This is a genomic window from Vibrio sp. B1FIG11, from assembly GCF_905175335.1.
Taxonomy (GTDB): Bacteria; Pseudomonadota; Gammaproteobacteria; order Enterobacterales; family Vibrionaceae; genus Vibrio; species Vibrio campbellii.
The window spans coordinates 1,038,086-1,153,428 of sequence record NZ_HG992751.1; the positions used below are offsets into that span (position 1 = coordinate 1,038,086).

Below are 115,343 nucleotides of genomic sequence, written 5' to 3' on the forward strand. Positions count from 1 at the left end.
TGATGCAGACTTTGGTTGCCGAATATGGTCGTTATTTAAAACGCATCGGACAGCAAGAGATTGACCAGAGGACTGGGGAACCAGAAACACTGACCCACAAAGCCAAAGCCGTGTTGGATACCTTTAATCAATGCCGATTATTGTGTGCCATCCGTGAAGGTGATTTTGGTGTGACCGGTTTAAACCAACGCATTGAAAAAGCACTAGCTGCACGTAAGTTGATTCAAACCCAAGATGAACTTTGGTATCACGGCAGACCTGTGATGGTCACGCGTAATGATCATGGCTTGGGATTGTATAACGGTGATATCGGCATTTGTATGCGAGACGACAGCGAAGGTGAACCGCGTCTTAAAGTGTTCTTCGAACTGCCAGATGGCAGCGTGAAGTCGGTGCTGCCAAGCCGAGTGCCTGAGCATGAAACCGCATATGCGATGACCATTCATAAATCACAGGGCAGTGAGTTTGAATACACGCTAATGATTTTGCCGCCAGATTTCAGCCCAATCCTTACTCGCGAGCTGATCTACACAGGTATTACTCGTGCAAAGAAACGCCTTGCGATGTACGCCGAGATGAATGTCCTCAAGCGCGGTATTAAAGTAAAAACCACTCGAGCGAGTGGGTTGGTATCTCGCTTATCTAGTTAAAACAAAAAGACCGAGCGTCATGCTCGGTCTTTTTTAATTTTGTGTAAACGCATTGGTAAATGACACGCTGCGAATTTTGTACTGCTGTTGGTAAGCCAAGATAAAATCTTTAATGGCGTCATTGACGGGAAATACGCAGTGGACGTCTAGCCCTTCCAGAAAATGGTTATCCGCCATATCCCAGAAGCTTTGAAGTGAGTTACAAATAATGGTTTTCATAACAGTGCTCATCTTATTCATTGTAAGAGTAACAACTGTCCTTGATGCGTCATGCAGAGCAGCTAAGCTTGCTCCGCACTTTAGGGTGATAGTTATTCACCTAGATCCATTTGTCGATTGTTTGAAATACGACCGTTTGTTGCGCAGAGTATAACCAACAGTATGTATATTGAAAAGGTTAAATTGCGACCAATATCAATGTAAAGCTTTGCATAATTATTTAGTCGTAGAACGTACTGAGTTTCGTTCCTCCTCATAGGTCTAACGCGAGGATTTTCGACTTACGCTGGAAGTTGTACAGCCCTTGCTTTGCCCCTGGTAGATAATCGACGCTCACCTCATAGAAACCTTGTTCTCTAAACCAATGCAGACTGTGTGTTGTCAGGACAAAAATCTGATTGATACTGTCTGACTTAGAGCGGTGCTTCATGTAATTGAGTAGCAATAATCCACGATTACCGTCGCGATAGTCTGGGTGGATCGCCACGCAAGCCATCTCCGCTTTTTGCTCCTCAATATATGGGTACAAAGCCGCGCAACCGATGATCAGACCATCTTTCTCGATGATGGTGAATTTATTAATTTCTTGCTCAAGTTGTTCGCGAGAACGCCTTACTAGTACGCCCTGCTCTTCTAATGGGCGAATTAGATCTAAAATACCGCCAATATCGTCGATGTCCGCTTCACGTACCTGTTCGGCACTAGCCATCACTACTTGTGTACCGATACCATCGAAAGAGAACAATTCTTGGATGAGTGCGCCATCCACTTTGTAGCTGATAAGGTGGCTTCGTGGCACTCCTGCACGGCAAGCTGCAATAGAGCCTTTAAGAAAACGTAATGTACCGGAGTTATAGTCGGTGTCTGGTGCGGTGTTCTCAGTAAGCTTCTTAATGACATGCTCTGCTTCGATAGGGAACAGTTCAGCGACGGCGTTACCGTTATCGTCAATCACCCCTTGCTCTGAGCAGAAGCCAATCAGTTTGTCGGCTCCAAGCTTTATCGCCAACTGGGTGGCCACTTCTTCTGAAAGCAGATTGAAGCATTCGCCTGTGACTGAGCTGGCAATGGGACCAAGTAACACAATGGAACCTTGATCGAGTGTGCGATGGATAGCATCAGTATCGATTCGACGAATGCGGCCGCTGTGACAATAGTCGACGCCATCATCAACACCGAGCGGTTGAGCAATGACAAAGTTGCCGCTCACGACGTTCAGTTGGGTACCTGCCATTGGCGTATTATTTAGACTCATAGATAAGCGTGCAGTAATGGCCAGTTGAAGCTGCCCTGCGGCTTGCATAACTACTGAAAGGGCTGCTTCATCTGTGATACGAACGTTTTTGTGGTATGGCGTGGTAAGGTCCTGCTTCTCCAGTAGTTGATTGATCTGAGGTCTAGCTCCATACACCACAACCAGTTTAATGCCCAAGCTATGCATTAAAGCAATGTCGTTGATAATGTTGCCAAAGTTTTTATCAGCAACCGCTTCGCCTCCAAGCATCAATACCATGGTTTTTCCACGGTGTGCATTCACATAGGGTGTGGATTGACGGAATCCTTTAACCAGAGCAGTACTACGAATTTTCACTACAGCCATTCCTTGTGTTTATTTATGCTTTAATATTGTCTTTTTATTCAATTGTTGGCAAGCCAATTTTTTGGAATAAAGCACAAACATCGTGAGCGTGGTGCTTGGTTGTGTTTGGTCGATGGGGGTACAATGCATGGGTCTAGTTCAAACACGTGAGCCTCATGTCTTCAGTTGTAAATAAGAATGCTGCGATCGCTGCTCAAACCGAGCAAAACTCCTCAACCAAATCGACATTTCGAAAGTGGGTCGAACGTTCACTTATGCTGACGGCGCTCATCGGTACTTTTGCCGTTTTGATGATGTACGGCGATTTGATTACGCGCTATGTAAATCCGCCGATCCCTAAATCGACCATCTATGGAAAATGGGTCGAGCAAGATGTAGCTCCCTATGCTCGAGAAGAGTTTGTTCTGAGTGAGAGAGGAGTGACGGTACGCGGTTCTACCGTTGCGACGGACTTTGAGTTTGATGGTGATACGTTGTCATATAAAGTGGGCTCTACGGTGCGCACATTTGAGTTTACAGACCAGCACTACGCTGAGATAAAACTGGACTCAAATGCTCATTACCTTCCCGTGTTTCGTTTGGAAGGTCATTCTAATTTAGCGGTTCGCTAACCACTGTTTCTCAAAGCGTGATTCGTTGCGTGTGGCAGGGAGTCGCGTTTTGTCACATCTTTATGTTCTTGCGACTTTTCACAAACATTTTCCGGACAATCGTTTGATTCCATTGCTGTTATTATCCTCAACCCAGTTTAAATGGATAAATTGGCAGCAAACCAAGTCTTTGCCTTAACGCTGATACACTTTGTCGCAGCTTTTCAATTGCGTCGTTTGCATTTGTTTGCCATCCTTTTGCTATCTTCTTTTACGGAAAAAACACGTGTTTAAAAAACTCCTTCCTATTGTCTCTTTAAGTCTGCTATTTGGTTGTGCGACTGAGCCAGAACAAAACCTACTTGCTAAGCAAGATTACGATGGCGAGTTTTCGCATATTTTGAATAAAGCCGATGTCGTTGAATCGAACAAGCCACAAGATTTCACTGAGTTCAACAAACAAGCAGAACAGGTTGTGACTAAGTCGCCTTCAATGGCAAAAATGTATCAGCCACTTTATGAGAAGTTGAGTGAATGGGCATTGCAGAGTGGTGACACGACTGCGCTCAGTGCTTACGGCATCCAAGCCGCGCAGCTTGGTGGCGGTGACAAGAAGGGCAACGTGTTGTTCACGGGTTACTTCTCACCAGTGATGGAATTGCGTCACGAACCAAACGAAACGTTTAAATACCCGGTGTATGGCAAGCCGGTTTGCAGCTCAAACTGTCCGACACGTGCCGAGATCTATAATGGTGCACTAGAGGGGCAAGGTCTAGAGCTTGGCTATGCACCCAATATGATTGACCCGTTTATGATGGAAGTGCAGGGGAGCGGCTTTGTTCATTTTGAAGATGACGATACGCTGGAATACTTCGCTTACGCAGGCAAGAACAACAAAGCGTACGTGAGTATTGGCCGAATTCTAATTGAGCGTGGTGAAGTGCCACGTGAAGAGATGTCACTTAAAGCTATCAAAGATTGGGTAATGAAGAATGATGAAGCAACGGTTCGCGAGTTGTTAGAGCAGAACCCTTCTTATGTCTTCTTTGCGCCACAAGCGGATGCGCCAGTAACGGGCTCTGCGGGCATTCCTTTACTGCCAATGGCATCGGTAGCAGGCGATCGTTCGATTCTACCTATGGGTACGCCAATTTTGGCGGAAGTGCCGCTACTTAATAAAGACGGTACATGGAGTGGGGCACACCAGCTTCGTCTTCTTATTGTGTTAGACACTGGCGGTGCGGTGAAACAAAATCATCTCGACCTATACCATGGTATGGGACCACGCGCGGGTACAGAAGCGGGTCACTACAAGCACTTTGGTCGAGTATGGAAGTTGGGCTTGGAAAACACGCCAACGCAAGCACCTTGGGCTTTGCCGCCAGAGAAGTTACAATAAACGCCTAGCGAGAGGAATCGCCTCTCATCATCTAGACATTTCCTCAAAGAGTGCGTATAAATCGCACTCTTTGTTTTTCTATCGATCATCTGGAACTTCAATATGCGTGAACTCGATACTCCGGCATCTGACAGCTACAACCAACGTTTTGGTGGCACTCGTCGTCTCTACGGCAACAGCGAAGTAGAAATTCTTCGTGCTGCACACGTGTGTGTGATTGGTATTGGTGGCGTAGGTTCTTGGGCGGTAGAAGCGCTGGCACGTACTGGTATTGGTGAGCTGACGCTGATTGATATGGATGACGTGTGTTTGACTAACATTAACCGTCAAATCCACGCGATGACTGGCACGGTTGGTCAAAGCAAAATTGAGGTGATGGCAGAGCGCGTTAAGCTGATTAACCCAGAGTGTAAGGTGAATCTGATTGACGATTTCATCACGCCAGATAACCAGCACGAGTACTTGAGCAAAGAGTTCGATTACGTGTTGGATGCGATCGATAGCGTAAAAGCAAAAGCGTCTCTACTGGCTTACTGTCGTAGCAACAAGATCAAAGTGATCACGACAGGCGGTGCTGGTGGTCAAATCGATCCAACCCAAATCATGGTGGCGGATCTGACCAAGACTATCCAAGATCCACTGGCGAAGAAGATCAAAGATACATTGCGTCGTCATCATAACTTCCCGAAAAATCCGGCACGTAAGTTTGGTATCGATTGTGTGTTCTCTACCGAGCAATTGAAGTACCCACAAGCCGATGGTTCAGTATGTGGCGTGAAATCGACAGCAGAAGGTCCAAAACGTATGGACTGTGCGAGTGGTTTTGGCGCAGCGACGGTTGTAACAGCAACGTTTGGTTTTGTTGCGGTATCTCGTATCGTTGAAAAGCTGATCCAAAAACATAAGAAGTAATTCAAAGAAGAGAGCGCATCATGACTGATTTCCCTGTCTCGCCGTTTGGCACTGACATCACCAGTGAAGACATCGCCGCAACCATGCAGCAATTTAAAGGTTGGGAAGACCGCTACCGTCAGGTCATCCAATGGGGTAAAAAGCTGCCTCAAATGCCTGAAGAGCTTAAATCAGAGCAAGTTACGGTATCTGGCTGTGAAAGCCTAGTATGGCTGGTGAGCAAAGAGCAAGACGGTGTATGGCACTTCTGTGCTGATTCTGACGCACGTATCGTTCGTGGCCTGATTGCCTTGGTGATGGCGGCTTACGACGGTAAAACGGCAGAGCAAATCCAAGCGTTTGATATTGATGCTTACTTTGAAAAACTGGGCTTAATTGCTCACCTAAGCCCATCGCGTGGCAACGGTTTGAAAGCGATTGTTGAGCAGATCAAAACACAGGCTCAGTAGTTGGCGTGAGTTAAAATCGCACAACGAACAGAATAAAGAAAAGGGTTGAAGCCAAACGGTTTCAACCCTTTTTCTATATATCTACAGTGGTATTTTTATTGTTAAAGCATATCGACCGCTTTCTCGACCGCAGCAATCAGCCTCTCAACATCTTCTAACGTATTGTAGATACCAAAAGAAACGCGCACCGTGCCTTTGACGTTGAGCGCATCCATCAGAGGGTGAGCACAGTGATGACCAGCACGAACAGCGATGCCTTGTTGATCAAGCAGGGTGGCAATGTCTTGATGGTGAACACCATCCATCACAAAAGTAAGCACTGAAGCATTCGGTTGATAACCGAGGATTTGAATGTCGTCCAACTGGTTTAGTGCTTGGTAAGCTTTGTCTTGCAGAGAATGCAGATGTGCCTCTACTGCGGCTTGGTCGAAGCTTTGGTACCAATCGATGGCTTTCGCTAGAGCAATCGCGCCGGCGACGTTTGGTGTTCCCGCTTCAAACTTACCCGGCAAGGCAGAAAAAGTGGTTTTCTCAAACGAGACTCTTTCGACCATTTTGCCACCGCCGTGCCATGGTGGCATTGCTTCTAAAAGGTCAAGCTTGCCATACAGCACGCCTATCCCTGCAGGTGCATACAGTTTGTGACCAGAGAAAACATAGAAATCAACATCGAGCTCTGCCAAGTTCAACGGTTCATGAACAATACCTTGTGCACCATCAACAACAACAACCGCGCCTACCGCATGTGCCATGGCGATGATTTTCTCAATAGGCTGACGAGAGCCCGTCACATTGGTGATTTGTGCACACGCTACGATTTTACAGCGCTCCGATAACAGTGCTTCAAACGCATCGATATCGAACTGGCAATCGGAGGTCATCGGAACCTTAATGACTTTCGCGCCCGTTTGCTCTGCGACAATTTGCCAAGGCACGATGTTGGCGTGATGTTCCATTTCACTGATCAGGATTTCATCACCCGCTTGGAGTGAGCTTCGAGCATAAGTTTGCGCGATTAGGTTTAGTGCTTCGGTTGCGCCTCGAGTCCAAATGATTTCTTTTGAACTGCTCGCCCCAATGAACTTCGCAACGGTGTCACGAGCCGCTTCAAATTGACTGGTCGCGTTGGCTGTTAAGCTGTGACTGCCACGGTGCACGTTAGCATTTTGTGCACTGTAGTAACGGCTAATCACATCGATCACGCACTGTGGCTTTTGTGTTGTAGCTGCGCTATCAAGGTAAACCAAAGGCGATTGGTTTACGTCTTGATTCAGGGCAGGGAACTGTTCGCGTACAGCGTTTACGTCAAACATTATTCGTCACCGAGTTCGTGGTAATGCAGTGTTGGAATAGTGATTAAAGGTTCAGCTACCATCCATCCATGTTCTTTACCGGAAAGTTTGATAATGATTTCCATCGCGAACTCAAGAGCAGTTCCTGGTCCCTGACTCGTCAGTAGGTTGTGATTCACATCCATGGTGACGCGTTTTGCTCGCCATTTGTCTTCCGGAATATGAGATTGGAAGCTTGGATGACATGTCATCAGGGCTTCAGGGTAAAGATTGTGGTGGTGTAGAACCAAAGCTGGCGCAGCACAAATAGCCGCAACCAGTTTACCTTCGTACATATGCTGTTTCAGGATCTCAATCATGATGGTGCTATCACGGAAGGTTTCTGCACCACCTACGCCACCAGATAGAACAATCGCATCAAACTCGTCATCGGCAATATCAACCAGCTTGCAATCCGCGGTTAGTGTCACGCCACGAGACGCTTTCATAGTCAGTGCACCATCGAAATCTGCGCTTGCGACCGTTACGTCATAGCCCGCACGAACCATCAAGTCGATAACGGTTACCGCTTCCATTTCTTCTGTGCCCGGCGCGATAGGTACTAAGATCTTTTTATTCATTGTTCTGTCCAGCTTTGTTCAATCTGTTTGATGCGTTGATAGAGTTTGGCGTTCTCTGGCGTATTAATGTGATGTTTTTCAGCAGTTTTCAGCAAATAGCCAGTAATAAAATCAATTTCGGTGCGACGTTGGTGAAAAACATCTTGCCTCATAGAAGAGTAGTTGGCCGCTGTAGCGTTAACCACTTGCATAATAGTGGTATGCAAAGAGTCAAAATCGATCTCTATCTCTTCTTTATTCATGACTGCTACCAGCTCATGAGTGATATTAGTCAACTCGATGGCAAACTCAGGAGCGGCAAGCTCCCCGTTCTTACATTGATGGATCGCGGTCAGTGGATTGATAGCACAGTTGATCGCAAGCTTGGTCCACAACGCAGCGTTGATGTTTGGGTTCCAATTTACCTCGGGCAAAGCGTGGTTCATCACATCTGCAAGAAAGTCACACTGAGCACCTTTAGCATTAAAACCACCCAGTTGAGTATTCCCCTGACCAGTGTGAAGAACCTGCTCTTTACTTGGTTTGTAAGCACCGTGTGTTGTTGTGGCAACGATTAATGGGTTATCAGGCAGTTTTGCTTCAAGTAGCGGTGCAGTGCCCATTCCGTTGTGCATCAACATTATGATGGTGTCTTCGCTGATGTAGGGAAGAAGAGCTCAATAGCTCCGTCTACTTGCCACGCTTTTACCGTTACAACAATCAGATCTGCATTTTGAACAGAAGGGATGTGCTGATTAGAAAAACTGATTGCTGGATTGTCATCAAGTTGGAGCAACTGCTCGCTGTTTGAGCTTCTTCCCCATAGGGAGACATTGTGCCCAGCAAGTTTGAATTTAGTCGCCCAGAGTGAACCGACGGCCCCAGGGCCAAGGATGAGAATATTCACCAAACGCTCTCATTAAAAAGGTTTGCTGCAAGGATAATGAGGGAAAAAAGGAAAGCAAATAAAAATGGCGCCGAGAGGCGCCATTTTTGGGGAACTTATTGGTTCAATTAGAACTTGTAAGTTACAGCTACGTAGTGACCGAAGCCAGTTGAATCTACACCGTCAACTTCTTTGATGCCGTAGATGTTTTTGTAGCCTTTTAGACCGTAACCCACTGCGAAGCGGTCAGAGTGCCAGTAAATACCGTTGAACATAGCACCGCCGTAGCTTGAAGAAGAGTACTCATCTTTCATACCAAATTGCCAATCGATGTAACCTTGGTAAGAAATGAATGAACCGTTCTCGAAGAAGTAGAATGGTTTAAACCAGTTAGTCGAGATTTGGTAACCGTTCCAGTCTTTGTTGTTGCCATCGTAGAAACCGTATAGGTTTAGGCCAATTTTGCCCAACCATGGAACCATTACGTCAGAACCTAGACCGATTTTTTGGTTGTTTACTGTAGTGCTTGGGATACAAGTACCAGTAGAGAAATCACAGTTAGTAGCGCCACCGCCACCCCATTCCATTAGAGATGCAACGTAAAGCTCTTGAACTGGACCGAAAGATAGGTCTTTACCAGTTACAGCATCAAGAGACATACGAGGTGCAAACTTCATGAAGATTTTTTCTGCGCCTGACTTATCGCTACCTGGATCAGAAGCTAGGTTGAATACGTCAACGTAACCGTAAAGATCGAAGATGCCAGAGCGACCGCCAAATTCCATTTCTAGGTAGTCGTGGTTAGAACCATCAGGGAAACCAGGAAGTTCGTTGAATGCACCCATTAGGTTGAATTGCATCCACTTGTAATCGTTCTTGTGGATATCGCCGTCAGAGTAGTCAGCAGCCATAACTGGCGCTGAAGTAGCCGCTAGAAGGCTAAGAGCTAAAAGTGATTTACGCATAAGGGGACTCTCTATGTTTGTAATGATTCAGAACACGCAATCTGTGCTGCGCTTTCCAATTGGCGGGAATAATAGCGATAAAAATCTCAAATGAAAGTGATAAAGGATGCAAAAATGAAGGTTTTTAGTGAAGTTCGTCACGAAATAAGTTTATTTCACGGAACTTTTTGATTGTTGCATTGATTTGCAATAAATATGTGACTCAGATCGTTTGCGTAATCGTTTTTATGACTTTTTAAGCCAGTCGATTAACCAACATAAATCGTTAGTGATCTCTCTAATACAGCGTTCGTATGAGTTTGGGAATCAAAGAGGACGATTTAATGAATGAAGTCATGTTATTCCCTTTAACCTCAGTTGTACTGCCAGAAGGAAAGATGAATCTGCGCATTTTTGAGCCACGCTATCAGCGCATGGTTAAGGAGTGCAGTGTCCGAAACGTCGGTTTCGGAGTATGTCTTGTTGGCAGTGGGGACGATCCAAAAGCAGTAGGGAATGTGTCGTCTATCGGTACTTTGGTCACTATCGTTGATTTTGAAAGACTGAGTGATGGACTTCTTGGCATTACCGTTGTCGGTGAGAAGCGCTTCACTGTCAGACGAGTAAGGGCCGATTCTGATGGTCTCCGTCATGCTGAGGTGGATTGGATTGAAAATTGGTGTGAACCAATGACCCCTCCAAATTTTCTCTACCTAAGCGAGCAGCTTGCACATGTGTACGAGCAGTTCCCACAGCTGGGAAAACTCTATCAACATCGTTTTTATGACGATGCGTCTTGGGTTACCCAACGGTGGCTAGAGCTTTTACCTCTCGACAGTGTTTTGTTTGAAAAGCTGGTTGGTGCGACAGACTGCCTTCCCGCATTGGAATTTCTCAACCAAGCGATAGAAGTCCCACCGAAAAGAGAGACTAGATTATGAAAGGATTAACCAAAACCGCAGTGACTTTGCTTGCTGTGTTTGGGATCGCTGCGTGTGGTTCTGACAGTGACTCGATTAAATTTACCAACCTACAAGCCGTGCACGCCTCTGCAGATGCGCCTTTAGCTAATGTCTGGATTAATGACGAAGCTACGTTAACAGGGGTTGATTATGGTGTCGGCTCGGGCTATTTGATGCTGCCAGAGGGAACCAACTCGGTCCAAGTGGACGTCCAGCTTCCTGGAGGTGATGTCGCGACCGTTGTTGACAAGACATCTTTAGACCTAGAATCTGACACCAATTACACCGTCTTTGTTGTAGGCGATGCTTCTGGTACATCAAACCCTGTTGAACCTTTAATCGTTACCCGAAGCGCCGAATCAATGGCAAATGATGACAGCTTGGACGTCCAAGTTGTGCACGCTGCATCTGGTGTTCCTGCTGTAGATTTGTACGTGACAGCACCAGGCGCTGACCTAGCTTCTTCAACACCATTAACGAACTTGGCATACAAAGCCTCGACCGACGTGTTGAATATTCCTGCTGGGGATTATCAAGTTCGTCTAGCGGTTGGTGATACAGTCGCGTTTGACTCCGGTACAATCGCTCTGCCAGCCAACGCTAATCTTACGATTGCAGCAATAGGCACAGCGGACTCAAACAGCGCCTCTCCTGCGAAGCTACTAGTATTAGATGGTTCAGGCTCTTCTATAATTGAAGATATGGGCAGTCAAGCTGAGGTGCGTGTCGGCCACCTCGTTGATGGTGCACCATTAGTGGATGTATACGTGGATGGTGCGGCTTTTGCTCCATTGGCAGACCTCGCATTCAAAGAAATTCGCGGCTACTTAGACCTTGCACCTAAAGCTTACGATATTGACGTATATGTAGACGGCACTACGACCGACCCGATCATCGACGTTGACGGCTTAGAGGTGAAAGGCGGTATGGATTACAGTATCTACGCAGTAGGTGTAGTGAGTCCTGAAATTGCTATCGAGCCCCTCGTTGTAGAGGACATGCGTAGAGCGGTAGCGACCAGTGCCACATTAAACGTGACGCACGCGGCTGCTAATCCGGTCGCAGAAATGGTTGATATTTACCTAACAACGAGCGCGGGCATTGATGGAAGTGATCCAGCGATAGCGGACTTTGCGTATAAAGATAGTGTGCAAGGCGTTTACGTTGCGGAAGGTTCTTATTTCGTGACAGTTACCGTGGCAGGAGACCCATCTACAGTAGCGATTGATTCTGCGCCTGTAACTGTAATGAATGGCGTTGTGTACCAAGTGGTTGCCATTGACGACGGTAACAACGGTGGTTTCAACCTTATTGTTGATGACATCACCGATTAGGATTAAGGGGGAGGAGGCAACTCCTCCCAATGATTAAGGCTGATTATGATGAGTGAAAGCCCGCAAAAATTAGGGCGAAGCGAATGGAACGAGTATATGAACAAGGTGAAAGCGAGAGACAAAGACGCTTTTGCTTTTGTATTTCGTTTTTATGCACCGAAGCTTAAACAGTTCGCCTACAAACATGTCGGCAACGAGCAAGTGGCAATGGAAATGGTGCAGGAAACCATGGCAACAGTGTGGCAAAAAGCGCACCTTTACGATGGAACGAAAAGCGCCTTGTCGACATGGATATACACGATAATTCGTAACCTTTGTTTCGACCTTTTGAGAAAGCAGAAAGGTAAAGACCTACATATTCATTCTGATGACATTTGGCCATCAGATTACTATCCGCCTGATTTGGTCGACCATTATTCACCAGAGCAAGACATGCTCAAAGAACAGGTTGTCAAATTCTTAGACATACTGCCGAAAAACCAAAGGGATGTGTTACAGGCAGTGTACTTGGAAGAGCTACCACATCAGCAAGTCGCTGAACTGTTTGACATACCTCTGGGAACCGTGAAATCCCGTTTAAGGCTAGCGGTAGAAAAACTAAGGCATTCAATGCATACGGAGCAATTATGAACAAACACCCAGACAACAACTTGTTAGAGGCATACGCCTCGGGCAATATTGATGCAGTTTCTGGTCTGGTGGTTGCCACGCACTTAGAGACTTGTCCGAAATGCCGAGCGTATGTAAATGAAATGGAAGCCGAGCAAGCAACGTTCGAAGTTAGTGACGTATCTTGGGATTACAACGCTGAATTTGACACTATGCTTAACGACATCGTCACTGCAGAAACGAAGCCAGATACTGTCATTATCAATGACGTTGTCAGTGTCGCCGTTGCGGGTAAAGATTTTAAATTACCTAAAACGTTAAGTCGCTTCTCTGATCTTGTCGGAGAATGGAAGAGCTACGGTGGTAAGGTTTTCAGTGCACAAATCGAACTAGGGGAAGATGCGCGAGTAAATCTGATGTACATCAGCGAAGACGTGCGCATACCTCAGCATACACACAAAGGGTCAGAGTCGACACTTGTTCTGCATGGCGGTTTTAGTGATGAAGACGGTCATTATGAAGCTGGAGACTTATTGGTGAGGGATTCCTCTGTCAAGCACAGCCCATTCACCAAGCCTGGTGAAGATTGTTTATGTTTAACGGTACTCACCGAGCCGATGATGTTTACTCAAGGTGTGGCGAGAATCTTCAATATGTTTGGTAAAGGTATGTACCCTTAACGAGCATCCAGGATCTGAAACAAAAAAACCACCGAATTTCGGTGGTTTTTGTTTTTCATTTCTTTTCTTAGTTTCTCTGTCTCGCTTTTTCTAGCAACTCAGTGAAGTAATGTCGCAATGAATAAAGCATGATCAAACTCGGAACAACCATTACCGCAGTAATCACAAAGAAAGTCGTCCAGTCATTCAGATAATCAACTAATTCGCCACTGAACGAAGCTAGGGTAGTCCGTCCAAAGTTGCCCAGCGAGGCTAACAAAGCGTACTGAGTTGCAGAGAATGCTTGTCCAGTCAGGATTGTCAAGAACGAAACAAAAGCGACGGTCGAGAAAGCGGTTGTGAAGTTATCGACAATGATCGTCGCTAAGAACAGATGCTCATTCGGGCCGACTTTCGCAATCCAAGCAAACATCAAGTTGCTCGCTGCCATAGCGATACCACCAATCATCAGGCCGCGCACAATACCAAACTTAACGTTAAACATGCTGCCAACAAAGGTGAACAGCATGGTTGCGCCCCAGCCAATCAGTTTCGAGTAGTAGCCAATTTGTTCATTGCTAAAACCTATCTCCTTATAGAAGGCAATCGACATGCGTCCCAAGAACGCCTCGCCAATTTTGAATAGGAAAACAAATAACAAAAGCGTGATGGCAACACGAACGCCATTACGATTGAAGAAGTCCAAGAAAGGTTCCACAACGGTAACGGTAAACCAAGCCACCAGTTTGGAGCCCACGACTTCTTTATGACGTTGCTCTGCTTCCAACTGCAGTTGTTCACGTTGTGTTTTTGGTTCACCCACTAAAAGAGTGAAAATCATCAAGAGCACAACGATAAAAGCCATGCCGTAATAGACACCATTCCAGCCTATGCCATCGGCATTAATGAACGCTAAATAGCCTGGGAGTGAATAACCCGTCCACCAACCAATCACCGCCATAGCAGAAGCTTGCGGAAGTTTCGATTCTTCCGTCTTAGGAAAGGTATCAATACGGAACGCATCAATCGCAATATCCTGTGTCGCTGAGGCTGTGGCAATACACAATGCGAGAAGTGATGTGAAAATCAGGTTTTCAGCGGGGTTCACACCGGCAATAAACAGAGTAGCAACAAGCACGATACTCTGGCATAGGAAAATCCAGCTACGACGTTGTCCAAGTAAGCGGTGCAACACAGGCAGCTTGACGCGATCGACCAATGGCGCCCATAAAAAGTTGATCGCATAAACAGCAAATACGCTACCAAAATAGCCGATTGCCGATAACGTCAAACCAGCATCTTTTAGCCAGCCTGACATGTTTGAACCAATAAGCACCCAGGGGAAGCCACTTGAGCAGCCAAGCATGAAAACCCAAAGTAAGCGTTTATCGAGGTAACTTTTTACCGTTTCCAACCAAGTGATGGAAGGTAATGAAGACATAAATCAATCCGTTAAAATAGAGCCACTAAAAGAGAAAGCCCTTCGAATATTCAAAGGGCTTATGATTTTGGCTACTTGAGTAGTGTTGCTTTGGTGATGACGATTTGTGTCTCTGGGACATCGCGCATGCGACCGATGGATTTGGTTGGCTGAGCCGCCATTTTTTGAATGACATCGAAGCCTTCGGTGACTTCACCAAATACTGCATAACCCGGTGGGCGAGAACCGAAGTTTAAGAAGTCATTGTCGACCAAGTTTACGAAGAACTGACGTGTTGCCGAATCAGGAGCATTGGTGCGCGCCATTGCAATAGTGGCACGGTCATTGTTCAAACCGTTATTCCCTTCGTTTTTGATTGGTGCGTAGGTCTTAACCATTTGCATGTCTTGGTTAAAGCCACCACCTTGCGCCATAAAGCCAGGAATCACGCGATGAAAAATCGTACCTTCGTAGCTACCATCTTCCACATATTTAAGGAAGTTCGCGACCGTAACGGGTGCTTTTTCTTCATTTAACTCTACGGTGAAGTTACCTAACGTAGTTTCAAACGCCACTTTAGGACCAGCAAAAACGCTGCAGCTCAGAAGTGCGAGAGAAAGAATAGCTTTACGTAGCATTAGAATCGCTCCTGCATGTATTGGCGAAGTTCAGGGTCATTCGCGATCTCTTTTAGAGTTAGAGCTACGACATCATTCAATGTTTGTTCAATGTCAGAGTCTGAAGCGCTTAGTGTGCCTGAACGTTTAGCAGTACCAGTATAGGTCTTAACAAGCTTGCCCTGCGGAGTTTCTGCGGTAATTTCTAGAACGACTTTCGCATCCATCTCGTTTTCCATTACAGAGTGCTTCACGTTTACCAACGCTTCTTGCACTTCAAGCTCAATCGAGTTGTCGCTGTTCAGATCTGAATGGAAACCTTGAGAAGAGAATTGCTTCTCTAATGCTTCTTCAAGAGAAATACGTAGGTTTTGTTTCGCATGAAGAGGCAAAATATTTGAACGACCGTTATCGACAAGAGCAACATACTGAGCCGCACGTACGTCTTTACTGGTTAGACTGTAGCTCTTGCCTTGTACGATCGGGTTCGTGCTTAGCGTCGTCTCAGGCATCAGGTTCAGTTGAGGTTGTTGTGGCGCCGAACATGCAGCAAGCAAGGCAACCGAAGCCGCGAGTACCAGTTTTTTCATCTTATTATTCCTTTTAAACATATTGCTAAAGTCAGGACTTTATTGCTTGGCGCCTAATTTAGCAGGATTTTTCGTTGCCTGTAAAATCACGAACTTATTGTTAGAAGCGACTAATTTCACATTTTTGTCGCCAAACAGACGTTTCAGCTTCGCATCGTAACCAAGGTGACGGTTACCTATGACCAATAACTTACCGCCTTGGTTCAGTATTTGTTTCGCATCGCAGAACATTTGCCACGCAATGTGGTCAGTTATCGCTTGCTGCTGGTGGAACGGTGGGTTGCACATCACCATGTCTGCACAGTCTGGGGTGAAACCATCTAAGCAGTTGTTCGCAATGCATTGAATATCGCGGGCGTCGCCTAGGTTATCGATCAAGTTTTGTTTTGCTGACTCGATAGCCATAAAGCTTTCATCCACGCTGGTTAAACGAGCTTGAGGATTTAATTGCCCCATTTTTACTGACAGCACACCATTACCACAGCCAAGGTCGATGACGTGTTTCAACGTTGGATCTTGAGGAAGGTGTTGCAGCATAAAACGTGCGCCGAGATCCAAGCTTTCGCCTGAGTATACATTTGGCAGGTTTTTCAGTTGAATACTCTCACCTTCAATGCCCCAAATCGTCATTGGGTCGACATCTATGACTGGTTGAGCATTGGCAGTTGAGAATACTAAACGATGCTTTTTCCACGCTAGAGAGGTTTTAGTCTCGCCTAAGTACTTCTCAAACAGTTTGAGTGTCGACGTATGGATCTCTTTCGCTTTGTTGACCGCAACAATAGGGCAGGATGCTGGCAACGTTTTACGCAGTTGACTGAGTAACCAAACTAGATGGCGGTTACTTTTTGGCAGTTGCATCAAAACTAAGTCTGTATTCTCTGGAATGTCATCTATCGTAGAGAGAAAAGACACTTGATTGCATTGGTTGTCTGCAAGGTTTTGTTGCGCACCCTTGTGTGAGATGAAAGAGTCACTTATCAACGTCACATTGTGCTTGTCTGAAAACCAGCATGCCAACGCACCGAAGTTATCATTAATAACTACGATATTTTGATTATCTGGCAACGCCATTTCTTCTACGTGATTGATAAGGTACTCGTCACCCGCATCCCATGCTTGAAGAGTTTCGTTGGATCGCTTTGGGAAACGATGCAGCGTGAGGCTACGATCGTGAAGGTCTAATTCGGTTTTCATAACTAAACGTAAGTCGATTTGGAAATTAGTGATTATTGTCGCAAATGATGAAGGCTCAAGATACAAAAAGCTGTCAAATTTACTGATTTTCACAGGCTTTTAGCGAACTATGTGGATTGTGAAAGACGGAGCAGGGACGTTTCGTTGATTTCATTTGCTGAACTAGAGTATATACTTACCTGATTAGTATTAATGAGGACTGAATATGATCCAAGAAATCATAGAAAAGAAACTGCATAGTGAGCTGCAACCTAACTATTTGAAAGTGATCAATGAGAGCTATATGCACAATGTTCCGCCGGGTTCTGAGAGCCACTTCAAAGTGATTGTGGTCAGTGATGCATTTGCTGGTCAGCGCCTCATTGGACGTCACCGTCAGGTACACACTGTACTGGCCGACGAGCTTGATAATCACATCCATGCCTTGGCGATTCACACTTATACCAATGAAGAGTGGAAACAAGAACAAGATGGTGCTCCAGATAGCCCTATGTGTATGGGTGGTGGTCGCTAGAAAGCGATTAAAACACTGATTTAAAAAGATGGCTTCGGCCATCTTTTTTTGTTTTACATCTTTTCGGGACAACAATGTGGCACAAATAAAGGTTAAAAAATGTGTTAACAGTGTTTCAACAAATGAATGAAAATTAATGCATGTTTCAAAGCATGAATGTTTTATTTCCATAACGAATATATGGGATTTGGCATTTGTGCGTTCGGTCAAACTTATGACTATTCTTTAACCTTTTAGAGCTCGTTCTTCCGAAATAAACCCTCCTTTCCTAAGATTGGTCATGGCATCAAGTTCCCAAAAAATGCTAGACTACGGCACCTGATAAATCTCGCCTAATATTTGTGACGAGATAATTAATAGGATGTTGCGATTTTGATGTTTTAAACAGCATCAAAACCGGACACTGATGTCGTGTCTAAAAGTTACGCAATCAAAAGAATCTTTTTCCCGATAAAAGTAGTGCAAGTGCGTATGATTACAATAAAGAAGGGCTTGGATCTTCCTATCGCAGGAGCTCCATCCCAGGTGATTAATGATGGTAAGACCATCAAAAAAGTCGCCTTGCTTGGCGAAGAGTACGTTGGCATGCGTCCTACCATGCATGTCCGCGTTGGCGATGAAGTGAAAAAAGCGCAAGTTCTTTTTGAAGACAAAAAGAACCCTGGCGTGAAGTTCACTGCTCCAGCAGCCGGTAAAGTGATCGAAATTAACCGTGGCGCTAAGCGTGTACTTCAATCAGTAGTGATTGAAGTGGCAGGCGAAGAGCAGGTTACGTTTGATAAGTTCGAAGCAGCTCAACTAGCAGGTCTAGATCGCGAAGTGATCAAGACTCAATTGGTTGAATCTGGCCTTTGGACCGCTTTACGTACTCGTCCGTTCAGCAAGGTTCCAGCAATCGAGTCTGCTACTAAGGCTATTTTCGTAACTGCGATGGATACTAATCCACTAGCAGCACAGCCTGAGTTGATCATCAATGAACAACAAGAAGCATTCGTTGCAGGTCTAGACATTCTTTCAGCCCTGACAGAAGGCAAGGTTTACGTATGTAAGTCTGGCACTAGCTTGCCACGCTCTTCTCAGTCAAACGTAGAAGAACACGTCTTCGATGGCCCTCACCCAGCAGGTCTTGCTGGCACCCACATGCATTTCCTATACCCAGTGAATGCAGAAAATGTGGCATGGAGCATCAACTACCAAGACGTTATCGCGTTCGGTCAGCTTTTCCTAACGGGTGAGCTTTACACTGATCGTGTTGTGTCTCTAGCTGGTCCTGTTGTGAACAACCCACGTCTTCTTCGTACAGTTGTAGGTGCTTCTCTTGAAGACCTAACTGACAGCGAGTTGATGCCTGGTGAAGTTCGTGTGATTTCAGGCTCGGTACTTTCTGGTACTCAAGCGTCTGGTCCACATGCCTACCTAGGTCGTTACCACCAACAAGTTTCTGTGTTACGCGAAGGTCGTGACAAAGAACTGTTTGGCTGGGCTACACCTGGTAAAAACAAGTTCTCAATCACGAAATCTTTCCTTGGTCACATCTTCAAAGGTCAGTTGTTCAACATGACAACAACGACTAACGGTAGTGACCGTGCAATGGTTCCAATCGGCAACTACGAGCGCGTAATGCCGCTTGATATGGAACCGACTTTGCTACTTCGTGATCTATGTGCAGGCGATACAGACAGTGCTCAAACACTGGGTGCGCTTGAACTGGATGAAGAAGATCTAGCATTGTGTACCTTTGTATGTCCTGGTAAATACGAGTACGGTCAGCTACTTCGTGAATGCCTAGATACCATCGTGAAGGAAGGGTAATCCATGCTTAAGAAATTCATTGAGGATATCGAGCATCATTTTGAACCAGGCGGTAAGCACGAAAAGTGGTTTGCACTGTACGAAGCAGCAGCAACACTATTCTACACGCCAGGTCTAGTAACAAAACGTAGCTCGCACGTTCGTGATAGCGTTGACCTAAAACGTATCATGATCATGGTTTGGTTCGCAGTATTCCCAGCAATGTTCTGGGGTATGTACAACGCGGGTGGCCAAGCTATTGCAGCACTTAACCACATGTACGCTGGTGATCAACTAGCGACAGTTATCGCAGGTAACTGGCACTACTGGCTAACAGAAATGCTTGGCGGCACCATCGGTGCAGAAGCGGGCGTTGGCAGTAAGATGCTACTGGGTGCGACTTACTTCCTACCAATCTACGCAACAGTATTTATTGTTGGTGGTTTCTGGGAAGTACTTTTCTGTATGGTGCGTAAGCACGAAGTTAACGAAGGTTTCTTTGTAACTTCTATTCTATTCGCACTTATCGTTCCACCAACGCTACCTCTATGGCAAGCGGCACTAGGTATCACATTTGGTGTTGTTGTAGCTAAAGAGATCTTCGGTGGTACAGGTCGTAACTTCCTGAACCCTGCTCTTGCAGGTCGTGCTTTCCTATTCTTCGCTTACCCAGCGCAAATCTCGGGTGACGTAGTATGGACTGCGGCTGACGGCTTCTCTGGTGCAACTGCTCTTAGCCAATGGGCTCACGGCGGTAGCGGCGCGTTGATCAACAACATCACTGGCGCTCCTATCACTTGGATGGATGCATTCATCGGTAACATCCCTGGCTCAATTGGTGAAGTATCAACGCTTGCTCTAATGATCGGTGCAGCGATGATCGTTTACATGCGAATCGCTTCATGGCGCATCATCGCAGGTGTAATGATCGGTATGATTGCAGTATCGACACTATTCAATGTGATCGGTTCTGACACCAACCCAATGTTCAACATGCCATGGCACTGGCACCTAGTACTAGGTGGTTTTGCATTCGGTATGTTCTTCATGGCAACAGACCCAGTATCAGCTTCATTTACCAATGGCGGTAAATGGTGGTACGGCATCCTAATCGGTGCAATGTGTGTGATGATCCGTGTAGTTAACCCAGCTTACCCAGAAGGTATGATGCTGGCTATTCTATTCGCGAACCTATTCGCACCTCTGTTCGACCATGTAGTTATCGAGAAGAACATCAAGCGGAGACTAGCACGCTATGGCAAGTAATAACGACAGCATTAAAAAGACGCTGGGTGTTGTTGTCGGGTTGAGCCTTGTTTGTTCAATCATCGTATCAACAGCAGCAGTAGGTCTGCGTGACCAGCAAAAAGCTAACGCTGTACTAGATAAGCAATCAAAGATTGTAGAAGTTGCGGGTATCGACGCTGAAGGTAAGAAAGTTCCTGAGCTTTTTGCTGAGTACATCGAACCTCGTCTAGTTGACTTCAAAACTGGTGATTTTGTAGAGAAGGCAGAAGACGGCTCTACAGCAGCTAACTACGACCAACGTAAAGCAGCGAAAGATCCAGCAGAGTCTATCAAGCTAACGGCTGATGAAGACAAAGCTAAGATCCTACGTCGTGCTAACACAGGTATTGTTTACCTAGTGAAAAATGGTGATGACATTTCTAAAGTTATCATCCCAGTTCACGGTAACGGCCTATGGTCAATGATGTACGCATTCGTTGCGGTTGAAACTGACGGTAACACTGTGTCTGGTATTACTTACTACGAGCAAGGTGAAACTCCTGGACTTGGTGGTGAAGTAGAAAACCCAGCATGGCGTGCTCAATTCGTTGGTAAGAAACTATTCGACGAGAACCACAAACCAGCAATCAAGATTGTTAAAGGTGGTGCTCCAGAAGGTTCTGAACACGGCGTTGATGGCCTATCTGGTGCGACACTAACTGGTAACGGTGTTCAAGGTACATTTGACTTCTGGTTAGGTGACATGGGCTTTGGTCCTTTCCTAGCAAAAGTTCGTGACGGAGGTCTGAACTAATGTCTAGCGCACAAAACATTAAAAAGAGCATTATGGCGCCGGTGTTGGACAACAACCCGATCGCGCTGCAGGTTCTTGGTGTATGTTCTGCTCTTGCAGTAACAACTAAACTAGAAACAGCATTTGTAATGACACTAGCGGTAACTTTCGTAACTGCACTGTCTAACTTCTCTGTTTCTCTGATCCGTAACCACATTCCTAACAGTGTGCGTATCATCGTTCAGATGGCAATCATCGCATCGCTAGTAATCGTGGTAGACCAAGTGCTTAAAGCTTACCTATACGATATCTCTAAACAGCTATCTGTATTCGTAGGCCTTATCATCACGAACTGTATCGTAATGGGTCGTGCTGAAGCATTCGCAATGAAATCTGCACCAGTACCATCGCTAATCGACGGTATCGGTAACGGTCTAGGTTACGGCTTCGTTCTTATCACTGTAGGCTTCTTCCGTGAACTATTTGGTTCAGGCAAGCTATTCGGTATGGAAGTTCTACCACTAGTGAGCAACGGTGGTTGGTACCAGCCAAACGGTCTAATGCTACTAGCACCATCTGCATTCTTCCTAATCGGCTTCCTGATCTGGGTAATCCGTATTCTGAAGCCAGAACAAGTAGAAGCGAAGGAGTAAGGGCGTCATGGAACATTACATCAGTCTGCTAGTTAAATCGATTTTCATCGAAAACATGGCACTGTCTTTCTTCCTAGGTATGTGTACTTTCCTTGCCGTATCTAAGAAAGTTAAGACCTCTTTCGGTCTAGGTGTTGCAGTTGTGGTAGTACTAACTATCGCGGTTCCTGTGAACAACCTAGTTTACAACCTAGTTCTGAAAGAGAACGCGTTAGTTGAGGGCGTAGACCTTAGCTTCCTAAACTTCATCACCTTTATCGGTGTAATCGCTGCACTTGTACAGATTCTAGAGATGGTTCTTGACCGTTTCTTCCCACCTTTGTACAACGCGCTTGGCATCTTCCTACCGCTGATCACAGTAAACTGTGCGATCTTCGGTGGTGTATCTTTCATGGTACAACGTGACTACAACTTTGCTGAATCTATCGTTTACGGTTTCGGTTCTGGTGTGGGCTGGATGCTAGCGATAGTCGCTCTTGCAGGTATCCGTGAGAAGATGAAGTACTCAGATGTACCTCCTGGTCTACGTGGTCTAGGTATCACGTTCATCACTGTAGGTCTAATGGCGTTAGGCTTTATGTCTTTCTCTGGTGTTCAACTGTAAGTCGGGTAAACCGCAACAATTAAGGAATAGTCAATGGACATTATTCTTGGTGTAGTGATGTTTACTCTGATCGTACTTGCGCTAGTACTAGTGATTCTTTTCGCTAAGTCTAAGCTTGTACCAACAGGTGACATTACAATTTCTGTGAACGATGACCCATCACTGGCGATCGTTACACAACCAGGTGGTAAGCTACTATCTGCGCTAGCGGGCGCTGGCGTATTCGTATCTTCTGCTTGTGGTGGCGGTGGCTCTTGTGGTCAGTGCCGCGTAAAAGTTAAATCAGGTGGTGGTGACATCCTACCTACCGAGCTTGACCACATTACTAAAGGTGAAGCGCGTGAAGGTGAGCGTCTAGCGTGTCAGGTTGCAATGAAAACTGACATGGACATCGAACTTCCTGAAGAAATCTTCGGCGTTAAGAAGTGGGAATGTACAGTTATCTCTAACGATAACAAAGCGACATTCATCAAAGAGCTTAAGCTACAAATCCCAGATGGCGAATCAGTACCTTTCCGTGCTGGTGGTTACATCCAGATTGAAGCGCCAGCTCACCACGTTAAATACGCGGATTACGATATTCCTGAGGAATACCGTGAGGATTGGGAGAAGTTCAACCTATTCCGCTACGAGTCTAAAGTTAATGAAGAGACAATTCGTGCATACTCTATGGCTAACTACCCAGAAGAGCACGGTATCATCATGCTTAACGTTCGTATCGCAACTCCGCCGCCAAACAACCCAGACGTTGCACCTGGTATCATGTCATCGTTCATCTGGTCTCTAAAAGAAGGCGACAAGTGTACGATCTCTGGTCCATTCGGTGAGTTCTTCGCGAAAGATACTGACGCTGAGATGGTATTCGTTGGTGGTGGTGCAGGTATGGCTCCAATGCGTTCTCATATCTTCGACCAGCTGAAACGTCTGCACTCTAAGCGTAAGATGTCATTCTGGTACGGTGCACGTTCTAAGCGTGAAATGTTCTACGTAGAAGACTTCGACGGCTTAGCGGCTGAGAACGATAACTTCGTATGGCACTGTGCACTGTCTGATCCACTTCCAGAAGATAACTGGGATGGTTACACTGGCTTCATTCACAACGTTCTTTACGAGAACTACCTACGTGATCACGAAGCGCCAGAAGACTGTGAATACTACATGTGTGGTCCACCTATGATGAACGCTGCTGTAATCGGCATGCTGAAAGATCTAGGTGTAGAGGATGAAAACATCCTTCTAGATGACTTTGGTGGTTAATTCCCCTAAGTGATTGAATCTATGGCTAGCTCTCTAAGAGCTAGCCATTATTTTTTTGTAGAAATAAAAACCATATTCAACAGTTGCTATAGGAAATCGGTTTGTCTTGAGAGACCCATTTTCCATATCAATTTAACGACAATAGGAGTAAACAAGTGAAAAAGTGGCTTGTTGCATTCGCTTCTCTATTGGTTCTAGCTGGTTGTGAACAACCAGCAGATCAAGTTCATTTAAGTGGCCCAACAATGGGCACCACATACAACATTAAATACATCGAGCAAGACGGCCTGCCATCGCCTGAAGTTTTGCAAACAGAAATCGATCGCTTGCTTGAAGAAGTGAACGATCAAATGTCGACGTACCGTGAAGATTCAGAGCTTAGCCGCTTTAACCAACACACAACGAGTGAGCCATTCGAGGTATCACCGCAAACTGCAACAGTAGTGAAAGAAGCGATTCGTCTAAACGGTCTTACTCTAGGTGCACTAGACGTCACTGTTGGTCCTTTGGTTAACCTTTGGGGCTTTGGTCCAGAAGCACGTCCAGATGTGGTTCCGACAGATGAAGAGCTATCAGCTCGTAAAGCAAACACAGGTATTCACCATCTTTCGGTTGAAGGCAATAAAATGTCGAAAGACATTCCAAACTTGTACGTTGACCTATCGACTATCGCAAAAGGTTGGGGTGTTGATGTGGTTGCGGATTACCTACAATCACAAGGCATTCACAACTACATGGTAGAAGTTGGCGGTGAAATGCGTTTGAAAGGCATTAACCGTGAAGGTGTGCCATGGCGTATTGCCATTGAAAAGCCGACTGTTGATGAGCGCTCAATTCAAGAAATTATTGAGCCTGGCGACATGGCAATTGCAACAAGTGGTGACTATCGTAATTACTTTGAGAGCAATGGTGTGCGATACTCTCACATCATCAATCCGCAAACAGGCAAACCAATCCATCATAAAGTGGTGTCTGTAACGGTACTGGATAAATCGTCGATGACGGCTGATGGTCTTGCAACTGGCCTTATGGTTCTAGGTGAAGACAAAGGCATGGAAATCGCGAACGAGAACAACATTCCTGTTTTCATGATCGTGAAAACGGATGATGGTTTTAAAGAGCTGGCTTCGGAAGCATACAAGCCGTTCATGAAGAAATAACAACAGAAGTGAGCATGTCCTTATGAGTACATTTCTAATTACTTTTGCTGTCTTTGTTGCGGTAATTGCAGCGATGGCAGTGGGTTACATCTTCCAAAAGAAGGTCGTAAAAGGTAGCTGCGGCGGCCTTGGTGCGGTTGGTATTGAAAAAGTATGTAACTGCCCAGAACCATGTGATGCACGTAAAAAGCGTGAAGCACGTGAAGCACTGCGCGCTGAAAAGCTAGCTGCGTGGGAAAAAGATCGTATTGCTTAATTGAGCGATAGTCAGAATGAAAAAACCCAGCCAGCGGCTGGGTTTTGTTTTTTGTAATCGAGAAACAGGGCGCTATTGGTAGACAGTCTGGTTTCGACCACTTTCTTTCGCTTGATATAAACGGTCATCAGCCACTTTAATCTGTTGATCAAGGTTTCCTTCAACACTCGATACACCAATACTGATGGTTACTTGGATGCTATCGTTCTGGTAAGGGACTGGTGTTTTTTCAACACGTTGGCGCATCAGCTCTAATCGAATGACGAAGTCGTCATAACTGCCACAGGCTTGAATACAGAACTCTTCCCCGCCAAAGCGAGCAATTACATCGTCTGGGAAATAGATCTTCAAGATATTCGCCACCATCACAAGTGCAGCATCACCCCCATCATGCCCGTAGTTATCGTTGACCTTCTTGAAAAAGTCGATATCTAACATCGCGATGTTGCGCTTTTCGCAGCCGCTACACGCTTGCCCAAACAAGAAACGTCGATTCCACAGGCCCGTGAGAGCATCTTGGTTCGCCATTCTAAACAGTTCTGTTGTTGCTTCCTTCATGTCTAAGATTTGATGAACTCGGCAGAAGAACTCCTCTTGATTGAAAGGCTTATATAGAAAGTCATTCGCACCTGCTTTAAGAAAGCGAGCAGTCATTGTGTGATCGTCACTGCCTGAGATACCAAGAATAGCAAGTTGGTTCTTATCTAGTTTCTGGCGTAGCTCGCGAATCATGGTAATGCCGTCTTTTACTGGCATATCGTGATCAGTCAGCACCAAGGTGATATCTGGATTCTGCTCGATCAGCTCAATGGCTTGCTGGCCATTTTCAGCTTGTAGTGTTTGTATGTATTGGTGCTCTAGTAGTTGCACCACATGGCGACGAACCGTCATTGAATCATCGACCACCAAACACTTATGGTGCTGATTATTCGTTAATCGTTTGAGGAGTGGAAGCAGGTAGGATACCGATGCCATGCTGTCCTTTAAGATGTAATCGAGTACACCTTTGGCCAACATTTTTTCGCGAGCATCATCTTGAAACATAGCCGTCAGCACGATGACTTTTTGCTGATGAGAAAGTACCAAGTCGATGATTTCGCCATCTTGTGCGTCGGGCAGGCAATAGTCGAGAACGGCACAAAGCAATTCTGGTTGAGTTGCTAAAATCGATTGGGCTTCAGCATAGCTTTCTGCCGTGAGTACCTCATAACCTGCTTGGTTTAACAGCTGTTGTAAGTAGTTTTTAAAGGCACGGCTGTCTTCGACGACCAGTATTTTGTTACTCAAAAAGTTTCCCTACTTTTGTGTATAAATTAACTTTAGTGTTATAGGTATCAATAATAATGAAATGCAATTTGAATACCATGAAAAATTCTTGATCTCTGACTCCAGATAACACTATTTCCAATGTGTCTATTTATCGCTATACTGTTTTTTTAAACAGTGCTTTTGTGTGCAAAACGTGATTGAGCGAGTCAGAAAAATTATTCACGTGGATATGGATTGCTTTTATGCCGCGGTAGAGATGCGTGATAACCCGAGCTATCGTGGTGTTGCGCTTGCTGTAGGTGGTCATGAGAAGCAGCGAGGCGTGATCAGTACGTGCAACTATGAAGCGCGTAAGTTTGGTGTGCGCAGTGCAATGCCAACAGCGCGTGCGCTTCAGCTTTGCCCTAACTTACTTGTCGTTCCTGGGCGAATGCACGTGTACAAGCAAATTTCTCAACAGATCCGAGCTATCTTCGAACGATACACTCAGCTCATTGAGCCGTTATCCCTTGATGAGGCATATCTTGATGTAACGGACTCCACTGCCTGTCGAGGCTCTGCCACCTTAATTGCAGAATCGATTCGTCGCGACATACATACGGAGTTGGGACTAACGGCATCGGCAGGTATTGCGCCAATTAAGTTTCTTGCCAAAGTTGCTTCAGACATGAACAAGCCCAATGGCCAGTTTGTGATTCCACCCGATAAAGTCCAAGAGGTAGTCGATAAATTGCCTTTGGAAAAGATCCCAGGTGTTGGCAAAGTGAGTTTGGAGAAGCTGCACCAAGCTGGCTTCTACCTGTGTGAAGATATCAAAAACAGTGATTACCGTGAGTTGTTGCGCCAATTTGGGCGCCAAGGCGCTTCATTGTGGAAGCGCAGCCATGGTATTGATGACCGCGAAGTGGTGGTGGAACGCGAGCGTAAATCGGTTGGGGTAGAGCGTACGTTTAGCGAAAACATTGCTACTTATGATGAGTGCTGGCAGGTGATCGAAGATAAGCTCTTCCCTGAACTAGAGAGACGTTTAGAGAAAGCCAGCCCGGATAAGTCGATCATTAAGCAGGGTATCAAGCTCAAGTTTGCTGATTTTCAACTCACAACGATTGAGCACATTCACCCTCAGCTGGAGCTTGAAGATTTCAAAGTGCTGTTGAGAGATATTCTTAAGCGCCAAAACGGCCGAGAAATAAGGCTGTTAGGCTTGAGTGTGATGCTCAAGCCTGAACAACAAGCACGCCAATTGAGTTTCTTCTAAGCTCGTGCTAACTCAACCTGCTTTAGAACCTGTTCAAAAGAGACATTCGCCATTGAGCCATAGCCTCGTAGTTTACTGGCTTTTAACTGAGCAATGATTGGCGTGCTAATGCCACATAGGAATCGAGCTACGGCGGCATTGCTAATCGCCGTTGGGGAAAGCTGAACAAACTCATCAACCCAAGCGGATAGGTGAGTCAACTCAGGTTGCTCTTGTTGTGGCTGAGGGAACGATGCGATTTGTCCACGACATACTGAGCAGTGACCACATTGCGTCGGTGCATTGTGATCAGCAAAGTAATGCGCTAATTGATGGCTCAAGCAGTCCGATGATTGGAACAGATCCAACATAGTATGAATTCGTTCAATGTCTTTTTGTTCTTTGGATTGGAACAGCTCAACCAAATGCTGAGAAATCACTTCTTGATTTTGAGTCGCAGGGAGAACCGAATACACATCCGTGAGTTGCTTGCTTTCTAATTCAATCCAACCGTTTTGGTGGAAGTAATCAAGCGCCGCAACCACGCGGCTACGCTCAGATTGATAGTTCATCCACAAGGCTTCTAAATCCACTTGGCACCAAACTTTCGCTTTGGTTGAACAAGCAAAAATAGCTTCAACAAACTGACGTCGTTCGCCTTGGAACTGATTGAGGATGAAAGACTGGTCTTGTAAGAACTTGAAGCGATATTCCGCGAAATAGCTGTATTTGGCTTCAATCACTTTTGCCAGCTCTAAGTAAACCAATAAGGTCTTCAGTGGCAGTTGGCGAATATTGCTGTCGCGAGATAAGCGCAGCGCCATCACTTCCCACTGAGGTGTGTTCTCGCGAATTTGTTCTAATACATAGTTGATTGAGCTTGGCTCTGGTGTGTCACCGTAAACAAAGTTCTCTAATACTGTTAAGCCAGAGGTGTTCCCCAAAAGAATACACTCCGAACGTTGCCCATCTCGTCCAGCGCGGCCGATTTCTTGTGCGTAGTTTTCGATAGATTTCGGTAAATCGAAGTGAATCACACGACGAATGTCGGATTTATCTACTCCCATACCAAACGCGATTGTGGCGACAATACAGTCGATTTGCGAGTCCATAAACTGCTGTTGGATTTTCTCTCGAATATCGCTCTTCATACCCGCATGATAAGCGTGAGCATTGATGCCTAAACGAATCAGTGAGCTGGCTACTTGCTCCGCGGTTTGCTGCTGAGTTACGTACACGATACTCGGCAGTTTAGGGGCCGCAGCAATGATGTCATTCAGCTGTGTTTGCTTATTTTCTTCCTCGCAAGGCACCACCGAGATATCGAGATTAGAGCGATAGAAACCAGTAACCGTAATGTTCTCGCCAGCGATATCAAACTTACTTTGCATGTCCTCGATAACTGCTGGCGTAGCTGTTGCGGTCAGCAAGAGGGTTTGAGGGATATTCAGTTCACGCTGGTATTGCGGCAGTTTAAGGTAGTCAGGACGGAAGTTATGACCCCATTCTGAGATACAGTGCGCTTCGTCGACTACCATGAGAGAAAGCGGAATTTGACGAATAAATTCGCGAAAACGTTCGTTCTTGAGTCGCTCTACCGAGATCATCAAAATCTTGATATGTCCATTCTTCACGCCAGCCATCACCTGCTGTGTTTCTTCACGGCTTTGGCTGCTGTCGATAGATGCCGCAGCAATGCCTCTGCTTTGTAAAAAGCTAAGCTGGTCTTTCATCAACGCAAGAAGCGGTGAAATCACTAATGTCAGATGTGGTAACTGAGTAGCAGGAAGTTGGTAGCAAAGCGATTTCCCTGAGCCAGTTGGGAAGATGGCTGCGGCTGAGTGTCCGTTCATTACTGCTTCAATCACCGGTTGTTGGCCGGGTCTTAATGAGTCAAACCCGAACACGGATTGAAGCGTTTGCTGAAGCGAGTCACTTTGCATAATAGGGAAACCTTGGTTTGATGATAAACTGGATTACATTAACACACCCTGAGTGCCTAACGCGCGTCCTAAAAGTATGAACAAAGCCGATTTAGTCCAAATAATCATTCAACAACTCGAAGACAAACTGCACGTTGCTCACGCCTCGACGCAAAGAGCCATTGACGCTGCGACGGATGAAGAGACCGTACCTGAGCACAAGTACGACACATTAGCACTTGAGGCATCGTATCTGGCACACGGGCAAGCAATGCGTGTACAAGAGAGTGAAGAAGAGCTTCGCCAGTACCGCACTCTTGTGTTGCGTGATTTTGTTGATGCACGTATCGCGGTTGGTGCTTATGTGGAATTAGTCGACGAGAACGATGTTGAAAAAGCCTTCTTTATTGGCCCTTGCTCCGGTGGACTGACCGTTGAATGGCAAGGCAAAGAAGTGTTTGTTCTCACGCCGAAATCCCCCCTTGGTTGTGCTTTGGTCGGCAAAGAAGAAGGGGAAGACATTGATGTGAAAATTGGCGATAAAACAACTTGTTATGAAGTCGTGACGGTTTGCTGACATCTTATCCATAGTTGCTTGTTATAGTTAAACAGAATAATCATGAAAAAAGAGAAAGTAATGAAGAAACTGCTCACACTCTCATTGTTGACCATCAGCGCCAGTGGCTATGCAGCCCAGTGTCGCGTCGATATTAACAACGAAGTTCGTATGGATGGTCAGAACTTAGAAATCGTGCATACCAACGGTGAAAAAGCGGTTGTCGACGAAGACAATAACCTGTTTATCAAAGGCGAGCTGATCGAGCTTGATGATGATCAGAAAGCGGCCATCGAGAATTACCGCGAGAAGATGAATGCTTACATTCCGCAAGCAAAACAGTTGGCAAGTGATGGCTTAGCATTGGCAAACGACATTATAGATGACATCGCGGTTAGCCTTGATGCACCAGATTCATTTGATAACGTGAAAGTCGCAGTAAAAGACTTCTTTGCCGATGTAGAGGCTCGTTACTACAAAGACGGTGATTTTATTCTGCCTGCTGATAGCTTTGATTCGATGACTGAATCATGGTCACAAGACTTCGAAAAAGCACAAGAAATCTTCAACAAAGAATTCCTAACCAGCGCATTTGATGCGTTGTCTGCCAAGATGAAAGAAGACGGTGGTTTGAACTTAACCGCACTGTCTGAAAGCATGACCGAACTTCAAGCTAAGGTGCAAGAACGGTTAGCTGAACACTCGGAAGACGTAGAAAAACAAGCGGAAGACTTGTGTGAATCTCTGGATGATATGGCGGTTGAAGAACAAGATCTGCTGAAGAAGATCCCCGAGCTAAAAGATTATCAAGTCTTCACGATTTAATTCGCGAAGCACAAACAACAAAGAGCGCCTATCAAGGCGCTCTTTTTACTTCGGTGCTATTCAGAATCTCCGCGAATTATTGCGCATTCATCTGAGTCAATTTGTCACCCACTGGCTTCGAGAAGTTAAAGCCATCATGTTCATCCCAGTTGATTGACCATGTCATCACACCTGCGTAATTCGGGTAGTTGAATGCTGGTTTCACTGTGCCACATGAGGTGCCTTTGGTCAGACAGTCTAGCGCGTCTAGAATGTTCTGAGTTGGCGCCTGGCCTGAGTTAGCGGAGCTCGGACCGGATGGCAAACCAATCGCCACTTGGTCATCACGCAGTGGTTCAAACATGGTGCCGTCTGCCAATTCAAAACCCTCAATCAGCATCTTAGACTGTGCCACCATCATATCCACAGACCCTTCTGGAGCCGAGCCAGGCATGTATGGATTTGGTAGGCCGCCGTTGTTGTATAGCTGAACGTGTAAAAGGTCGAGTGTACTGCGTGTCTCGTTAATCACAGGAATGTACGCTCCCCAAATACCGCTGTAAGCAATGTAGCCACCTTGTACGTAAGGGTGCTCTGGCGCCATGGTGAGATACATGTCGCCGCCCATGTTCTGCTCGATTTGCAACAAAGCACCACCTAAACGTGCTTGAATTTGCGAACCATGGAGCAGGTTAGAGCCACTTTCTAAATCCACATCCAAGCCATCGAAGCCCCATTCGGCAATCAATGCGGTCAGGCTCGACACGAAGTTTGCTTCATCTTGGTCTGTGTTTAGCGTAATCGTACCTTCTGCGCCTCCAAGAGACAGAACGAACTTCTTACCTTTAGCTTGCAGTGCTGCCATGTCTTGCTTGAATTGAGTTGGGTCTAGCGCAGGACAGTCACTGTAGATGTCACCAGAGTACAGGTTGAAGTGCACGGTACCATCGCTGTTACGGTCGTTTTCGGCAAAGGCAATATCAATCACATCCCATGCATCAGACATGTCAGCGAGGCGAATTGGGCAGCCCGCACCGTTCACAAAGTTATGCCAGTATCCAATCAGCTTGTGGCGTTTCTCTGTTTGCTCAACCACGGTAATCGAAGCGGCATCAGAAAGCGCTGTTGTGCCTGCAAGATCAGTGGCTTGAGCGCTTACCGTAAAGCTACCAATCGCGGCAGGTGTCCAGTTCGCTGAGTAAGGTGCGGCTGTGTCGGTTGCGACAATTGCACCGTTCACCATAAAGTCTACGTGTTTCACGCCAGAGGTTAGTGAAGTTGCATCTGCGCTTAGAACGAGATTCTTACCTAAACCGACGGTTTGTCCTGCACTCGGTGACGTCAATGAAATCACCAAATCTTGGTCACTCACCGTCACGTTAACGACAGACTCGGACGTATTGTTATCGTTGTCTGTTGCAACGGCTTTCAGCTGATTAGCACCAACTAGCGTTGCATTCCATAAGACTGAGTATGGTGCTTGAGCAACTACACCTAAACTGGTGTTATTGGCGAAGAACTCCACTTGAGTCACGTTACCATCTGCATCGCTGGCATCTGCGGACACTTCAACGTTGTCGCCTGCGAGTAATACTTGTCCTTCGCTCGGTGCGGTAATAGCCACTTGAGGCGGCGTCGAACATGCACCTAGGCCTGTCCATGCATCTTGCCAGTACAAACCTTCACCCGGAGCATAAGCCCAAGCGGCATCGGAAGAACACCACCCCGCAACATCACAACGGTATTTCTGGTTTAGGTTGGAGACGAACGCACCAGCTTCATAGCGGTTGCCGGCAACGTAAGGCACTGCGTCTGCACAGCCTCCAGAGCTTGAATCACTGACGACGAGCGAGACTTCTTGGCTCATGGTCGATAGATTCGAATCGTCGGTCGCCTGTGCTTTAAAGGTGTGAGTTCCAACTGCTGCAGTCCAGACGTATTCATATGGAGCCGAAGTATCGACGGCAACGGATTGGTTGTTTACGAAAAACTCAACTTGTGTGACTAAGCCATCGCTGTCTGCTGCATCGGCTGTTACCGCGATGATGTCTCCCACATTTGGTGTTTCTGTACCCGTAGGGCTCGTGAGAGAAACGGTTGGAGGTGGTAATTCGGTTTGCGGTTGAACGAAGATAGACACGTTGGTTGTGGTGATCGCACCTTCATTGTCGGTAGCGATAGCTGTTAACTGAGAGATACCTTCTACCGCTGTCCATTCCGCTTGGAAAGGGGATTGGGTAACAACAGCAACGGTCTGGTTACCAGCAAGGAATTCTACTTGAGCGACCTGACCATCTTCGTCAGCTGCGTTCGCCAATAAAGTGATCACGCTGCCTTCTGGGATTTGCGCATTATCTGCAGGAGAAGAGAAGGACACCGTCGGAGGTAGGTTTGTACCACTACCATCACATTGTCCAAGACCTTTCCATGCTTCCCATGGCCCCGAGTTATTGACCGGATCATTGCCTTGCGTCCAATAAGCTGCCTCATACGCAGCGCCCTTAGTTTGTACTTGATCGCCAGAATTATAAACGGTGGAGCTATCCCAGACCGATAAATTTTGGCAATTGTAGGCTTGAGCTTGGTAGCTGACACTGAGTGCTGCAACGACCGCGCCATGCAGTAGCGTGACCTTCATTTTTCTCTCCTTGAGTTACTCGATGTTCGAAAGAACATGAACAAATACATCCCCAAGTATCATCAAGATGACTTGGGTATAGTTAGATAACTAGTTGATAAATAGACCTGATGAGGAAAAATCGAAGCAATTTGTTTTACTTTTCAACACAAAATCACGCTGAACTATTCGTGCTTTACAACGCGGCTCATTATTTTTCGGCTCACTTCACGCTGATTTATAAATCCATCAAAAGGGGCGAATGGGATACTTGGTGAATATGAGATGTACGTGGAAATTTACAAACTGAATGTCTGCTAATTGATCTGATTGTCGAGTAATTAACCTAATCACTCTTGTTGAGTAGAAGATATTGCTATAATGTACTAGTCAGCTAGTTCATTGATATTTTGTGTGAGTGGTATGACACAACAAATTTCTTCTCAGCCTCGTGAGCATTTCGGTTCACGCCTTGGATTCATCTTAGCGGCAGCAGGTGCTGCAGTGGGTCTAGGTAACATTTGGGGCTTTCCTACCCAAGCAGCAAGTAACGGCGGTGGCGCCTTCTTGTTGGTGTACTTGGTGATGATTCTTATCGTTGCATTCCCAATGCTGGTGGTTGAAATGGCGATCGGTCGTCATGGTCAAGCAAACCCAGTAGACAGTATGCGTTCTCTAACAGACAACCCTGTGGGTAAGAAGGTTGGCGGCCTGGTTGGTTGGATTGGCCTGAGTGTACCAAGTGCGGTTTTGGCGTTTTACTCGATTGTAGGCGGCTGGTTGATCTGCTTTATGTTGGGTGCGGTTACCGACATCATGGGCATGGAAGCAGCGACACAATGGTTGAAAGGCTTCAGCGTTGAACGCAACTTGTTTGGTACGATTACATTTTATGTATTAACCATTTTGATCGTACAAGGCGGCGTGAAGCAGGGCATCGAGAAGTGGTCGACACGTCTAATGCCAGCACTGTTTGTTCTGTTCGGTTTGCTGTTCATCTACATCATGACGCAAAACGGTGCGATGGAAGGTTTGAAGCACTACCTAGTGCCTGATTTCGAGAAAGTATGGGATCGCAAACTTATCCTTGCCGCAATGGGCCAAGGCTTCTTCTCTCTGACCATCGGTGGCTGTTCGATGCTTATCTATGGCTCTTATCTAAGTAAGAAAGAGAACTTGCCTAAGATGGCGATGAACGTGACCATGGTAGACACTGCCGTTGCCTTTATTGCAGGCCTAGTAGTGATGCCGGCAATGTTCGTTGCGATGCAAAAAGGCGTTCAAATCTATGCAGAAGATGGCTCGCTACTTAGTTCAGATACGCTGGTATTTACAGTGCTGCCACTGATGTTTGATAGTTTAGGTCTGCTTGGGCAACTGTTCTCAATCGTGTTCTTCTTACTACTGACGATTGCAGCATTGACGTCTTCTATCTCGATGCTTGAATGTCCGGTTGCTCTAGTAAGTGAGCGATTCAATACTAAACGCAGCACGACAAGCTGGGTATTGGGTGGCCTGATTGCGCTGTTCAGTGTGGTTATCGTATTTAACTTTGGTGCACTGTTTGGCATGGTTGCAACCATCGCAACGCAATACCTACAGCCTATGGCGGCGCTATTGTTCTGTCTATTTGGTGGTTGGGTATGGAATCGTCACTCGAAAATCAAAGAGCTTGAACAAGGTTGTCCGGAGTTCACTCAAGGTTGGTTCGGTAAGTTGTGGCCAGCATACGTGAAGTTTGTTTGTCCGATTCTGGTCGCGACAGTCATCTGGGCTTCATTTGGCTAATCGGCTTGCGTAAAGCACAAAAGAAAAGGGCTTGATGAATGCATCAAGCCCTTTTTTCTATTCGTTGTTTACGTTGTCCGTCGCGATGAGCGATTAACGGAACTGACCAGCTTCAGGCAGAAAGTCAAAGCCCGCCGTCGCCAGTTTTGCTTCAAGTGCTGCGCGGTCGATATCAAAGAATGCAACCAGCTTATCCAGATCACCACCGAAGTCGTCACGCAGCTTCATGTTGACGATGCTCATCAGCATGATTGGATCCATGGATTCGAAGTTCGCTAGATTCATTACTTATCCTCGAAATCAGAAATCAGTAGGTTTGCCGCAGCAAATGCGGCTTTTTCACGAACGTCTTTTGGTAAAGACTCGTCTGCCGCAACGTCATTCAATGCTCTTACTGCACATGAGATTGCTTGAGGTACGTAAGCTTGATCGCCACTACCGATTTGAGCGTATAGCTCACGAACTAATTCACAACAGCCGTATACTTGCATGGCTAAATCCTTAAGAAATGATAACTGCTCTCAAATATACACACAGCCGTTTTGAAACTCAAAGCAGAGAATTGTTTTGGCTCAAGTTAACGAGCAACTTGAGCAAACATTCATCACTGCAATTGGGCTTCCAATTGATGTGTGACTTCTGGAGAAAGATTGAGCTGCTTTGCAAGCTCCTGCAAATACGCTTTCTCCATAAAGTTTTGCTCATCGGCCACAATCAGCGACGCCAGATAAATTTCTGATGCTTGTTGTGGCGACGTTGCTAAGCGGGCTATTTCTGCTGGATCGAGAGGTTTATGCAGCTCTTGATGAACCAACTGTCTTACATGATCATCTGCGCCCATTTCTGTCATTGCCTGCTCGATGCGAGCCATTTCCTCTTCATCGACATGGCCGTCGGCTTTGGCTGCACCAATCATGGCTTTAAGGATCAACTTCGCGTGCTTATTGTCATCTGGGTCAAAGGTTTCGCTAACGCCTTGTGTATCCTGCTTCGCTTGCCAATCGTTGTAGACTTTGTAAGCCAGAGCACCTAGTGCCGCTGCGCCACCGACTTTAAGTGCGCCAGAGCCCATCTTCTTCGCCATCTTTTTACTTTTCTTCGAGCCCATCAGCATGCCGATAAGGCCGCCGCCGATCGCACCTGCGCCAAGGGTTTTTAGTTGGCTAGAGTTAGATGAAGATTTGATATTGCTCGATTGTTTACCAAGCGCATCGGCACCTTGCTTGATCAGGTCTGATTTGAGAGCTTGGTTAAGAAGACTTTTTAGATCCATGAGTGACCTCCTTACTAGATTGAATCCAGTGTAAGGTGATGAATCTGAACCAAAGATTAACAACGCAAATATTAGAGGGAGTCAGCAAACTTAAAAAACAGATGTAAAAAAGGGCTGACCGAAGCCAACCCTTTTCATCGCTATATTCAGCACAGTGTGCTTAGTGCAGCTTATTGTAGCTGAGCTTTAACGTGCTCAACGATGTCTGCCATCGCAACGGCTGTCTTCTCACCAGAGCGGCGGTTCTTGTACTCGAAGTTACCTTCTTTCATTGAACGATCACCGATCACGATAGTGTGAGGAATACCGATAAGTTCCATATCAGAGAACATTACGCCTGGGCGCTCTTTACGGTCATCGAATAGTACTTCGATACCCATAGCCGTCAGTTCAGCGTACAGCTTCTCAGCCGCTTCTTTCACTTCTTCAGACTTGTGCATGTTCATAGGAACGATAGCCACTTGGAAAGGCGCTAGTGCGTCTGGCCAGATGATGCCGTATTTGTCGTGGTTCTGCTCGATTGCAGAAGCAACAACACGTGAAACACCGATACCGTAACAACCCATCTCTAGGATTACGTTCTTACCGTCAGGGCCAAGAACACCACAGTTCATTGCTTCTGAGTAAACGTTACCTAGTTGGAAGATGTGACCAACTTCGATACCACGTTTAAGCATTAGCGTACCTTGACCACATGGGCTTGGATCGCCTTCAACTACGTTACGTAGATCTTCAACTTGGCCTAGTTCAACGTCACGACCCCAGTTGATACCGAAGTAGTGTTTACCGTCGATGTTTGCGCCTGCGCCGAAGTCGCTCATTACAGCAACAGAGCGGTCAACGATGAATGGCAATTCAAGGCCAACAGGGCCTAGAGAACCAGCGCCAGCGCCGATAAGTGCACGCATTTCCTCTTCTGTTGCCATCTCTAGTGGAGAAGCAACTTGAGGTAGGTTTTCTGCTTTCACTTCGTTTAGCTCGTGGTCACCACGAACGATAAGAGCGATGATGTCAGCATCAACTTCATCAGACGCTTTAACGAATAGAGTTTTTACTGTCTTCTCGATTGCTAGACCGTGTTGCTCTACAAGCTCCGCGATTGTTTTCGCGTTTGGCGTATCAACCAGCGTCATTTCTTGAGTCGGTTCAGCTCGCTCACCTGCAGGTGCTGCCGCCTCTGCTTTTTCGATGTTCGCTGCGTAATCAGACTCAGTAGAGAATGCGATTAGGTCTTCGCCGCTTTCAGCAAGTACGTGGAACTCTTGAGAACCACTACCACCGATAGCGCCAGAGTCAGCAAGTACTGGACGGTACTCAAGGCCCATGCGATCAAATGCTTTACAGTAAGCATCGTGCATCGCTTGGTAAGATTTCTCTAGACCTTCTTTGTCGATGTCGAAGCTGTATGCATCCATCATGCAGAATTCACGTGCACGCATTACGCCGAAACGTGGGCGACGCTCATCACGGAATTTAGTCTGGATTTGGTACAGGTTTAGCGGAAGCTGTTTGTAAGAGCTCACTTCGTTACGCACAAGGCTAGTGATCACTTCTTCAGCTGTAGGGCTAAGAACAAACGGACGAGTATGACGGTCAGTAAAGCGAAGTAGCTCAGGACCCATCTTCTCAGAACGACCTGTCTCTTCCCATAGTTCAAACGGCTGAACAACGGGCATCAAAGTTTCGACTGCACCTGCATTGTCGATTTCTTGACGAACGATGTTTTCGACTTTACGCAGCACACGTAGACCAGTAGGCAGCCAGGTGTATAGACCTGAAGCCAGCTTACGGATCATACCCGCGCGTAGCATGAGCTGGTGGCTCACTACTTCTGCGTCGTTTGGAGTCTCCTTCAGAGTAGAAAGAAGATAATTACTGGTACGCATTAAATTTATCCGTTTATTAAAGTTAGATACTCAAGCCGGAATGGACAAGAGTATGGAGGTCCCACGAAGGGAAAATTGTTAGCCGCTTATAATATCAGCCAAATGCCTTTGTCAAAAGCTTTCAATCGCAGTAACTGTTATTAAGTTATCGCTTACTGTGAACTTGACGTTCAGATCGAACAAATTTACCGCATATTCCTTACTATCAGGCTTGTTTTTCTTGTAAGCCGGACGTGGATCTTGCGCCAGAACTTGTTCGATTACCGCTTTGACATACTCAGTATCGCTACGCTTTTTGAGTGTTGCCAGTGCAATATCAGAGAAGTCTACCTGCGAAGTTTCAGGCTCGTTTTCGGCATAACCACCTTGCGCTTCTACAATTGAATCCGAGTAGGGGATATATGGTTTGATATCGACAATCGGCGTGCCATCGACCAAGTCTACGTTACCCAGCTCCAAATAGATCTGATCGCCTTTCTTGCTGATGCCTTTGACCTCTACTGCGGACATGCCGATACCGTTGGGTCTGAAGGTAGAACGTGAAGCAAATACGCCAATACGTTCGTTGCCGCCCAGGCGGGGTGGGCGCACGGTTGGCTTCCATCCCGCTTCTAAGTTCTGATCAAACAAAAACAGTAACCAGACATGAGAAAACTGCTCCAATCCGCGCACGGCTTCAGGGCTATTTGCTGCGCCTTGAAGTTTGACGCGAGATCGCGCTGCGGGCACTAAACGTGGCTGGCGAGGAACAGCGAACTTCTCTTTATACGGGCTTTCAATAATGCCAATTGGCTCTATGGAATACATGGTTTGTGTCTTGATGAAAGGTTTGAGAAGAAAAGTATCACAAATTTCGCTTGCTTTTCTTTTTGAGAATGATTATTAATTATAATGTTATAACATAACAATTAATCAAAAGGACAATTTTTATGAAGCCAGGTATCCACCCCGAATACCGACCTGTGGTATTTCACGACACCAGCGTAGACGAATATTTTGTGGTTGGTTCAACGCTGCAAACCGACCGAACTATCGAGTGGAAAGACGGAAAAACTTACCCGTACTTCACTTTAGACGTTTCGTCTGAGTCCCATCCGTTCTACACAGGTAAGCAACGTGTCGTTCAAGCAGAAGGCCGTATCGCGAACTTTAATCGCCGTTTTGGGCAATTTAGCAAAGATAAGGATTAAGACATGAAAGTGGTTAAATCATTGAAGAGCGCAAAAAGCCGTCACCCAGATTGCCAAATCGTTAAGCGAAGAAGGCGTTTGTACGTTATCTGCAAGACAAACCCGCGTTTTAAGGCCGTTCAGAAATAACCTTAAACATCCCAAGAATTTATGGAATATAGTTACCTATAATTCTGATTTATGATCTATATGTGGGTGATATAACTATATATTTATCGATTATAGGTCATAAGTTCGACTATTGTTTACATTCTGTAACGTTTTGAACTTTCACTTAACCCTTGTGTCGAGTACCCTGCGCATGCTTAGTGACATTTTTGTTACATATGCGCAGGAATACATACAAGGAGGGAACAGATGAGTTCATCTGCTTCAATGAAACAAAACTCGCCAAAGAAGCCAATGTTCACGCGCTTCTTAGATACAGTTGAATATTTGGGGAACCTATTACCCCACCCAATCACACTTTTCGCTATTTTCTGTCTTGCAATCCTAGTCATGTCCGGCATTGCTGGTTACTTCGAAGTTTCCGTTGTTGACCCTCGCCCTGAAGGTGCACCTGGTCGCGCTGCCGACGGCATGATTCAAGTCGTTAGCCTGTTAAACGCTGAAGGCTTACAACTGATTGTTACTAACCTAGTGAAAAACTTCGTAGGCTTCGCACCGTTAGGTACTGTACTGGTTGCGATGCTTGGTGTTGCCATTGCAGAACATTCTGGACTACTTTCTGCTGCAATGCGTGGCCTAGTAATGGGCGCTTCTCAGCGCATGGTTACGGTAACGGTAGTTTTCGCTGGTATCATTTCAAACACGGCTTCTGAGCTTGGCTATGTGGTGTTGATCCCACTGGCGGCAATGCTGTTCCACTCTCTAGGTCGTCACCCACTTGCTGGTCTAGCAGCGGCGTTTGCAGGTGTATCTGGTGGTTACTCCGCAAACCTACTGATTGGTACGGTTGACCCACTGCTTTCAGGTATCACTGAAACAGCTGCACAGATGATTGACCCAAATTACACAGTAGGCCCAGAGGTAAACTGGTACTTCATGTTTGTTTCTACTTTCTTCATCGCGATTACCGGTGCATTTGTTACTGAGAAGATCGTTGAGCCAAAACTTGGCAAATACAATGATGAAGAAGCGGCAGAAGACCTATCTCAAGATAAGATGGGGGGGCTGACGGACGTAGAGAAGAAAGGTCTAAAACTAGCAGGTATTGCGGTACTGGCGGTTTCTGCGCTACTAGCTTGGACTATCGTTCCAGCTGACGGTGTTCTGCGCTCTGATGCAGGCACGGTTGCAGGCTCTCCATTCCTGAAGAGTATTGTTGCGTTCATCTTTGTTTTCTTCGCAGTACCGGGCTTTGTTTACGGTCGCGTTGTTGGCACGATGAAAAATGATCGCGATGTGATTGATGCAATGTCGAAGTCAATGTCTTCAATGGGCATGTACATTGTTTTGGTATTCTTCGCGGCTCAATTTGTTGCCTTCTTCAAGTGGACAAACTTTGGTCAAGTATTCGCGGTAGCGGGTGCAAGCTTCCTGCAAGAAATCGGTCTAACTGGTCCAATGCTGTTCTTCGCTTTCATCCTAATGTGTGGTTTCATCAACTTGATGATTGGCTCGGCATCGGCGCAGTGGGCTGTGACAGCACCAATCTTCGTTCCTATGCTAATGCTTGTTGGTTACGCGCCAGAAACGATTCAGGCAGCTTACCGTATCGGTGACTCAACGACGAACATCATCACTCCGATGATGAGCTACTTCGGTCTTATCCTTGCGGTAGCAACACGCTACATGAAGAACCTAGGTATCGGTACGCTGATCGCGACCATGCTGCCTTACTCAATCGTCTTCATTGTTGGTTGGAGCGTACTGTTCTACCTATGGGTATTCGTATTTGGTTTACCAGTAGGTCCTGGTGCGGCAACGTATTACACGCCTTAATTGGCAACCTCACTCAGCTCAATCAAAGCCTGCGTCTATCGCAGGCTTTTTGTTTCATGGTCTAGCCTATTAATCCGCTGATGTGAGAGAGGAAGGGGGGATGTCATCAACGCTTGGCAAGGATTCTATCGAGATGGTTAGCGAACTCTCTGCGTTCCGTTTGAGACAAAGCAGCAGGGCCGCCAGTCTGAATGCCACTTGAGCGCATGGTGTCCATAAAGTCACGAATGTTCAAACGCGCTTTGATGGTGTCTTTGGTATATAACTCGCCTCGTGAGCTTAGTGCTTGAGCACCTTTGCTGATCACTTCGTCTGCCAATGGAATATCAGACGTGATCACTAAGTCATTAGCTTCCACGCGACGGACGATTTCGTTATCGGCAATATCAAAGCCAGCGGGTACTTGCAGAGAGTGAATATTGGCACGCTTGGGTACAGGGACCACATGGTTCGCTACAAATGTACATTCAACACCGGTTCGCTCAGCGGCACGTACAATCGTCTCTCTGATTACTTTCGGACAAGCATCCGCATCTACCCACAGTTTCATGATGTTTTCTCACTCATCTTTGCTTCTAGTTCTTCTACTCGAGCAACCAACTTCGCCACCGTATTCTCCAGCGCAACAATGCGATCTTCTTCTTTCGGCGTTTGAACCGCAACCTCGACTTTAGGAATGCGGTTGGCGCTCTTCCAACTTTTGATGGTTGCGATTAATGCTGGCATCGGTACAGGTGTTTTCATTCGAGCTTTAACGAGAGCAACGGTCGGCTCTTTACCTTGCTGTTGCAACTGTTCCATCACGGCTTCCAGCTCTTTAGTGACGTCTTGAGTTAACATAATTTGTCCCTACTAAAATGACTTATATCATCATACTTTGCGCTACACATTTTAGCGAATAGCAATTTCGGCAGTGCCTTGTGCGAGATCTCTCACACGGGTTGTGAGAGAAAACGATTTCGTCATCAGCCAAACAGAAGTTTTCATCTTTAAGTCTATGAAAAATATCATTTTAACATGCTGTTAACTAAGTTTTTTCAGCAAAAGATTTCCTAGGGTAGATTGTGATTTAAAGGGAAAAGCGTAAATTATACCTTGTCGGCAGGAAGCAGACATGGAACAGGAAAGCACCAAGGATTTGGTCATCGTCAGGACGACGATTTGATTATTCAGGATGAGTGATCAAGCAAGGAGCGTAGGACATTGTAAGGACACAATCATCAATAGGATGTTGATGACTAAGGAAAGACAATGGACCCCTCATAGGATTGAGGTAAGGACAGCATCAGGACGATGCAAAGGACACCGCTCAAGGAACAAGTGAAGCGCGCTAACGAGGAATGTTAGCTATCAGGATGATAAGGACACCGCTAGGACGGCGACGTAAGGACTAAGCTGACGGAATCAGCCACTATTATGGATGATGCATGGAGCACTAATTAGTAGCCGGACTGCTGCGAGTAAGACTATGACCCCGATACGCTAGTATCGGGGTCTTTCTTATTTTGTACTTGCACAACTTACAATAATTAAAAGTGTCAGTATCACAAAGTTTATAAATTCCTCATAACACTGAATAAAAAACAATCCAGATCAATATCCTTTCCAATCAGTTGGTTTAACTTTCGGCTTCTCAAAAGGCGTTATGTGCCGCATAACAATGTCATAGCGTAACAAAACTATCGTTATTGAATTTTGCTATGTGGATAAATTAAGTTTGCTGTAATCAAGGAACAGATGTGACCATAGTAACCAGAAGAATGCTTCTTCTACCCTACAATGAGTCGTTGCAACTAGAGTTCGTGATGTTAAATTGCTGCGCTAAAAACCGCGCAGAGATGAATGGACCTCATACCGTATCTTCTGCCAAACAGTTGTTTGAGAAGATCTTGGATGATGAGAATGTCCACAGTATGGCGGTGCTTGAGAGTACAAGCCGTGATTACATGGGACACGTGTTCATTTCAAACCTAGATCATGAACCAGAGCTAGGTTTTATCTTTGATAAGGCTTATTGGGGCAAAGGGTTAGCGACAGAAGCGCTAAAGGCGTTTTTCCCGAAAGCGTGCCGTGAGCTTGGGCTGCACAAAGTCAAAGCAAGTGTGAATAGCCACCACGAAGCATCCATGGCAGTACTGGAAAAACTGGGATTTACGAAGAAAAGAGAAAGCAAGGACCTTTACGGCCCTTACTTTGAAATGGAATTCACAAGCGATGTGGCGGTAGGTGAAAGTTCAGCGGCCTAAACCCGATCATTGTCAACTCACCTTGGTAGCAGTCATCGCCAAGGGATGAAAACTCAAATTGATACACTGTATGCCAACGCCAGATCCCGTCTGGCGTTTTCAATTTATGCGCACCAAATGCAATGCTGACTAATTGCAGATCTAACTGCTCACATTTACGTGTAATGGCCGCTTTTGCCAACTCTGATTGACGTCGTTGCTGCCAAAACAAAAAACAGAAGAAGCACAGTCCTAAAATGGCTAATAGGTCACCGATCATCCCTAATCCTTTATTATCCTTTTGTTGCTTGCTGCAGTTTTACCAATGCCGTCGCTAGCTCTTCCGATGGGCTAGAGTGCAGCAAAGGAAGCAATACCATTCTTAGCTCTGGAAGCATAACTAAATCGGCAAACAACTGATTAAATAGGGCTTGGTTACCCGTTTGTGCGAGGCGCAGCAAAAATTGTTCAGCGATATCTGCGTTGGCTAATAAGTGCCAAGTACGGCCAGCGATACCGATCAACACTTCTTGGTGGCTCAAGCGCGGGCTTTGCAAAATCATTGTTAAGATGGGCTGTGACACCTCGATCGGTGCACCCGCCAGAGCTCGAATCAGAGCAGAAAGTAAGAATAGGTCTGGCTCGTTACTTTCGATTTCTTGCTGCGCTTTTTCGGCAATGCGCTCTGCTAAACGTTCTTGCAGATCAACATGTTCAAGCGCACCAAGTAGAGCGTAAAGCGGTTCATTAGGTAAATGATTCAGGGCTTTACGTAAGGTGACGGCATTTTGTTCTTTGCCTAGGCGTGCAGCCATATCTGTGATGCCTTGTAGGCCTACAGTTTGCCAGTTTTCCCAACCTAAACCACCGGTAAAGTAATGCTGGGTGTGCTCGTAATATTGGCTGGTGGGTAAGTCCAAGTTAGCGCGAACTTGGCTGTGGAAGACGGCCATCTTTTCTTCCGCAGGTTTGAAAGTGTATGGGTTGTTAGAAAGCTTTTGGTGTTGCTCTTCCGACATTTCCTCGCTTAAACGAGTACCCATGGCTTCTACGACGTATTTAATGAAGTTACCAATATCCGCTTGCTTGAGCAGGCCACGTTCATCCAACTCGAATTTCAAGAACCAAATCCAAGGCTGCTTTTGCTCATTCCAGTAGGCAATAGCCAAATGCGCTTTGCGTTGCATTGGGAATGGGTAAGGGCATTGACCTTTTTCCACATCCGCAAAGACTTGTGGCTCGATGGTCTTGATACGACGACCAAGGTCGAAGATTTGATACTCACACTGACTGTTGTTTAACAGCTGAGTGAGGGTTTGAATGTTTTCCATTAAATACGACATCCTAATGTTCTTTTCACAAGAAATGGTATCATTCTCGGCTAATTCAAGGTTCGAGACGGAATTAATGGCAACAAACATCCAATTGGTCGACTTACTTCAACAACTTGAAGCGCAATTGCAGCACCATGAGCTGTGGCAACAAACCATGCCCTCGGAAGAAGCGCTACAGAGCACGGAACCTTTCGCGATTGATACGCTGCATCCGCATGAGTGGTTACAGTGGATTTTTATTGCACGTATGCGTGCGTTAGTGGAAAGTAACCAACCTTTGCCACGTGGCTTTTCTATTGAGCCGTATTTCGCAGAAGCGTGGAAGCAAGAGCTGCATTATGGCGAATTGCTTGAGACTATCCGAACCATCGACGAACTATGTAAGTAACCTCAATGTCAGAACAAGAAATATCACCATCTGTTGACCCCGTTGTATTAGAGATCGTTTATCAGGACGAGTACTTTGTTGCGGTGAACAAACCTGCAGGTATGTTAGTCCATCGCAGTTGGTTGGATAAGCATGAGACTCAATTCGTGATGCAAACGCTACGCGATCAAATTGGTCAGCATGTGTTTCCACTGCATCGCTTGGATCGCCCAACCTCAGGTGTACTTGTGTTTGCTTTGTCCAGTGAAGTGGCATCGCAAGTCATGCCAATGTTTGCAGAGCATAAGATGGAGAAGACCTATCACGCGATCGTTCGTGGCTGGATCGAAGAAGAGGGTGTGCTAGATTACGCTCTGAAAGTTGAACTCGATAAGATTGCCGATAAGTTTGCTTCGCAAGAGAAAGAAGCACAAGAAGCAGTAACGGCATACAAACCGCTAGCAAAAGTGGAAGTACCTTATTCAACAGGTAAGTTCCCAACCACGCGCTACTGTTTGATGGAAATGAAGCCGAAGACAGGACGTAAGCACCAGCTGCGTCGTCACATGGCTCACCTGCGTCATCCTATTGTTGGTGATACAACACATGGTGATGGTAAGCACAACAAGTTGTACCGTACCGAATTCGACTCTCATCGACTGTTGCTGCATGCATCAGAGTTGCGTTTTGTGCATCCATTTACGGATGAAGAAATCGTGATGAAAGCCAATATCGATGAGACTTGGCAGCAGTTGTTCACTCGATTTGAGTGGGATGAATCGTTGGTTAAATAATGCGCTTAGATTGAGCTGTGCCGGCGAAAGATAAGACGAGAAAGGGGTTGGTATGTATACCAACCCCTTTTTTAATTATTTAGGAATGAAGCGGACTATTTTAGTTTTTCCAGATCCGCCTCGATCTCTGCGATCTTGCTAGAAACGACTTTTTCCAGATGGCGAAGATCAGAGAGAATTTTCTCTTTCACATCCACTTCAGTCGTTTTCGCTGGCTTGGTGATCTTATTCAGTTCATCGATAACCAGAGTGAGGTTGCGGTTGATCTCGGTGACTTCTTTGTATTTGTGACTGCCGCTGTCTACCAGCACGCTTTTGACTTGGCGAGGGTATTTGAACTTCACACTCTTAGCGAAAAATTCGCCTTTCTGCTTGTGGAAGTAGATCTTTAGGACGTCTTTATGTGCTTCTTGGCGTAGGGAATAACGTTCAATCTGTTTTGGATCGTGGATGCCCAAACCAGTGAGGTGGGGATACATAGGCTACCTCTGTGTATTGAATTGGAGTCAATACAACTGTAGCAGCCCATTTATGAGCTAGATAGCTGATATTTCATCAAATTGCTCAACTTGTGGGCAAGATCGCTATCACTCTTGCCCACCTTAGTTGTTGATGAAACTTATGTTTTTACTTAGGCCGAAACTGAGTCAGACAATTTCTCTATCAGCTTCTCACGCAGTTCTGTTTGCTGCTCTTCACTTAGCCTGCCGCCTGCTTCACTGGTTAGGATAAACAAGTCTTCTGCACGCTCACCGATGGTGGTGATTTTTGCTGCATGGAGGTTAATGCCCAAGTCTGCGAAGGTACGTCCAACTTTTGCCAATAGTCCCGGCGTATCGAGAGCGACAAACTCCATCAAAGTACGCTTTTTGCTCTTAGTAGGCAGAAAGTCAACTTTGGTTTTTACATTAAAGTGCTGGAGCTTATTTGGTGTACGACGCGTTTTAATTTTTGTCGGACGACCGTCTTCCAATACGTGGGTAATGTGCTTAGTCACGGCACTATGGCGGCCCTCTTCAATCGCTTTACCGTGTTGATCCAGTACCATAAAAGTATCGAGCACATAGCCATCTTTGCTTGTCATGATCTGCGCGTCATGTACGTTGAAGTTGCGGCGGTCAAGCTCCGCTACGACGGTAGCAAACAATGCGGGTTGGTCTGGGCTATAGACGAACACTTCAGTACCACCACGCGTGGCTTTTTTGCTGATAAGCACCAGAGGTTTGCTCGTGTCTTCCATGCGCAGTAGGTTCTCGCAGTGCCAAGCGATTTGCTTATGGGTGTGACGCAAAAAGTAATCGGCTTTAAAGCGCTGCCACAGAACTTCAATTTCGCGCGCAGAGAAGCCCTCTTTGCGCAGCTGGGCAGAGGCCATTTGTTGGTTGTGGCGAATACGTTCGCGTACATCCACTGGGTTCTCTAAGCCACGACGAAGCGCACGTTGGGTTGAATAGAATAATTCGGCGAGCAGGGTGCGTTTCCAGCTGTTCCAAAGCTCTGGGTTGGTCGCGCAGATATCTGCAACGGTCAGACACACAAGGTACTCAAGGTATTCTTCATCACGAACTTGCTTGGCGAACTCGGTAATCACGTCTGGATCGTAAATATCACGACGTTGTGCCGTCACAGACATCAACAGATGGTGCCTTACCAGCCAGCTAACCAGTTTCGCTTCTGGCTTAGACAAGCCGTGTTCGATACAAAAGTCATACGCTTCGCCTTCGCCAATCACCGAATGGTCACCGCCGCGGCCTTTACCGATGTCGTGGAAAATCGCCGCCAGAATCAGTAGTTCTTTTTTCTGGATTCGAGGATAAACTTCGCAGCAAATTGGATGTTTGCTGTGGTTCTCTGCGTAGCTAAAGGTATTGATGTGCTTGAGCAGGCGAATACTGTGCTCATCTACTGTGTAGACATGGAAGAGGTCAAACTGCATCTGTCCTACAATTTGGCTCCATTGCGGTAGATACGCTGCGAGTACACCAAGTTTGTGCATTAGACTGAACGCTTTATGCAGCGCATTTGGATGACGACACAGCGCCATAAACTTTTCACGCGCTTCTGGAATAGTGTGCAAGAACTTGTTCAAACGACGACGTGCGGTACGTAACTGACGCAAAGTCGGTGGGCTGACGCCTTCAATGCTTGAATCGTTGGCGATATGCAGGAACATATCTAAAATCGTTTCTGGGCGCGCTTGGAAGAGTGCTGGTTTGCGTGCCTCGATCAGTGAGCCGCGGCGTTGGAAATCTTCGTCGATGATTTCAGCGTTTTCGGAAGCGCCACCATTGATGATGGCTTGATCGAACAGCTTGAGCAGCATCTTATTCAACTCTGCCACACGACGAAGGGTACGGTAAAACTCCTTCATCATCATCTCGACGCCTCGGTTACCTTCTCCAACGTAGCCAAGATGCTCAGCGACTTGTGCCTGATGAGCAAAAGTTAATCGGTTGTCGTAACGACGCAGCTCTATATGCAGGGCAAAACGTACACGCCATAGGAAATCCTGACATTCGACCAACTCTCGGTATTCCGCATCGGTTAAGAATCCGTAGCGACTCATCTCCAATAATGAGGTCGCACCGAAGTGACGTCGTGCCACCCAGCTTAAAGTGTGAATATCACGTAGACCGCCTGGGGTCGACTTAATGTCGGGTTCAAGATTGTAGGTGGTGTCATGATATCGAGCATGGCGTTCACGCTGCTCTTGAATCTTAGCGCGGTAGAAGGTTTCGCTCGGCCAAAAAGAGTCGGATAGCACCACTTTCTTCAACGCTTGGAAAGTATCTTCACTGCCACACAACAAACGCGCTTCTTGTAGGTTTGTTGCAACGGTTAAATCTGCTCGGCCTATTTCTGCACATTCATCCACAGTACGCACAGCGTGGCCCACTTCGAGGCGTAAATCCCACAACAGGGTAATGAACTCACTGATTTTGGCTTCTAGCGCGTTTGGCAGTTTGTTATTGGACAGAATCAAAATGTCGATATCAGACAGAGGGTGTAACTCACCACGCCCGTAACCACCTACGGCAACTAATGAAATATTATGGATGTCTTTAAAGCCGAAGTGTTGCCATAAACGATTGAGGAGTAAATCCATGTACTCAGCACGTGACAAAACGAGGTTCGTCACTGGGTGATGTTGAAGAAATTCTTCTTTTTGGTATGAACTGAATTTTTCGAGTTCTTGCTTAAGTTCGCCGATGTTGATCTGTTCATCGGTAAACGTAAGAGGAGACTGAAGGGTCATATTTGCTATCCGTGCAAGCTAAAACTATTAGCAATCTAACAAATTTGCTGCAGATAAAAAATATCCCCGCATGGGCGGGGATATGGAAAGTGATGGGCGATTAAACGTTTTTCATCATTCGTGGAATGGTATCGTCGCTACGAAGCGTTAGTACTTCACAACCTTCTTTGGTTACCACGATAGTGTGTTCCCACTGTGCTGAGTTTTTACCGTCGCCAGTGTAAACCGTCCAATCGTCTTGAGCGTCAACAGTACAACCGAACTTACCTGCGTTGATCATTGGCTCGATAGTAAAGCACATGCCTTCTTTCAGTACGCGGCGGTCTTTGTTCTTGTAGTGAACCACTTGTGGCTCTTCGTGGAACTCATCGCCGATACCGTGACCACAGAAGTCTTTCACAATAGAGAACTTGTTACGAGGGTTGTTCTTATTGTTTTCTTTGATGTACTTCTCGATAGCGGTACCGATGTCACCAACCGTTGCACCAGGCTTCACTTGACGCATACCGATGTACAGAGACTCTTGAGCCACCATGCACAGACGTTTGTTTGCAGGTGATACATCACCAACTAGGAACATCTTAGAAGTGTCACCGTGGTAGCCTTGTGGACGAACGCTTAGATCTGCGTTTTCATCGTTAGGAACGATAACCGTGATATCAACGTTGATGATGTCGCCATCTTTAAGTACAGCTGGCTTCATTTGGCCGTTTGCACCTTTTTCGTCTTGCGCCGCAGGAATACCGTGACAAACGATGTGGTTGATTGACGTACAGATTGATTTAGGGAATCCATGGTAATCAAGCGGTGCAGAGTAAGCGCCTCGCTCTAGAGCGTAATCGTGACAGATTTGGTTTAATTCGTCTGTCGTCACACCCGCTTTAATATGGGGTTCGATCATTTCTAGAGTATCTGCGGCTAGCTTGCCCGCAATACGCATGCGTTCGATTTCTTCAGCAGTTTTAATCTTGATTGACATTGGCTTTCTCTATTTATTCGTAAGCACGCAAACGTGCGAATGCGCGCATTCTATCAGACATCTTGCAGTTAACCCAAGCCAGTTAAGAATATGAGTCATTCTTACTTGTAGTCTAGTCATGGAATTTAAGAGAGAGTAGGGGGGAGTGTGATAGGTAAATTAGAATTGTAAGAAACAATTTTTACTAGCCATGTTGGGCTAAAATATGGTATAAAGCGCGCCGGAATCGAGGACTGTTCTCTTTACTTTTCGTTAGAGAAGTGGCGAAGCAGGCTTCTTCCGATTAACTTTTATCTTTAAATCACACACATTCCGTCACATGTTCCGGGGTGCTGAGCAGAAGCTTGGTCGGAATTATGGGGGATGTGGAGGCCTAACCCCATAGAGGATTTTAAAATGGCAACTGTATCAATGCGCGATATGCTGAAAGCTGGTGTTCACTTCGGTCACCAAACTCGTTACTGGAACCCAAAAATGAAGCCATTCATCTTTGGTGCTCGTAACCGCGTTCACATCATCAACCTAGAAAAAACTGTACCAATGTTCAACGAAGCTCTAGCTGAACTAGCTAAAGTTGGCGAGAAGAAAGGTAAAGTTCTATTCGTAGGTACTAAGCGCGCTGCATCTGAAGCTGTTAAAGAAGCTGCAATCGCAAGCAACCAGTTCTACGTGAACAACCGTTGGTTGGGCGGCATGCTAACGAACTACAAAACAGTTCGTCAGTCAATCAAGCGTCTAAAAGATTTCGAAGCACAAGCACAAGACGGTACTTTCGAAAAACTAACTAAGAAAGAAGCTCTAATGCGTACTCGTGAAATGGAGAAGCTAGAGAAATCTCTTGGTGGTATCAAAGATATGGGCGGCCTACCAGACGCTCTATTCGTAATCGACGCTGATCACGAGCACATTGCAATTAAAGAAGCTAACAACCTAGGTATTCCAGTATACGCTGTGGTAGATACTAACTCTAACCCAGACGGCGTTGACTACATCATCCCAGGTAACGACGACGCGATCCGCGCAGTTCAACTATACCTAAACGCTGCAGCTTCTGCAGTGACTGAAGGTCGCAACAAAGACGTTGCAGCAGTTGCTGAAAAAGACGGTTTCGTAGAAGCTGAATAATAACGGCTCTGTGTCACACTTAGTCTATGTGAAACCTTGTTGTAGCACAGACTGAGTTATAGTTAGCAATGGGGGCCGACAATGTAGGCCCCTGTTTTTTACCTTATTTCGAATCAAACGAGGAATAGAGAATGGCAACTGTAACTGCTGCTCTAGTTAAAGAACTTCGCGAGCGCACTGGCGCTGGCATGATGGAATGTAAGAAAGCGCTTGTAGAAGCAAACGCTGACATCGAACTAGCAATTGAAAACATGCGTAAATCAGGCGCAGCGAAAGCAGCTAAAAAAGCTGGTAACGTTGCAGCTGAAGGCGCAATCATCATCAAAGAAGAAAACGGCGTTGCTGTTCTTCTTGAAGTTAACTGCCAAACTGACTTCGTTGCTAAAGACGGTAACTTCACTGCATTCGCAGACAAAGTAGCACTTGACGCTCTAGCGACTAAAGCTACTGCTGAAGAGCTAGTTGCTAAGTTCGAAGAAGAGCGCGTAGCTCTAGTTGCTAAAATCGGCGAAAACATCAACATCCGTCGCGTTGCTTACGTTGAAGGTACTGCAATCGCTTCTTACCGTCACGGTGAGAAAATCGGTGTTGTTGTTGCTGGTGAAGGCGACGCAGAAACTCTTAAGCACGTTGCAATGCACGTTGCTGCTTCTAAGCCTGAGTTCGTTAACCCAGAAGACGTACCAGCTGACGTAGTTGCTAAAGAGAAAGAAGTTCAAGTTGAAATCGCTATGAACGAAGGCAAGCCACAAGAGATCGCTGAGAAGATGGTTATCGGCCGCATGAAGAAATTCACTGGCGAAATCTCTCTAACTGGTCAAGCTTTCATCATGGAACCTAAGAAATCTGTTGGCGAAATGCTAAAAGAGAAAGGTGCTTCTGTTGCTACATTCGTTCGCCTAGAAGTAGGTGAAGGTATCGAGAAAGCAGCTGAAATGAGCTTCGCAGAAGAAGTAGCACTAGCTCAAAAAGGTTAATCCTTAGAGACTTGTGTAAATATTAGACCGTAGCCAAGGCTGCGGTCTTTTTACGAAAAGAGCGGCAAAAACTTAGCCGTGATGAATAGCTATAAGTCACCTTGTGTCTATTCATGACTGTTAATCGACAACTCTCTTTTGGAAGGTAAACTCCATGACTACGAACCCTAAACCAGCGTATCAACGTATTCTATTAAAACTGAGTGGTGAAGCTCTTCAAGGCGAAGAAGGTTTTGGTATTGACCCAGCGGTTCTTGACCGTATGGCTCAAGAAGTGAAAGAGCTGGTTGAACTGGGTGTTCAAGTTGGTGTGGTAATCGGCGGTGGTAACCTGTTCCGTGGTGCTGGTCTTGCGGAAGCGGGTATGAACCGTGTAGTAGGCGACCACATGGGTATGCTTGCAACAGTAATGAACGGTCTAGCAATGCGTGATGCACTTCACCGTGCTTACGTAAACGCTCGTGTAATGTCTGCAATTCCTCTAAAAGGCGTGTGTGACGACTACAATTGGGCAGACGCTATCCGCGAACTTCGCCAAGGCCGTGTAGTAATCTTCTCTGCAGGTACTGGTAACCCATTCTTCACTACAGATTCAGCAGCGTGTCTACGCGGTATCGAAATCGAAGCTGACGTAGTGCTAAAAGCAACGAAAGTTGATGGCGTATTTACTGCTGACCCAGTAGCAAACCCAGACGCAGAGCTGTATGATAAGCTATCTTACAATGAAGTTCTGGATAAAGAACTGAAAGTAATGGACTTGGCTGCGTTCACACTTGCTCGTGACCACAAAATGCCAATCCGTGTATTTAACATGAACAAACCAGGCGCACTACGTCGCGTGGTTATGGGTGAAGCTGAAGGCACGCTGATCAACGCTGACGCATAATCCTAAACGCCATCCACGCTAGGTTGGATGGCGTTTCGCTTTGCTCAACCTTTTTAGGCTTTCTTCAGGAAAGATGACATTTTTAAGGTGAAACCGTGATTAACGAAATCAATAAAGACGCGCAAGAGCGCATGGACAAAAGCGTTGAAGCGCTAAAGAACAACCTTTCTAAAGTTCGTACTGGCCGCGCGCACCCAAGCCTACTATCTGGTATCTCTGTAGAGTACTACGGTGCTCCTACTCCTCTTAACCAAGTAGCAAACGTTGTTGCAGAAGACGCTCGTACTCTAGCAATCACAGTTTTCGACAAAGAACTAACTCAAAAAGTTGAAAAAGCGATCATGATGTCTGACCTTGGCCTAAACCCAATGTCTGCTGGCACAATCATCCGTGTTCCACTTCCACCGCTAACAGAAGAGCGTCGTAAAGACCTAGTTAAGATTGTTCGTGGTGAAGCTGAAGGCGCACGTGTTGCTGTTCGTAACATCCGTCGTGACGCAAACAGCGACCTAAAAGGTCTTCTAAAGGATAAAGAAATCTCTGAAGACGAAGATCGTAAAGCACAAGACGAAATTCAAAAACTGACTGACGTAGCAGTTAAGAAGATCGACGAAGTTCTTGCTGCTAAAGAAAAAGAGTTGATGGAAGTTTAATACTCCCACCCACATCACTGTTGGAAAACGCTGTGCTCACAGTGCAGCGTTTTTTTGTGTTAGTCTATCCAACTGATGGAACTCAATTAACTCCCTATGCAAAATTCTCAAGCCTTCTCTGATTCCCTCCCTAAGCATATTGCCATCATTATGGACGGTAATGGCCGTTGGGCTAAGTCCAAAGGAAAACCTCGCGTATTCGGTCATAAAAAAGGCGTTAACGCCGTTCGCAAGACCGTTGCTGCAGCTTCTAAACTCGGTATTAAAGCCATGACGTTGTTCGCTTTTAGTAGTGAAAACTGGCGTCGTCCTGAGGAAGAAGTGGGTCTGTTGATGGAGCTGTTCATTTCGGTACTTTCTAGCGAAGTGAAAAAGCTGCATAAAAACAACTTACGCCTGCGTGTCATTGGTGATACCAGCCGCTTTAGTGAGCGACTGCAAGGTAAAATTGCGGAAGCAGAAGCACTGACGGCAAATAACACGGGTATGGTGATTAACATTGCGGCTAACTATGGCGGCAAATGGGATATCACAGAGGCGGCAAAAACGTTGGCGTTAAAAGCGCGTAACGGTGAGATCCGTGTAGAGGATATCAATGAGCAGCTGATTACCCAGCATCTAACAATGGCAGACCTTCCAGAAGTGGATCTTTTGATCCGTACAAGTGGAGAGTGTCGCATTAGTAATTTCATGCTGTGGCAAATGGCGTATGCTGAAATGTACTTTACTCCGGAGTACTGGCCAGAGTTTGGCGAAGACAGCTTAGTAGAAGCTGTAACTTGGTTTATTAACCGAGAGCGTCGCTTTGGTTGTACTGGCGAGCAAGTAAAGGCATTGATGGCTGCTCAATAAGGACTAGTTAGTTTGAAACAGAGAATAATAACAGCACTAATTTTAGCTCCCCTTGTAATTTTAGGTATTTTTAAATTACCCCTAATCGGCTTCATCATCGCTTTGACGGCGATTACGCTATTAGGTTTTTGGGAGTGGACCCAGTTTACAGAAAGCAAATCACGCATCGCTGCCCTCGTACCAGCCGTTGTCGTAACCGGACTCAGTTTTCTATTCATTTCGCCTGATGCAGTAAGCCTTAACCAACTGGCAGCACCGCATTACACAGTTTTAGCGCTCGGTTTTGTTTGGTGGATTATCGCCAGCACAATGGCCATTACTTACCCTAAAACCACCAACCTATGGCAAGGCAGCAAAGCGCTTCGTCATGTGTTTGGTTTTCTGACTTTGATCCCTTTCCTTTGGAGCGTGATCATTCTTAGAGCTTCCGATATTTCAGTAGATCCATACCACGGCGCAAAACTTGTGCTGTATGTTTGCTTCTTGGTATGGGCTGCAGACAGTGGCGCTTACTTTGCTGGTAAAAGCATGGGTAAACGTAAAATGGCGCCGCATGTGAGTCCAAACAAGACTATCGAAGGTTTGATTGGCGGCATCATCGCAGCATTGATTGTTGGTTGGTTGTTCGCAGGTTGGTTTGATATCCAATTCACCAGCCCAGTCCACATGGTGATCATTACATTGATTACGGTTGTGATTTCCGTACTTGGTGACCTAGTAGAAAGCATGTTCAAACGTGTTTCAGGCATCAAAGACAGCAGCAATATTATTCCAGGACACGGCGGTATTCTTGATCGTATCGACAGCCTGACCGCTGCCTTCCCAGTATTTGCTCTTCTTTACTACGTATTCTAATTTATCGGGAGCGGCTTCGTCGCTCCTGAATTTTTCTAACGGTCTTACATCATGCAAAAGTTAACGATTCTTGGTGCAACAGGCTCAATCGGTGCAAGCACACTTAAAGTGGTTGAACAAAACCCTGAGCTGTTTTCTATCGTCGCATTAGCGGCAAGCACTAACGTTGAAAAGATGGTCGCGCTCTGCCGTAAATGGCAACCAAAATACGCTGTGATGGCGGATAAAGCGGCGGCATTGGCTCTGCAATCAGAACTGGCTTCTGTCTCGCCAAGCACTGAGGTGTTAGGTGGTGTTGATGCGCTTTGTCATGTGTCTGCCTTAGAAGAAGTCGACAGCGTGATGGCGGCTATCGTTGGTGCGGCTGGTTTGCTACCAACGATGGCGGCAGTGAGAGCCGGCAAGCGTGTGCTATTGGCAAACAAAGAAGCACTGGTGATGTCCGGTCAACTGTTCATTGACGCAGTAGAAGAACATGGCGCAGAGCTACTTCCTGTAGACAGCGAGCACAACGCGATCTTCCAATGTTTACCTCAGCAAGTTCAAACCAGCCTAGGTCGTTGTAACTTAGAAGAGCATGGTATTTCATCAATTCTGCTAACTGGTTCTGGCGGTCCATTCCGTTATACCGACATCGCAGAGCTAGAGAAAGTAACCCCAGCACAAGCGATTGCTCACCCGAACTGGTCAATGGGTCCTAAGATCTCGGTTGATTCAGCAACCATGATGAACAAAGGTCTTGAGTACACTGAAGCGAAATGGCTGTTTAATGCGGCTCGCGAGCAGTTGAAGGTGATTATTCACCCTCAGTCGGTGATTCACTCAATGGTGCAATACCGAGACGGTTCAGTCTTAGCGCAAATGGGCGAACCCGATATGGCAACTCCGATTGCACTAACCATGTCTTACCCATCTCGTGTGGATGCTGGTGTGAAACCACTCGACTTTACTCAAGTGGGCGAGTTGACGTTCCTTCAACCCGATTTTGCTCGCTACCCATGTTTGAAGTTGGCGATTGATGCGTGTTACGAAGGCCAACATGCTACGACCGCTCTGAATGCAGCGAACGAAGTCGCAGTGGATGCTTTCTTAAATAACCGCTTAGGTTTCACTGATATCGCTCGCATCAATGAATCAGTTTTGAACAAAATCACTGCAAGCCATAAAAGTGAGAATGTGAATAGCTTGGAAAGCTTGATAGAGCTAGATAGAATGTCACGAACTATCGCCTTAGAATTTTTACGCGAGCGTAGCTAATGACTGGTATTTTGTGGAATTTGGTTTCTTTTATCGTTGCACTGGGCATCTTGGTGGCCGTGCACGAATATGGTCACTTTTGGGTTGCGCGTCGTTGCGGTGTAAAAGTTGAAAAGTTTTCTATCGGTTTCGGTAAGTCTATTTGGAGTAAAGTAGGCAAAGACGGAACTGAGTACAGCATTTCGATGATTCCACTGGGCGGCTACGTCAAGATGGTGGACAGCCGTGTTGATGAAGTGCCTGAGCACGAAAAGCATTTGGCGTTTGACCAAAAGCCACTTTGGAAGCGCACGTCGATTGTGGCTGCGGGTCCGATTTTCAATTTTCTCTTCGCCATTGTGGCTTACTGGCTGGTCTTTTTGATTGGTGTACCAGCAGTGAAGCCGGTAATTGGTGAAGTTACGCCCAATTCAATCATTGCAGAAGCAGGAATTGAATCAGGGATGGAACTAAAATCCATCTCAGGTATCAAAACTCCGGACTGGGAATCAGTCAACATGGGATTAGTTTCTCATATCGGTGATGATTCGATGATAGTGACGCTATCTTCAGCAAATGAAGTTGGCTCAGAAGTCACGAAGACACTTGATATCCGTGATTGGAAATTTGATCCTGAAACACAATCTGCGATGCAGTCACTAGGCTTCAAACCGTACACTCCTGAGATTTACACGGAGCTAGCGCAGGTGAGTGAAGGTGGTGCCGCTGAGAAAGCTGGCCTACAAGCTGGTGACAAAATCATCGAGATTGAAGGTGAAAAGATTTCTAAATGGGATGACGTGGTTCAAGCCATTCGTTCTAACCCAGAAACACCAATTGATGTGATCGTGTTGCGTCAAGGTGATGAGCAGTCATTTACCTTGATTCCAGGTAGTCGTGAGCTAGCTAACAAAGAAACCGTTGGCTTCGCGGGTATCGCACCTGAAGTCGCAGAATGGCCAGAAAGTTATCGCTTCGAACTACAGTTTGGTGTATTCGAGTCTATTGGCAAAGCGATTGACAAGACTGGTCAAGTTATTGGACTTACAATCAGTATGCTTAAGAAACTGATTGTAGGTGACGTTGGTCTGAACAATTTGAGCGGACCAATATCTATTGCCAAAGGAGCTGGGGCGACCGCAGACTACGGTCTGGTCTACTTTTTAGGTTTTCTGGCACTAATTAGTGTTAACCTAGGTATTATTAACCTCGTTCCTTTACCAATGTTGGATGGTGGGCATCTACTGTTTTTCGCAATCGAAGCAGTCATCCGACGCCCAGTGCCTGAGAAAGTACAGGAAATGGGCTATCGAATTGGTGGTGCGATTATCTTCTCGCTCATGGCGTTAGCGCTATTTAATGATTTTACTCGTCTGTGATAGTTCAGAGACAAAAGCAGTAGCAAGGAATAATTAGAACAAGTATGGCGATTAAGCGAATTCTGTTTGCAAGTTTACTGGCGACCAGTGTATCTGCAAACGGAGCAGAGAACTTTGTAGTTCAAGATATTGAAATCGATGGATTGCAGCGTGTGGCACTGGGTGCAGCGTTGCTGAAAATGCCTGTACGTGTCGGTGATACCGTTGACCAAGGCGATGTTGCAGAGATCATTCGCGCATTGTACGCATCGGGTAACTTCGAAGATGTGAAAGTACTGCGTAATGGTGACGTTCTGGTTGTTCAAGTAAAAGAACGTCCAACTATTGCCAGCATCTCTTTCTCAGGCAACAAAGCAATCAAGGACGAGCAGCTACAAGAAAACCTGAATGCTTCTGGCGTTCGTGAAGGTGAAGCGCTTGACCGCACAACGCTGAGCAACATCGAAAAAGGTTTGGAAGACTTTTACTACAGTGTTGGTAAATACAACGCGACCGTAAAAGCGGTTGTTACTCCATTGCCTCGTAACCGTTCAGACTTGAAATTTGTCTTCACCGAAGGTGTATCGGCGAAAATTCAGCAAATCAACTTTATCGGCAATGAAGTCTTTTCTGATGAAGACCTTCTTTCTCGTTTCAACCTGAACGTTGACGTGCCTTGGTGGAACTTCCTAGCGGACGAAAAATATCAGAAGCAAGTACTTGCTGGTGATATCGAAGCGCTGAAGTCTTACTACCTAGACCGTGGTTACCTGAAATTTAACGTTGATTCGACACAAGTGGCGATTTCTCCTGACAAAAAAGGCGTATACATTACCCTTGGTCTTGAAGAAGGCGACGTGTACACCGTTAAAGACGTGAAATTCCGCGGTAATTTGATCGGTGAAGAAGCAACGTTCGAAAAGCTAGTTCCTTTCGAAGACAACGAGACGTATAACGGCTCTCGTGTTACTTCGATGGAAGAAGGCATCAAGCGTGTGCTTGGTGAATCTGGTTACGCTTACCCACAAGTAAACACCATCCCTGAGTTCGACGATGAAAACAAACAAGTATCGCTTGTTGTAAACGTTGAGCCGGGTAACCGTATTTACGTACGTGACATTCGCTTTACGGGTAACAACTCGACCAAAGACGAAGTACTACGTCGTGAAATGCGTCAGATGGAAGGCAGCTGGCTAAACTCGAAATCAATCGAAACCGGTAAAACGCGTCTAAACCGTCTTGGTTACTTCGAGAACGTAGAAGTACAAACGGTACGTGTACCTGGCAGCGATGACCAAGTAGACCTAGTTTACTCTGTGAAAGAGGCAAACTCAGGCAGCGTGAACTTTGGTGTCGGCTATGGTACTGAATCGGGTGTGAGCTTCCAGGTTGGCCTACAACAAGACAACTTTATTGGTAGTGGTAACCGCGTTGGTATTAACGCGATGATGAACGACTACCAGAAAAACGTGAGCTTGGACTACCGTGACCCTTACTGGAACCTAGATGGTGTAAGTTTGGGTGGTAAGATCTTCTACGACGAGTTCGAAGCATCTGAAGCGGGTATCGTTGACTATACCAACCAAAGTTACGGCGCAAGTTTGACATGGGGTTTCCCATTCGACGAACTGAACCGCTTTGAGTTTGGTGTTGGCTACACTCACAACAAGATCGGTAACTTGTCACCTTACCTACAGGTAGAACAGTTCCTACAGGCGCAAGAAGACAACATTGATTCTAGCGGCGCGTTGAACACAAATGACTTTGACTTCAACATCTCATGGACACGTAACAACCTAAACCGTGGCTACTTCCCAACAGCGGGTAACCACCAACGTGCATTCTATAAGATGACCGTACCTGGCTCTGACGTTCAATACTTCAAGATGCAGTATGATGTTCGTCAATACGTGCCATTGACTAAGAAACACGAGTTCACTCTCTTGTTCCGTGGTCGTCTAGGTTATGGTAACGGTTATGGTCAAACGGATGGCAACGATAACTTGTTCCCATTCTACGAAAACTACTACGCGGGTGGTTTTACAACACTACGTGGTTTCGGCTCGAACACAGTAGGTCCGAAAGCGGTTTATCGTGATTACTCTGGCTCGAACAACGGTGCAGATACAGCAACAGATGATGCTGTTGGTGGTAACGCTGTTGCACTTGCAAGCCTTGAGTTGATTGTTCCAACACCATTTGCATCGGACGAAGTTCGTAACCAAATCCGTACCAGTATCTTCTTTGATATGGCAAGTGTTTGGGATACGGAGTTCGACTACCGTAGCTCAGGTGCTGAATACGGCGACCGCTACTACTACGATTACTCAGATCCAACCAACTACCGCTCATCTTACGGTGCGGCGTTGCAATGGATGTCTCCAATGGGGCCTCTAGTATTCTCGCTAGCGAAACCAATTAAGAAATATGATGGCGACGATGAAGAGTTCTTCACGTTCACTATCGGTAGAACCTTCTAAAGAGGAAAATATTTTGAATAAAATGATCAAAGCAGCTGGCCTAGGCCTTCTAGTACTTAGCTCTTCAATGTTTGCTAACGCGGCTGAAGCTGCTCAGAAAATTGCTTATGTAAATACTGCTCAAGTTTTCCAAGCGCTTCCTCAACGCGAAGTAGTTCTACAAAAAATGCAGAAAGACTTTAAGAGCAAAGCAGACGAGCTGAAATCTATCCAAGCACGTGCTAAGACTAAAATTGAAAAGCTACAACGTGATGGTGAGCTTCTAGGTCAAGACGAAGTTGAAAAACTACGTATCGACATCGCTAAACTAGACAGCGAATACAAAGTGAAAGCACAAGCTCTAGAGAAAGCAAGTGCACGTCGCGAAGCTGAAGAGAAAGCGAAGCTATTCAAGACTATCCAAGACGCAGTGAAGAAAGTAGCAACGAAGAAAGGTTACGACATGGTAATCGACATTTCTTCTCTTCAGTACGGTAAGCCAGAATACAACATCTCTGAAGACGTAATTAAAGCTCTAAAATAAGAAGTTATGAAGACATTGACATTAGCCGAGTTGGCGACAATTACCGGGGGTGAGCTATTTGGTGACGAGTCTCTCGTTGTAAGCCGCGTAGCTCCAATGGATAAAGCACAAGAAGGTGATGTGACCTTCTTGTCTAACCCAAAATACGCAAAACACCTTTCTGAGTGCAAAGCGACAGTTGTGATGGTGAAAGCCGATCACAAAGATCAATGTGTGGGTAACGCATTGGTTGTGGCTGACCCTTACATTGCTTTTGCTCGAGTAGTACAAGCAATGGACACCACTCCGAAGCCAGCTGACGAGATCGCACCAAGTGCCGTTATCGCAGCAGACGTGAAGATGGGTACTAACGTAACTATCGGTGCAAACGCAGTGATTGAAACGGGTGTAGAGCTGGGCGACAACGTAAGTATTGGCGCAGGTTGCTTTATCGGTAAAAACGCAAAGCTAGGTAACAACACCAAGCTTTGGGCTAATGTGACTATCTATCATGAAGTATCAATGGGTGATGACTGTCTAGTGCAATCTGGCACAGTCATTGGCTCTGATGGTTTCGGCTATGCTAACGACAAAGGCGAGTGGATTAAGATCCCTCAACTTGGTTCAGTGCGTATCGGTAACCGCGTTGAGATTGGTGCGTGTACGACGATTGACCGTGGTGCACTTGAAGACACTATCATTGAAGACAACGTAATTCTTGATAACCAACTTCAAATCGCTCATAACGTGCAGATCGGATATGGTACCGTGATGCCAGGTGGTACTATTGTTGCGGGCAGTACGAAAATTGGTAAGTACTGTCAGATCGGCGGCGCGTCGGTTCTGAATGGCCACATCACGATTGCAGATGGCGTAGCTATCACCGGTATGGGCATGGTTATGCGCAGTATCGAAGAGAAAGGTCTGTACTCATCAGGCATTCCACTGCAAACCAACCGAGAGTGGCGCAAGACGGCGACTCGAGTTCACCGCATTGACGAGATGAACAAACGTCTGAAAGCTGTTGAGAAACAGCTGGAAACGAAAGAAGAATCTTAGTTCCACATTCTGAACAAAGACTCGCGAAATGCGGGTCTTTTTCTTCTATAATGACGCGCTATAAGTAGATTTATCACCAAGCTGGTATACACTTTGCAGGCGATTACTGCATAAGTGGCATTTGCCGCTGCCTTGCCATCTTGGTTGTTGAGAATTGATATAGGAAGACGACTTTGACTACTGAAAAGAAAACGATGAACATCTCTGAAATTCAAGAGCTACTACCTCATCGCTACCCATTCTTATTGATCGACCGTGTGATTGACTTCCAAGAAGAGAAGTACCTTCACGCAATTAAAAATGTGTCGGTTAACGAACCTCAGTTCACAGGTCACTTTCCACAGCTACCAGTATTCCCAGGCGTATTGATCCTGGAAGCGATGGCTCAGGCGACAGGCCTACTTGCATTTAAATCATTTGGTGCACCGACGGAAAACGAACTGTACTACTTCGCAAGTGTTGACGGTGCTAAGTTCCGTAAACCAGTAGTACCAGGCGATCAAATGATTATTGAAGTAGAATTTCTGAAAGAGCGTCGTGGCATTGCTGCATTCAGCGGTGTGGCAAAAGTTGACGGCGAAGTGGTATGTTCAGCTGAGCTGAAGTGTGCTCGTCGAGAGTTTTAATATGATTCATGAAACCGCTAAAATCCACCCAGCTGCGGTGGTAGAAGAAGGCGCGAAAATTGGCGCTAACGTGACCGTTGGTCCTTTCACTTACATCACCTCTACGGTGGAGATTGGTGAAGGCACAGAAGTGATGTCTCACGTAGTGATCAAAGGCCACACCAAAATTGGTAAAGATAACCGCATTTTCCCACATGCTGTGATTGGTGAAGAAAACCAAGACAAGAAGTACGGTGGCGAAGATACAACTGTGGTTATCGGTGACCGTAACGTGATTCGTGAAGCGGTTCAGGTTCACCGTGGTACGGTTCAAGACAAAGCAACAACAGTGATTGGTGACGACAACCTGCTTTGTGTAAACGCACACATCGCACATGACGTAGTCGTTGGTAACCATACTCACATTGGTAACAATGCGATCCTTGGTGGTCACGTAACGGTAGATGATCACGCAGGTGTAATGGCGCTTTCTGCGATTCATCCATTCTGTACGGTTGGTGCTTATGCTTACGTTGGCGGCTGTTCTGCGGTTGTTCAAGACGTACCAGCTTACGTATTGGCTCAAGGTAACCACGCAACCCCATTTGGTTTGAACTTGGTTGGCTTGAAGCGTAACGGTTTCGAAAAACCAGAAATTCGTGCGCTGCAAAAAGCGTACAAAGAAATCTACCGTTCAGGTAAGACTCTGGAAGAAGTGAAACCAATCCTAGCTGAAATGGCACAAGAGTGGCCAGCAGTGAAACGTTTCTCAGATATTCTGGAAACAACGGAACGTGGCATTATTCGTTAATTAACGAATGAGCGGTTAAATTGAAAAGATCGCGCCCAAATTGGGCTGCGGTCTTTTTGTGTTTTATGGATAACGGTTTGTACGCTGCAGATTGTGCAGCTACCGCGGTTTATGTGGATACATAGTTTATCGTTTAGCTTAAATCGTTACCCATAGCGCACAGGAAAAATAGCGAAGTAGATATGGAAAGACCATTACGTATCGGCATCATTGCCGGAGAACTGTCTGGCGACACGCTAGGTGAAGGCTTTATCAAAGCGGTAAAACAGCAATACCCAGACGCAGAGTTTGTTGGTATTGGTGGCCCTAAAATGATCGCGCAAGGTTGCGAGTCTCTGTTCGACATGGAAGAGCTCGCCGTAATGGGCTTGGTTGAAGTGCTAGGCCGCTTGCCAAGACTGCTGAAAGTCAAAGCTGAGCTCGTGAAATACTTCACTGATAACCCGCCGGATGTCTTTGTTGGTATCGATGCGCCAGATTTTAACTTACGTGTTGAGCTAGACCTGAAAAATGCTGGCATCAAAACTGTGCATTACGTAAGCCCGTCGGTTTGGGCGTGGCGTCAAAAGCGCATCTTTAAAATTGAAGCAGCCACTAACCTAGTACTGGCATTCTTACCGTTTGAAAAAGCGTTCTACGATAAATTCAACGTGCCTTGTGAATTCATTGGTCACACATTGGCTGATGCTATTCCGCTGCAATCAGACAAAGCGCCTGCACGTGATCTACTCGGTTTAGAGCAAGATAAGCAATGGTTAGCGGTACTTCCGGGTAGTCGTGGCAGCGAGTTGAAAATGCTCTCTCAGCCATTTATCGAAACGTGTAAGAAATTGCACCAGAAATTCCCCGATCTTGGCTTCGTCGTAGCGCTAGTAAACCAGAAACGTCGCGAACAATTCGAGCAAGCGTGGAAAGAGCATGCACCTGAGCTTGATTTCAAACTGGTGGACGATACTGCACGCAACGTGATTACCGCTTCAGATGCCGTGATGTTGGCGTCTGGCACCGTAGCGTTAGAGTGTATGTTGCTCAAACGCCCAATGGTGGTCGGTTACCGTGTCAACGCGGTGACGGCTTTCCTTGCTAAGCGCCTGCTGAAAACGAAATATGTTTCGCTGCCAAACATTCTGGCTGATACCGAGCTGGTTAAAGAATATCTGCAAGATGATTGCACGCCAGACAATTTATTCGACGAAGTGTCTCGCTTACTAGAGAGCGATAACCGAGAAATGCTGGATAAGTTCACTGAAATGCATCATTGGATTCGCAAAGATGCGGATCAACAAGCCGCAAACGCGGTTCTAAAACTGATTGAAAAATAGAGATTTACCATGGCTGTAAAACCAAAAACGACCAAAGCAAAAGTAGAACTACCACCGTTTGAATATCCGCAAGGCTATCAGCTAGTTGCGGGTGTTGATGAGGTAGGGCGTGGTCCTTTGGTGGGTGATGTTGTTACCGCAGCGGTTATTTTAGATCCAAATAACCCAATTGAAGGCTTAAACGATTCGAAAAAACTGAGTGAGAAAAAACGCCTTGCACTGCTGCCAGAAATCAAAGAGAAAGCATTGGCATGGGCGGTAGGCCGCTGTTCTCCTGAAGAGATTGATGAGCTCAACATCCTGCAAGCGACCATGGTTGCCATGCAACGTGCGATTGCGGGTTTGAAAGTACAGCCAGACCTTGCGCTTATCGATGGTAATCGTTGTCCTGAACTGCCAATGGATTCCCAAGCAGTAGTGAAAGGCGACTTGCGCGTGGCGGAAATTAGCGCGGCGTCAATCATTGCTAAAGTGGTTCGTGACCAAGAAATGGAAGAGTTGGATAAACAATACCCACAGTTTGGCTTTGCTAAGCACAAAGGTTACCCAACCAAAGCGCACTTCGAAGCGATTGAGCAACACGGTGTGATCAGTGAACACCGTAAGAGCTTCAAGCCCGTGAAGAAAGCGCTCGGCATCGAAGAATAAAGCAAAGTAATAGAATAGGCGTATCGGTGTTATAAACCACGCCTGCTTTAGGTTAGAATCCCAAATAAGATATAGTTTTACGGTACCTGTTAATGTCAGATCCCAAGTTCATTCACCTAAGAGTTCACAGTGATTTCTCGATGGTGGATGGTATCAACAAAGTTCCACCGCTCGTTAAGAAAGTCGCCGAACTCGGCATGCCTGCAATGGCATTGACCGATTTCACTAACCTGTGTGGTTTGGTGAAATACTATGGTACTGCGCACGGCAGTGGTGTGAAGCCAATCATCGGTGCTGATTTCAAAATGCAATCGGATGAGTTTGGCGAGGAGCTGACGCAATTAACGTTACTTGCGGCAAACAACGAAGGTTATAAAAACCTCACGTTGCTGATCTCAAAAGCTTACCTTCGTGGTCACGTACAACACCAACCGGTGCTCGACAAAGCTTGGTTGGCTGAACTATCAGAAGGTTTGATCGTTCTATCAGGCGCGAAAAACGGTGAAATTGGTAAAGCATTGCTAAAAGGCAACCGCAAAGTTGTCGACAGTTGTGTCGAGTTCTACAACCAATACTTCCCAGATCGCTTCTATCTAGAATTGGTTCGTACTGGTCGTCCGGATGAAGAAACTTACCTGCACTTTGCGATTGAATTGGCAGAAGAGCTTGAATTGCCAGTCGTTGCAACCAACGAAGTTGTTTTCATCAGTGAAGACTTATTTGACGCCCATGAAATCCGCGTTGCAATCCACGATGGTTACACCCTAGAAGATCCGCGTCGTCCAAAGAACTACAGCCCAGAACAATACCTGCGTACTGAAGAGGAAATGTGCGAGCTGTTTGCCGACATTCCGGAAGCGTTAGAAAACAGTGTTGAAATTGCCAAGCGTTGTAACGTGACAGTACGTTTGGGTGAATACTTCCTACCAGCCTTCCCAACTGAAGGTATGGAAGAGACCGACTTCTTGGTCATGAAGTCTCGCGAAGGTCTGGAAGAGCGTCTAGAGTTCCTATTCCCAGATGAGGAAGAGCGCAAGCAGCGTCGTCCTGAATACGATGATCGTCTGCAAATCGAACTCGACGTAATCAACCAAATGGGATTCCCTGGTTACTTCTTGATCGTAATGGAGTTCATTCAGTGGTCGAAAGACAACGCGATTCCGGTAGGTCCGGGGCGTGGTTCGGGTGCTGGTTCTTTGGTGGCATATGCACTGAAGATCACCGACCTTGACCCATTGGAATACGACCTTCTATTCGAACGTTTCTTGAACCCAGAACGTGTATCCATGCCCGATTTCGACGTCGACTTCTGTATGGATAAGCGTGATCAAGTAATTGACCACGTTGCAGAAATGTATGGTCGTGATGCGGTATCTCAGATTATCACCTTTGGTACCATGGCGGCGAAGGCGGTAATCCGTGACGTAGGCCGTGTACTTGGCCACCCGTTTGGCTTCGTTGATCGTATTTCAAAATTGGTTCCGCCTGATCCGGGCATGACGCTAGAGAAAGCGTTCAAAGCTGAGCCTGCACTTCCTGAGTTGTATGACGCAGATGAAGAAGTGAAAGAGCTTATCGACATGTGTCGCCTCCTTGAAGGTTGTACACGTAATGCCGGTAAGCACGCGGGTGGTGTTGTAATCTCACCAACCACCATTACAGACTTCGCGCCGATTTATGCTGACTCGGAAGGCCACTTCCCGGTTACTCAGTTCGATAAGAACGACGTTGAAACGGCCGGTCTGGTTAAGTTTGACTTCTTGGGTCTGCGTACCCTAACCATCATCGACTGGGCGTTGGGTCTGATTAACCCGCGTCTAGAACGCGAAGGCAAAGATCCTGTTCGCATCGAATCGATTCCACTGGATGATGCGGCGTCATTCCGTTTGCTGCAAAACTCAGAAACCACTGCGGTATTCCAGCTTGAATCGCGCGGTATGAAAGAGCTGATTAAACGTCTGCAACCGGACTGTTTTGAAGACATCATCGCATTGGTGGCACTGTTCCGTCCGGGTCCGTTGCAGTCGGGCATGGTAGATAACTTTATCGACCGTAAGCACGGTCGTGAGGCGATCTCTTATCCTGATGAAAAGTGGCAACACGAATCGCTTAAAGAGATTCTGGATCCGACTTACGGCATCATCCTGTATCAAGAACAGGTAATGCAGATCGCACAGGTACTGTCTGGCTACACCCTTGGTGGTGCGGACATGCTTCGTCGTGCGATGGGTAAGAAAAAACCGGAAGAGATGGCGAAACAGCGTGCTACCTTCGAAGAGGGGGCAATTGCCAACGGCGTCGATGGCGAGTTGGCGATGAAGATCTTCGACTTGGTAGAGAAGTTCGCGGGTTACGGCTTTAACAAATCTCACTCGGCAGCCTACGCACTGGTTTCGTACCAAACGCTATGGCTGAAGATGCACTATCCGGCAGAATTCATGGCAGCGGTAATGACCGCCGATATGGATAACACTGAGAAAGTGGTTGGCCTAGTTGACGAATGTTTCCGCATGAAGCTCACCGTGCTTCCGCCAGACATCAATGCCGGCTTGTACCGCTTTAACGTCGATGAGAATGGCGCGATTGTTTACGGCATCGGCGCGATTAAAGGTGTGGGTGAAGGTCCAATCGATGCGATCTTAGAAGCGCGCAACAAAGGTGGTCACTTCATTGACCTATTTGACTTCTGTGCGCGAATTGACCTGAAAAAGGTCAACAAGCGTGTTATCGAAAAACTGATTTACGCGGGCGCACTCGACAGGCTCGGTCCACACCGTGCGGCATTGATGGCATCGCTCAACGATGCGGTGAAAGCAGCAAGCCAACACCACCAAGCGGAAGCCTTTGGTCAAACCGATATGTTCGGTGTTTTGACTGATGCGCCAGAAGAGGTGGAACACAAATATACTCAAGTGCCTGCATGGCCAGAGAAAGTATGGTTAGAGGGTGAACGTGAGACGCTCGGTTTATATTTGACCGGCCACCCAGTTAACGCATACATAAAGGAACTAAATAAGTACGTTAGTTGTCGACTAAAAGACGCAACCCCAACTCGTCGTGATCAATCCGTGACAGTGGCGGGTCTGGTTATTGCGGCTCGGGTGATGACAACCAAGCGCGGTACACGAATCGGCATCATGACTCTGGACGATCGAAGTGGTCGAATGGAGGTGATGTTGTTCTCGGATGCGCTTGATAGGTATGCAGAACTTCTCGAAAAAGATAAAATTCTGGTGGTTTCTGGACAGGTCAGCTTTGATGACTTCAACGGTGGCCTTAAAATGTCGGCGCGTGAAGTTATGGATCTGGGTACTGCACGTGAAAAATACGCACGTGGTTTGTCGGTATCTATTGATGCTAACCAGATCAACGATAAATTCTTTGAACAATTTACGCGTATTTTAGAGCCGCACAAAGCCGGAACCGTACCTGTCAATGTATACTACCAGCGTGCCGACGCCAGAGCGCGGTTAACATTGGGCACCGAATGGCGAGTAACGCCAACAGATACATTACTAGACGATTTAAAACAGTTGCTTGGCAAAGGCCAAGTAGAACTCGAATTTAACTAAAAATTCAGCGCAATATGTAAGACGCTGAGTAAAAAAGGATTCATAGATGAGCCTAAACTTTCTTGAATTTGAAAAGCCAATTGCAGAGCTAGAAGCGAAAATTGAAGCGCTACGTGACGTATCTCGTCACGGCGGTGATTCTGCGGTTGACCTTGATAAAGAAATCGAACAGCTTGAGAAAAAGAGCCTAGAACTTAAGAAGAAAACCTTCAGCAATCTAGGTGCATGGGAAACAGCTCAACTGGCTCGTCACCCTTTACGTCCGTACACACTTGATTACATCAAGCACGCTTTTGATGAATTTGATGAACTAGCGGGTGACCGCGCGTTTGCTGACGACAAAGCGATCGTTGGTGGTATCGCTCGTCTTGAAGGGCGTCCAGTGATGATCATTGGTCACCAGAAGGGCCGTGAGACCAAAGAAAAAGTAAAACGTAACTTTGGTATGCCTAAACCAGAAGGTTACCGTAAAGCGCTACGTTTGATGGAAATGGCTGAGCGTTTCAACATGCCTATCATCACTTTCATCGACACGGCAGGTGCATACCCAGGTGTTGGCGCGGAAGAGCGTGGCCAATCTGAAGCGATCGCGAAGAACCTAAAAGTGATGTCTGGTCTTAAAGTACCAGTAATCTGTAACGTTGTTGGTGAAGGCGGTTCAGGCGGTGCACTTGCAATCGGTGTAGGTGACTACGTGAACATGCTTCAGTACTCAACGTACTCAGTAATCTCTCCAGAAGGTTGTGCTTCAATCCTGTGGCGTGATTCAGACAAAGCACCACAAGCAGCAGACGCGATGGGTCTAACCGCTCCACGTCTGAAAGAGCTTGAGCTTATCGATGAAATCATCGAAGAGCCACTAGGTGGTGCGCACCGCGACCACGTTCAAATGGCTGCAAACATGAAAGCAAACCTGCTTCGCCAGCTAGAAGACCTTGAGCAACTAGACCACGAAACGCTACTAGAGCGTCGTTACCAGCGTCTAATGAACTACGGTTACTGCTAATTACAGCTGCCGCTAGGCACTAGCTGAATTCTCGCAAGATAACAGATAAAATAGAAAGGGTTGGGCGTGCGTCCAACCCTTTTTTGTTTCTATCGGATGATTTATGGAATCGCTTTACTCGCAATTTGCTCAAGTTCTTGATCGTTATTACCAATCAGGCACCAAGATTGTCTTGGCGTTTAGTGGCGGGGTAGATTCGCGTTTATTACTCGAGCTGCTTAGTCGTTATCAGCAAGCGTATTCGATAGACAATCAATCAACAGATTCTCACTCATTCAAGTGTCACGCCGTATACGTGCATCATGGTTTAAGCTCCAACGCGGACGAATGGGCGGATAAATGTTTAGTGTGGGCTGAGCAAGCGGGAATTACCTGTTCTGTTGAGCGTGTGAGTCTAGACACTAACAGCGGCGAAAGTATCGAGCTGTTGGCTCGAGAAGCGCGTTATCAGGTGTTGGCGAAGCACATCCAGTCCGGTGATTTATTGCTGACAGGTCAACATGCCGATGACCAGGTGGAAACCTTCTTGTTAGCGTTGAAGCGCGGCAGCGGCCCGAAAGGTCTATCTTCAATGGCAGAAAGCATGCCGTTTGCTGGTGGCACTTTGGTCCGTCCGCTATTAGCTATCAAGCGCGAGCAGATTGAGGCCGTAGCGAAGGAGCAAGGGCTAGATTGGGTAGAAGACGAAAGTAATCAAGATACGCGTTACGATCGTAATTTCCTCCGTCATCGTATTGTGCCAGAACTTTCTGAACGTTGGCCGAGCATCCATCAAGCGGTGCAGCGCAGTGCGAGTTTGTGCGCGCAGCAAGAAGCTTTGCTGGACGAGTTGCTTAGAGCAGTGTTTGAACGCGCACTACAAAGTGATTTTAGCCTGAGTATTGAAGAATTAGCGACGCACAGTGAACTGGCTCGTGCGCGATTGGTTCGTATGTGGTTGGCTAAGCTAAATGCCAATATGCCAACGCAAGTGCAGCTCAATTTGATTTGGAATGAGGTCGCGCTGGCGCAGCAAGATGCCAATCCAAAGCTTCAGCTCAAGCAGGGTGAAGTTCGCCGTTTTCAGAATCGCCTGTATTGGGTAACCGAAACGGTTGATGTCACGACGTGGCAAAGTGCTATTCAAACCGATACGGCTTTGCTGTTGCCCGAGCAGTTGGGAGAGCTCACCTTGAGTACCAACTCAGAGCAAGCCACCATTGCTATGCCGCCTCATCCAGAGCTATTGCGAGTGACGTTTAATCCAGAAGGGCTCTCTGCGCACCCGACCACGCGTAGCCATAGCCGTAAGCTGAAGAAGTTATTCCAAGAGTACAATGTGCCGAGTTGGCTGCGTCGCCAAATACCGATTCTGATGTACCAAGATAAGGTGGTGGCGGTCGGCAATTTGTTTGTTGATCAAGCCTTCAGTGGTCAAGATTGTGAACTTATCTGGCGCAAGTCGTTGTAATTCATGCCACAATGTCGATTATAAAATATAAAAATCCTTAAATAAGAATCGATTAGGTGAAGCAATGAAGAAAACAATCATGGGCGCAATGATGGCGCTAACCATGTTAAGTGGGCAAGCTCTGGCGGCAGGTGATGTTGCAGCAGGGCAAGCAAAAGCAGGCGTATGTGCTGCTTGTCATGGCGCGGATGGTATCGCGGTGATTCCTGGTTACCCAAACCTGAAAGGTCAGAACGAGCAATACATCGCGAGTTCAATCAAGGCTTACAAAGCGGGCCAACGCACGGGTGGCCTAGCGCCAGTGATGCAAGCACAAGCTAATCTGCTGTCTGACGAAGATATCGCAAACTTGGCAGCGTACTACGCAAGCTTGAAGTAATAAGCACGGGTACAAGCCAGATAAAGACTCAAATCAAGCCAGAGCCAAACGCTCTGGCTTTTTCGTTTGGTGCACGTGGGATTGCTGACTTCGCGACTTTGTTACATTCATCCGCAAATAAATTCCACCGGTGTCAGGATTTTCAGGTGCTTGATGATAACAAGGATTGAATGTTGTGAGGTGCTAACCGATAATATGCGCAAACGATTGAAGCTTAAGGGATGAACATGAAAAAGATTGAAGCGATTATCAAGCCATTCAAATTGGATGATGTTCGAGAAGCGTTGGCTGAAGTAGGCATTACAGGGATGACAGTCTCTGAAGTGAAAGGCTTCGGTCGTCAGAAAGGTCACACAGAATTGTACCGTGGTGCAGAGTACATGGTGGATTTCCTGCCTAAAGTGAAGCTAGAAATCGTAGTGACGGAAGACGTTGCAGACAAGTGTGTTGAAACCATCATTGAAACGGCACAAACCGGTAAGATTGGTGACGGTAAGATCTTTGTTACGGATATCGAGCGCGTAGTACGTATCCGTACTGGCGAAGAAGACGAAGACGCGATTTAAGATTTCACTTCATTATGTGGTGAAAATTTGAGTAAGCTAAAAGGGAGCCGTAAATGGCTCCTTTTTTATTATGCGCATTTTATGCGTGCCATTTTTGTTGTTAGGTAGGTCTATGTATCAGCGTTTAGCTTTTGCGTTAGTTTTTCTTATTATCGCCGGACTTGTCAGCTTTCAGGTGATCTTCACGGTGCCAGAGCAACCACAAATCATTACTCAAACAGGAACGAACATTACTCAAGATATTCGCTGTATGGAGTTTAAACAGCCACAGGCGCTCGACAAGGATGGTGAGTTAAATGTCTTGGTGTGGAACATCTACAAACAAAACCGAGACAACTGGCGGCAAGCACTCGATGCATTCTCTGCCAATAAACAACTGCTTTTACTACAAGAAGCAAGCTTAACCGATGAATTCAAAAACTGGCTGGTGGATGGGCACTGGGTCAGTAACCAAGTCAGTGCTTTCAAAGCGCTTGGCAGTGGGGCGGGGGTGATCAGCATTGCGCAGAAAGAACCCATTCGAGCTTGCGCGTATACGTCTAAAGAACCGTGGCTGCGTTTGCCTAAATCCGCGCTGTACAGTAAGTATCAGCTCAGTAACGGTGAAACCTTGGCGGTGGTGAACATTCATGCAATCAACTTTACCGTGGGCACCGAGGAATACACGTCACAGTTGTCTGTATTAGAGAAGGTGCTGAAGGAGCATAAAGGCCCGATCCTGTTTGCAGGGGATTTTAATAGCTGGAGCGAAGAACGCTTAACGGCGATGAAGAAAGCACTGCAAAAAGCCAATTTGCAGGAAGTGACGTTTAGCCAAGACAACCGCACTCAGTTCATTACCGGCTTGCCACTCGATCACGTTTTTTATCGAGGTCTGACCCTCAAAAACGCGAAAGCGCCGCAGAGCGACGCTTCCGATCATAATCCATTATTGGTGTCGTTTACGCTTAACGACTAGCGAGGGTGGTTTTATCCTCGCTTGAGTAACTTAAGCAATAACGATGTACAACGCCCAAATTACGTAGAACGCAATCCAAGGTAGGCTCGAAATCACAAGAGCCTGTCCGCGTTCAAACTCTGTCCAAGTCAGAACCACACCATAGCCCAATACAATGTACCAAGGCAGCAGTAGCGGTAGTGAGCTAGCAAAGTGCGACCACTCGTTGGTTAAAGGCAGTTTCAACAAACCATTTAGGCTGTTTAAATCCGCCGCGTACGTCATTACCTGACCGTGTTTCAGTAACAGGCTCGCATAGCTTGCGATGTCGCCTAAAACCGCAGGGAACAGGATTGCAGAAGCCGCTGCAAACCATTTCCAATAGCCGTATTGTTGTTTGCTTGCTTTAGTCGCTAGGAAGAACCACAACGCCAAAAGCAGCAGAGTCGCAAAGCGGTTGAACACGTCATTAATGATCGCACTTGCCATCAGCGTGTTTGGTTCCAACAGTTCAATCTGCTTAGGATCGACCTGTTGGAATTGAGCCGTTAATTGTTCACTTAGCCAAGTGAAATCCACATTCGAGAAATAGGCACCCCAGAATAGGAATGGGCTGAGCATCAAAAAGATGAACGGTTGCCACCCCCAGCCTCCACGCTGATACAGCGCTAGGAAGCACGATGTTGGAGAACGGAAAATATCCAACAACATTACAAGCGGGTTACTCGATGGGTTCATACACTTACCTTAGTTACGTCAACATACAACTTAAGCTTCTGACCTGGTTTCAGGTACTTCTGCTTTTGAAGAGAATTCCATTTCACGATGTCGTTGCTCTTCACCTTAAACTTGCTCGCAATGCCACTGATGGTATCGCCAGAACGCACGTTATAGAAAACGGTGCGAATGACGGCGCCCTTGTCTGAGTTCTTCCAAATCACCAGCTTTTGGCCAATGCGCAAGGTGTCTTTTGGTCCCATGCCGTTCCATTTCGCCAGAGACTTATGAGAAACCTTGTTCTCTTTTGCAATAGACCACAAGCTCTCGCCAGATTGGACAACGTGAGTCAGTTTGAATTGACCGCGAGATTTAGATTGCGTTTTGTTTAGGCGATTTTCCGCAGTAAGTGCGTACTTAGCATCGTCTTTAGTTGACGTTGGGATCATTAGGTACTGACCAACGCGAATGTTGTTGTTGGTTAGGCCGTTAGCACGTTGGATAACTTTGGTTGTCGTACCGTACTTCTGAGCCAATACGCTGAGCGAGTCACCAGACTTCACTTTGTAGCGTGCGACCTTCATGCCTTTACCACGGTTCTTTTTCACCTGAGCAAGGAACTGATCCTTTTTCTCGATAGGAATAAGAAGCTGGTGTGGGCCGTCAGGTGCCGTAGACCATTGGTTGTAAGCCGGGTTGTAACCTTGCAGCTCTTTGACACCAATGCCTGCGTAATCGGCAGCAATCGCTAGGTCCAATTGTTCTTTTGGATCAACCTGAACCAAAACCGGTTTGTTCGCGATTGGTGGAATGTCGATGCCGTATTTGTCTTGGTTCGCAATGATGTCTGCAAGTGCAAGTAGCTTAGGAACGTAACTGCTGGTCTCTTTTGGAAGGTCCAAAGAGAAGAAGTCCGTAGGTTTACCTAGCTTTTTGTTCTTACGAATCGCGCTTGATACACGACCGCCACCACTGTTGTAAGCGGCAATCGCTTGATCCCAGTTACCGTCAAAGCGCTTGCTTTGTTGCTCTAGGTAATCAAGAGCAGCATCTGTCGCTGCGTACACATCACGACGACCGTCGTACCAGTAGTTTTGCTCTAGGCCCATCATCTTGCCGGTACCAGGAACGAACTGCCAAAGACCTGCCGCACTGCCGTGTGAGTACGCGAATGGGTCAAATGAGCTCTCTACGATAGGTAGAAGCGCCAATTCCATTGGAAGCCCACGTTCTTCAATGCGTTTTGTAATCATGTACAAAAACGGCTGTGCACGCTCAGAAACGGTGCGCAGGTGGTTAGGGTGCTTCAGATACCATGTACGGTAGTAAGCCACTTTCTTGTTGTCTGGGATGTCCATTTCAAGCTGCATGCCGATACGACGCCATACATCTTCTTGTTCCTGAGGAGAAAGGGTTTTCGGCGTATCTTTAGCAGGTTTCTTTGCTATCGATTGCTTTTTCTTGGAGTCCGCTTGAGCCGCGTCTTGTTTTACCGCTTGCTCGGACTTATTGGTTTCTGGTGTTGGAGTGTTTGTTGAATCTGACTGTGTCAATTGACAGCCAGAAAGTAGTAACGCCAACGCCCAACTGTACTTTAAACGCATGGATTCAGCCTATCTAGGGCCTGGTTATCTTCTCCTGCCTGTCGCGCAACAGTGTGCGTGGCAGTCGCAAGATAATAGACATCTTGTAACACTAACTAAGGGTAGAGGCGGGTTTGCCGCTACTTTATGCGTTTGGGTGAAATTCAAACAGATTTATATCAGCCCCAAACGCAATAGAAGCGCCAGAGGCGCTTCTATGAAAATCAGCTCACGATAATACTTGCGTCGTGCAAGTTTACAAGCAGAAATTGGTTAAAATTCGTTCTTCCACTCACGTAGAGCTGTAAAAACCGAGCACGGATCGCTATTTTCAATACGGTTCGTGACAGATTGAATCACTTCTGCGTTGGTTGCGCGCAAGAACGGGTTGATTAACTTTTCTTTGCGTAGTGTGGTAGGAATGGTTGGAATGTTTAATCCGCGCAGGCGGTTTACATCGTCACGGTACTGGCGCAAGTGCTCATTGTCGGGCTCAACCGCTAGGGCAAAGGCTACGTTACTTGCGGTGTATTCATGTGCACAGAACACTTCGGTCTCTTCTGGCAGCTTCATGATTTTGCTCAGTGACTCGAACATCTGCTCTGGTGTGCCTTCAAAAATACGGCCGCAGCCAGCCGAGAACAGTACGTCGCCACAGAACAATTTACCGTCGCCTACATAGCCAATGTGGCCCAGTGTGTGACCCGGTAAACCTAGCACCATGAAAATTTCACCGAAAAGCTCAAGTTTGTCGCCTTCTTCCATGGCATTGGTTAATGTTGGGATAGGTTCTGCTTTCGGACCTACGACAGAAACATGAGGAAAAGCACGAACTAAATCTGAAACGCCGCCAATGTGATCGTTGTGGTGGTGTGTAATTAAGATCGCTTCTAAAGTTAACTCGTTAGCCTGCAAATATTCTAACACTGGCTTAGCATCGCCCGGATCAACCACGGCACATCGCTTGTCGCTATTTTGTATCAGCCAGATGTAATTATCATTAAATGCGGGTATGCTTTTGATCTCTAACACGATTCGTTCTCCGTCACCCTTTTAATAGTCAGGTGGTTAATGAAACCAGCACTCAGCAACAAAACTTTACAGCACCCGTCGACTTGGTCAGAGATGAACAATGGGCCGTGGGTACTTGAGTCAATCCAAACCCGACTCGATGAATGGTGTCCGAAGTTGTTCGGTTACCACATGCTGAAATTGGGCGGCTTGAGCTGTGAGCTAACCAGCTGTAGTTGTAACATTCAACACCAAGTCAACGTAGATATCCAGAACCCGTTGCATAATGTCATCGCAGATGGTTACGAATTACCCTTTTTAGAAAAAAGCTTTGATGTTGTCGTGCTTGCTCATCAGCTTGACTATGCAAGTGATCCCCATCGACTGCTGCGCGAAGTTGATCGCGTCATGATGGATGATGGTTATCTTATTATTACGGGCTTTAACCCGATTAGTTTCACTGGCTTAGCAAGTTTATTACCTTGGCGTAGAAACAATTTGCCTTGGAGTGGGCGCATGTTCACCGCCAACCGCATCAAAGATTGGCTGGGCGTACTCAACTATCAGGTGATTCATTGTGATCGTTACGCGTTGTTTCCGATGACGCGCTACAAAACCATGTGGACGTGGTTAGAGAACAGTTTGGGTGATTGGGCATCACCAGCGGGGAGTTTGTATTACATCGTTGCCCGTAAACGAACGTACCCTCTCAAACCTATCAAGCCACATTGGCGCTTGAAGAGAAAGCTAACACCACTGGGTGTGATGAACAGAGAGGGCAGTGCGGTGAAAAAGGTCTCAAGCAGTAAAAACTAAGACGCTTGATACCCCGTATCTTCTTCAGTTGGGTTTTCCGCGGCAGTGCGCGCTAGCTCATCACAGATTTCATTCTCACGATGGCCTGCGTGGCCCTTAACCCAATGCCAATCTACTTTATGGCGAGCGGTTTCTTTATCCAATGCTTGCCATAAATCGGCATTTTTCACTGGCTTTTTATCTGCCGTTTTCCAGCCACGTTTTTTCCAGTTATGAATCCATTGCGTAATGCCTTGGCGCACGTACTGGCTATCCGTTGTTAACGTCACTTGGCATGGCTCTTTTAGCGTTTGCAATGCCACCACTGCAGCCAACATTTCCATGCGGTTATTGGTCGTCAGCGTGTAGCCTTTCGCTAGGGTCTTTTCCGTTTGCTTGTAACGCAGCACAATGCCGTAACCACCCGGGCCCGGATTGCCTAAACAAGATCCGTCAGTGAAAATCTCAACGTGTTTGGTCATATTTTTGGTACTATTAGCCGAAACATTTAATAAAGCATAGTCTGACACACATAACCTTATGAATACCAGCAGCAATTCTGAACATAATCGTATTGTCGTTCTCGATACCGAAACCACGGGTATGAACCTAGAAGGCGGCCCGCACTACATGGGTCACCGCATCATCGAAATTGGTGCCGTGGAGATCATCAACCGTAAGCTGACTGGTCGTCACTTTCACGTTTACTTAAAGCCTGACCGTGAAATCCAACCAGACGCGATTGGAGTCCACGGTATTACGGATGAATTCTTGGTCGATAAGCCAGAATACTCTGCCGTACACCAAGAGTTTCTAGATTTCATTAAAGGCGCCGAGTTGGTTGCCCACAACGCGCCCTTCGATACCGGCTTTATGGATTACGAGTTTGAAATGCTCAATCCAAGCATCGGTAAGACGGATGATTACTGTAAGGTGACCGATACCCTTGCCATGGCGAAGAAAATCTTCCCGGGCAAGCGAAACAACCTCGACGTATTGTGTGAACGCTACGGCATTGATAACTCACACCGTACTCTCCACGGGGCATTGCTCGATGCGGAGATTCTAGCCGACGTTTACCTTCTAATGACGGGTGGTCAAACAAGCCTAGAATTTAATGCCAACAAAAAAGACGGCGAAGCCGAAGGTATTCGTCGTGTTGAAGGAAGAAAAGCGCTAAAGGTTTTGCGTGCAACTGCCGATGAAGTAGAAGCACACCAGAAAAGACTCGAACTGGTGAACGATAGTATTTGGTAGTAAATAGGAGAGACTATGTTGAGGGCTTTGTCAGTCGCTATTTTAGCGTTCTGGAGTTGTTTCGCGTTTTCCGCGAGCGAGTCCGCCATGTCTTTGTTAGATAACCGCTTTCGTGTCGACCCGACCATCGAGCAAATCACCTTTCTGGTTTATCGTGAACAAAGTTCTCAACCTGTCGTCCTTGTCCGCCCTGATGGTAAAAAATATTACGCATGGGGTACTTACGACAATGTGCGTTGGTATCAAGAACCTTCCCTCGACATAATCTCTGTAGATAAGCCTATGGCGGGCCCTTGGCAAGCCGTAGGTAAAGTTACCCCGAAAAACAATATCCGCCTGATCTCACACCTCAAACTCAGCACTGATGTGTTCCCGAATCGCCTTTACCACAACGAAGCACTCAAGTTCACCGCGCGTTTAACCTCAGACGATAAACCGCTGGTATTGAGAGATTTCCTAGACCGCGTCAATTTGCGCGTCACCTTCACTAAGTTTGTGGAGAATGAGAACGAACTGATCAAAGAAGCTCGCCCAGTACCTATGGTGATTGGTGAGTTTGCCGATGATGGCCGCGGTTTGGATGAAAAAGCAGGCGATGGTGTCTTCACTGTTCAATTGCCGATTGACGTTGAGCCGGGCAAATACCGCGCGCGCATTACCTCTGGCAACGGCGTATTTTTGCGAGCACAGGAACAAGTGGTACTGGTTTACCCATCGCCAATCACACGCACCTTTATTCAATCACGTCATGCAGACCAACCACACCAGCTGGTGGTTAGTGGTGAACAAGGCATGATTACTCCGGGCTCTATCGCTGTGAATGTAGAGCAAGAAGCACCAGACGGCTTTATCAGTTATAGCCAAGGCCAAGTTTCTGCTGACGGCACCAAAACGACGCTTAAGATGGATAATGATCCAGAGTTAGGTAAGTACTCATGGCATGGTGAAGTCTTTGCCACAGACCTGGCGACTAAGCGTTCATTAGTCTTCCCAATCAAAGAGCAGTCATTCAGCGTCGTCGATGAAGTGGATCTTGAAGCTGCACGCTTAGCGAAAGAAGCAGAGATCGCCGAGCAACGCCGCATCGAAATGGAAAAACGCATCATCGCCGAGCGCGAAGCCGAACGTAAGCGCAGCATGATCATCATCGCCATCGGCAACGTCATCGCACTGATTCTGGTGATTCTATTCTGGATCATCTGGAGCAAGCTCAAAGCCAAACGCCAAGCCATGCCAGAGATGCAGTTGGAAGTGCCTAAGAAGTAGGGCGCAAGAATTTATATATGGAACGGAGCCGATTGGCTCCGTTTTTTATTCAAAAGGCGTATTTTTAATATTCAGTTGATACAAATCTAGCGCATAGCATTTGGTTTCTTATTTATGATTGATCTTTTTCAAGTTTTGTCATTAATGGTGGTGATATAACTCCTTAACTAACAGAGGTTTGCTTAGTTTTTAAACCATTCTGGTTTTGCAAGGAGAACATATGCCTCAATCTGTAATCGTGGTACTGGCCAATTCTATAAAGCATCGTCAACATTGTGTTGCGGGAAAATGTGTTAATACGGGTAGATGGATTAGACCAGTCTCAAATCTACAAGGAGGTGAGCTTAGTCATCAACAAGCTAGAGTCCGAAATCCACATGGAACTTTCAATGTTAAGCCTCTTCAAAAAGCTCGTGTAGGACTAGCACATCATGCCCCGCTCCCTCATCAACCAGAGAACTATTTAATTGATAATACAGCTTGGATACAAAATTACTCAATTGATATTGGGCAACTGAACACTTTAGTGGAAGTACCCGCAGATCTTTGGGGTATTGGTAATCGAGTGGAATATGCTTCAATCGTAGATCGAACTTATCATGTCTCTCAGTCTCTTTATCTAGTACGAGTTGAAGATCTCAGGCTTTATCACAATGCTGATGGTAAAAGAAGAGCTTCATTTACCTATGAGAACATTGAGTACGACCTTGCTGCTACAGATCCTCGCTTTGATGATATTGTAGAGAATCACTTACCAACATCTGGAATCCTATGCATTAGTTTAGGAGAGCCATATCAAGGCTACTGTTATAAGCTTGTAGCTACAATCTTTTGAGAGGTATTATGAACATTTACACAATTGGGTTTACTCAGAAAAAAGCAGAAACGTTTTTTCAATTCCTCAAGCAATCCGAGGTAAAAACACTTATTGATGTACGTCTAAATAATGTTTCTCAGTTGGCTGGTTTTGCGAAGCGTGATGATTTGAAGTTATCAAATAGAACTATAATTCTCATAATATTATTCATATGATACTGATTTTAAAGCGATTATAATTAGTATGCATAACCTTTAGGCATACTATTCAAAATTCCCACCTACCTTTCGAAGTCTCCGCAATAAGTTGGCTAGATTTCCAATAAATTAGAAAATTCGACAATATTTTGAACAACCTAATAGCACTGTATATGTAACCCATTGTTTTTAATGACTAATGCAAATGGCGTGATTTTTGCGAAGTAGAGGCATTATTGGCTTAACTTGGGTTAAATCGTGTCATACAAAGTTCTCCCGCTTTCGGAATTGATGTCCCATGAATTCGGGTTGATAGAGGGCAACTTCCACAACCTCGCGGAAGCAGATGTCGTCTCTGCTATTCCTGCTCATCTTACCTTTGAGCAGCTAAAACAACACCTCCACGAGGGTAAGCTCGTACTCGTGAGTGATACACCTCAAATTCCCGCACTTCTGAGTTACAACGACCCAATTGGTCCTAAAACATGGCGCCTAAACTCTGAGGTTATCTCTGCATTTTCGGATGATGCGACTAAGGAATTGTTAGCAAAGACTAAAATCCCCAGAGCAACGGGAGGGTACAGCACACGTATTGTAGAGACCGCGACACTCGAACGAGCTTACACGCCGCAGCCAATAGCAACCGAAAGTGAAGAGGAGATCACCAAGGAATTCGAGTACAGCTTCGAAGTTGGCTGCTCGGATGCCACCATAAAGAAAATGGTGCACAGTGACTTTGCTTTAGCGAAAACTGAAAAAGAGAACGCGGTAACCCGCTGGGAGCAAGCCAATACCGAGCAAGGTACCCGCTACACAGCGTTATGTGTGTTTGATGAGCCAAAGCGTTTAAATATCCACATCGCCGATGACAATCTCGGGCTGACGCCACTGGAAGCCGTCACACTACAAAAAGCTGGCAGCCATAAAACTGAGGAAGGTTTTATACCTGTCGTTCCGGCTGTACGATTGGGCGAACGCCTAGGCTTGCCGACAGAGGGCTATTACTACCACTTTAATGATGGTGAACTGGTCCAAGAGTACAAAATTCTCGGACAAGAAAAGTGGGCGTTTTACGCTACGCGATCGACACAAGACAAGCTCAATAATGAGCGTGGTTTTACCAAAGACCAAAGCGCTATATTGGTGTATTGGAAGTTGGCCAACCAAGTCCTTGAGAACCAATTCATCATTTATCTTGAGCGCCAAATCACACGAGAAGAGCTCGATAACCTCAGTGAAGATTGGCTGAGCGAAAACGGGATAAAGTTGGATATTCCTGCACTGTTTGATGCAGCTAAACAGCCGGAAGAAGCACGCGTAGAAGATAACAACGATGAGACGGAAGCAGAACAAACCGCAGCAACGCACATCGTAGTTGCGGGGGAAACCTGGCAGAGCATAGCTGAACAGTATGGTATGGGAGCTAAAGCCTTGCTCTCGCTTAACCCAGTGTTTGAGGCCGACCCTCTATCACTCGCAATTGGTGATGAAATTGTTGTTGCAGAAGCACAGCAAAAACAAGCACCGGACAAAAAGGACACCTTTCCGCCACTGCGCCCACAAACTTACAACAACATCCGCAACAGCCATTATCAGCACAGCGACGCATTACTTTGGCTAACCACCCATAGAGCCATCAACGCTGCCGATTTCGTCGAAGGTGATGTCGCCATCCTTAACTTAAAAGACGCCACAAGCTCGCTCGTGTTCGCTAAATCCTGCACCAGGCCAGAAGGGTGTATTGAAATTGGTGACCAACAAGAGTCAATCAGTAACTTCGGCCCTTGGTCATTCTTCTTTGCGCAAGCGAATGCAAATCCTGCCGCTGTCATACCCGCCATTCAAGCAACACAAGCACAAATGGCCATGGGAAGTTCCGCAGCTGTCGCCGGCTCACCAGAGCAAACGCAACAAACCCAAACCGCGGCGATGCAGTTGGATAAACTGGCAGGTACATTGAAAGATAAAATCGTTGAGGGCTACCGCTGGCAAGTAGAAGGCATTGGCGCCTTGTTTGCCATGCAGCAAAGCTTGTTTGGCGATAACACCCAATACACAGACCAAGATTTACGCCAGGTGACCACGGCGCAAAGCCGCGTTCGTGTCCACATTACCGAGCCCCAAGATGGAGAGTTTTACCCGCACGTGCAGGGCTATCATGTAGACGACACGCGCATCCCCATCAAATACGTGAAACAGGGAAATAATGGCCAACTGTCCGTTGCGATTGAAAAGAACGGACCAACCATCTATTGGACACCAGAAGAAAACGGTGAAGCAAGTTGGCAAAGCACGCCCGATCATAGTGATGGCTTTGAAAAAGACGATATACTGGTCACGCCAATCCACTCGGATAGCGATGCTAACGTCACGGTTACGCCTGCGCCAGAAGAGAAAGACTGGCGTGATGCGATCTTGGTATTCCCGGAAAGCTCAGGTATTGCTCCGCTCTATGTGGTTTACAAAGAAAGCCCGAGGGATAAGCCCGGAGTCGTTACCGGGAAAGGCGAAGATATCTTTGGCATTTGGTTGGCAGGTGCAGGTAAGGACTTAGGAGCCCCAATACCCTCTCAAATAGCTGATAAGCTGAGAGGAAAAGAATTCAGCAGCTTTGATGCGTTTCGAAAAGCATTCTGGTTAGAGGTATCTAAAGACAGCGATTTAAAGGGACAATTTAATGCACAAAACCAAATTCGAATCGGGTTAGGGAAGGCTCCTAAAGCAAGAAGTCGAGATAAAGTAGGAAAGAGAAAATCTTTTGAGCTACATCATGTAGATGAAGTGCAGAATGGTGGCAAGGTTTACGATTTAGATAATTTAAAAGTGACCACACCCAAAAATCATATTGATATTCATAGAGGTATGAAGTGAGTAAAAAAAGTATAACGGACTACAACGAAGCTGAGTTCTTGCGCTTTGTCGAAGATATTTTTAAAGAGAATGCATCAGATTCAGATGAAGTCCTTGACGAACTGCTTGATATTTTTGAGGAAATAACCGAGCATCCTGCGGGTTCAGACTTAATTTACTACCCAGAGAACCCGGGTGAGGATACGCCTGAAGGGATAGTAAAAATAGTGAAAGATTGGCGTGTTAGCCAGGGGCTTCCCTGCTTCAAAGAGTAAGGAGTAAAGGCGTCATCGTGACGCCTTTTGAAAGTCAACTAAAACTCAGTACTGGCTTCAGCAGGTTTATTACCTAAATTTAAGTGTGCCCAGTCACTTTCATCTGAATAGTCTTTTCCCCGAGCTTTAACATCACACATCTCGAATTCACCCAGACCAGCTTCACCAATTACTAACGGATGTTTAACTTCAAAGTCTACGTGAATTGTATCCCCAGAAAACGGTTTGTCAGGGTGACTATCTCCTGAAAGATTACAAGAGTAACGAATGTAGAGCCCTTCACCATTTACCCACCGATATCCTGTTCTTTCTAAATCGTCTAGTTGGTCAAAACAATCAACGTTCGTAGTGGCTGTTTCTGAACTTCCTGCGTCAGAATTAACAATGTCTCCAATCAAGTCGGCATCCCAAAGTTCATTGATCGCTTCTTCAGCTACACTGTCTAAGTCTTGTAACTGCAATGAATATTGATCCAACGTCATTTGGATATGTTCGAACAACCAGCTTGAGTCATAATCTTCTTCATTTTCTGATTCGACTACATTATTCAAACAATCAAATAAAGTTTCCGAGTCGTACGAGAGGTACTTTATCTTTTTTATGTTCTTGGCTGTGAATGATGCATCGTTGATCAATTGGTCAAAATCTTTGTAGCCGAAGGTTGCAGCGATGATTTCTGACAAATGGAATAACGAGTATCGTCTTTCATCATCACTCAAGCTATCCGAAAGGGTATTCATGAATTGATATACAAATGGCAATCGGAGAGTGATTAGTTCGTTTTCATGTTCAGCTTTGCTTCTCTCAAAAGCAAACGCAGCTTTCTTTGCTTCTTGCGCTTTTTTAGCTTCTTTACGTGCCAAAGCTTCGTTATTGAGTCTCAACTCTTTAGCTTTTTCTTGCGCCTCAAGGTACTTCTCTTCAATTAGTTTCTTTCTGGCTTCAGAGGCGGCAGCTTGCTCTTGCAGCATTTTAGTTCTGGCAACTGAGTTTTCAATCTCAGCTCGCACTTCATCTTCCGCGACCTTATCTTGTAAGTTGGCCTTTGCTGTCGCTTTCACTAATCGACCACGATCTAATTCTTTATCAACATCTTGGTCTACTTTGTGACCATATCTTAGTTTTTCACTATGTTTTTGGATTTGCTGAATAGTTAGATGCAAGTAAGGAGAAATAAGTAGATAGGAGCAAGATAGAATTAATGGCCACCACAAAGTATCCCACACATTGTTATGTCCAATAGAAAGCCATTCAACGGAGTTTTTGAAAACGGAGACACGACTATCAACACTTTGACGCCCAAAAAATAACAGAGCTAATTTATCCCAGTTAAAAATGCCCCATGACACAATAAAAGCCCCGAAAAATGGACTTGTGATCCGGCTATTTACATTGCTACTAACTGACTCAAAGAGTTCCTTTACAGTTTCACTCACTCTAAAAACCACCAATAAACGTATCGACAAACCCTTTAAACTTTTCAGCCAAGCGTCCAACAATTTTCTTACGCTGTAATATTGTCGGCTTTGTTTGCAGTGTTCCTGCGAAATCATCACGTAGTGGCATCTCTTCACTAAGCTCATAACGGTTAACCAGAATCTCTAGCTTCTCAGTATCTAGATTTTCCTCATTAGCCATGCTTTCTAGTGCTTTACGTTTCTCTTTTTCCCAGAAAAACTCAAACTCTTCTTCAACATCGGCGTGTGCCGGGATACCTTCGAGGTGATCATTCATGAACTTCTCGATAAGAGCCTTTTTACTAAGAAGCGTTGGATCTGACCCGATTAGGTTGGCGATAACCTGACGTTTACGAGCCTTCTCTTCCGTACTTTCCTCTTCGTGTAGCTCTCGCAGTAAGTGAAGGATGTAACCGACATTCACTTCATCTCGGTGCATCAACTCAAGTTCAAAGTCGACATCATCCAATATCGAAACTTTCTCTTTAGTTGAGTTCTCACGCAACTGGCGATTCAAGTCAGCGTATTTACTGGTGAAGTCCTGAAACTCTTGCTCGCTCATCTCAGTGGCATCCATGTCGAAGTCAGCAAAGTTACCAAGCATGTTTTTTAAACGCATCAGTTCGCGGAACTGTCTGACAAACCACGCTTGTGCCTCTTCATCTGGCAAGCTATCGACTGAATCTACCGTTGGCGTGATCGAAATGAGTGCGGCATATGCCTTATCAAAATCGGCCATCAGATCATCGTATGATGGCATTTCAATCACTTCGGTCGGCTGCTTATTGGAGAACATTTTGAAAGCATCATCAGCCGCAGTTTTGAGATTGCGGAAACACACCACATTACCGTGAGACTTGGTTTCATCCAGCAGGCGATTAGTGCGCGAAAAGGCTTGAATCAACCCGTGGTGTTTCAGGCTCTTATCGACATACAGGGTATTTAGCCTTGGAGCATCAAAGCCAGTCAGGAACATGTTGACTACCAAAAGAATATCGATCTCTTTGGCTTTCACTCGCTTAGAGATGTTCTTGTAGTAGTTATAGAAAGACTCGCTATCTTTGGTTGTATAGTTTGTGCCGAACATCTTGTTGTAGTCGCCGATGAAAGACTCAAGCTTATCTCGGCTGTGCAGTTTTACAGCATCTCCATCATTAAGATACTTCGCTGCGACTTCTTGAATCTCTACCGCATCACCATTACCTAGCTCGTACTCTTCCTCTTCATTGGCTTCATAGCTAAAAATGGTCGCAACTTTAAGGTTGTGTTTACCTTCCGCTTTCTTCTTAGCAAGCAACTCGTAGTATTGGATCAGCTCTGGTACACCAGATACACAGAACATTGCGTTGTAATCGCGACTGTGTGTCTTTCTTCGGTGATGAGCAATAATGTAGTCGGTAATCTTATCAAGACGCGCAGGAGAGCTTAAAAGCTCTTTGGTGTCGATATCTTCAACTTCAATATCAAGGTTGTTGTTCGAGCCATCTTTGTATTGATAGCGCCCCACATACTCGATGGCAAACTTAAGAACGTTATTGTCACGAATGGCATCAACGATCACATAAGGGTGTAAACATTCGCCAAAAAGGTCTTTTGTGGTTTTCTTTATGGACTTTTTAGCCACTGCGTTTTTAGCAAAGATTGGCGTTCCCGTAAAACCAAACAACTGAGCCCCTTGGAAGAACTGGGTAATATTCTGGTGTGTATCACCAAACTGGCTTCGGTGGCACTCATCGAAGATAAAGATAATACGTTTATCTCTCAGTGCTTCCATCTCACTTAGGTAGCGCTTTTTAGTCACCACATTATTGAGTTTTTGCAGCGTAGTGACGACAAGTTTGTTGTTGCGATTTTCGTTAATCTTTTTGCCTTTGATTGGCTTATCGATTAGCTGGTGAAACAGCATGTTGGTATTGTCTGTGCTATCGACACAACCTTTGGCAAAAGCATTAAATTCTAACGCTGTTTGGTAATCGAGGTCTTTACGGTCAACAACAAAAACGACTTTATCGACTTCACTTAATGAAGTCATAATCTGTGCAGCTTTAAAAGATGTCAGCGTTTTGCCAGAACCCGTGGTGTGCCATATGTAACCGTTCAAGTCTGTAGTTCTGACTTGCTTAATGATCTCTTCCACCGCATAGAACTGATACGGACGCAGCACCATTAAGAACTTTCCTGTCTCGTTCAAGACAATGTACTTAGTCAGCATCGCTGTTAAATGCGGTGTTGTTAGGAAAGCACTAGCAAAGCTCGGAAGTTGACTGATTTTCTTATTATCAAAATCCGTCCAATCAAAAGTTTGCTTAGCGGACATCTCGCTATTATTGGAGAAATACTGTGTATTAACCCCATTTGAAATCACGAACAGTTGAACATAATTGAACAGACCGTGGTTGGCATGATACGAGTGCTTTTGATAGCGTTTAACTTGATTGAATGCTTCTTTTAGCTCTATGCCACGTCGCTTGAGTTCGATTTGCACTAAAGGAAGACCATTTACCAATACCGTCACATCATATCGGTTGGTATAGATACCCTTCACCGTTATTTGCTGGGCAACCTGAAACTTGTTTTTACTGGCTTCATCAAACAACAGAGTTAGATGTCGGCTGTCACCATTATCCAAGGTGACATCAAGCTGATCACGCAATGTCTTCGCTTTGGTGAAGATATTGCCCTTCTCTAGCTTACCCAATACCTGACGAAACTCAGTATCCGAAAGCGTGCATTCATTCACTTTCTCAAGTTGAGCCTTTAGGTTAGCTTCAAGCGCAGTATTGTCTCTAGGCGCAATAACTTCAAAACCTTGAGTGCCAAGCTGAGCAATTAAGTTATCTTCTAATTGTTGTTCTGATTGATAAGCCATTTGACGATTTAATATCCTTGAGTGCTTTCATGTACAGCTCTAGCAGACAGAGCTATACATTAAGAAATTACACAAACATCTGTTGAAGTAAGCCTTTTTTAAACTGCTTGGTTTGTTCTATCTGCTCTGCAACGCCCTCAATTTTGAGATCGATAGTTTTTAAGAAACGAGCTATTTTTTTCTGTTCATCAGAGCACGGACATGGGCATGAAAGTGCCATCAAGTCTGCACTTGATATATTCATTCGATCATGCCTTGCACCAAAGTTAGCAACACTATGCATGTACTTATGCCATGTTGTCCCTTTAAAAAAGTACTCCATGAAATCTAGACAAACTTTCGAATTGAAGCGAAAAACAGAGTACAGCGGAGACATCACTCCTTGTTCAATTTTGTTTCTACCAATTGGACCAACAGGCGCTAACTCAGATATTCTCGGGTTATAAACAAAATCATTAATATCAACCACACAATAGTTGTCGGTATTATCCCCTTTCGCTATATCTTTTTCAAAATAGTCCTGTTGAGAAATTATCCCATACTTTGCTGAATTCGTTAGTACAGCCTTTACTAACCTACCTTTATTTTTAGTCGTTATTTTTGATGCTAATTGGCTCAGAGGTTTCTCTTCCCAATCAGGAAACGCATTGCCATTTTCATCTTTAAAGCGAATTTGCTGGCTAAAAATCTGCTGCATTACACCTTTTTTGTATTCTTTGAGTAAGCGTTGCCTTTCGGTTAATTGGCTGATTTTAGTATCGACGGAAGTTAAGAAGTCAGCGATTTTTTGTTGTACTTCAAGTTTTGGCGAATGTAATTGAATACCTAAGAAACTTGGCTGTGAAATATTTTTCATGCTGCCACTTGTACCTGTAGCTAGCTCTTTTAATCGAAACTTGATTTTGGGCGTTGTAAGGTAATTGGCTAACCATCGAGGATCGTAGCCGCTTTTAGTCTTTATTGCCCAGAGTCGATCTGGTAAAAATAAGTTTTTATGAGACGATGAAACATACCCAACCTCTCCGACTAATAGTGGAGTATTCATTCGGCTAAAAATTATCGTCCCTGATTCAACCGGTTGCTTTATGCGAGAAAACTCAGAAGCCAGAATGGTTTTGTTTTCACTAGGAATAAAGCGGCCACTTGAGACACAACTAGTTTTAAGTACTCCAAGCTGAGTATCACTAGTTATAGGTGTATCTTCTGAGTTAACACTTACACCTGAAGATATAGACTTTACAGCGTCATTAGTGGTTATAGGGTAATGCGCTTCTTTATCAAACGATAGCATTGGTTCTTTAAAACTCATGCTTTTACCTCAAAAGGAGTATCAATACCTAGTTCTGAACAATACGCTGCAATTGTACTATTTGTATCCAGCATGGCATTATCATTCGTGACTAGCCGCTTTGATACCTCCGCCAAATCTACAATTTCTTCTTCTTCAAAAGTATCCACATAACGAGGGATATTTAGGTTATATTCATTCTCTTTTAAATCAGCAGGGGTTGCTGCAAAAGCGAATTTATCAATCTTTTGACGCTTAGCGACAGCATCTAAAATACGCTGTAAATCCTCTTCGCGCATAAAATTGTTATTAGTGCCTTTCTCAAAATGGTTGCTGGCATCAATAAACAACACATCATCGTCAGCTTTTCGATTTTTCTTTAGTACAAGAACACAAGTAGGGATGGGCGTGCCAAAGAAGATATTAGCAGGTAAACCAATCACCATATCCAGATAGTTTTTCTCTTTGATTAGATGCTTCCGAATATGCCCTTCTGCCGCGCCGCGGAACAACACACCGTGAGGCAATACCACAGCCATCGTTCCTCCATCATCAAGTTGATGAACCATGTGCTGAACAAAAGCAAAATCCGCTTTAGATTTAGGTGCAAGCTTACCGTAGTCAGAAAAACGCTCATTGTTTAGGTGTAAAGGGTTAGCTGACCAACCAGCAGAGAATGGAGGGTTAGCCACTACTGCGCTGAAGCGTTGCTCAATATGCGCTGGAGCTTCTAACGTATCGTCATTCTGAATGTCGAAGCGATTGTAATGAACATCGTGCATGATCATGTTCATACGAGCTAAGTTATAAGTACTTGGGTTTTGCTCTTGCCCGTAGAACTTTAAGTCTGGGTTGTTGGCTTCTTTCGCAACACGCAATAGTAACGAACCAGAACCACACGTTGGATCATAAACAGACTTTAGATTTGGGTTATCAAGTGTCACAAGCTTAGCTAACAGCTTAGAAACCATCTGCGGCGTATAAAACTCGCCAGCTTTTTTACCCGCACCACTGGCGAACATGCCAATGAGATATTCGTAAGCATCACCAAGAATATCAATCTCACTGTTTTCTAAGTGAAAATCAATGTTATCTAGGTGTTCCAATACTTTAGCAATTAGTTTGTTACGAGCATCTGGCGTTTTACCTAGCTTGTTTGATGTTAGGTCGAGTTCATCAAACAGGCCGTTAAAGTCGTCGGCACTGTCTGCTCCCATAGTGCTTTGCTCGATGTCATTCAAAACATCACGCACATCATCAAGAATGAACTCACCATTAGCACCAGCTTCAGCAACCACATGAAACAGCTCTGATGGCTTAAAGAAGTAACCGAGTTTGTCTAGCGCCTCTTCTTGGACTGCCTCTAGGTACTCTTTGCCTTTTTCGCTCTTCTCATCGATTTGCGCGAACTGAATACCATCTTCTGAAAGCAATTCATTAGCGTAGCGATTTAGCTTATCTGAAAGGTATTTGTAGAAGATTAGGCCAAGGATGTAATCACGAAAGTCATCGGCAGACATGTTACCACGAAGGGTGTTGGCGATGTTCCAAAGCTGTTTCTTTAGTTCTTGTTGGTGTTGTTCGACCATTACTTGTGTCCAAATTAATTCGTTTGAGTTTGCTTGGTGTTAGACCACTTCAAGTGATATGACAGCCCATCTAATCCGGGATAGATTGTATAACGGTTTACCCCGTAGCGAGATAAGTCTTTCCTAATCCTTACTTTGGCATTTTTAGGTATGATGAGCTTTGTTAACCCTTTAGGCTCGTATGGTGCCATCAAATTGGTTTGCACTGTGAACAAGCCGCTCTGGGCAATAATTCTTGGTGTTAAATTCGCTGGCATATACTTCCTAACCTCATCTTTTGAGGTCAACTCTAAGGGTTTCATCTGCTTATCCATGTCAAAAGGATCTTTTCTGTCTGTAAGGATATAGACAGCACCGTCTGTATCACTCTCAGATTCAATCGCAAAATACAGAGCGACAAGAGGGTTTCTAGACCAATCCAGTAGACGTGTAGGTAAACCGTGATGCTGTGCGAGTGCAAGCCACTCCCAATCATTACTTGGATTATATTCTAAATGAGGAATAGCTTGTTCTTTAAAGTGTTTGAACAGCCTTTTTTCTGCATTAATGAGCTCATCTTCTTTGTCATACCCCAAACGCATAATAGAAGGCTCTAGCTTATATGCTTTATTTTCAACACCTCGGAACACTGCAAAATCTGGGTTTAGTTTACTTACCGCTCTATGGAAGTCTGCAAAGTTCGAGATATTGGTATGGGGAATAACATCCACATAATCTGAGATTGAGAGTTTAAAGTCATTTTGCTCAATTTCTTTAAGTGAAACTACTTTTGAAAAGCCGCTGTCTGTCTTACGTGCGTCGACTGCCGTCAGTATTTTATCTATCGACTTATCATCAATGAAACGACGCCTATTTTTCTTCTCAAAAAGCTGACTAGCATCTATAAAAAGAACGCCATCACCTTTATTTCGATTTTTCTTGAATATCAGAGCACAAACTGGAATTGAAGTACCTAAGAATAAGTTAGCAGGTAGCCCTATAACTGCATCTAGACAGTTCAGTCCAGCCAATAAGTGACGTCTAATTTCACCTTCGGAACCACCACGAAATAGCACACCATGAGAAACGATGGAAACCATTAAACCATCATCTTTAAGTTGGCAAAGCATATGCTGAATGAAAGCAAAGTCTGCCTTATTTTTCGGAGCTAGCTTTCCATAACGAGCAAAACGTTCATCCCTAAAATGCAAAGGAGAGGGTGACCAGGAGGAAGAAAATGGTGGGTTAGAAACAACCACATCAAACTTTTGGTCTAGATGAGTCGGATCTTCAAGGCTATCACCATGAGCTAAGTCAAAGTCAGCCTGTGGAATACCATGCGAGATGATATTCATGCGTGCCAAGTTATATGTTTCAAAGTTAATCTCTTGTCCATATAACTTCACATCAGAATTGTTAGTTTCAGATGCAACATTCAATAGCATAGAGGCTGAGCCACATGCTGGGTCATAAATCGACTGAATATCATCGCCACCTATTATGACAAGTTTCGACACTAATTTGGAAATCGATTTAGGGGTATAAAACTCCCCACCTCGATTGCCCGCTGCGCCTGCAAACATATTAATCAAGTACTCATAGAAGTCACCCCATGAAATATTTTGATCATCCTGAATATTAAAATCGTTCAAAGCAATCAAAATACTGGCAATGACTCTATTACGCTCTCTGGTTGTTTTGCCTAACTTTGGGGAGTAAAAGTCTATGCTAGTAAACACTCCATCAAAAAGATGTCCCAGTGAACGGTACTCGATCTTTCTAAGGGTATCATCCAACAACTCAGCTATATAATCATCTGTAGTGCTGGCCTGAACCACGTTATGAAATAACTCGGAAGGTCGACAGAAATACCCGAGTTCATGCAAGGCTTCTTCTTGAATATCTTCGATGTAGTTATTGCCTTCTTCATTCAAGTCCTCGATATCACGGAATCGAACTCCCTCACCACGAAGTAACTCATCTGCATATCGTTCAAGCTTCAGAGAAATAAAGAGATAAAAAGTTAACCCTAGAAAATAAACACGGAACTCCTCTGTTCTAATATTTCCACGCAAGGATTCAGAAACACGCCAAATCTTGCTCTTAAGTTCTTGTTTTTGTTTATCGTCCATAGAAGTACAGTTACATATGATGAAGAAGCGCATTGTAACTGAAACTTAAAGCTAACAAGAGTACAGAGATCATTTTTAAACTATGAAGTGGCTAGAAAAGCTGAGATTACGCGCTGCTTAAAAGCTCCCAATCTAAGTTCATCGATTGCACTAAGAGATCCGGTTGAGTTAAGTTCGGTGCTGATAGCACTACTCCAAACCAACTTTGATTTTACTTGTTCTCGATCTTCTAAGAGACCATGACCACTTAAGCAAGTACGTTGAGATTCTGACTCAAACGCTATCAAACTCTCTATTTTCGCAAACATACAAGAGTCAGGAATGTCTTGCTCAATCCGCTCAGAAAATTGAATCAAACTTTGCTCTGCAAAAGTGAACAGCCACGCCTGTTGATTTTCTATTCCATTTACCCGAAGAATACGCCCCAGTACTTGCCTAAAGTACAGCTCAGTTTTCACCGCGCTCATATGACAGCAAACTTGAAGTCGAGGTATATCAGTGCCTTCGCTGATCATTCCAACGCTGACAATCCATTGAGCATCACTTTGACGATAGCGTTCTATTTCAGCTAATGGCTCTTCATGGCGATAAGTAACGATTGATACAGATTGAGAGTACTTTTGAGAGAGTATCTTTTGGATTGCTTGAGCGTGCTGAACAGAAGAGGCCACGACTAAACCTCCCGCATTGGGCGAGAGAGAACGTATTTCTGCAAGCTTGTTACAACCAAGGCCGAGTAAATACTCCATCGCTTCCTGGTTATGTATAACACTTTGATATGAGGTTCTGGTCTGCTTGAGCATTTCTAAGATTGAAGAAAACGACTCCACTTTATCTTCGTTGCTCACAGAGAGATGCTCACTATCAACCAAAACCAACTTTGGAACTCGACAAACCTTGTCTACGATCGCCTGCCTCAAAGTGTATTGGTAATCAACCAAAAGCTTACCTTCTGGATCACTGTATTCGGACATGACTATAGGTAGAGAATCTGAGCGCCACGGAGTCCCTGACATAGCTAACGTATAGGTTGCTAAACCCTGTATCTTGGCTAGCACTTGTTGCCCCCAAACATTTGCATTTTCAAAGTCAGATCCAGAGCAGTGATGAATTTCATCAAAGACAACAAACACTCGATGATTACGTAACGTCTGCCAAAACTCGTCGTTGAGAAATTGGATTGATTGATATGTTAGCGATTGCCCAATAGAGCCTAGGCCACCATTAAAAGTGCAATTCAGAGTCTGAGAAAAAGTTCTTTTGATTCCATCAGCTACCGTTAAAGATGGAGAAAAACATAACACAAGGTCGATCAAATCATCACAAAGTAGTCTTGATGCAACTGTTGCCGCAAGTACGGTTTTTCCGGCTCCCGGTGTCGCTTGGCAGAAAAAGTGTTGGTGCTTTGCTCTAAATTTCTGGATAGCTTTTGCAGCGCACTCTGTCTGCCACTGTCTTAGCACGGTTGGCTCCCCTCTGAGAGAGTATTAAGGAGGTTCGTTAATCCATTTATTTTGCCAAGCAAGTGCGCTGAACGTTCTCTTGCTTGCTGTAACAATGGGGTTAATCGATTCTCTAGCTCAGGGAAACGGCATCTTAGTGATTGATATTCATCGATTTCACCAAGTACGATCTCTAATTCGCCTTTATATTCATTACTCTCACGAAGCAAAATCGAGTAGTCTGGAGAACATTCTTTTCTTAAAACTTCACGTTTGGCTTTTTTTCGAGGCACTGTCTGAAGTTCTCTAAATTGTTCGGTTTGAAAGTACTTTTTGTTTCTTCCTTTACCTTCACTTCGCAGCCAACCCCTTTGTTGATATTGCCATATTTGGCGATAAACCTTCTTCCGAGCCTCATCAGAGTTCTGTGTACCTTCTTCAAGTTTCAATGAAGCATCTCTCACCTCAACGACAGAAAACCCGTCCATTTCATCTTCAACCAACAACTTATGCATTACTGCACTGATTCTTATAGAACGTTTCATTTCCCGCCCACACACAAAACTAAGGATTGCTTAGTATACAGAAATGAATAAAACTAAGAAAATCTTAGTTAATATAGGTTTTCACAAATGAACCGAAAATGTCATTTACTAGCCCAATCCCAGCGCGACTTAAAAAAGCACGCAAAAAAGCCAAACTCTCCCAGAAAGCCTTGGGGGTGCGAATAGGTATGGATGAGGGTTCGGCAAGTGCCAGAATGAATCAGTATGAGAAAGCAAAACACGCTCCAGACATACAGACTCTAAAGCTCATTGCTAACGAGCTAGGCGTCCCTTTGAACTATTTCTTTTGTGAGGAAGAAAGCTCTGCCAAGTTGGCCTGCCTGATTGCAAAATTGAGTGAAGAAGAGAGGCAAGAGCTTATCAATAAGTTGAGCGGTTCCGAAGAGAGTTAAGGTTTGTTGTAGCTAATAGAGTTAACGAACCATTCTTTGTCACCTTCAGGTGTGCGTACCGTTACTTCGTCATCTACTTCCTTCTTCAACAATGCTCTCGCCATTGGTGAATCAATTGAGATGTAGTCTTTTGCGCCGCCATAAATTTCCTCAGGACCAACAATTCTGAATGTCTTAACATCACCGGCTTCATTCTCAATCTCAACCCAAGCTCCGAAGAAGACCTTTCCTTCTTGTTGAGGAGAGTAGTCAACAATGGTCACTTCAGGCAGAAACTTACGAAGAAAGCGCACACGACGGTCTATTTGACGAAGTAAGCGTTTGTTGAAGGTGTAGTCAGCGTTTTCCGAGCGATCACCCAAACTAGCTGCCCATGTGACGATTTTGGTAATCTCTGGACGCTTCTCATTCCACAGATGGTCATGTTCCGCTTTGAGTTTGTTATAACCTTCTCTGGTGATTAGTTTTGTTTTCACTTCTACAATCCAAGTTATTTATAAGTTCTGTAAAGCCTTTTTGATTGCATCCAAAGTTGCGACAGGGAAAAAAGACTTTTGAGTATCAGTCGAAACTATACTGCCATTTTTTCCAAGCTCCAATTGGTGTCTGCGTAAAAACTCACTAGAAATGAGGTACTCCAATGCGCTTCGCTCCAGCTCAGTGAGCTTGATAGACGCAAAGGACACATCAACATTATCGAACACTTCAATGACCTGATTGATAGGCACTACTTCATTAAGTAGTCGTTCCGCTTCCTTTTTTTGAGCATAGAGAATATTGGCTTGAAGCTTAACGACTGGATCGTCTAGTTCATCAATCCAAGCGTGCATCTTACCTTTTGAAGTGCTTCGCGCCGACCTTGGTTGGTCTTTTGCTGAAGAGTTGAAACTAGCAATTAAGGTTCGGTACGATTCTCCCGTCTTGTTCCGGATACTTTGTGCAGCTGGAACACCTCGCCCTTTTCCAAGTCGAGCTATCGTTGAATAACTAAAGTCGTTCAATCCGCGTTCTTGTTGTTCCTTGCATATGGTAAACACGGCCTCTAATGAGTTCTGTACCCGAGATGACGCTTTCTTTTTTAGCTGACTCAGTACTTGCTCAGGGGTAATTTCTGACATGCTAACCGATCCTTTTTACTGGTTTCGACTTCTCAAACAATTCACGAATCGTCTTTTCGTCGAACTGGTTATCTATCGATAAGTCCTTTAGGGTCAAACTCCCATCCATGAGACGGTCAACGTTCTCCCAGCCTTTCAACCGTGTCAGCATTAGCTCTGTTAACTGATTCCCCACTGCAAGCTGTTCTTCTTCTGACAGTAAGAAGAATTGCGGCTGAATACCGTTTTCGGCCATCATCTTGTCGATCATTTGGGAGCGTCTGGTAACTGCTAAATCATCACTACAACTATGGTACAGCTCTGCGTTCGAGCATACCTCTGATAGCTGATGAAAGCTGCTTACTTCATCTAGCTCAACACCTAGAGTGAATTCATGCGGAACAATAAGCTGATAGTGCTTTTCCGTGTTTTCCTGAGGCTTACGCATAAGGGTTTGACAATTATGGATATGTCGGTGAATCGCATTCATGTCCGAGAGGTACAAATCTAGCTTCTTCGCTCGTGTTTCAATTTCCGAGTTCAAGTGCGTACGTTTCCCAACTAACCCACGTCTATCAGACTCTAAAGCTGACTTCTCTGAGCTGTCCGCTTTAATTTTGTAAAGCTGGTGATCAATGACATCTATCTTCTCTGCAATATTATCAAGCTTCTGACCAAGTGCAGTGTAACGTATAGATTGCGTATTTACGGCTAGGCTTATCTCATTGAACATGGCGGCAAGTCCAACCAAAAAAGCAGGACCGGTGATAAAGAATCGACACTGAAAACAGTTCTGCTCACCTAAATAACCTGCTGGCACGGGGTGATATATGTTGGCTTTTGTGGCTACAGGGCAGCCTCCTTCTGAACAAAAAGCACCTCCCACCGGACAGATACCAAAGTCTTTCCAAAGATAGCTGGAGGCCGGCCGAGCATTGTCTAGTGAATTCAGTAGATCCACAGATGAGCCTACCAACTGTGATTTCACCTCTTCAATTCGCTGCTGCTCCACAAAGGATTTGAGCGTCTGAGTTGCTTTGCTTATCGCCTCCTTTTCTCCCACATCCATTTTTTCTCGCAAGTTGGCGCCTGTTTTACCGCTCTTGGTATAATAGATTGTCATCAGAATGCTGGAGTGACCGACCAACTTCATAATGACTTCCAAAGGAATACCAAATTCAAAGGCGTACGCGTTAATCAGACTGACGCGCATTGAGTGTGGAGTATAAGGGGATTTGAAGTGTGAAAGCGGTATCGTTTGGCTATTTTCAAACTCTTTAATCGATTGATCGTATTTCAGCCCTTTGTAGGTAGCCGTATTAATATCATTCTTGCCAGAGAAATATAGCGCAGCTGCGAGCCGTGTCGTTAGTCTGCCACCAAATGTCCCTGGCTCTTTCTCTAGATAGTCTCGGAATAAAAAGCAATTAGACCCTTTTTGCTTACGCTGGACTTCGTTTAGATTGGTGCGCTCACAATCAAGCCATTTCGTTGGCTCCTCAAGTGGATTATATTTCTGTTGCCACTTTCTCAGCTTTACCAACCAATACGCAAGCTCTATGGGCATGAAAGGAATCGTGTAACCCGAACCATCAAACTTAGTTTTGTTGGACGTGTAGTGAACACCGAACTCTCCTTGCCCTGACTTACTCACCATGCTCTGCCGATTGGTTAGGCCAGCTAACTTAGTCCTATTTTTCTTCCAAACGACTTTATTATTCTTAAAGTCGGCGAGTTCTTGATCGGCTTCTCCAGAATCGCAATAAATAATTTGCATACCTCGTGCGGGGAGTTGCATTAGTGAGTATGTATAGGTCCAGTATGTTGGAAACCAAAGGTAGGTTTTTCCATTTTCAACTTTGAAAACGCAGTCAGGATCACTCTCATCAAGGATAGAGCTGTCTTTGATTTGCACCCAATCTGATGAAAAACGCTGCAAATGAGCTAAATCCCGATAGCTTAACTTTTTCTCTACAGAGTCCAATGGAAATATCCAATCTCGCCCTGCTTTTACATATTGATAGGGCAGAGCCATCTTGTCTGTTTCATTGATCACTTGAGGAGCAGTCTCTCCATTAAAGTTGATGTGACTAAAAGGGTTTTTAGCGCCCTTGATATGGGTAATTTCTCCCGTCTCTGTGTCTTCCAAAATAAGATAACTCGAGATAATCCAATCTAAGAACTCATTGATTGAGAATGCCCATTTTTTTCTTCGAGTCACTGGAACTTGTTCAAACAGATTCAGCATGGGTTGAATGTTTGTCGAGCCACGAGTAAGAAACTCCAACGGGGATGTTTCAAAACCATTTGGCTCAATGTATTCACGAACAAATTCACACAGGTCTTTCGCTTTGGTATCTCCACCACGTGCAGACTTGAGAAACTCTTTTAACGTCTCAGCCCACAAAGACCACTCATCGGTAAAGTATTTTACCTGGTACGGTCGTTTTACTCCCCAGAAGTCATAAGTGTTAGTCCAGCCCTTTCCGTGATAATACTCTTCTGGTTTGGCTGGCATTCTAGGGTCGTTGGACTCTGATCGAAGCTTCGCATATTCAGCGAGACTGAAAACACCTTTGCTTCGAACTAAAGCGACTAGTTCGTCATATCCATAAGGTCGTGGTATATCGAGAGCGTCATACCAATTGCTCCAGTCAGGTATTCTTTTTTCAGGTTTGGAGGGTAATTGAGGATAGTTCTTCTGCGTAACTCTATATTGAGCAGAGTCTTTGATTTTTAGAATCGCACATGCTGTTTTGAACTGTTTCAGATTAGATATATCTCTGGGCAATAAGAATTGAATCCAGTTGATCCAATCATCTTTATAAAACTGATTTGGACACGAGGGAAGACGCTCATCTTCTTTGTAACGCTGCGAATACTCAGCCAGCGATTGAATACCCAATCCTATCGCCACTTCGCTGGCCTCTGCATATGTCGAATACAAAGACCGCTTTTCTTTATCCAGAAAACTAAACCAATCAACCCAATCATTGGCATAAGCCTTATTTGGACTCGAGGGAAGACGCTCATCTTCTTTGTAACGCTGCGAATACTCAGGCTGCGATTGAATACCCAATCCTATCGCCGCTTCGCTGGCCTCTGCATATGTCGAATACCAAGACCGCTTTTCTTTATCCAAAAAACTAAACCAATCAACCCAATCATTGGCATAAGCCTTATTTGGATGCGAGGGAAGACGCTCATCTTCTTTGTAACGCTGCTTATATTCCGCCAGCGATTGAATGCCCAATCCTATCGCCGCTTCGCTAGCCTCTGCATATGTCGAATACAAAGACCGCTTTTCTTTATCCAGAAAACTAAACCAATCAACCCAATCATTGGCATAAACCTTATTTGGACTCGAGGGAAGACGCCCATCTTCTTTGTAACGCTGCGAATACTCAGGCTGCGATTGAATGCCCAATCCTATCGCCGCTTCGCTGGCCTCTGCATATGTCGAATACCAAGACCGCTTTTCTTTATCCAGAAAACTAAACCAATCAACCCAATCATTGGCATAAGCCTTATTTGGACTCGAGGGAAGACGCTCATCTTCTTTGTAACGCTGCTTATATTCCGCCAGCGATTGAATGCCCAATTCTATCACCGCTTCGCTGGCCTCTGCATATGTCGAATACAAAGACCGCTTTTCTTTATCCAGAAAACTAAACCAATCAACCCAATCATTGGCATAAGCCTTATTTGGATGCGAGGGAAGACGCTCATCTTCTTTGTAACGCTGCTTATATTCCGTCAGCGATTGAATACCCAATCCTATCGCCGCTTTACTTGCTTGGTTTATGGTTGCGTAAAACTTTTTCATCAGTGAGCGCCTCTCATTTGCTGACGAACCTCGTCGTCAGAAGGTGTCAAGTAAACCAAGCAACTGTCAGGGCTTTTATGATGCATCGCTTTTTGAATCTCTAGTTGAGAGAAACCTCCTTGGCTTAATCTATAGCCGTAGGAATGTCGATGTGCATGTGGGGTCGTCCCTCGCGATTTGGAAGGTTCGAGTCCGATTCGTTTAACTGCTCGATTGTGTTTTTGATTGAAATTTTTTTTTACTCTCAGTATCGCCTTTTGAGTTAACAAATAGGAAAGGAGATTCTGAAGCTGGCTTAACCGAAAGGTATTTTTGTAGTAACAGAGTGAACTCAACGGCTTTACTTAGTGGATAAAACATGACATCAAAAGACAGATTGCGATTTGTAAGCAAAGGTCCTTTCCAGCCAGCGTAGAGCCTATGGCTTCTCGGATAGTCAGTTCGTGGACTAAGTTGGTATACATGAGCCAAATATTCTCTTCGGCTACTAAACCGCTTGTCAGGAGATTTTCCATCACTAGGGTGAAAAACCGATATGAGAGCTGAGCCGGATTTCTCATCTAGATGAACATCATGAGCATATATATGAAAACACTCCGACAATCTCAACCCACCAAAATGCATCAACATTACGATTAACTGACTACCATAATCCGGTTCTCCTGAAGCAGAAACAAACCCATGCAGCAGTAAGTCTTCAATTCGGTCTTCTGGAAAGCGATATACCGCTTCGATATCAACTAGGTGCCTCTCAGGTCCTCGAATCTTTCTAACAACTGAGAATTGCTGTCGGGATGGTTTAGCTAAGTGATTCAGGAAACTACGACTGTGCCTTCTGTAGTAAGCACACCACTGCAAGCGTTCTTCGACATAATTGGCTTTCTTCAAGGGATTTAGCTTCGGTAAATCAGTACCATGGATTGTGTCTAAGTAGTCGCAGTAATCAGTGATATGACGAAGAAGAACATTCACATCTTCACTTCTTCGAGGAGACCAGAACAAACCAGAGTTATCTTGCCCATCTTGAATCGTTCCGAACTGTAACGCTTCAACAAAAGCTCTTAGTAGATCTGTAGCCGATGAGGCGCTTAATAATTGGCGCTCTATGTACTTTAAAAGAAGCTCTACAGCGAAGGTATTGCGCTCTAGCCACGACTGAGATTTGTAGCGATTCTCATGCAAAAATCTCAAGTGAGAAATCAGCAAACCATTTTCAGTAAAAAGCGCAGGAAAGCGAAATGAGGGCCGGCTTGCACTAGCTTTGTAGTTCACTGAGCGCTTGATTACGAAGCTCATTTCTTTGCCTGTTTGAAGTAGTCACGCCATCCAGACTAGTTCTTGGCGTAATAACGGGTCATATTTATAGGAACATGTTTAAACTGCTGTGCATTTTTACATTCCTGCTCATTACTATCAGGGAATCGACGACTATTCTCTAAAAACTCACTCCAACCCGTCCATCGCTTCTCATAGTTCATAGATCACCTCAAATACTAAGGAGTTCTTAACATACTACTTAGTATATAGTTGATGGTTCTCACTAATTCAAATGACTCAGCTATAAAAACAGACCAGCTTAATATCAGATATTTAGAAGTAGTATTTTAGCTATTAGTACGCTCTTAAGAGTAGAACTAATCTTCTTACGTGAGCTTTGTAGCGCAGAGTACGTTCATATGCCGGAGTTGGCTCCGACTAAAGAAATCCTCAATCCTTATAAGAAAGGTGACATGAGTTGGGAGAAGTATGAAGATCAGTTCATGAACTTGATGGCAAAACGTAATATTGAGCGCTTGGTAAATCCGTCAGTATTAGATCACGGTTGCTTACTTTGTAGTGAACATGAGCCACATTTATGCCATAGGCGTTTAGTGGTAGAGTATTTAAATGACAATGCTGACTTTGACTTAAAGGTTAAACACTTATTCTGATGGCAAAGATATTAGTTTTATACCCTCTGCTCTTTAACTGCTATTCAAAATTTGCGAGGAAGGTGAGTAAGATAACGTCAAGTTTGAATGACGTAGAGTTGGTCTTTCCTGAGGATCCGAATAAGCTTATAGAAAAATTTTGTACTGAAAACATATCTTCAGTGAAGTATACAATCTTTTCTGATTGGTCACCTGAGGACATCACACATGCGATTATTTTTGATGATGGTGAAGAATTTGACACTGAACTCGAGTCATTAAAGCATGCCAAAGTTCCTTTCAGATTAATACGCATTAGTATCACGAGAGTTATCAATATAAAATCTGACAAAAGCTATCAAGCTGAAAAAGATTCTCCTCATTATGAATACATTGGTCGGGGCTCCTACTGGGGAAATCCATACTCAATGTTTGAGGATGGTGATCGAGACGAAGTCATCAGGAAATTTAAGTATGATTTTGATTACGACAAATTTTTAAATGTCGATAAGTCAAAGGTTTATGCTTTGTCTGGTAAGCGATTGGGCTGTTTTTGCAAACCGCAAGCTTGTCATGGTGATGTTTTGGCGGATTTCTTAAACTCTTGGGATGATGGTAAATAAGTTTTAAGCTTCTTTGTCAATTATCTGTCTTGTTAAAAGGAAGGCTCCTGAGTTCTTCCTTTTTTAATTTCGATTTTAACCATTCCGTAATGGTGTATTTGTTTATAGCACTATTTGATAGTGTTTAATGGCTGATTCGTGACAACAGTGAGTTGGCAAAAAACTACCTAAAGAAACTAGCAGACAGGCTCTAGGTATAGTGTCGCCGCACCCGCTCGGTGATAGGGAGGTCTCTGATGAAGTACAAAAAACGTCAGGCATACAAATACAACCTTCATTCCGAAGAACAGATTGAAACCGGTATCACCCTCGCGCAGCCTTTCGATAGCCCGTTTCTGAGTCTATCTGAGCAAGGTTTGTTGACGATTAAGAAAGGCTATTCATGGGATGGGGCGAGTGGGCCAGCGATTGATACTCAAAACATCCTCAAGGCGTCTTTGGTACATGATGCGTTGTATCAGCTCATGAGGGAGGAAGTATTGCCGCAAAGCAGTCGAGAGCAAGCGGATAGGCTTCTGCGTCAAATATGTCTTGAACATGGAATGTCGAGTTTTAGAGCGACGTACATCTATTACGGAGTAAGAGTGTTTGGCGGATGTTTTTCCAAGCCGGATCTTTTATCTGCCTAGTTAAGCTCTATTGGTGAGTAGATTCTGAATCACGTTCGTTCCTCACTGTTCAGAATGACGAAAACCTAGGAACACTTTGCGTATAGTAACCTAGCAACTCAAAGTAAACCGTCATTCTAGCGAGCTCCAGCGAGACTAAGAATCTGCTATCAGCGCTCTAGGACTTTGGGGCGTCATTATCTAAGGAACACGTGGAAAGTAGATTCTGAATCACGTTCGTTCCTCACTGTTCAGAATGACGGAAATCTAGAAACACTGTGCGTGTAGTAACCTGATAACTCAAAGTAAACCGTCATTCTAGCGAGCCCCAGCGAGACTAAGAATCTATTGTCAGCGCGCTGGGGCGTTTGTTTCTTCACCCTCTACAGAGCACCCGGCAGTAGGTTCTAGTACGCACACACAATCACTTAGCTGTTCCTTTACATATCTATGCTAGACTCACGCCATCAGCTATATGAATGACTTCTCATTTGTTTACCTGAGGGCAGCAATTGGGCTGCTGTATTCTTATTAAAGGCATAAAAATGAGCAAATTAACTTCAGCTGAACGTAAAGCACGTGACAACGAACGTTTCTCGCAACGCGTGAGTGAACGTCGTGAAAAAGGTGAAGATGTCGTTGCGTACGCATTAGCGAACAAAAAGGCTGTGAAGTTCCTGACCAAGTCAGAGAAGAAAGCATTGAACGAACGCAAAGCGACGCTTCAAGAAGAACTTAAGCTGAAAGAGCAGGAAGAACTGCGCAGAATTGAACAGTCGTTTATCGTTGAAGACAATAACGAACAATAAGCGCTTCTTTGCTAACACCGTGTTGTGCTTAGCAGAGATTCAATAAAAAACGGGAGCAGCGGCTCCCGTTTTGCTTTCCTATTTATCGTCTAAGCGATTATTCACTCAAGCGACGTTTTCCATCTGAGGGTACAGTGGCTTTGCGGCCAATAGCTCCGGTTCAAAGTCATCCACGTTGATGGTGTCTAGGCGATGCTGTTCTGCTTCTCTCAGCAAATCAGCTTCTTCTTGAGTAATGAAGCCTTGCTCTAGACCTTCTTGAGCAATCATATCCAGACGCATGAATGGACGGCGTTTACCTTGCGCTTTACATACCTTGTCAAACACAGGCTCAGCTTGAAGAATCACAGACAGTGCCAGCTCAATCTTACCTGCTGCGTTGTGCTCTGTTGGTTCTAGGTACTGACCACGACCAATTCGCGAACGTGTTGCACTTGGCGTTTGTAGAATACGAGCTACTTTGCTGTCTAGCTTGTCGCTTGGCGCTTTACGTACACGGCCAAATGGCATGATCAATACGCGCAGTGCACGACCAATCACTTTGTTTGGGAAGTTCGCTAGGAACTCATCAATCGCCGCTTCAGTTTGCTTCAAGCTGTCTTGCAAGCCCCAGTGTACTAGTGGCAAATCTTCAACCGGACGGCCATCTTGCTCAAAGCGTTTTAGCGTAGCAGAGCCAAGGTATAGTTGGCTTAGAATGTCGCCAAGACGTGCTGACAAACGCTCTTTACGTTTCAACGAACCACCCAGAACAGCCATTGAGATATCCGATAGCAGAGCAAGGTTTGCGCTGTAACGGTTCAATTGTTGGTAGTAACGCTTGGTTGCGTCTTTGGTTGGCGACGTTGAACCGAGACCATCACTTAGACCAAACCAGATGCTGCGAACGAGGTTACTCATGGTGAAGCTCACGTGACCCGCTAGTGCTTTGTCGAACTTCTCAACGGCATCGCCCGCGTCAGAATATGCTGCGTTCATCTCTTCAAGAACGTAAGGGTGACAACGAATCGCGCCCTGACCGAAGATGATCATTGAACGAGTTAAAATGTTCGCACCTTCTACGGTTACCGCGATTGGTGCGCCTTGGTAACCACGCGCTAGGAAGTTAGAAGGACCCATACAGATGCCTTTACCACCTACGATATCCATCGCGTCGATGATGCTTTGTTGACCGCGATGCGTACAGTGGTATTTCACGATAGCTGAGATAACCGAAGGTTTTTCACCTAGATCGATACCTGCCACGGTTAAGTTGCTCGCTGCATCCATTACGTAGGCGTTACCACCTAGACGTGCTAATGGCTCTTCCACACCTTCCATGTGACCGATAGGCTGTTTGAACTGACGACGAATACGTGAGTAAGCGCCTGTTGCCATCGCTGCTGTTTTGATGCCGCCTGTTGAGTTTGAAGGTAGCGTGATACCACGACCAACCGATAGACACTCAACCAGCATACGCCAGCCTTGGCCTGCCATTTTTTCACCACCGATGATGAAGTCCATCGGTACGAAGATGTCTTTACCGCGAGTTGGACCATTTTGGAATGGTACGTTAAGCGGGAAGTGACGGTTACCAATCTCAACGCCTTTAAGGTCAGTTGGGATCAGAGCACAAGTGATACCAAGATCTTCTTGATCGCCAAGCAGGCCTTCTGGGTCGCGCAGTTTGAATGCAAGACCAAGTACAGTTGCGACAGGTGCTAAAGTGATGTAACGCTTGTTCCAAGTTAGACGCATACCAAGGACTTCTTCACCTTGCCATTCGCCTTTACATACCACGCCGTAATCTGGGATAGAACCCGCATCGGAACCTGCTTCTGGGCTAGTCAGTGCAAAACATGGGATCTCTTTACCTTCTGCTAGGCGAGGAAGGTAGTAATCTTTTTGTTCTTCAGTACCGTAGTGTTGCAGTAGCTCACCTGGGCCTAATGAGTTAGGCACACCAACGGTTGACGACAGTACGCCAGAAACACCAGTCAGTTTTTGCAGTACTAAAGATTGCGCGTACGCTGAGAATTCTAGGCCACCGTATTTCTTCTTGATGATCATGGCGAAGAATTTGTTGTCTTTCAGGTATTGCCATACTTCTGGTGGTAGATCGGCCAATTCGTGTGTTACTTGGAAATCACTCACCATGGCACACACTTCGTTTACTGGGCCATCTAGGAAGGCTTGCTCTTCTTTGCTCAGCTTAGGCGCTTTAATTGCGTGAAGTTTTTGCCATTCAGGTTTGCCTTTGAATAGCTCGGCTTCCCACCACACTGTACCTGCGTCCAGTGCTTCTTTCTCGGTTTGAGACATAGCAGGTAGGACTTTCTTAAACATCACCAGTGCTTTGCGGCTAATGAGGGATTGGCGAATGCCAGAAACCGCAAACACTGCAACGGCAAGAACGTAAAGTGCCCAGCCAATAAAACCAACTGAGCCTGCGATTGTCAGTGCTAGCATGGCAGCTGTTAGCAGGCTGACGGATTTCACGAGTGACATTCTGTGGTAAAGCGTAATGCCTAATACAACTGTCATCGCTACGATTGAGAGCAAGATGTCCATATGTTTTTTCCTTTTCAGACTTTAATTATGTTGTACGTCTGTATTTTGGTAAGAGGTCTAACCAGTACTATAAGTGTAATCAAAATATTAAATAAATGTAAATTCTGAGATTGAGCAAAAAGTGATCTAAGTAGAGTTAAAATTCTAAAGTTGAGAGTTGGGTGATGATTTCGTAAGCAAGTTAACAAGTTTATTACCGTGATAAATCCAAATCTGTTGCTTCGCTATCGACACTAATTCTCGTTTGTGGGTAAACTCAGAGTAATGAACTGTCCGGTGTGAATTTCACATCAGAACAATTTGCCAAGCGAGAGGCTCAACCTCACTGCTGTGGCCGAGATAATAAAGAGAACGTCTTATGTACCAAGATCTGATTAGAAGTGAATTAAACGAAGCTGCTGAAGTTCTGAATAAGTTTTTAAGTGATGACCACAACATCGCGCAAATCGAAGCAGCAGCGAAAATGATTGCTGACTCATTCAAGCAAGATGGTAAAGTGTTGTCGTGCGGTAACGGTGGTTCTCACTGTGACTCTATGCACTTTGCAGAAGAGCTAACAGGTCGTTACCGTGAAAACCGCCCAGGTTACGCTGGTATCGCTATTTCAGATCCAAGCCACCTTTCTTGTGTGAGTAACGACTTTGGTTACGATTTCGTATTCTCTCGTTACGTAGAAGCAGTAGGCCGCAAAGGTGACGTTCTGTTTGGTTTGTCGACTTCTGGCAACTCAGGCAACATCCTAAAAGCGATTGAAGCGGCACAAGCGAAAGGCATGAAGACAATTGCGTTAACGGGCAAAGATGGCGGTAAGATGGCTGGTCTTGCTGATATCGAGATCCGCGTACCACACTTTGGCTACGCAGACCGCATTCAAGAAGTGCACATTAAGATCATCCACATCATTATTCAGTTGATCGAAAAAGAGATGGAATAAGATTTACAACTAAGCCAAATGCTGGCTTAGTTGTGTTTTAAGGCAAGGAGTTCGTTAAACCATGTGTGAATTGCTCGGCATGAGCGCAAATGTTCCAACAGATATTTGTTTCAGTTTTACAGGATTGATGCAGCGCGGTGGTCGCACTGGCCCGCATCGTGATGGTTGGGGGATCACTTTCTATGAAGGAAAGGGGTTCCGTACTTTCAAAGATCCCAACCCAAGTTGTGACTCTCAGATTGCTGAATTGGTGCAAAACTACCCGATCAAAAGTCGTGCTGTAGTGAGCCATATTCGTCAAGCTAACCGAGGTGGTGTGAATCTCGAAAACACCCATCCGTTTACGCGTGAGCTTTGGGGGCGTTACTGGACATTTGCACACAATGGTCAACTGACTGATTACCAAGATTTGCACACAGGGCGTCATCGTCCGGTGGGGCAAACGGACAGTGAAATGGCGTTTTGCTGGCTCTTAAAGCAGATGGAAGATAAGTTTCCTGAACCTCCTCAGGATATGGAAGCGGTCTTTATCTATGTTGCAAAGTGCTGCGACAAGCTGAAAGAGAAGGGCGTGTTTAACATGCTGCTCAGCGATGGTGAGTTTGTGATGACTTACTGTACCAACCATTTGTACTGGATCACGCGTCGTGCTCCATTTGGTAAGGCCTCGCTGTTGGATGAAGATGTAGAAATCAACTTCCAAGAAGAGACAACGCCAAACGATGTGGTTTCTGTGATTGCGACTCAACCGTTAACGGGGAATGAGACATGGCATCGCATGAAGCCGGGCGAGTACGGCTTGTTCCATGTTGGTGAATTGGTGCTGAATAACGCTGAAGCGTTAGCGGATGTGCCGTTTGCCGCGCCGAAGCCGGGTAACCAAGCACCGACCGAACCGTTGGAGTAATGGTTTCGGACACTGAATAACTAAATAAAGCTCGCTTAATCACGAGCTTTATTTTTATGCGTTTTAAACCGAGGGTGGATACGGATGAGCATTCTTACTTCTTAGCGTGCTGATAGTAGATTCCTAGTCTCGCCAAGGCTCGCTGGAATGACGTAAGTGATTGAAGTTAAGCTTATTTCTCTGTACCTACAGTGTCATTCTGAACGACGAGGAACGAGTCAGATTCAGAATCTACTGCCCGAGTGTTGTATTGCCAAGGTGGTGTCAGGGACTTTTAGGTTGTTGGTTTTGGTTTCTAGTCTGACTACGGCTTCATTGAACCAAGCTTATAAGATTTAAAATAACAAAAGGCAGCTTGATAGCTGCCTTTTTTATGTGTCGTTTGGAGTGAGAACTACTCGGCGGCGTAGCCTTGAGCATCAAGTTCAAAACCATCGAGATACGCTTTGCCTTCGGTCATCGATAATCGCCCGTCGACTAACCACTTAGTGACCATTGGGTAGATCTTGTGTTCTTGAGTCTGAACGCGTGCAGCGAGTGCATCGGCATCGTCGTCTTCAAATACGGGTACTTTGGCTTGCAGTACCACAGGGCCGCCGTCTAACTCTTCTGTGACAAAGTGTACGCTAGTGCCGTGCTCTTTATCGCCTGCATCAATCGCGCGCTGGTGGGTGTGTAAACCCGGATACTTAGGCAATAGAGAAGGGTGGATGTTGATCATCTTACCCAGATAATGGGAAACAAACGCGCCACTGAGAATACGCATATAACCTGCAAGCACAATCACGTCCGGTTGGTATTCATCGATTTGTTTCATCAGTTCAGCATCAAAGTCTTCACGTGATTCGAATGCTTTTGGATCGACAAAATGCCCATTCACATCAAACTGTTTTGCACGCTCTAAACCATAAGCATCAGCTTTGTTGGAGAACACCGCCGCGACTTGTGCATTTGGCATACTGTCTTCGCAAGCTTCCAAGATGGCTTGAAGGTTACTGCCGTTACCCGAAATGAGGACCACTATGTTTTTCATGATGTTGAGACTGCCTTGCTACTGTAGGTTTGAAGTGCGTATCCGCTAAACTACCTACTATTAGAATGGTTTTCGATGTTCCAGATAGCAGAATGAGGACATCGCGTCCTCATTCTTTTTATTTTTTGAGCTTGATTCGCAAGTTATTGGATTTCAACTTGCTCTTCATTGGCTTCTGCTTGAGCGATTTCACCAATCACCCATGCGTTTTCGCCTTCTTCTTTAAGTAGTGCAACCGCCGCTTCAGCTTGGTCTTTAGGTAGTGCTACGATTAGACCAACACCACAGTTGAACGTACGGTACATTTCGTGCGTTTCAACGTTGCCTTTCTCTTGTAGCCATTTGAAGATGATTGGCCATTCCCAGCTGTTACCGTCGATCACGGCTTTAGTGCCCTCAGGCAGTACGCGTGGGATGTTTTCCCAGAAGCCACCACCTGTAATGTGAGAAATCGCGTGGATGTCGTGCTTCTCAATCATTTTAAGTGCTGATTTGATATAAATCTTCGTTGGTTCTAGTAGGTGTTCACCGATAGTACGACCTGCTAGCTCTTCGTTCTTATCTGCGCCAGAAACTTCTAGGATCTTACGGATAAGAGAGTAACCGTTTGAGTGTGGACCGCTTGAGCCAACCGCGATAAGTGCATCGCCTGCTGCTACTTTGGTGCCGTCAATTACGTCTTCTTTTTCTACTACGCCAACACAGAAGCCAGCAACGTCGTAGTCTTCGCCTTCGTACATGCCCGGCATTTCAGCCGTTTCGCCACCGATAAGTGCACAGCCTGCTTGAACACAGCCATCAGCAATGCCAGAAACCACGTCTGCCGCTGTGTCTACGTCTAGTTTGCCTGTTGCGTAGTAGTCTAGGAAGAATAGAGGCTCAGCACCTTGAACGATTAGGTCGTTTACACACATTGCCACTAGGTCAACGCCGATAGTGTCGTGCTTGTTCATATCCAGCGCTAGGCGAAGTTTTGTACCTACACCATCAGTACCAGAGACCAGTACAGGTTGTTTGTATTTTGTCGGCAATTCACACAATGCGCCAAAACCGCCGATACCACCCATCACTTCAGGGCGACGAGTACGCTTAACCGCACCTTTAATACGATCTACAAGCGTGTTGCCTGCATCAATATCTACACCAGCGTCTTTATAGCTAAGAGAAGAGTTGTTACCACTCACAGGGAAGTCCTCGGTTTTTAAGTTGGATATGAAAACGGCGCTATTCTACCAGTGGTTAAATACAGATAGCAAACGTTTGCGTCGGTTTTTTTCTTTGGTGATCTATCCTGATATCCCTGCAAAAATCATGTATAATCTGAAGGTTTGTTTAAATATTGCCAATAAAGCCGGAGATGGAAATGAAAGTTGTTGAAGTTAAACACCCTCTAGTGAAACACAAAATCGGTCTAATGCGAGAAGGTGACATCAGCACGAAGCGTTTTCGTGAGTTAGCGACAGAAGTCGGTAGCCTACTTACTTACGAAGCGACTGCAGACTTTGAAACAGAGAAAGTAACCATTGAAGGTTGGAATGGTCCTGTAGAAGTTGACCAAATCAAGGGTAAGAAAGTAACAGTAGTGCCAATCCTGCGTGCAGGTCTAGGTATGATGGATGGCGTTCTTGAGCACATGCCAAGCGCACGTATCAGTGTTGTAGGTATCTACCGTGATGAAGAAACACTTGAGCCAGTACCATACTTCAACAAGCTTGCTTCTAACATCGATGAGCGTATCGCTCTAGTTGTTGACCCAATGCTTGCAACAGGTGGTTCTATGATCGCAACAATCGATCTTCTAAAAGAGAAAGGTTGTCAGGCAATCAAGATTCTTGTTCTTGTAGCGGCTCCTGAAGGTATCGAAGCACTAGAAAAAGCGCACCCAGATGTTGAGCTATACACAGCGGCAATCGATGAGAAGCTAAACGACAAAGGTTACATTGTTCCTGGTCTTGGTGATGCAGGTGACAAGATCTTCGGTACTCAATAAGCATTATTGTTTTTACTGAATTCAAAAATAAAGGCTTGGTGAAAACCAAGCCTTTTTTTGTCTCTGCTATTTGAAAGTTAGCTACGAGATACGAGATACGAGATACGAGATCAGGAAGGGCGACTTAAATCAATCAAGCCGCACCATACTTACTTCGCGTTGTCTTCTTCCATCTGTGCATTATCTACTACGTGGTTTTCACCAAGGTCGTGTGGTAGCACTAGATTAAGAATGATTGCAACGATACCACATAGGCTTACACCTTGTAGGCTGAACTCGCCAATGCCGAAAGCCATACCGCCGATACCAAATACTAGCGTTACCGCTACGATCACTAGGTTACGTGATTTGTGCAGGTCAACGTTGTTCTTAATCAGTGTGTTTAGACCAACGGTTGCGATAGAGCCAAACAGTAGAATCATGATGCCGCCCATAACTGGAACTGGAATCGTTTGAAGAATCGCGCCAAGCTTGCCGACTAGAGCAAGGACGATTGCTGTAATAGCTGCCCATGTCATGATCACTGGGTTGAATGCTTTCGTTAGCATTACCGCACCGGTTACCTCGCTGTAAGTGGTGTTTGGTGGCGCGCCAACCATAGAAGCCGCAATTGTTGCTACCCCGTCACCTGCGATGGTGCGGTGCAGACCCGGTTTCTTGAGGTAGTTTTTACCCGTTACGTTTGAAATCGCTAGCATGTCACCCACGTGCTCTACTGCTGGAGCAATAGCCACTGGGATCATGAATAAGATCGCATTGATGTTGAACTCTGGTGCGGTGAAGTTTGGCATTGCTAGCCAAGCCGCTTGCGCTACCGGAGTGAAATCCACAACGCCATAGAATAGAGAAACAGAGTAACCTGCCAAGATACCGCCAACGATAGGAACCAGCTTTAGGAAACCTTTCGCAAACACGCTCAGCGCAATCGTTGTTAGCAGTGATACTGCTGAGATGATAACTGCCGCATCGCCATTGATAAGCTGCACTGCGCCGTCACCAGTTTTACCTACTGCCATGTTTACTGCCGTAGGTGCCAGACCAAGGCCAATCACCATGATAACTGGGCCAACCACAACGGGTGGCAGAATCTTATGGATGAAGCCAACACCGCGTACTTTGATCATTGCGCCCAGAGCCACATAAACCAAACCTGCAGCCATTAAGCCACCCATGGTTGCACCGATACCCCAAGTTTGGATACCGAACATGATAGGAGCAATAAACGCAAAAGAAGAGGCAAGGAAGATTGGGACAGAACGTTTAGTAATCAGTTGGAAAAGAAGGGTACCGACACCAGCACCAAATAGCGCAACGTTTGGGTCAAGGCCAGTCAGTAGTGGTACCAGCACGAGAGCACCAAAAGCGACAAAGAGCATCTGAGCGCCTTGTAACGCATTTTTCATAATTATTTCCTATTCAGAGATACGCAGACAAATCCGCGGAATATTATCACTACGGCAATCGATTGCAATGTTACTTAGATCAAATTTTTGGATGGATTGATAATTGAAAGGAATAGTTTGTTCTCATAGTGGGTTTTAACTTGGTCAGAATACCGACAATTCACTCAGTACTCTTCTTGCTCAAGTTTTGATAGTTGCTTATCATGCGTGTTCTTGTTCAGAGGATTATGAAAACTATGCGCTATTTAGCTCTCTTATTGATAGGTTGGTTGTCTCTGCCAGTTTATGCATTAACTCAGGTGGATATCTATCGTGCCGAAGTGGCGATCGACGGTGAGCAAAAAGACGGCGAAGAACTCGCTCGTCAACAAGGTATGCAAGATGTGATTGTGCGTGCGACAGGCAGCCAATCTTCCCTTAGCAACCCAGTAATTAAGAAAGCAGTGGGTTCAAGTTCTCGCTATATTTCTCAACTTGGTTACGGCCAAATTGATGGTCAAAACAGCTTGAAGATGCTGTTTAACAGCGGCCAAATCCGTTCACTGCTGACTCAAGCTCAGCTTCCATTGTGGTCACCAAACCGTGCCAACATTTTGGTGTGGATGGTAGAAGAGCAGGGCTACGATCGCACGATTACGTGGGAGCACTCAGATTCAGCAAGTGCAGCTGCGTTGCGTGAAGCAGCACAAGCGCGTGGTTTACCGGTCACTATGCCTGTGGGTGATTTTGATGATGTGACGGGTGTGAACGTGTCTGACCTTTGGGGTGATTTCGTTGATCCAATTAGCCAAGCGAGCCAACGTTACCCGGTCGATGCGGTACTGATCGTACGCGTTCAAGGCGATAAGCTTCGCTGGACTCTGTACGACCAATCACCAGCACAATTGTCTGAATCAAAGCAGTCTCCACGCAGTGGTTCTGCATCAGGTGCGAATGCGATTCCTGCGATGATGGGCGGTATTGCTGATTACTACGCGAAGAAGAGTGCGGTGGTGGTTTCAAGCAAATCGTCTAAAGCCCTAGATGTGAAAGTACTGAACGTTGAATCAGCAATTGATTTCTTTGAGCTAGAGAATTCGCTAACCAAGCTTAACTCGGTAGCGGGTACGGAAATCAAGCGTATTCAAGGCAACCAAGTGACGCTAACGATTCATCTATTGGCCTCACAGCAGGCGTTTGAGCAAGAAGCGTCTTCGATTCGTCCGTTAGAAGTGACTGAAGATCCGATGGTGGGTATGGAACCAGCAACACCAGTGCAGCTTCCGGTA

General features: G+C 45.5%; 109 protein-coding genes and 1 pseudogene (2 of these 110 running past the window's edge). 65 read left to right on the forward strand and 45 right to left on the reverse strand.

Annotated features, from left to right (window positions below; genetic code table 11):
* On the forward strand, nt 1-650 hold the end of the coding sequence (gene recD / locus KHO06_RS04675) for an exodeoxyribonuclease V subunit alpha (protein WP_212582175.1). 1,510 nt of this gene lie to the left of the window's left edge; only the last 650 of its 2,160 coding nucleotides appear in the window; its start codon lies beyond the left edge, outside the window; it ends in the stop codon at nt 648-650.
* A 33-nt stretch (nt 651-683) separates the two neighbouring features.
* On the opposite strand, the gene KHO06_RS04680 is transcribed toward recD, so the two are convergent.
* Both KHO06_RS04680 and argA read right to left on the reverse strand, forming a co-directional pair.
* Nucleotides 684-869: a hypothetical protein gene (locus KHO06_RS04680; RefSeq protein ID WP_005427310.1), complete on the reverse strand. Its 186-nt coding sequence runs from the start codon at nt 867-869 to the stop codon at nt 684-686.
* A gap of 253 nt (nt 870-1,122) precedes the next feature.
* Nucleotides 1,123-2,460 carry an amino-acid N-acetyltransferase gene (gene argA / locus KHO06_RS04685; protein WP_212582176.1) on the reverse strand — a complete coding sequence of 446 codons (1,338 nt, stop codon included), beginning with the start codon at nt 2,458-2,460 and terminating at the stop codon, nt 1,123-1,125.
* Between the two features lie 164 nt (nt 2,461-2,624).
* Between argA and KHO06_RS04690 the strand changes: the two genes are divergently transcribed.
* From KHO06_RS04690 to csdE, 4 genes are all read left to right on the forward strand, one after another.
* Nucleotides 2,625-3,080 (forward strand): DUF2850 domain-containing protein, encoded by a 456-nt coding sequence (locus KHO06_RS04690; protein ID WP_005427286.1) that lies wholly within the window; start codon nt 2,625-2,627, stop codon nt 3,078-3,080.
* A gap of 265 nt (nt 3,081-3,345) precedes the next feature.
* Nucleotides 3,346-4,458 (forward strand): murein transglycosylase A, encoded by a 1,113-nt coding sequence (gene mltA, locus KHO06_RS04695; protein ID WP_212582177.1) that lies wholly within the window; start codon nt 3,346-3,348, stop codon nt 4,456-4,458.
* Between the two features lie 102 nt (nt 4,459-4,560).
* The gene (tcdA, locus tag KHO06_RS04700; protein WP_212582178.1) at nt 4,561-5,370 is read left to right on the forward strand and encodes a tRNA cyclic N6-threonylcarbamoyladenosine(37) synthase TcdA; all 810 of its coding nucleotides are present in this window, start codon (nt 4,561-4,563) and stop codon (nt 5,368-5,370) included.
* A 20-nt stretch (nt 5,371-5,390) separates the two neighbouring features.
* Nucleotides 5,391-5,819 carry a cysteine desulfurase sulfur acceptor subunit CsdE gene (csdE, locus tag KHO06_RS04705; RefSeq protein ID WP_005450927.1) on the forward strand — a complete coding sequence of 143 codons (429 nt, stop codon included), beginning with the start codon at nt 5,391-5,393 and terminating at the stop codon, nt 5,817-5,819.
* A gap of 101 nt (nt 5,820-5,920) precedes the next feature.
* On the opposite strand, the gene csdA is transcribed toward csdE, so the two are convergent.
* From csdA to KHO06_RS04725, 4 genes and pseudogenes are all read right to left on the reverse strand, one after another.
* Complete coding sequence (gene csdA / locus KHO06_RS04710; RefSeq protein WP_212582179.1) at nt 5,921-7,132, reverse strand: cysteine desulfurase CsdA; 1,212 nt, start codon at nt 7,130-7,132, stop codon at nt 5,921-5,923.
* Nucleotides 7,132-7,731, reverse strand: coding sequence for a DJ-1 family glyoxalase III (locus KHO06_RS04715; protein ID WP_212582180.1), 600 nt, complete (start codon nt 7,729-7,731; stop codon nt 7,132-7,134). Before KHO06_RS04715 ends, csdA begins: the two co-directional genes overlap by 1 nt.
* Nucleotides 7,728-8,617, reverse strand: a pseudogene (gene panE, locus KHO06_RS04720) (2-dehydropantoate 2-reductase). Before panE ends, KHO06_RS04715 begins: the two are co-directional and overlap by 4 nt.
* Before the next feature lie 107 nt (nt 8,618-8,724).
* Nucleotides 8,725-9,561, reverse strand: coding sequence for an outer membrane protein OmpK (locus tag KHO06_RS04725; protein WP_005427311.1), 837 nt, complete (start codon nt 9,559-9,561; stop codon nt 8,725-8,727).
* 323 nt (nt 9,562-9,884) lie between these two features.
* Here KHO06_RS04725 and KHO06_RS04730 point away from each other — a divergent pair, with 323 nt between their 5' ends.
* From KHO06_RS04730 to KHO06_RS04745, 4 genes are read left to right on the forward strand one after another with little or no spacing between them, the layout of a single operon-like run.
* Nucleotides 9,885-10,481 carry an LON peptidase substrate-binding domain-containing protein gene (locus KHO06_RS04730; protein ID WP_005427284.1) on the forward strand — a complete coding sequence of 199 codons (597 nt, stop codon included), beginning with the start codon at nt 9,885-9,887 and terminating at the stop codon, nt 10,479-10,481.
* Complete coding sequence (locus KHO06_RS04735) at nt 10,478-11,836, forward strand: DUF4397 domain-containing protein (RefSeq protein ID WP_212582181.1); 1,359 nt, start codon at nt 10,478-10,480, stop codon at nt 11,834-11,836. The genes KHO06_RS04730 and KHO06_RS04735 overlap by 4 nt, the downstream gene beginning before the upstream one ends.
* 45 nt (nt 11,837-11,881) lie before the next feature.
* The gene (locus tag KHO06_RS04740; RefSeq protein ID WP_005427300.1) at nt 11,882-12,466 is read left to right on the forward strand and encodes an RNA polymerase sigma factor; all 585 of its coding nucleotides are present in this window, start codon (nt 11,882-11,884) and stop codon (nt 12,464-12,466) included.
* On the forward strand, nt 12,463-13,125 hold the full coding sequence (locus tag KHO06_RS04745; RefSeq protein WP_038891892.1) for a ChrR family anti-sigma-E factor: 663 nt from the start codon (nt 12,463-12,465) through the stop codon (nt 13,123-13,125). The genes KHO06_RS04740 and KHO06_RS04745 overlap by 4 nt, the downstream gene beginning before the upstream one ends.
* A 67-nt stretch (nt 13,126-13,192) precedes the next feature.
* Here the strand turns inward: KHO06_RS04745 and KHO06_RS04750 are convergent, their stop codons facing one another.
* The 4 genes from KHO06_RS04750 to KHO06_RS04765 all read right to left on the reverse strand — a co-directional run bounded on the left by KHO06_RS04750 (nt 13,193) and on the right by KHO06_RS04765 (nt 16,928).
* Nucleotides 13,193-14,545, reverse strand: coding sequence for an MFS transporter (locus KHO06_RS04750; RefSeq protein WP_038891891.1), 1,353 nt, complete (start codon nt 14,543-14,545; stop codon nt 13,193-13,195).
* Between the two features lie 71 nt (nt 14,546-14,616).
* Entirely contained in the window at nt 14,617-15,162 is a 546-nt protein-coding gene (locus KHO06_RS04755; protein WP_050912852.1) for a peptidylprolyl isomerase, read from the reverse strand.
* A complete protein-coding gene (locus KHO06_RS04760) occupies nt 15,162-15,731 on the reverse strand; it encodes a YajG family lipoprotein (RefSeq protein WP_010649970.1) in 570 nt (189 codons plus the stop codon). The genes KHO06_RS04755 and KHO06_RS04760 overlap by 1 nt, the downstream gene beginning before the upstream one ends.
* Before the next feature lie 39 nt (nt 15,732-15,770).
* Nucleotides 15,771-16,928, reverse strand: a complete 1,158-nt coding sequence (locus KHO06_RS04765) for a methyltransferase (protein ID WP_212582182.1) — start codon at nt 16,926-16,928, stop codon at nt 15,771-15,773.
* Nucleotides 16,929-17,133: 205 nt separating this feature from the next.
* Here KHO06_RS04765 and bolA point away from each other — a divergent pair, with 205 nt between their 5' ends.
* The 9 genes from bolA (at nt 17,134) to nqrM (ending at nt 25,183) form a co-directional block, all read left to right on the forward strand.
* Nucleotides 17,134-17,442, forward strand: a complete 309-nt coding sequence (gene bolA / locus KHO06_RS04770) for a transcriptional regulator BolA (protein WP_005427328.1) — start codon at nt 17,134-17,136, stop codon at nt 17,440-17,442.
* A gap of 471 nt (nt 17,443-17,913) precedes the next feature.
* Complete coding sequence (locus KHO06_RS04775) at nt 17,914-19,254, forward strand: Na(+)-translocating NADH-quinone reductase subunit A (protein ID WP_038891887.1); 1,341 nt, start codon at nt 17,914-17,916, stop codon at nt 19,252-19,254.
* A 3-nt stretch (nt 19,255-19,257) separates the two neighbouring features.
* On the forward strand, nt 19,258-20,499 hold the full coding sequence (locus KHO06_RS04780; protein ID WP_005427308.1) for an NADH:ubiquinone reductase (Na(+)-transporting) subunit B: 1,242 nt from the start codon (nt 19,258-19,260) through the stop codon (nt 20,497-20,499).
* On the forward strand, nt 20,489-21,274 hold the full coding sequence (locus KHO06_RS04785; protein ID WP_005427293.1) for a Na(+)-translocating NADH-quinone reductase subunit C: 786 nt from the start codon (nt 20,489-20,491) through the stop codon (nt 21,272-21,274). Before KHO06_RS04780 ends, KHO06_RS04785 begins: the two co-directional genes overlap by 11 nt.
* Complete coding sequence (locus KHO06_RS04790; RefSeq protein WP_012128720.1) at nt 21,274-21,906, forward strand: NADH:ubiquinone reductase (Na(+)-transporting) subunit D; 633 nt, start codon at nt 21,274-21,276, stop codon at nt 21,904-21,906. Before KHO06_RS04785 ends, KHO06_RS04790 begins: the two co-directional genes overlap by 1 nt.
* 7 nt (nt 21,907-21,913) lie before the next feature.
* A complete protein-coding gene (nqrE, locus tag KHO06_RS04795; RefSeq protein WP_005427385.1) occupies nt 21,914-22,510 on the forward strand; it encodes an NADH:ubiquinone reductase (Na(+)-transporting) subunit E in 597 nt (198 codons plus the stop codon).
* A 33-nt stretch (nt 22,511-22,543) separates the two neighbouring features.
* On the forward strand, nt 22,544-23,767 hold the full coding sequence (nqrF, locus tag KHO06_RS04800; protein WP_005529391.1) for an NADH:ubiquinone reductase (Na(+)-transporting) subunit F: 1,224 nt from the start codon (nt 22,544-22,546) through the stop codon (nt 23,765-23,767).
* 155 nt (nt 23,768-23,922) lie between these two features.
* Nucleotides 23,923-24,927, forward strand: coding sequence for an FAD:protein FMN transferase (locus KHO06_RS04805; protein WP_005427326.1), 1,005 nt, complete (start codon nt 23,923-23,925; stop codon nt 24,925-24,927).
* A 22-nt stretch (nt 24,928-24,949) separates the two neighbouring features.
* A complete protein-coding gene (gene nqrM, locus KHO06_RS04810) occupies nt 24,950-25,183 on the forward strand; it encodes a (Na+)-NQR maturation NqrM (protein ID WP_005427386.1) in 234 nt (77 codons plus the stop codon).
* Nucleotides 25,184-25,255: 72 nt separating this feature from the next.
* Here the strand turns inward: nqrM and KHO06_RS04815 are convergent, their stop codons facing one another.
* Nucleotides 25,256-26,470 carry a diguanylate cyclase gene (locus tag KHO06_RS04815; RefSeq protein WP_212582183.1) on the reverse strand — a complete coding sequence of 405 codons (1,215 nt, stop codon included), beginning with the start codon at nt 26,468-26,470 and terminating at the stop codon, nt 25,256-25,258.
* 211 nt (nt 26,471-26,681) lie between these two features.
* Between KHO06_RS04815 and dinB the strand changes: the two genes are divergently transcribed.
* A complete protein-coding gene (dinB, locus tag KHO06_RS04820) occupies nt 26,682-27,710 on the forward strand; it encodes a DNA polymerase IV (protein ID WP_244858400.1) in 1,029 nt (342 codons plus the stop codon).
* Here dinB and KHO06_RS04825 read toward each other — a convergent pair.
* A complete protein-coding gene (locus KHO06_RS04825; RefSeq protein WP_212582184.1) occupies nt 27,707-29,632 on the reverse strand; it encodes a RecQ family ATP-dependent DNA helicase in 1,926 nt (641 codons plus the stop codon). The two genes, dinB and KHO06_RS04825, sit on opposite strands and share 4 nt — an antisense overlap.
* A gap of 76 nt (nt 29,633-29,708) precedes the next feature.
* Here KHO06_RS04825 and KHO06_RS04830 point away from each other — a divergent pair, with 76 nt between their 5' ends.
* Nucleotides 29,709-30,188, forward strand: a complete 480-nt coding sequence (locus tag KHO06_RS04830) for a GreA/GreB family elongation factor (protein WP_012128713.1) — start codon at nt 29,709-29,711, stop codon at nt 30,186-30,188.
* Nucleotides 30,189-30,248: 60 nt separating this feature from the next.
* Nucleotides 30,249-30,992: a YggN family protein gene (locus KHO06_RS04835; protein ID WP_050904966.1), complete on the forward strand. Its 744-nt coding sequence runs from the start codon at nt 30,249-30,251 to the stop codon at nt 30,990-30,992.
* 76 nt (nt 30,993-31,068) lie between these two features.
* Here KHO06_RS04835 and KHO06_RS04840 read toward each other — a convergent pair whose 3' ends face one another.
* A complete protein-coding gene (locus KHO06_RS04840) occupies nt 31,069-33,609 on the reverse strand; it encodes an Ig-like domain-containing protein (protein WP_212582185.1) in 2,541 nt (846 codons plus the stop codon).
* Between the two features lie 402 nt (nt 33,610-34,011).
* On the opposite strand from KHO06_RS04840, the gene KHO06_RS04845 reads away from it, so the two are divergent.
* Nucleotides 34,012-35,376 carry a sodium-dependent transporter gene (locus KHO06_RS04845; protein ID WP_212582186.1) on the forward strand — a complete coding sequence of 455 codons (1,365 nt, stop codon included), beginning with the start codon at nt 34,012-34,014 and terminating at the stop codon, nt 35,374-35,376.
* Between the two features lie 93 nt (nt 35,377-35,469).
* On the opposite strand, the gene KHO06_RS04850 is transcribed toward KHO06_RS04845, so the two are convergent.
* From KHO06_RS04850 to tsaA, 5 genes are all read right to left on the reverse strand, one after another.
* A complete protein-coding gene (locus KHO06_RS04850) occupies nt 35,470-35,661 on the reverse strand; it encodes a DUF4250 domain-containing protein (RefSeq protein ID WP_009707436.1) in 192 nt (63 codons plus the stop codon).
* The gene (locus KHO06_RS04855) at nt 35,661-35,867 is read right to left on the reverse strand and encodes a YaeP family protein (RefSeq protein ID WP_005529380.1); all 207 of its coding nucleotides are present in this window, start codon (nt 35,865-35,867) and stop codon (nt 35,661-35,663) included. The genes KHO06_RS04850 and KHO06_RS04855 overlap by 1 nt, the downstream gene beginning before the upstream one ends.
* A gap of 113 nt (nt 35,868-35,980) precedes the next feature.
* Complete coding sequence (locus KHO06_RS04860) at nt 35,981-36,649, reverse strand: tellurite resistance TerB family protein (RefSeq protein ID WP_212582187.1); 669 nt, start codon at nt 36,647-36,649, stop codon at nt 35,981-35,983.
* A 170-nt stretch (nt 36,650-36,819) separates the two neighbouring features.
* Nucleotides 36,820-38,535, reverse strand: coding sequence for a proline--tRNA ligase (locus KHO06_RS04865; protein WP_005436740.1), 1,716 nt, complete (start codon nt 38,533-38,535; stop codon nt 36,820-36,822).
* 111 nt (nt 38,536-38,646) lie between these two features.
* Nucleotides 38,647-39,342, reverse strand: coding sequence for a tRNA (N6-threonylcarbamoyladenosine(37)-N6)-methyltransferase TrmO (tsaA, locus tag KHO06_RS04870; RefSeq protein ID WP_212582188.1), 696 nt, complete (start codon nt 39,340-39,342; stop codon nt 38,647-38,649).
* A 122-nt stretch (nt 39,343-39,464) separates the two neighbouring features.
* Between tsaA and KHO06_RS04875 the strand changes: the two genes are divergently transcribed.
* The 3 genes from KHO06_RS04875 to KHO06_RS04885 all read left to right on the forward strand — a co-directional run bounded on the left by KHO06_RS04875 (nt 39,465) and on the right by KHO06_RS04885 (nt 41,669).
* Nucleotides 39,465-39,725 (forward strand): type B 50S ribosomal protein L31, encoded by a 261-nt coding sequence (locus KHO06_RS04875; protein ID WP_010650001.1) that lies wholly within the window; start codon nt 39,465-39,467, stop codon nt 39,723-39,725.
* Nucleotides 39,726-39,728: 3 nt separating this feature from the next.
* On the forward strand, nt 39,729-39,854 hold the full coding sequence (gene ykgO / locus KHO06_RS04880) for a type B 50S ribosomal protein L36 (RefSeq protein ID WP_212582189.1): 126 nt from the start codon (nt 39,729-39,731) through the stop codon (nt 39,852-39,854).
* A 228-nt stretch (nt 39,855-40,082) separates the two neighbouring features.
* A complete protein-coding gene (locus KHO06_RS04885) occupies nt 40,083-41,669 on the forward strand; it encodes an AbgT family transporter (RefSeq protein ID WP_212582190.1) in 1,587 nt (528 codons plus the stop codon).
* Nucleotides 41,670-41,775: 106 nt separating this feature from the next.
* Here KHO06_RS04885 and KHO06_RS04890 read toward each other — a convergent pair whose 3' ends face one another.
* Both KHO06_RS04890 and KHO06_RS04895 read right to left on the reverse strand, forming a co-directional pair.
* Nucleotides 41,776-42,219: a YaiI/YqxD family protein gene (locus KHO06_RS04890; protein WP_005436748.1), complete on the reverse strand. Its 444-nt coding sequence runs from the start codon at nt 42,217-42,219 to the stop codon at nt 41,776-41,778.
* A complete protein-coding gene (locus tag KHO06_RS04895) occupies nt 42,216-42,509 on the reverse strand; it encodes a hypothetical protein (protein WP_212582191.1) in 294 nt (97 codons plus the stop codon). The genes KHO06_RS04890 and KHO06_RS04895 overlap by 4 nt, the downstream gene beginning before the upstream one ends.
* A 920-nt stretch (nt 42,510-43,429) precedes the next feature.
* Here KHO06_RS04895 and KHO06_RS04900 point away from each other — a divergent pair.
* Nucleotides 43,430-43,915 (forward strand): GNAT family N-acetyltransferase, encoded by a 486-nt coding sequence (locus KHO06_RS04900; RefSeq protein ID WP_010650007.1) that lies wholly within the window; start codon nt 43,430-43,432, stop codon nt 43,913-43,915.
* Here the strand turns inward: KHO06_RS04900 and KHO06_RS04905 are convergent.
* Together KHO06_RS04905 and KHO06_RS04910 are read right to left on the reverse strand one after the other, a co-directional pair.
* Nucleotides 43,875-44,174, reverse strand: coding sequence for a DUF3301 domain-containing protein (locus KHO06_RS04905; protein ID WP_005446190.1), 300 nt, complete (start codon nt 44,172-44,174; stop codon nt 43,875-43,877). The genes KHO06_RS04900 and KHO06_RS04905 overlap by 41 nt on opposite strands.
* Nucleotides 44,175-44,187: 13 nt before the next feature.
* Nucleotides 44,188-45,225: a DUF3549 family protein gene (locus tag KHO06_RS04910; protein ID WP_212582192.1), complete on the reverse strand. Its 1,038-nt coding sequence runs from the start codon at nt 45,223-45,225 to the stop codon at nt 44,188-44,190.
* 76 nt (nt 45,226-45,301) lie between these two features.
* Here KHO06_RS04910 and KHO06_RS04915 point away from each other — a divergent pair, with 76 nt between their 5' ends.
* The gene (locus KHO06_RS04915; RefSeq protein ID WP_212582443.1) at nt 45,302-45,616 is read left to right on the forward strand and encodes a YqcC family protein; all 315 of its coding nucleotides are present in this window, start codon (nt 45,302-45,304) and stop codon (nt 45,614-45,616) included.
* Between the two features lie 5 nt (nt 45,617-45,621).
* A complete protein-coding gene (gene truC, locus KHO06_RS04920) occupies nt 45,622-46,389 on the forward strand; it encodes a tRNA pseudouridine(65) synthase TruC (protein ID WP_212582193.1) in 768 nt (255 codons plus the stop codon).
* Between the two features lie 95 nt (nt 46,390-46,484).
* Here the strand turns inward: truC and KHO06_RS04925 are convergent, their stop codons facing one another.
* From KHO06_RS04925 to map, 3 genes are all read right to left on the reverse strand, one after another.
* Nucleotides 46,485-46,868: a DUF3461 family protein gene (locus KHO06_RS04925; protein WP_005431713.1), complete on the reverse strand. Its 384-nt coding sequence runs from the start codon at nt 46,866-46,868 to the stop codon at nt 46,485-46,487.
* A gap of 152 nt (nt 46,869-47,020) precedes the next feature.
* On the reverse strand, nt 47,021-49,645 hold the full coding sequence (gene glnD, locus KHO06_RS04930; protein WP_212582194.1) for a bifunctional uridylyltransferase/uridylyl-removing protein GlnD: 2,625 nt from the start codon (nt 49,643-49,645) through the stop codon (nt 47,021-47,023).
* Nucleotides 49,646-49,745: 100 nt separating this feature from the next.
* Nucleotides 49,746-50,624 carry a type I methionyl aminopeptidase gene (map, locus tag KHO06_RS04935; RefSeq protein ID WP_005431715.1) on the reverse strand — a complete coding sequence of 293 codons (879 nt, stop codon included), beginning with the start codon at nt 50,622-50,624 and terminating at the stop codon, nt 49,746-49,748.
* A gap of 396 nt (nt 50,625-51,020) precedes the next feature.
* Here map and rpsB point away from each other — a divergent pair, with 396 nt between their 5' ends.
* The 21 genes from rpsB (at nt 51,021) to KHO06_RS05040 (ending at nt 73,924) form a co-directional block, all read left to right on the forward strand.
* Nucleotides 51,021-51,749, forward strand: coding sequence for a 30S ribosomal protein S2 (rpsB, locus tag KHO06_RS04940; protein WP_005431716.1), 729 nt, complete (start codon nt 51,021-51,023; stop codon nt 51,747-51,749).
* Nucleotides 51,750-51,880: 131 nt separating this feature from the next.
* Entirely contained in the window at nt 51,881-52,726 is an 846-nt protein-coding gene (gene tsf, locus KHO06_RS04945; RefSeq protein WP_005436775.1) for a translation elongation factor Ts, read from the forward strand.
* 154 nt (nt 52,727-52,880) lie between these two features.
* Nucleotides 52,881-53,612: a UMP kinase gene (gene pyrH, locus KHO06_RS04950; RefSeq protein WP_038891875.1), complete on the forward strand. Its 732-nt coding sequence runs from the start codon at nt 52,881-52,883 to the stop codon at nt 53,610-53,612.
* Nucleotides 53,613-53,707: 95 nt separating this feature from the next.
* Entirely contained in the window at nt 53,708-54,265 is a 558-nt protein-coding gene (gene frr / locus KHO06_RS04955) for a ribosome recycling factor (RefSeq protein WP_005436779.1), read from the forward strand.
* A 96-nt stretch (nt 54,266-54,361) separates the two neighbouring features.
* Nucleotides 54,362-55,117, forward strand: coding sequence for an isoprenyl transferase (locus KHO06_RS04960; RefSeq protein WP_005529363.1), 756 nt, complete (start codon nt 54,362-54,364; stop codon nt 55,115-55,117).
* Between the two features lie 12 nt (nt 55,118-55,129).
* Nucleotides 55,130-55,972 (forward strand): phosphatidate cytidylyltransferase, encoded by an 843-nt coding sequence (locus KHO06_RS04965; RefSeq protein WP_012128695.1) that lies wholly within the window; start codon nt 55,130-55,132, stop codon nt 55,970-55,972.
* Nucleotides 55,973-56,023: 51 nt separating this feature from the next.
* Nucleotides 56,024-57,229 (forward strand): 1-deoxy-D-xylulose-5-phosphate reductoisomerase, encoded by a 1,206-nt coding sequence (ispC, locus tag KHO06_RS04970; protein ID WP_212582195.1) that lies wholly within the window; start codon nt 56,024-56,026, stop codon nt 57,227-57,229.
* Nucleotides 57,229-58,587, forward strand: coding sequence for a sigma E protease regulator RseP (rseP, locus tag KHO06_RS04975; RefSeq protein WP_212582196.1), 1,359 nt, complete (start codon nt 57,229-57,231; stop codon nt 58,585-58,587). Before ispC ends, rseP begins: the two co-directional genes overlap by 1 nt.
* A 44-nt stretch (nt 58,588-58,631) precedes the next feature.
* Complete coding sequence (bamA, locus tag KHO06_RS04980) at nt 58,632-61,046, forward strand: outer membrane protein assembly factor BamA (RefSeq protein ID WP_038891873.1); 2,415 nt, start codon at nt 58,632-58,634, stop codon at nt 61,044-61,046.
* 13 nt (nt 61,047-61,059) lie between these two features.
* A complete protein-coding gene (locus KHO06_RS04985) occupies nt 61,060-61,569 on the forward strand; it encodes an OmpH family outer membrane protein (protein ID WP_005430239.1) in 510 nt (169 codons plus the stop codon).
* 6 nt (nt 61,570-61,575) lie between these two features.
* Nucleotides 61,576-62,607 (forward strand): UDP-3-O-(3-hydroxymyristoyl)glucosamine N-acyltransferase, encoded by a 1,032-nt coding sequence (lpxD, locus tag KHO06_RS04990; RefSeq protein ID WP_005430236.1) that lies wholly within the window; start codon nt 61,576-61,578, stop codon nt 62,605-62,607.
* A gap of 173 nt (nt 62,608-62,780) precedes the next feature.
* Nucleotides 62,781-63,233: a 3-hydroxyacyl-ACP dehydratase FabZ gene (gene fabZ / locus KHO06_RS04995; RefSeq protein ID WP_005430234.1), complete on the forward strand. Its 453-nt coding sequence runs from the start codon at nt 62,781-62,783 to the stop codon at nt 63,231-63,233.
* A gap of 1 nt (nt 63,234) precedes the next feature.
* Nucleotides 63,235-64,023 carry an acyl-ACP--UDP-N-acetylglucosamine O-acyltransferase gene (lpxA, locus tag KHO06_RS05000; protein WP_005430231.1) on the forward strand — a complete coding sequence of 263 codons (789 nt, stop codon included), beginning with the start codon at nt 63,235-63,237 and terminating at the stop codon, nt 64,021-64,023.
* Nucleotides 64,024-64,205: 182 nt separating this feature from the next.
* Nucleotides 64,206-65,345 carry a lipid-A-disaccharide synthase gene (gene lpxB, locus KHO06_RS05005; protein WP_045395152.1) on the forward strand — a complete coding sequence of 380 codons (1,140 nt, stop codon included), beginning with the start codon at nt 64,206-64,208 and terminating at the stop codon, nt 65,343-65,345.
* 9 nt (nt 65,346-65,354) lie between these two features.
* Nucleotides 65,355-65,993, forward strand: a complete 639-nt coding sequence (gene rnhB / locus KHO06_RS05010; RefSeq protein WP_012128688.1) for a ribonuclease HII — start codon at nt 65,355-65,357, stop codon at nt 65,991-65,993.
* Nucleotides 65,994-66,085: 92 nt separating this feature from the next.
* Nucleotides 66,086-69,565, forward strand: a complete 3,480-nt coding sequence (gene dnaE, locus KHO06_RS05015) for a DNA polymerase III subunit alpha (protein WP_081233443.1) — start codon at nt 66,086-66,088, stop codon at nt 69,563-69,565.
* A gap of 46 nt (nt 69,566-69,611) precedes the next feature.
* Nucleotides 69,612-70,571, forward strand: coding sequence for an acetyl-CoA carboxylase carboxyl transferase subunit alpha (accA, locus tag KHO06_RS05020; RefSeq protein ID WP_047481416.1), 960 nt, complete (start codon nt 69,612-69,614; stop codon nt 70,569-70,571).
* 103 nt (nt 70,572-70,674) lie between these two features.
* Nucleotides 70,675-72,021, forward strand: coding sequence for a tRNA lysidine(34) synthetase TilS (gene tilS / locus KHO06_RS05025; RefSeq protein ID WP_212582197.1), 1,347 nt, complete (start codon nt 70,675-70,677; stop codon nt 72,019-72,021).
* Nucleotides 72,022-72,085: 64 nt separating this feature from the next.
* Nucleotides 72,086-72,400 (forward strand): cytochrome c, encoded by a 315-nt coding sequence (locus KHO06_RS05030; protein ID WP_005430226.1) that lies wholly within the window; start codon nt 72,086-72,088, stop codon nt 72,398-72,400.
* Nucleotides 72,401-72,627: 227 nt separating this feature from the next.
* Nucleotides 72,628-72,966 (forward strand): nitrogen regulatory protein P-II, encoded by a 339-nt coding sequence (gene glnB, locus KHO06_RS05035; RefSeq protein WP_005380372.1) that lies wholly within the window; start codon nt 72,628-72,630, stop codon nt 72,964-72,966.
* A gap of 112 nt (nt 72,967-73,078) precedes the next feature.
* The gene (locus KHO06_RS05040; RefSeq protein WP_212582198.1) at nt 73,079-73,924 is read left to right on the forward strand and encodes an endonuclease/exonuclease/phosphatase family protein; all 846 of its coding nucleotides are present in this window, start codon (nt 73,079-73,081) and stop codon (nt 73,922-73,924) included.
* Between the two features lie 30 nt (nt 73,925-73,954).
* Here KHO06_RS05040 and KHO06_RS05045 read toward each other — a convergent pair whose 3' ends face one another.
* The 3 genes from KHO06_RS05045 to gloB all read right to left on the reverse strand — a co-directional run bounded on the left by KHO06_RS05045 (nt 73,955) and on the right by gloB (nt 77,235).
* Nucleotides 73,955-74,641 carry a YIP1 family protein gene (locus tag KHO06_RS05045; protein WP_005430220.1) on the reverse strand — a complete coding sequence of 229 codons (687 nt, stop codon included), beginning with the start codon at nt 74,639-74,641 and terminating at the stop codon, nt 73,955-73,957.
* Nucleotides 74,638-76,224 (reverse strand): LysM peptidoglycan-binding domain-containing protein, encoded by a 1,587-nt coding sequence (locus tag KHO06_RS05050; protein ID WP_212582199.1) that lies wholly within the window; start codon nt 76,222-76,224, stop codon nt 74,638-74,640. Before KHO06_RS05050 ends, KHO06_RS05045 begins: the two co-directional genes overlap by 4 nt.
* A 252-nt stretch (nt 76,225-76,476) precedes the next feature.
* On the reverse strand, nt 76,477-77,235 hold the full coding sequence (gloB, locus tag KHO06_RS05055; RefSeq protein WP_012128680.1) for a hydroxyacylglutathione hydrolase: 759 nt from the start codon (nt 77,233-77,235) through the stop codon (nt 76,477-76,479).
* A gap of 39 nt (nt 77,236-77,274) precedes the next feature.
* Here gloB and KHO06_RS05060 point away from each other — a divergent pair, with 39 nt between their 5' ends.
* Entirely contained in the window at nt 77,275-78,030 is a 756-nt protein-coding gene (locus KHO06_RS05060; RefSeq protein WP_012128679.1) for a class I SAM-dependent methyltransferase, read from the forward strand.
* Here KHO06_RS05060 and rnhA read toward each other — a convergent pair.
* Complete coding sequence (gene rnhA, locus KHO06_RS05065; RefSeq protein WP_005533940.1) at nt 78,027-78,491, reverse strand: ribonuclease HI; 465 nt, start codon at nt 78,489-78,491, stop codon at nt 78,027-78,029. The two genes, KHO06_RS05060 and rnhA, sit on opposite strands and share 4 nt — an antisense overlap.
* Nucleotides 78,492-78,549: 58 nt before the next feature.
* Between rnhA and dnaQ the strand changes: the two genes are divergently transcribed.
* The 6 genes from dnaQ to KHO06_RS05095 all read left to right on the forward strand — a co-directional run bounded on the left by dnaQ (nt 78,550) and on the right by KHO06_RS05095 (nt 84,671).
* A complete protein-coding gene (gene dnaQ / locus KHO06_RS05070; protein WP_005433192.1) occupies nt 78,550-79,266 on the forward strand; it encodes a DNA polymerase III subunit epsilon in 717 nt (238 codons plus the stop codon).
* Nucleotides 79,267-79,281: 15 nt separating this feature from the next.
* A complete protein-coding gene (locus KHO06_RS05075; RefSeq protein ID WP_212582200.1) occupies nt 79,282-80,532 on the forward strand; it encodes a TIGR03503 family protein in 1,251 nt (416 codons plus the stop codon).
* 220 nt (nt 80,533-80,752) lie between these two features.
* Nucleotides 80,753-81,367: a hypothetical protein gene (locus KHO06_RS05080; RefSeq protein ID WP_244858379.1), complete on the forward strand. Its 615-nt coding sequence runs from the start codon at nt 80,753-80,755 to the stop codon at nt 81,365-81,367.
* 8 nt (nt 81,368-81,375) lie between these two features.
* A complete protein-coding gene (locus KHO06_RS05085; RefSeq protein ID WP_244858380.1) occupies nt 81,376-81,564 on the forward strand; it encodes a DUF488 family protein in 189 nt (62 codons plus the stop codon).
* Nucleotides 81,565-81,837: 273 nt separating this feature from the next.
* Entirely contained in the window at nt 81,838-84,417 is a 2,580-nt protein-coding gene (locus tag KHO06_RS05090) for an S-type pyocin domain-containing protein (RefSeq protein WP_212581959.1), read from the forward strand.
* Entirely contained in the window at nt 84,414-84,671 is a 258-nt protein-coding gene (locus KHO06_RS05095; RefSeq protein ID WP_212581958.1) for a bacteriocin immunity protein, read from the forward strand. Before KHO06_RS05090 ends, KHO06_RS05095 begins: the two co-directional genes overlap by 4 nt.
* A gap of 38 nt (nt 84,672-84,709) precedes the next feature.
* Here KHO06_RS05095 and KHO06_RS05100 read toward each other — a convergent pair whose 3' ends face one another.
* From KHO06_RS05100 to KHO06_RS05130, 7 genes are all read right to left on the reverse strand, one after another.
* A complete protein-coding gene (locus KHO06_RS05100) occupies nt 84,710-86,107 on the reverse strand; it encodes a hypothetical protein (RefSeq protein ID WP_212581957.1) in 1,398 nt (465 codons plus the stop codon).
* 1 nt (nt 86,108) lies between these two features.
* Entirely contained in the window at nt 86,109-88,997 is a 2,889-nt protein-coding gene (locus tag KHO06_RS05105) for a type I restriction endonuclease subunit R (protein WP_212581956.1), read from the reverse strand.
* A 67-nt stretch (nt 88,998-89,064) separates the two neighbouring features.
* Nucleotides 89,065-90,306 (reverse strand): restriction endonuclease subunit S, encoded by a 1,242-nt coding sequence (locus KHO06_RS05110; RefSeq protein ID WP_212581955.1) that lies wholly within the window; start codon nt 90,304-90,306, stop codon nt 89,065-89,067.
* Entirely contained in the window at nt 90,303-91,874 is a 1,572-nt protein-coding gene (locus tag KHO06_RS05115) for a type I restriction-modification system subunit M (protein WP_212581954.1), read from the reverse strand. Before KHO06_RS05115 ends, KHO06_RS05110 begins: the two co-directional genes overlap by 4 nt.
* A 14-nt stretch (nt 91,875-91,888) precedes the next feature.
* The gene (locus KHO06_RS05120) at nt 91,889-93,985 is read right to left on the reverse strand and encodes a type I restriction-modification system subunit M (RefSeq protein ID WP_212581953.1); all 2,097 of its coding nucleotides are present in this window, start codon (nt 93,983-93,985) and stop codon (nt 91,889-91,891) included.
* A gap of 80 nt (nt 93,986-94,065) precedes the next feature.
* A complete protein-coding gene (locus KHO06_RS05125; protein ID WP_212581952.1) occupies nt 94,066-95,448 on the reverse strand; it encodes a DEAD/DEAH box helicase family protein in 1,383 nt (460 codons plus the stop codon).
* Nucleotides 95,442-95,972: a hypothetical protein gene (locus KHO06_RS05130; protein ID WP_212581951.1), complete on the reverse strand. Its 531-nt coding sequence runs from the start codon at nt 95,970-95,972 to the stop codon at nt 95,442-95,444. Before KHO06_RS05130 ends, KHO06_RS05125 begins: the two co-directional genes overlap by 7 nt.
* 98 nt (nt 95,973-96,070) lie before the next feature.
* On the opposite strand from KHO06_RS05130, the gene KHO06_RS05135 reads away from it, so the two are divergent.
* Complete coding sequence (locus KHO06_RS05135; protein ID WP_212581950.1) at nt 96,071-96,385, forward strand: helix-turn-helix transcriptional regulator; 315 nt, start codon at nt 96,071-96,073, stop codon at nt 96,383-96,385.
* Here the strand turns inward: KHO06_RS05135 and greB are convergent.
* The 5 genes from greB to gmtY are packed head-to-tail and all read right to left on the reverse strand — an operon-like array spanning nt 96,382 to nt 102,580.
* Nucleotides 96,382-96,861, reverse strand: a complete 480-nt coding sequence (greB, locus tag KHO06_RS05140; RefSeq protein ID WP_042604367.1) for a transcription elongation factor GreB — start codon at nt 96,859-96,861, stop codon at nt 96,382-96,384. The two genes, KHO06_RS05135 and greB, sit on opposite strands and share 4 nt — an antisense overlap.
* 18 nt (nt 96,862-96,879) lie before the next feature.
* Nucleotides 96,880-97,503 carry a gamma-mobile-trio protein GmtX gene (gene gmtX, locus KHO06_RS05145; protein WP_212581949.1) on the reverse strand — a complete coding sequence of 208 codons (624 nt, stop codon included), beginning with the start codon at nt 97,501-97,503 and terminating at the stop codon, nt 96,880-96,882.
* A gap of 1 nt (nt 97,504) precedes the next feature.
* Nucleotides 97,505-101,308, reverse strand: a complete 3,804-nt coding sequence (locus KHO06_RS05150; protein ID WP_212581948.1) for a VPA1269 family protein — start codon at nt 101,306-101,308, stop codon at nt 97,505-97,507.
* A complete protein-coding gene (locus KHO06_RS26440; protein ID WP_244858373.1) occupies nt 101,308-101,577 on the reverse strand; it encodes a site-specific integrase in 270 nt (89 codons plus the stop codon). The genes KHO06_RS05150 and KHO06_RS26440 overlap by 1 nt, the downstream gene beginning before the upstream one ends.
* A complete protein-coding gene (gene gmtY / locus KHO06_RS05155) occupies nt 101,510-102,580 on the reverse strand; it encodes a gamma-mobile-trio recombinase GmtY (RefSeq protein ID WP_244858372.1) in 1,071 nt (356 codons plus the stop codon). The genes KHO06_RS26440 and gmtY overlap by 68 nt, the downstream gene beginning before the upstream one ends.
* 365 nt (nt 102,581-102,945) lie before the next feature.
* Here gmtY and KHO06_RS05160 point away from each other — a divergent pair, with 365 nt between their 5' ends.
* The 4 genes from KHO06_RS05160 to KHO06_RS05175 all read left to right on the forward strand — a co-directional run bounded on the left by KHO06_RS05160 (nt 102,946) and on the right by KHO06_RS05175 (nt 105,258).
* Nucleotides 102,946-103,239 (forward strand): DUF488 domain-containing protein, encoded by a 294-nt coding sequence (locus KHO06_RS05160; RefSeq protein WP_280519521.1) that lies wholly within the window; start codon nt 102,946-102,948, stop codon nt 103,237-103,239.
* 62 nt (nt 103,240-103,301) lie between these two features.
* On the forward strand, nt 103,302-103,841 hold the full coding sequence (locus KHO06_RS05165; protein ID WP_244858381.1) for a DUF4326 domain-containing protein: 540 nt from the start codon (nt 103,302-103,304) through the stop codon (nt 103,839-103,841).
* Between the two features lie 236 nt (nt 103,842-104,077).
* A complete protein-coding gene (locus KHO06_RS05170) occupies nt 104,078-104,470 on the forward strand; it encodes a DUF1353 domain-containing protein (RefSeq protein ID WP_212582203.1) in 393 nt (130 codons plus the stop codon).
* Between the two features lie 524 nt (nt 104,471-104,994).
* Entirely contained in the window at nt 104,995-105,258 is a 264-nt protein-coding gene (locus tag KHO06_RS05175; protein WP_047481390.1) for a hypothetical protein, read from the forward strand.
* Between the two features lie 105 nt (nt 105,259-105,363).
* On the opposite strand, the gene fadE is transcribed toward KHO06_RS05175, so the two are convergent.
* A complete protein-coding gene (fadE, locus tag KHO06_RS05180) occupies nt 105,364-107,808 on the reverse strand; it encodes an acyl-CoA dehydrogenase FadE (RefSeq protein ID WP_182053572.1) in 2,445 nt (814 codons plus the stop codon).
* 358 nt (nt 107,809-108,166) lie between these two features.
* Between fadE and lpcA the strand changes: the two genes are divergently transcribed.
* Both lpcA and KHO06_RS05190 read left to right on the forward strand, forming a co-directional pair.
* Nucleotides 108,167-108,742 (forward strand): D-sedoheptulose 7-phosphate isomerase, encoded by a 576-nt coding sequence (gene lpcA / locus KHO06_RS05185; protein ID WP_005436835.1) that lies wholly within the window; start codon nt 108,167-108,169, stop codon nt 108,740-108,742.
* 61 nt (nt 108,743-108,803) lie between these two features.
* Complete coding sequence (locus KHO06_RS05190) at nt 108,804-109,649, forward strand: class II glutamine amidotransferase (protein WP_212582204.1); 846 nt, start codon at nt 108,804-108,806, stop codon at nt 109,647-109,649.
* A 394-nt stretch (nt 109,650-110,043) separates the two neighbouring features.
* On the opposite strand, the gene purN is transcribed toward KHO06_RS05190, so the two are convergent.
* The gene (gene purN, locus KHO06_RS05195; RefSeq protein ID WP_077200297.1) at nt 110,044-110,682 is read right to left on the reverse strand and encodes a phosphoribosylglycinamide formyltransferase; all 639 of its coding nucleotides are present in this window, start codon (nt 110,680-110,682) and stop codon (nt 110,044-110,046) included.
* Nucleotides 110,683-110,825: 143 nt separating this feature from the next.
* The gene (gene purM, locus KHO06_RS05200; protein ID WP_212582205.1) at nt 110,826-111,866 is read right to left on the reverse strand and encodes a phosphoribosylformylglycinamidine cyclo-ligase; all 1,041 of its coding nucleotides are present in this window, start codon (nt 111,864-111,866) and stop codon (nt 110,826-110,828) included.
* A gap of 179 nt (nt 111,867-112,045) precedes the next feature.
* On the opposite strand from purM, the gene upp reads away from it, so the two are divergent.
* The gene (gene upp, locus KHO06_RS05205; RefSeq protein WP_005533963.1) at nt 112,046-112,672 is read left to right on the forward strand and encodes a uracil phosphoribosyltransferase; all 627 of its coding nucleotides are present in this window, start codon (nt 112,046-112,048) and stop codon (nt 112,670-112,672) included.
* A 149-nt stretch (nt 112,673-112,821) separates the two neighbouring features.
* On the opposite strand, the gene KHO06_RS05210 is transcribed toward upp, so the two are convergent.
* On the reverse strand, nt 112,822-114,075 hold the full coding sequence (locus KHO06_RS05210) for a uracil-xanthine permease family protein (protein WP_045381631.1): 1,254 nt from the start codon (nt 114,073-114,075) through the stop codon (nt 112,822-112,824).
* A gap of 236 nt (nt 114,076-114,311) precedes the next feature.
* On the opposite strand from KHO06_RS05210, the gene KHO06_RS05215 reads away from it, so the two are divergent.
* On the forward strand, nt 114,312-115,343 hold the 5' portion of the coding sequence (locus tag KHO06_RS05215) for a DUF2066 domain-containing protein (RefSeq protein WP_212582206.1). The gene runs 249 nt beyond the window's last position; the window shows 1,032 of its 1,281 coding nt (coding positions 1-1,032); the start codon lies at nt 114,312-114,314; the stop codon falls past the right edge of the window.

What these genes read in the sequence shown, in the direction of transcription:
- glnD (WP_212582194.1), bottom strand. Translation starts at nt 49,645, where the DNA reads ATGACCCTTCAGTCTCCTCTTACGTTTACCGATGAACAGATCAACATC.
- KHO06_RS04740 (WP_005427300.1), top strand. Translation starts at nt 11,882, where the DNA reads ATGATGAGTGAAAGCCCGCAAAAATTAGGGCGAAGCGAATGGAACGAG.
- KHO06_RS04855 (WP_005529380.1), bottom strand. Translation starts at nt 35,867, where the DNA reads ATGCAAGTATACGGCTGTTGTGAATTAGTTCGTGAGCTATACGCTCAA.
- ispC (WP_212582195.1), top strand. Translation starts at nt 56,024, where the DNA reads ATGCAAAAGTTAACGATTCTTGGTGCAACAGGCTCAATCGGTGCAAGC.
- lpxD (WP_005430236.1), top strand. Translation starts at nt 61,576, where the DNA reads ATGAAGACATTGACATTAGCCGAGTTGGCGACAATTACCGGGGGTGAG.
- KHO06_RS04835 (WP_050904966.1), top strand. Translation starts at nt 30,249, where the DNA reads ATGAAGAAACTGCTCACACTCTCATTGTTGACCATCAGCGCCAGTGGC.
- nqrM (WP_005427386.1), top strand. Translation starts at nt 24,950, where the DNA reads ATGAGTACATTTCTAATTACTTTTGCTGTCTTTGTTGCGGTAATTGCA.
- nqrE (WP_005427385.1), top strand. Translation starts at nt 21,914, where the DNA reads ATGGAACATTACATCAGTCTGCTAGTTAAATCGATTTTCATCGAAAAC.
- KHO06_RS04755 (WP_050912852.1), bottom strand. Translation starts at nt 15,162, where the DNA reads ATGCTACGTAAAGCTATTCTTTCTCTCGCACTTCTGAGCTGCAGCGTT.
- tcdA (WP_212582178.1), top strand. Translation starts at nt 4,561, where the DNA reads ATGCGTGAACTCGATACTCCGGCATCTGACAGCTACAACCAACGTTTT.
- KHO06_RS04860 (WP_212582187.1), bottom strand. Translation starts at nt 36,649, where the DNA reads ATGGATCTAAAAAGTCTTCTTAACCAAGCTCTCAAATCAGACCTGATC.
- lpxB (WP_045395152.1), top strand. Translation starts at nt 64,206, where the DNA reads ATGGAAAGACCATTACGTATCGGCATCATTGCCGGAGAACTGTCTGGC.
- KHO06_RS04825 (WP_212582184.1), bottom strand. Translation starts at nt 29,632, where the DNA reads ATGCAAAGTGACTCGCTTCAGCAAACGCTTCAATCCGTGTTCGGGTTT.
- rseP (WP_212582196.1), top strand. Translation starts at nt 57,229, where the DNA reads ATGACTGGTATTTTGTGGAATTTGGTTTCTTTTATCGTTGCACTGGGC.
- KHO06_RS04725 (WP_005427311.1), bottom strand. Translation starts at nt 9,561, where the DNA reads ATGCGTAAATCACTTTTAGCTCTTAGCCTTCTAGCGGCTACTTCAGCG.
- tsf (WP_005436775.1), top strand. Translation starts at nt 51,881, where the DNA reads ATGGCAACTGTAACTGCTGCTCTAGTTAAAGAACTTCGCGAGCGCACT.
- KHO06_RS05115 (WP_212581954.1), bottom strand. Translation starts at nt 91,874, where the DNA reads ATGGTCGAACAACACCAACAAGAACTAAAGAAACAGCTTTGGAACATC.
- KHO06_RS04925 (WP_005431713.1), bottom strand. Translation starts at nt 46,868, where the DNA reads ATGTATCCCCACCTCACTGGTTTGGGCATCCACGATCCAAAACAGATT.
- KHO06_RS04850 (WP_009707436.1), bottom strand. Translation starts at nt 35,661, where the DNA reads ATGAATCTAGCGAACTTCGAATCCATGGATCCAATCATGCTGATGAGC.
- KHO06_RS05085 (WP_244858380.1), top strand. Translation starts at nt 81,376, where the DNA reads ATGAACATTTACACAATTGGGTTTACTCAGAAAAAAGCAGAAACGTTT.
- rnhA (WP_005533940.1), bottom strand. Translation starts at nt 78,491, where the DNA reads ATGACCAAACACGTTGAGATTTTCACTGACGGATCTTGTTTAGGCAAT.
- KHO06_RS04905 (WP_005446190.1), bottom strand. Translation starts at nt 44,174, where the DNA reads ATGATCGGTGACCTATTAGCCATTTTAGGACTGTGCTTCTTCTGTTTT.
- dinB (WP_244858400.1), top strand. Translation starts at nt 26,682, where the DNA reads ATGGATTGCTTTTATGCCGCGGTAGAGATGCGTGATAACCCGAGCTAT.
- KHO06_RS04915 (WP_212582443.1), top strand. Translation starts at nt 45,302, where the DNA reads ATGGCAACAAACATCCAATTGGTCGACTTACTTCAACAACTTGAAGCG.
- KHO06_RS04715 (WP_212582180.1), bottom strand. Translation starts at nt 7,731, where the DNA reads ATGAATAAAAAGATCTTAGTACCTATCGCGCCGGGCACAGAAGAAATG.
- KHO06_RS04760 (WP_010649970.1), bottom strand. Translation starts at nt 15,731, where the DNA reads ATGAAAAAACTGGTACTCGCGGCTTCGGTTGCCTTGCTTGCTGCATGT.
- KHO06_RS05120 (WP_212581953.1), bottom strand. Translation starts at nt 93,985, where the DNA reads ATGGACGATAAACAAAAACAAGAACTTAAGAGCAAGATTTGGCGTGTT.
- KHO06_RS04790 (WP_012128720.1), top strand. Translation starts at nt 21,274, where the DNA reads ATGTCTAGCGCACAAAACATTAAAAAGAGCATTATGGCGCCGGTGTTG.
- KHO06_RS05040 (WP_212582198.1), top strand. Translation starts at nt 73,079, where the DNA reads ATGTATCAGCGTTTAGCTTTTGCGTTAGTTTTTCTTATTATCGCCGGA.
- KHO06_RS04775 (WP_038891887.1), top strand. Translation starts at nt 17,914, where the DNA reads ATGATTACAATAAAGAAGGGCTTGGATCTTCCTATCGCAGGAGCTCCA.
- KHO06_RS04830 (WP_012128713.1), top strand. Translation starts at nt 29,709, where the DNA reads ATGAACAAAGCCGATTTAGTCCAAATAATCATTCAACAACTCGAAGAC.
- KHO06_RS04785 (WP_005427293.1), top strand. Translation starts at nt 20,489, where the DNA reads ATGGCAAGTAATAACGACAGCATTAAAAAGACGCTGGGTGTTGTTGTC.
- KHO06_RS05105 (WP_212581956.1), bottom strand. Translation starts at nt 88,997, where the DNA reads ATGGCTTATCAATCAGAACAACAATTAGAAGATAACTTAATTGCTCAG.
- KHO06_RS05080 (WP_244858379.1), top strand. Translation starts at nt 80,753, where the DNA reads ATGCCTCAATCTGTAATCGTGGTACTGGCCAATTCTATAAAGCATCGT.
- KHO06_RS05045 (WP_005430220.1), bottom strand. Translation starts at nt 74,641, where the DNA reads ATGAACCCATCGAGTAACCCGCTTGTAATGTTGTTGGATATTTTCCGT.
- dnaE (WP_081233443.1), top strand. Translation starts at nt 66,086, where the DNA reads ATGTCAGATCCCAAGTTCATTCACCTAAGAGTTCACAGTGATTTCTCG.
- rnhB (WP_012128688.1), top strand. Translation starts at nt 65,355, where the DNA reads ATGGCTGTAAAACCAAAAACGACCAAAGCAAAAGTAGAACTACCACCG.
- KHO06_RS04780 (WP_005427308.1), top strand. Translation starts at nt 19,258, where the DNA reads ATGCTTAAGAAATTCATTGAGGATATCGAGCATCATTTTGAACCAGGC.
- KHO06_RS05090 (WP_212581959.1), top strand. Translation starts at nt 81,838, where the DNA reads ATGTCCCATGAATTCGGGTTGATAGAGGGCAACTTCCACAACCTCGCG.
- KHO06_RS04750 (WP_038891891.1), bottom strand. Translation starts at nt 14,545, where the DNA reads ATGTCTTCATTACCTTCCATCACTTGGTTGGAAACGGTAAAAAGTTAC.
- pyrH (WP_038891875.1), top strand. Translation starts at nt 52,881, where the DNA reads ATGACTACGAACCCTAAACCAGCGTATCAACGTATTCTATTAAAACTG.
- bamA (WP_038891873.1), top strand. Translation starts at nt 58,632, where the DNA reads ATGGCGATTAAGCGAATTCTGTTTGCAAGTTTACTGGCGACCAGTGTA.
- bolA (WP_005427328.1), top strand. Translation starts at nt 17,134, where the DNA reads ATGATCCAAGAAATCATAGAAAAGAAACTGCATAGTGAGCTGCAACCT.
- KHO06_RS05075 (WP_212582200.1), top strand. Translation starts at nt 79,282, where the DNA reads ATGTTGAGGGCTTTGTCAGTCGCTATTTTAGCGTTCTGGAGTTGTTTC.
- KHO06_RS04895 (WP_212582191.1), bottom strand. Translation starts at nt 42,509, where the DNA reads ATGTTAACTCAAGACGTCACTAAAGAGCTGGAAGCCGTGATGGAACAG.
- KHO06_RS05030 (WP_005430226.1), top strand. Translation starts at nt 72,086, where the DNA reads ATGAAGAAAACAATCATGGGCGCAATGATGGCGCTAACCATGTTAAGT.
- KHO06_RS05150 (WP_212581948.1), bottom strand. Translation starts at nt 101,308, where the DNA reads ATGAAAAAGTTTTACGCAACCATAAACCAAGCAAGTAAAGCGGCGATA.
- rpsB (WP_005431716.1), top strand. Translation starts at nt 51,021, where the DNA reads ATGGCAACTGTATCAATGCGCGATATGCTGAAAGCTGGTGTTCACTTC.
- accA (WP_047481416.1), top strand. Translation starts at nt 69,612, where the DNA reads ATGAGCCTAAACTTTCTTGAATTTGAAAAGCCAATTGCAGAGCTAGAA.
- KHO06_RS04865 (WP_005436740.1), bottom strand. Translation starts at nt 38,535, where the DNA reads ATGCGTACCAGTAATTATCTTCTTTCTACTCTGAAGGAGACTCCAAAC.
- KHO06_RS05210 (WP_045381631.1), bottom strand. Translation starts at nt 114,075, where the DNA reads ATGAAAAATGCGTTACAAGGCGCTCAGATGCTCTTTGTCGCTTTTGGT.
- lpcA (WP_005436835.1), top strand. Translation starts at nt 108,167, where the DNA reads ATGTACCAAGATCTGATTAGAAGTGAATTAAACGAAGCTGCTGAAGTT.
- purN (WP_077200297.1), bottom strand. Translation starts at nt 110,682, where the DNA reads ATGAAAAACATAGTGGTCCTCATTTCGGGTAACGGCAGTAACCTTCAA.
- truC (WP_212582193.1), top strand. Translation starts at nt 45,622, where the DNA reads ATGTCAGAACAAGAAATATCACCATCTGTTGACCCCGTTGTATTAGAG.
- KHO06_RS04960 (WP_005529363.1), top strand. Translation starts at nt 54,362, where the DNA reads ATGCAAAATTCTCAAGCCTTCTCTGATTCCCTCCCTAAGCATATTGCC.
- KHO06_RS05175 (WP_047481390.1), top strand. Translation starts at nt 104,995, where the DNA reads ATGAGCAAATTAACTTCAGCTGAACGTAAAGCACGTGACAACGAACGT.
- KHO06_RS05170 (WP_212582203.1), top strand. Translation starts at nt 104,078, where the DNA reads ATGAAGTACAAAAAACGTCAGGCATACAAATACAACCTTCATTCCGAA.
- KHO06_RS04875 (WP_010650001.1), top strand. Translation starts at nt 39,465, where the DNA reads ATGAAGCCAGGTATCCACCCCGAATACCGACCTGTGGTATTTCACGAC.
- glnB (WP_005380372.1), top strand. Translation starts at nt 72,628, where the DNA reads ATGAAAAAGATTGAAGCGATTATCAAGCCATTCAAATTGGATGATGTT.
- lpxA (WP_005430231.1), top strand. Translation starts at nt 63,235, where the DNA reads ATGATTCATGAAACCGCTAAAATCCACCCAGCTGCGGTGGTAGAAGAA.
- map (WP_005431715.1), bottom strand. Translation starts at nt 50,624, where the DNA reads ATGTCAATCAAGATTAAAACTGCTGAAGAAATCGAACGCATGCGTATT.
- tilS (WP_212582197.1), top strand. Translation starts at nt 70,675, where the DNA reads ATGGAATCGCTTTACTCGCAATTTGCTCAAGTTCTTGATCGTTATTAC.
- csdA (WP_212582179.1), bottom strand. Translation starts at nt 7,132, where the DNA reads ATGTTTGACGTAAACGCTGTACGCGAACAGTTCCCTGCCCTGAATCAA.
- KHO06_RS04730 (WP_005427284.1), top strand. Translation starts at nt 9,885, where the DNA reads ATGAATGAAGTCATGTTATTCCCTTTAACCTCAGTTGTACTGCCAGAA.
- upp (WP_005533963.1), top strand. Translation starts at nt 112,046, where the DNA reads ATGAAAGTTGTTGAAGTTAAACACCCTCTAGTGAAACACAAAATCGGT.
- KHO06_RS05130 (WP_212581951.1), bottom strand. Translation starts at nt 95,972, where the DNA reads ATGAAACGTTCTATAAGAATCAGTGCAGTAATGCATAAGTTGTTGGTT.
- KHO06_RS04745 (WP_038891892.1), top strand. Translation starts at nt 12,463, where the DNA reads ATGAACAAACACCCAGACAACAACTTGTTAGAGGCATACGCCTCGGGC.
- ykgO (WP_212582189.1), top strand. Translation starts at nt 39,729, where the DNA reads ATGAAAGTGGTTAAATCATTGAAGAGCGCAAAAAGCCGTCACCCAGAT.
- KHO06_RS04845 (WP_212582186.1), top strand. Translation starts at nt 34,012, where the DNA reads ATGACACAACAAATTTCTTCTCAGCCTCGTGAGCATTTCGGTTCACGC.
- tsaA (WP_212582188.1), bottom strand. Translation starts at nt 39,342, where the DNA reads ATGTATTCCATAGAGCCAATTGGCATTATTGAAAGCCCGTATAAAGAG.
- KHO06_RS04735 (WP_212582181.1), top strand. Translation starts at nt 10,478, where the DNA reads ATGAAAGGATTAACCAAAACCGCAGTGACTTTGCTTGCTGTGTTTGGG.
- KHO06_RS04680 (WP_005427310.1), bottom strand. Translation starts at nt 869, where the DNA reads ATGAAAACCATTATTTGTAACTCACTTCAAAGCTTCTGGGATATGGCG.
- fadE (WP_182053572.1), bottom strand. Translation starts at nt 107,808, where the DNA reads ATGGACATCTTGCTCTCAATCGTAGCGATGACAGTTGTATTAGGCATT.
- KHO06_RS04690 (WP_005427286.1), top strand. Translation starts at nt 2,625, where the DNA reads ATGTCTTCAGTTGTAAATAAGAATGCTGCGATCGCTGCTCAAACCGAG.
- KHO06_RS04900 (WP_010650007.1), top strand. Translation starts at nt 43,430, where the DNA reads ATGCTTCTTCTACCCTACAATGAGTCGTTGCAACTAGAGTTCGTGATG.
- dnaQ (WP_005433192.1), top strand. Translation starts at nt 78,550, where the DNA reads ATGAATACCAGCAGCAATTCTGAACATAATCGTATTGTCGTTCTCGAT.
- KHO06_RS04910 (WP_212582192.1), bottom strand. Translation starts at nt 45,225, where the DNA reads ATGGAAAACATTCAAACCCTCACTCAGCTGTTAAACAACAGTCAGTGT.
- gmtX (WP_212581949.1), bottom strand. Translation starts at nt 97,503, where the DNA reads ATGTCAGAAATTACCCCTGAGCAAGTACTGAGTCAGCTAAAAAAGAAA.
- KHO06_RS04890 (WP_005436748.1), bottom strand. Translation starts at nt 42,219, where the DNA reads ATGAAACTGTGGGTAGATGCGGATGCTTGTCCGAAAGTAATCAGAGAG.
- KHO06_RS04885 (WP_212582190.1), top strand. Translation starts at nt 40,083, where the DNA reads ATGAGTTCATCTGCTTCAATGAAACAAAACTCGCCAAAGAAGCCAATG.
- KHO06_RS04765 (WP_212582182.1), bottom strand. Translation starts at nt 16,928, where the DNA reads ATGAAAACCGAATTAGACCTTCACGATCGTAGCCTCACGCTGCATCGT.
- nqrF (WP_005529391.1), top strand. Translation starts at nt 22,544, where the DNA reads ATGGACATTATTCTTGGTGTAGTGATGTTTACTCTGATCGTACTTGCG.
- KHO06_RS05110 (WP_212581955.1), bottom strand. Translation starts at nt 90,306, where the DNA reads ATGAGTTTTAAAGAACCAATGCTATCGTTTGATAAAGAAGCGCATTAC.
- KHO06_RS05190 (WP_212582204.1), top strand. Translation starts at nt 108,804, where the DNA reads ATGTGTGAATTGCTCGGCATGAGCGCAAATGTTCCAACAGATATTTGT.
- KHO06_RS05135 (WP_212581950.1), top strand. Translation starts at nt 96,071, where the DNA reads ATGTCATTTACTAGCCCAATCCCAGCGCGACTTAAAAAAGCACGCAAA.
- csdE (WP_005450927.1), top strand. Translation starts at nt 5,391, where the DNA reads ATGACTGATTTCCCTGTCTCGCCGTTTGGCACTGACATCACCAGTGAA.
- KHO06_RS05060 (WP_012128679.1), top strand. Translation starts at nt 77,275, where the DNA reads ATGAAACCAGCACTCAGCAACAAAACTTTACAGCACCCGTCGACTTGG.
- KHO06_RS05050 (WP_212582199.1), bottom strand. Translation starts at nt 76,224, where the DNA reads ATGCGTTTAAAGTACAGTTGGGCGTTGGCGTTACTACTTTCTGGCTGT.
- KHO06_RS04840 (WP_212582185.1), bottom strand. Translation starts at nt 33,609, where the DNA reads ATGAAGGTCACGCTACTGCATGGCGCGGTCGTTGCAGCACTCAGTGTC.